A 114,251-nucleotide genomic window follows, 5' to 3' on the forward strand; every position below is an offset into this window, starting at 1 on the left:
CACCAGCGCCGGTGAAGGGCGTTCTAGGCCTAACACAACAAACGCGCAAGCAGAAAATTCAAGAAATACGAGAAAAACTGAGAAGCGATAGTTAATGTAATTATATCAATAAGTTAAATCCAATGCGTGCCGCGGAAAGCAGCCGAATTCAACCACTCAGCCCGAAGGGTATCCCACTTGGATTTCAAAGCCAATCGGTTCCACCCCTATATATAGTGAGAACTATTCACCCACCCACAAGACCAATCCGAGTCGTTGGAGGTCAGCCGATTCATTTTCAGACTTAGAATCGCGCTCATGGCCTTCACAACCAGCTGGAAGAGCCAGTCAGTTTCAGAGGGTCTTGCGCATTCTCTGCGGATAGGCTCAGGTCTCCTCAATGCACAAACTCTGAGCCTGCGAACGTAACATGACAACCGACACTCAGTTTCCTCTGATGCGCACCGTCGGATTTGACGGCTTGCTGGTGACATTTGCGCAAACCATGTCTGAACCTTCGAACCGTGCCGCCTTGGCGTTCCGGGGAGCAGTTGAAGCGCAACAGATGGACGGTGTGTTTGAAACTTCGGCCTCTCTGGCGTCCGCTTATGTTCGGTTCGACCCGTCACAGCTGTCGCATTATGATATCAAAAAGCAGTTACGCGCGCTGTTGGACAGTCGTGACTGGTACAGCGCACCGCTGCCATCCGGGCGGCGTTTCTGGAAAGTGCCGACGGTTTACGGCACCGACTTAGCACCGCAGTTGGAAGACGCAGCTTTTGCGGCTGGGCTGGACCCGGCGGAGGCGATCGAGCGGCTGAGCCAGTCGCGCGTGCGTGTCCTGACCATCGGGTTTGCACCGGGGCAGCCGTATCTTGGACCGTTGGTACCTGAGTTCAACATTCCACGCCTAAAAGAACTGACACCAATGGTGCCCGAAGGGGCGCTGGTTCTTGCGATCTCGCAATTCGTGTTGTTCTCGGGGCCCACACCAACCGGATGGCGGCATGTTGGGCAGACAGCGTTTAGTTGCTTTCGCCCCGAGATGGAGCAGAGTTTTGCGCTCAACCACGGGGATGAGATGCAGTTCGTCTCGGTCTCGCGCGATGCGCTCGAGGATATCCGGGCGACCTGCACCGATGGAACAGGCGGCGCGAGTTGTGAGGAGATCCCGGCATGAGACTGATCGTCCACCGCATCGGTCCGGCCTGCACTGTTCAGGATCAGGGGCGTACCGGTTATCTGGATCAAGGCCTGTCGCGCTCGGGTGCTGCGGATTTACTCGCCTTGTACGAAGGCGCAGCCTTGCTGGGGAACAACCCTGCCCTTGCAGCTCTGGAAATGGCGGGAATGGGGGGCGAATTCGAAGCGACTGCAACACTTACCATCGCGCTGACCGGCGCACCGATGCAGGCCAGTATCGATGGCAGCCCAATTATGTGGAATGCCTCACATCAGTTGGAGGCAGGGCAACGGCTGGTGATCGGGTCGGTTCTGCAGGGCAGCTATGGGTATCTGCATCTTGGTGGCGGGATCGAAACCGAGGTGACATTGGGCTCTCGCTCGTCCCATCTGACTGCAAGGATCGGGCGCGCCGTTCAAGCAGGTGATCAGTTGCCAGCAACCGGAACGGGCAAAACGGGCCTGAAGCTGCGCGCAGATGACCGGTTCTCGGGTGGTTTGCTGCGGGTAGTGGCCAGCTTTCAAACCGCGCTGTTTGACGACGAAACATTGACACGGTTTACGCAAACCACTTTCCATCGTGGCGCACGGGCCAATCGGATGGGCATGCAGTTGGAAAGCGATGGCGACGGGTTCGCGGCGAGGGGTCAGTTGAACATCCTCTCCGAGGTCATAACCCCCGGCGACATCCAGATGACCGGCACTGGTGCGCCCTTTATCCTGCTGCCCGAATGCCAAACCACCGGAGGTTATCCACGTATCGCAACAGTCCTGCCCTGTGACCTGCCCCGCGCGGCACAAACCCAGGCAGGTGGTGAAGTTCGGTTCGAGTTTGTATCGCTGGAACAGGCCATCTCACTGCAAGCCGCGTTCGAGGCCGACCTAGTTCGCCTGCCGGCGCGCGTGGAACCACTGGTGCGCGATCCGCATGACATCCCGGATCTTCTGTCCTACCAATTGATCAGCGGAATGATCTCAGCCACCGAATAAGGAGTTATCGCGATGCCGAGCGTCGATCTGAATGCCGATATGGGCGAAAGCTTTGGCCCTTGGAACATGGGTGACGATGAAAGCCTTCTGAAGATCATCACCTCGGCCAATATCGCCTGTGGATTCCACGCCGGGGACCCGGATGTGATGGCCAAAACGATGGCTCTGGCGGCTGAGAATGGTGTGGGCATCGGCGCGCATCCCGGTTTCCCGGATCTGCAAGGGTTCGGTCGCCGGAACATGAAAGTGCCGCAGGAGTCCTTACGCAATCTGGCGCGCTATCAGTTGGGGTCAGCGATGGGTATGGCTAAGGCGGTCGGCACAGAAGTGCGACACCTCAAGCTGCACGGGGCGCTGGCCAATATGTGCTCGGTCGATATCGACATGGCGCGGGCTTGCTACCAGGGTGCGTTGGACGTGGATCCGGATATCATCATCATGGTGCTGGCTGTTACCAAACAGGAACAGGCGGTGCGCGAGCTGGGTTGCAAATGGGTCGGCGAAATCTTTGCCGACCGCACCTATAATGACGATGGTACTTTGGTGGATCGGTCTCTACCCGGAGCGGTAATTCATGACCCCGATCTGGCGGGCCCGCGCATTCTTAACATGGTGAACGAGGGCGCGATCATCACCGAATCCGGCAAGCGGCTGGAAACCTCGATCGACACGATCTGCCTGCATGGTGACGGCCCGACAGCAGTCCAAATCGCGCGATCTGTGCGTGAAAACCTGATCGATGGCGGTGTCGAAGTCACGAAATTCACGCGCTAGCCACCTTTGCCTTAGGTTTAAACTCCAACTTCAGCCTGTTGCCCGTGCAGGCCCTAGCGCCTAGCATGGGCACCAAGTGCATGATCTGATTACCACAAACCTGCGCAGCGCCGCATATGGAGGTGAACCTATGTCTTTCGATCTGATGTCCTACCAGCCGCGGGGCGACAAGAAGAACTCGGACTTCTTCACCGAATATCTGCCGAAGATATACGAACGCCGCATCAGTTCAGGTATTGCGGACCAGATCAGTACGATGCGCGCGATTGTCATTCAGGTCGAACCCGATGCGATGCTCGACACGATGGTCGAGATGTACGTGATGACACCCTATCGCCACACGGCCAGCTATCTGGGGCAAACACACAAGTTTTCGGTTATGCATTCGCATGCCGATTACCCGGCGCTCATTCTGATGGCGCCGCTCAGCCCGGCGTTTGAAGATTTCATTCCCCGCATCAACCGCATGTACCCTATGGCCCGCAACCTACCGCAGACGCGCTATGTGGGTGAGATTTACGGGGCCACCGATCTGAAGTCCCTGACGGGAACGCTTGAGGATCAGAATATTCGCTTTGAATATCCCGGCGACACTGAAAACTCGTTCTACACGCTGGAGGGTTTCCGCTTTACAACGCCGTCAGATTTCACCTGCAATCGCGTCGGCTATTCAACGCTGGATTTCAACGACACTGACAGCCTGGGGCTGGGTGACCGTGTGCTGCTGAGCGATGCGGAGCAGGCGCGGTTGGAACAAGCGGCCGCTTTTGGATCAGACAGCAAAATCTCTCCGCTGATGCTGGGTATCGACCACCTTGCCACACGTGTTCTGGCGGGGGAACGCGAGGATGCGATCCTCGAGTTTCTGACTATGGTCCCCTATTACTTCTGGGGGGCGTACAACATCTTTGACATGAACTCGTCGACCAATGTGAACCGCAATGCCAATGTGGACGACGACAAGAAGTCACCGGCCAAAGTGTTTACAGCCAACAACACGCCGTCCTTCGTGAATTCTTTCGCCAAATTGCCGATGCCGACCGAGGATTTCGTTCGCAATTTCGGGCGTCGCCTGCACCATATGGCGATCGAGATTCAGGATGGGGATCATGGCGCGGGTGAAAAGAACGTAGATTTCGTGGTCAACACACTTAAGGACAAAGGCGTGCCCTTCCTCGCCCATGTGGTGGGTGAGTGCAAAGACGATCCGAACCTGAAACAGATCTTCTCAAAACACTCGAAAAATACTCTGCTGATCACCGAGTATATTGAGCGCTGCCACAAGTATGAAGGATTCTTCACCAAGGATAACGTGGCGGCGCTAACCGCCGCTGCCGGTCAGGATGAGCAGTATCAGCACGGCCACGTCTTCGATTGAAAAAAGGGCTGCGAAGTGATCGCAGCCCAGAACCATTCAGGAGAGTTTGTGTCGGGCCTTATGATGGCCCGATCATGAAACACGTGACATTTCGTGCCTGCAACCGGCGACACGCCAGATCGGCCTGTTCGCGGGTCATGCCCTGAAATGTTGCATCAAACCCGCGCGCGTTTTGGTTAACCTTGCGCAATGTGCCTTCCAACGTAGTCATCTCTGACAAGGCGGTTTTCAGCAAAATCTTCTCGGCCTCATACCGGGTTGTGTACCGACCCACGTTGACGCCCCACAGATGCCCGCCAGAAGTGGACAGGCGGGTGACAATTTCGGGTTCCGGCTCGGGCTGTTTGACGGGTTCGGCCGAGGCCAGAACCACATCTTCAGGCCGTGAAACCGGACGCGCGGCGTTGTCGGAAGGTGCGACATCCGCTGCAGCAATGGCCGCGGCAATACCGTCCTGTATCCGGGAACCATTCTTCTCGGCCGTTTCGGCGACTGTGCCTGCAATCTGAACCGTTGATCCCGCTGCGGGGCGCAGAACCGGGCGCAAGCTTTTTTTCGGTGGGCCCCCCTGGGCAACCTGAACTGCACCCAGGCCCGCATTCCCGGCATAAACCGGGCGGGCCGGTTTGCGGATCGGCGCGCGCGAAGGCGCTCGGCGGAAACCCATATCCAGCAGTTCAGCAACGCGGGCATTTCGCGACGCACCGGATTTACCCCCGAAGACTGTGGCGATGATGCGTTCATCCTTGCGCTTGGCCGAAGCAACCAGGTTGAATCCAGCCGCACGGGTGTACCCGGTCTTGATGCCGTCTGCCCCTTTATACGCAGCCAGCAGGCGGCGGTTGGTGTTCGGAACGGTCTTGATCCCGGCATGTGTCGATTGGCGCGAGAACAAGTTGTAATACTGCGGATAATCATAAAGTAGATGACGACCCAATGTGGTCATGTCCCGCGCGGTCGACAAATGCCCCGCTTCGGTTAGACCATGGGCGTTTTTGAAGGTTGTCCGGCTCATCCCCATCGCCTTGGCGGTACGGGTCATGCGACGGGCAAATGCCGCCTCGGACCCGCTGAGCGCGATGCCGATAGCCGTTGCCGCATCATTGGCCGATTTCACCGCAGCCGCCCGGATCAGATACCGGAACGCGATTCGCTGACCGGTACGCAATCCCAGCTTCGAAGGGGGCTCTGATGATGCTTTTTTGGTGATACGCACCTGCGTGTCCAGGCTGATTTCGCCATTCCGCACCGCCTCAAATGCGATGTAGAGCGTCATCATTTTGGTCAGTGATGCCGGATGCAACCGGGTGTCGGCATTGCGGGAATGCAGCACCTCTCCGGTGCGTGCGTCAATCACCATGGCCGCATAAGGTGCCGCCACACTCTGCAATGGCATAAAAGAAAACAGCCACAGAAATGCTATAAGGAATAGGCCCATTCGGGCCGGAACTGTCCGCCGAATCTGCACGGTCTTTGCCTCTGTCTGCCTCGCGCCGCCGGGTTTTCCCGGTCAGCAATTATTGTTTTGATATCGATCAGGCTAACACAGGGACGGGCTTAAAGAAACTGAAAGCTGTCTGATCGTCATTCGCGATTCCAGGCCAAATGAACCTACATCTGGTGTCCAAGCCACTCCGACACACCAAACCGGCGATTACGCCTAAATTTGGGCGTGCTGCCATCACGAATTTTTCAAAACTGCGGCGAATGCGCAACAGGTCAAGAAATTGCAGCCACCAGCGGCGCCAAATCTCCCAAATCGCGCAGCTCGCGGAACCGCGGATGTGACGTCGGGGTCTCGGCCCGCTCGATCTCCCAAACAAGTCCGTGGGGCACGTACACACCCCAACATCCGGCCTGAAGCGGAGCCACCACATCCGACCGCATCGAGTTTCCGACCATCATCGACACCGACGTGCCATCATATTGGTCAAAGATCGTATGATAGGTCGAAACGGACTTTTCCGAAACGATCTCGACCCCATCAAACAATTCTCCCAGACCGGATTGGGCCAGCTTACGCTCTTGATCAATCAGATCGCCCTTTGTGATCAGCAAGACCCGATGGGTCGCAGCCACCGCCTCGATCGCCTCTTGCGCATGGGGCAGCAATTCGATGGGATGGGCCAGCATCTCTTGCCCAGCCTCGATCAACTGTCGGATAATGCGGGCGGGCACGCGATCATCAGTTACCTCGATCGCGGTTTCAATCATCGACAACGTAAAGCCTTTGATACCGTAGCCATAATGGCGAATGTTCCGCTTTTCGGCCTGCAGCAAGCGGTCCATAAGGTGATCACGCTCGGCATGATCGGCCAGCAATTCGGCGAAATATGCCTGTGTCAGCTGAAAAAACCGCTCGTTATGCCAAAGCGTATCGTCGGCATCGAACCCGATTGTGGTCAGTGTGTCTTGCATTGCGAATCCGACTCGTAGCTCTTTTCTCTGACGACCGTGACGTTATATAAGCCCTGACATAAACCGAAGCTTGAATCGGATTCTCTTACAGCAATGCGTGAACACCAGTGGATCATGTCTGAAAAGGACAACGAGGACGACGACACGTCGATCCTTGTACAGACGCGTCCAAAGACCAAGCGCCCGCCGTTATACAAGGTGCTGCTGCTGAACGATGACTACACCCCGATGGAGTTCGTGGTGCATGTGCTTGAGCGTTTCTTCGGCATGACCCATGCGCAGGCATTCGAGATCATGTTGGTCGTACACAAGAAAGGTGTCGCAGTGGTTGGCGTGTTCAGCCATGAGATCGCCGAGACCAAGGTAGGTCAGGTGATGGACTTCGCGCGGCGGCATCAGCACCCGCTTCAATGCACCATGGAACGCGAAGAATAGCGCGCGTCCAAAGCCGGGTTTGCCAATGTCCCCTCGCCTCGAACTAGCCCTGACCAGCGGGCTCAGCCTGACGCAGCCGCTGAGTGTTCTGGCGCCGACCTCTGATCACGATCTGTTGGACCTGCCGCGTGAGACGCAGGTGGTGCAACCGTTCAAACCGTTCCACGATCACTTTGCCACACAGGGCTTTGTGACCACGCCCGAAAGCGACGCACCCTGTCAGGGTGTCATCGTTTTTCTGCCGCGCGCCAAGGCGCTGGCCCGGGCACTGATTCATCAGGCTTGTAGCCGTGCCAGCGGAGTTATCGTTGTGGACGGGGCCAAAACCGATGGCGTGGACAGTCTGCTGAAAGATATCCGCAAGCGCGTTGCAGTCGAAGGGCCAATCTCGAAGGCGCATGGCAAGATTTTCTGGTTTCAGTCTGATGCGGTTACGTTTGCCGACTGGGCCGCACCTGAAAACCAGATGGTCGACGGTTTCCAAACCGCCCCTGGCGTGTTTTCTGCCGACGGCATCGACCCGGCCTCGGCCTTGCTGCTGAAGTCTCTGCCAACAAAACGTGGCGCGCGCATCGCTGATCTGGGGGCAGGCTGGGGTTTTCTGTCGGCCAACTTGACCCACGACACCCTGCACAGCCTGCATCTGGTCGAGGCTGATCATACCGCCCTGACCTGCGCGCGCGCGAACGTACCCGACCCGCGCGCACAGTTTCATTGGGCCGACGCCACCACTTGGAAAGCGCCCGAGGCGTTGGATATGGTGGTCATGAACCCACCCTTTCACACGTCACGCAGCGCTGACCCAACCTTAGGTCAGGGCTTTATCGCAAGTGCCGCCCGCAACCTCACTCGCAATGGCAGCCTGTGGATGGTCGCCAACCGTCACCTGCCCTACGAAGCCACGCTGTCCGAGGTCTTCGCGCGGGTTGAAGAAGTCGCAGGTGACAACCGTTTCAAGGTATTCCATGCCTCTCGCCCTCGGGGCTGAGGACCGCTAACCTGCGCCAGAACTCAGGAGGATTCGCATGTCCTTTTCCATCGCGGGTAAAACCGCAATCGTCACCGGGGGTGCCAATGGCATCGGGCTGGCCATCGGACGGCATTTTGCCGATGCAGGTGCCAATGTCATGTTTGCCGATATGGACGAAAAGAGCCTGGCCAACGAGCTTGGCGAACAGGCCGATGACAGCAACATCCGTTATTTCGCGGGCGACCTGCGTGAAAAGCTGACCATCGCCAACCTTCTTTCGGCGACGTTGGATGCGTTCGATCAGGTCGATATCCTGATCAACGGCGCGCGGCAGGTGATCCAATCGGACCCGTTGGACAGCGATGACGACTCGGTGCGCACGCTTCTGAACCAGAACCTGATGCCCGCACTGCGGCTCAGCCAACTTTGCGCAAAGAGGTTCATCAAACAGGCCGACGGAGATGATGAAAACCCCGCCGGTTCAATCATCAACCTCTCGTCGATTGCTGCGCGCCGGACACATCCCGATCTGATGGCCTATTCAGTCTCGACCGCAGCGCTGGATCAGATGACGCGTTCACTGGCCGTGGCACTTGCGCCGAACCGCATCCGCGTCAACTCGATCGCTTTGGGATCGGTTATGAGCGCGTCACTGCAATCCACCCTGAAAGATAACCGCGACTTTCGCGACGACATCGAAAAACACACCCCGTTGGCCCGCATCGCCGCACCGACCGAATTGGCCGAAACCGCGCAATTTCTCGCCTCGGACGCTGCAGGTTTCATGACCGGGCAAATCCTTACAATTGACGGTGGCCGCACATTGCTGGATCCCGTCGCGGCACCGGCGCATTAATCTCTATGTTTGATGCTGAAAAGACCACCGCCTCGGCCTGGTTCCGCCAATTGCGGGATGAGATTGTCACTGCTTTTGAGACGCTGGAAGACAGCCATGACACTGGTCCGTTTGCCGATGCCGCTCTGGGCCAGTTCGAGGTGAAAGAGACACAACGCCAATCTGACGATGGCTCGGATGCAGGTGGCGGCCTTATGTCAGTCATGCGCGGCGGCCGCGTGTTTGAAAAGGTGGGCGTCAATGTCTCAACCGTGTATGGCACCTTGGGCGAGCGCGCGCAGAACGCGATGGCAGCACGCAAGGGCATTCCCGGGATGAAGGATGATCCGCGATTCTGGGCTTCGGGTATCAGCCTAGTGGCGCATATGCAGAACCCGCATGTGCCGGCGGTTCATATGAACACGCGAATGTTCTGGACCCCGCATGCCTGGTGGTTCGGCGGTGGATCAGATCTGAACCCCTGCATCGAATATGACGAAGATACAAACCATTTCCACGCCACACAGAAGGCCCATCTGGACCCGCACGGTGCAGGGCATTATCCGCGCCTCAAAGAATGGGCGGATGAGTATTTCTATATCCCCCACCGCAAGCGTGCACGCGGCGTCGGTGGCATCTTCATGGACGACTATTGTACTGGCGATTGGCAGGCCGATTTCGCGCTGACGCAGGATATCGGCCGCGCTTTCCTACCCGCCTTCGCACCTCTGGTGGAAAAGCGGCGGGTACAGAGTTTTGATGATGCCGACAAGAACACGCAGCTTGTCCACCGCGGGCTATATGCCGAATACAATCTGGTCTATGACCGGGGCACCAAGTTCGGGCTGGAAACCGGGCATGACCCAGATGCCGTGCTGATGAGCCTTCCGCCTTTGGCGAAATGGATCTGATAATCAGAACCCAAAATCTATGACATTGTCATAGCAATATCCCTGCGCGGACCCTGCCGTCATATTGGCGCCTACGGTTTTAACCGTGACGGAATAGGTCGTAACGTCCTCGGCCCCCGCGGGTGGTGTCAGAGAGAACTGGACCGTGCGGACGCCTCTTTCGTACGGTTTAGAGATATAGATGCGCTGGGTTGCCGAAGTCCGCAGCGTTCGGATTGCAAAATCACCAATACCGCACCAATACGCAACCGGGGCCGATGTGCCGATCGCGGCTACCTCATAGATGCCATCGGCTAACGGCGTGACTGTCGTTCGAAACGCAGGCCGCGCACCCACGCCATAGCCTACCGCCTGTGAAACGGCGGGGGTCACTAGGGCAACCATCAGGCAGGCGAGCTTGATAAAACGCATTCCGATACCTCATTCGACAAATTCGACCAACGTCATCAAAGCATGATTTTTAACGATAATATACCATGACAGCATTAATGCTGTGGGCACAACGTCGATTTGACCTGTCTTAGCGACCCACCATGAAAATCCTTTCATTGAATATGATGCGCGCTATGATCTAGATAATCGCTGTTTTCAGAGTGGCCCGTGCAGGACTCATTTCCCAAAGACTGGTTTGACCTTTCTAATGAAAAATACGCCGATTTCGGCGCGTTGTTCTATCTGGCTGCACTGACCAAAACACACCGTGATCGCACTCTGGGTCAGGTTCTTTATGCCTTTGAAACACCGTTGCGGTTGGGACAATATCATATCTTTCGACAAGGTGGTTTCCCGCGCGGCTTTGTGACCTTTGCAGGCCTCAGCTCTGAGGCCGAGTATCGCTTTGCGGTGAACGAAGAACCCCTGAATGACACTGATTTCACCAGCGGGGCCTCTTTCTGGATCGTCGACATGGTGGCCCCGTTCGGCCAGACCAATCAGATCGTCGAAGCGCTAAAGCGCGAAATTCCCCATCCTCGGGTGCGCACCAACAGGATGGACAGCGATCTGACCCGAAACCGGATTGTCGAATGGACCCGCGACGCCGCGGGCGAAGTGCATATGCGCCTCTATAAGAAAAACGAATTCGCGCAGGTTCTCCGGCAGGGGGGCACATGACATGGTCTCGATAGTTGGCGATACAACAGGTTCGGTGACAGGTGATCCACCAAATGTGGCGACCGGCGATCTGGACATTACCAGCGCGGCCACCATCGTCTCGCAGGACTGGTCGATCCAGACGCCCCCCGATCACGGCACCGCCAGTATAAACCCTGCAACGGGTGAGTGGACCTACACGGTCGATCCCACCTTTTTCGACAGTCTGGACAATGGCGAAATCGTCACCGACACATTCACGGTCGAGGTCAACGCCGTCGTCAACGTCTTTGGCTTCAACATAAACGCTGCCCCAGAGACAACCGACGTCACGATCACCATCGAAGGTGTATGTTTTACCGCTGGCACCCTGATCGAGACAAAAGACGGCGCGCAGGCCATCGAGAACCTGCGCGTAAACGATGAAGTTCTGACAGCAGATCACGGAATGCAGCCCATCCGCTGGATCGAAAGCAGCCGGCTGGACGCCGAGCGATTGCGCGCAAATCCCGCAATGCGCCCTGTGCGCCTGACTGCGGGCAGTCTGGGACCGGGCATTCCATCCCGTGATCTGCTGGTCTCGCAACAGCACCGCATCCTGATCCGCGGCCCCAAAGTCGAGATGCTCTTTGGTGTTCCTGAGGTGCTTATTGCAGCCAAGCACCTGTGCTCATGGCCGGGTATCGACATTGAAACCGATGATGAGCCTATCGAGTACCTGCACATTCTGCTTGGTCGGCACGAGATTCTCACCGCCGAAGGTGCCCAAGCCGAAAGCCTGTTTCTGGGCGAGGAGACCCTCTATGCGCTGTCTTCCGATGCGTTGCGCGAACTTGCCGAGATTTTCCCCGACCGCGCCACGGGTGAACATATCGGGTTTGGTTATGCCGCGCGGCTGATCCTGCGCGAGCATGAGGCGCGTGCGCTTGCCTAAGCCTTAGACGATCCGCCCGCCAACATCCTGTGGTGCAAGTGCTACGGTCTTGATCACCGCATGACATACACTGCCTTGCCGCAATCCCAATGCCGCGACCGAGCGGCGGGTCACGCGTGCCAAAACAACACCTGCAGGCGTTTTGACCGATACAATAGCCCCCGGCCCCTCTCCGGCACGGATGGCTTCGATCTGACCGGACAAGATGTTCAGGGCCGACAGCCCTTCGGGCGGCTTATTGGACAAGATCACCTCCTGCGCCGGGATCCGGATACGCAGCTCTTCACCAATCTGGTGGGAAATGCGTGGCAGGAACAGCCGGGCCCCGCCTGCATCCAACTCGGTCAGACCATCGTCATGATGCGCCGAAACGCGGACCCGCAGAACCGCACCTACGGCTCGCACGCCTGCAGGGGCCACCGATGGATCAGACAGAACTTCGGACGCGGGACCATGGCGCACAACCCGGCCGTCCTGCAGCGCAACGACAGATGTTGCAAGCCGCGCAACCTCGGCCGCCGAATGGGTCACATAGAGGATCGGAACCGAGACTTCGTCCCGCAGGCGTTCGAAATAGGGCAAAATCTCCGCCTTGCGCGCATCGTCCAGCGCGGCCAAGGGCTCATCCGCAAGGATCAGGCGCGGGCCGGCTAGCAAGGCGCGGCCAATGGCGACGCGCTGTTTCTCACCACCTGACAGCATCGCGGGGCGTCGATCCAGCAGGTGACCGATGCCCAGCATTTCGATCACTCGGTCCGGGTTTTCACGCCGTGCCCCTCGCGGAGCGAACCAGCGGCCATAGTTCAGATTCTGACGCACAGTCAGATGCGGAAACAGACGACCTTCCTGAAAGATATAGCCCAGTCGTCGGCGATGCGGAGGCAACCAAACGCCGCGATCTGTATCAAACAAGACCCAATCGTCCACCGCGACGCGCCCTGCCTCGGGGCGCAACAACCCGGCCACAGCGTTCACCACTGTGGTCTTCCCCGAGCCCGAGCGCCCGAACAGAACCGTGACGCCCGAGGGCGCCTCAAATTCCAAATCCAGCGCGATCCCCGGCAGAGTGTGTTGCAAACGGACGGACAGACTCATGACCCGGCCACTCGTTTAGCCACACGACGGCCCACATATTCCGACAAGAGAAGCGCCCCCATGGCGATGACGATTGAGATGATGACCAACCGCGTCGCCGCCGCCTCTCCGCCCGGTACTTGCAGGAATGCATAGACAGCCGAAGGCAGTGTCTGTGTCTGGCCGGGGATGTTTGAGACAAAGGTGATTGTGGCCCCGAACTCTCCCATCGCTTTCGCAAATGCCAGAATTGCGCCCGCAATGACGCCGGGCAGGATCATCGGCAGTGTTACCGTTCCAAAAACCATCAAACGCGAGGCCCCCAGCGTGGCACCGGCCTGTTCAAGTTTTGGGTCCACCGCTTCGATCGACAATCGGATCGCGCGCACCATCAGGGGAAAGGCCATGATACCGGCGGCTAGCGCGGCACCAGTCCAGCGGAACGCAAAAACGATACCAAGCTCGGACAACGGTTTGCCCAACGGTCCCTGGATGCCAAAGGTCAACAGCAACAGATAGCCGGTCACCACCGGGGGCAGGATCAATGGCAAATGCACCAGGCCATTCAACACTTGCCGCCCCGGAAAGCGCCAGCGCGCCAGCGCATAGGCCACGAAGATACCAAATGGCAGCGTGATCAGCGTCGCCCAGAACGACACGCGCAGTGACAGGCGCAACGCCTCCATCTCTGCCGGTCCCAACCAGCCCATCGCATCACCCTTCCGGCAGGGAGAAACCCTGCCTCAGAAACTCTGACTTCGCGGCATCGCCTTGCAGATATTTTAAAAACGCCCGCGCATCTGGCCCTGCAGCAGTGGTCACGGCCGCAGGATAGACAATTGTTGGATACAGCTCAGGTGGGATCGTTCCGACAACGCCCACCCGATCCTCAGCAATGGCATCTGAACGATACACGATCCCCAGTGGCGCGGCGCCCGTCGCCACAAGCGCCAGCGCAGCGCGGACATTATCGGTTTGCGCGATCTGGCCCTGCACATCGTTCCACAGACCCAAACCCTGCAAGGCTGCTTTGCCGTAAATCCCTGCGGGGACGGCATCGACCAACGCCATCGCCAGATACCCCCCATCCAATCGGGTGATCAGATCAAACCCGACCTCAATCTCAGCGGATTCCGCATCTGGTGCACCAATCAGAACCAGACCGTTGCTCATCAAATCCACACGCGAAGCGGTATCGATCAAACCTTCGCTTTGCAGCACATCCATCCAGTCCTGATTGGCCGATATGAACAAATCCGCAGGAGCCCCGACCTGTATCTGCCGTGCCAAAACCGAAGAGGCGGCGTAGGACACCGTAACCTTATGCCCAGTCTCTTGCTCAAACCCGGGTGCAATCGCATCAAGCGCGGTCTTAAGGCTGGCGGCTGCAAAAACCAGCACACCCTCGGCCCGAACCGGGGTTGCGATCAGCGCGCATAACGCCAGCACCGCAATCAGACAGCGCATCTTGTGCCTCCGGTTCAAAGGGTTGCAGTCCCTTTGGGCATATCGGAGGCGACACGGGGCAGGCAAGGCCCTTTACCTGTGCAAGGGTATATCCGGCCCTACTTTGGCACGCGTTTGTCTCGCAATAGGGATTGATCCCGGCTTTCATTCAGGCTGTTGTGTGCCAAACCAAGACAGGACACTGCTGAACATGCTGCACCAGACCCCCAAACTGATCGACGAAATCCGCGCTCGCTTTGCGCATGTCGACGCCTGCCCGTTTCAGGGGCCACGCGTTTTCTTTGAAAATGCGGGCGGTGCGCTAACCTTGAGTTCAGTTGTCGAAACCTCGGCCAAGTTTGCCGCAATCCCTGACAATCAGGGCCGAGATAACGTCGCCAGCCATGCTCTGGTCGATATCATCAATCGGGCCAAGGCCGATCTGTCCGTGTTTATGAACGCCTCCGCAGGTCAGTTCTTTGTCGGCGAAAGCGGGACCGAGCTGCTATTTCGTATGATCCGCACCACCTGCGTGAACGCGCCGAAAGGCGGGAAGGTAATCGGCAGTTCCATCGAACACCCCGCCAGCCGCAGCGCAGCGCGCCGTTGGGCGGGAATCGCCGGTCTGGACTATATCAATGTACCGCATGACGACGCGACCGGCCTTGTAACCGCCGAAGCCTATGCCGCGCTGATGACCCCGGATGTGGCCGTTGCGACCATCCTGCATGCCTCGCCCGTGACGGGTATGGGGATGGATGTGGCTGCCATCGCACGCGCCATCCGCGCGGTCGCACCTGATTGTTTCATCATCGTCGACGGTATCCAGCACGCAGCCCATGGTCAGATGGATATCGACAGCTACAGCGTCGATGGCTATGCGATTTCCCCCTACAAAGTGTTCTCGCGCCACGGTTATGGCATCGCCTGGATTTCGGACCGACTGACGGCCCTGCCCCACGATCAGCTGATTGATGCACCAGCCAACGGGTGGGAATTCGGAACTCGCGATACCGGTGCCTACGCCACCATGTCCAACGTAATCGGCTATTTCGACTGGCTGGGCGCTCAGGTGTCGAACGAGGCCGACCGAGGTGACCGCATTCGCGCCGCCGGTCGCGCGATCCACGCCTACGAGACCCACCTGACCAACGCCATGATCAATGGCACTGGCAACCTGCCCGGCCTGCGCGATATGGACCACATCACTATCCTTGCCGGAGCTGATAATCCAGCACGCGAAGGGCTGGTCTCGATCACCGTGCGTGACATCCCCTCGGCTGACGTGGTGACGCGGCTGAACCAGCAAGGCATCCGCACCCATACCCGCAAGGCGGACCACTACAGCGGCAATGTGCTAACACCGCTAGGCCTGAACGACTGCATCCGCATCTCGCTGTGCCACTACAACACCGAGCATGAGGTCGCGCAGCTCTTGGCCGTTCTCAAAGACATGAAACCCTGATCTGCGGCGTGGCACAATTTTGCAAAAGAAATTGTGCCGTACCCTCTTGCACCTGCGCACGTGCTTAGCTACATCAGCCCTCACGGGTGATTAGCTCAGTTGGTAGAGCGCTTCGTTTACACCGAAGATGTCGGGAGTTCGAGTCTCTCATCACCCACCATCCTTTCCCCGCATTGTATCAAGGCCTTACGCGACTAGCACCTATTGCTGTGCTGCGTGTGAAAGTGTGTCCGCTGCGCATCCGCTGCACTTAAACGGAAAAGATGTCTCCAACACAGGAGATATGGGCCATGGCAACAATCGTAAAACGGCCTAGCGGAAAGTGGCAAGCGACGGTTCGGAAAGACGGGCAATCTCGATCTAAGTCCTTTCTAAAGCGTGCTGATGCGGCGAAGTGGGCGCGAGAGACGGAGTTGAGCGCCGACAGAGGATTGCTGACGCCTACTCTCGGTGTGAGCGCATCTGAGATGACCCTTGGAGAGGTGCTGCGCAAATACCGAGATAACGTCACGAGCGAGAAACGATGTGCGGACAATGAAAGTTACGCAATTAACGGGTTCCTGCGGAAAGGCTCCAAGCTAGCCAAAATGAAGGTCAGCAAGCTGCGATCCGCTGACTTTGTCCGCTATCGTGACCAGCGCATCAAAACCATGAAGGCAGCGACTGTCGTTAGGGAACTGGGTTGGTTGCAGCACGCCCTTGATGTCGCCTGTGAGGATTGGGGGCAGAACCTGCCACAGGGTAACCCAGTCAAGTCTGCCCGGCGGCCCAAGATCGACAACCGCCGAGAGAGACGATTGCAGCAGGGAGAATGGCAGGCTTTGCTGGAAGCCGTGAACCAAGCTCGGTCTCCGCTGATGAAGCCATTGCTGACGCTTGCATTGGCAACCGGGATGCGCCGAGGGGAATTGCTATCGATACAATGGAAGCATGTAGACCTTGAGCGTCGGACAGTGTTCTTACCCCAAACCAAAAACGGTCGCGCCCGTACAGTGCCACTTAGCCCGAATGCCGTTGCCGTTTTGATGGACCTGCCACGCGGGAACGACCGGTGTTTGCCCCTGTCTGGTAATTCTGTGCGATTAGCCTTTGAGCGCCTCAGGCAACGGGCAGGCGTGGTAGACCTTACATTTCATGACATTCGACACGAGGCGGTGTCCCGCTTTGTGGAAAGCGGATTATCGTTGGCGCAGGTCCAAATGATCAGCGGACATCGGGATTTGCGGATGCTGATGCGTTACACCCACCTGCAGACCGATGACATCGTGGCAAAGTTGGCAGACGTCGAACATGCGTAAATCGGCGTGATGCTGTGCAGGGTGGTCATAGTCTCTCGGTGCGTCAGTTTTTGACCACCCTACTCCCTATCAATCGACAACGCTGCTCCCCTAGCCTTTTGGCTGTCCCGTGGCTGGCTTTCTGTCCCGCACGCATTTGGAAATGGCATTAACCCTTCCTCTTGTGAACACACAGGCGCTAACCCTCCGTCTTGTGAACTAACAAGCGCTACCGCTCCCTCATTTGAGCAAAACCCCTCCCTCAGTTGAGCATACAGGTTTCGCTTGGTCATTGTTGATCGGGTCGCTTAGACGACTTGGCCTTGCTTTACTCCAATGCGAGTGGAGTAAGTGGTAAGTAAGCATATGTAAATAAACACTAAATCATGCTGACCTGTAAGCAAAGGTACTAAAAAGGGGGCTTTTGATCCCTCTAGTTTATCCATTGCGTGTTCACCGGGATTTCCTCCCAGTCGCCCCAACGGGGCAGTTCCATTTGCTCGGTATCCACCAGAGCGCATTCCCCAAACTAGTCCAATGGACCGAATACAGGAGGCTTGAATGCCCCACATCACTATTGTCGACAAACCCTGTGGGTATGGCAAATCCACAGAAATCAACCGCAACTTCAAAAAGTCGGAAAAATACATAGCCGTTGTCCCGTATCTAAGTGAGGTGGAACGGTTCATCAAAGGTGCCCGAACGGGTTCCGATTTCATTCTGACACAGCCTATTTGCAACGGCGGCAACAAACGCGATCACTGCGAAAAGTTGATCCGGGCGGGTAAGTCAATCGCTTGTACTCATCAACTATTCTACCGGCTCGGAACTCTGGCAACCCAAGACACCGGGGTTGCGAGATGCACTGAGTTCGACAGCCGCGGCAAACCGACCATCGAAGTCGATCACTTGCTTAGTGGATACAATCTCATCATCGACGAGGTCGTAAACCCCTTCGAGGTAGACCAGACAATCCGAAAGATTGACTTTGATGCAGTTTACCTCGGTCTTGGCATGGCAGAAGAGGAGCCTGACGGACGTATTGTTCCAACAGAAAAGTGGGATGTGCTATACCGCTTAGGGGACAAGACACTTAACCGATCACTATATGAAAAGGCCAAGTCGGGTGCACTGTATCGCATAAGCGAGAAGCTGTTCGTGCTCGCCATTCCCAAAGAACTCTTGCTCAAGCCCAAGTCCGTGACGATTTACACGTACCTTTCGGAAGGATCGGTGCTGCTGCAGTACCTGCAAAAACTGCGGAAAGACCACCCCGAATGCTTCACTCTGGAGGTGGAGCGTCTGGATGCAGTAGATGAGGCAGCATGGCGAGAAGATGTTGCTAACGCGCTAACGGTTCTACCCATGCCAGAGATTGCGAACCAAAAGTGGACACATTGCGCACAGCTAAAGTCGATCAAAACGCATCGGGAGTGCTCTTCGATTGGTCAGAAGCTACGCAAGTTCAAAGACAGAGAACTGTATGGAGTAAACCTCAAAACCGTTATGCTGACGTGCGCACGTGACCTGTGGCATGGGGCAGTAACAGGCCAAAAGCCAAAGGCAGGCAGGCTATCAAAGCATACGCGGTTGTTCGGTCGCGCAATGAAGGAAGACGTGTACAACAAGGACACGGAGACCTTTGACGAGGAGTGGACCACAAACGGTGTCAGCTTTGTGCCCAACACTACACGCGGGACCAATGACCATATCGGGTGCACAACAGCGGTGTACCTATATGATCAACACCCCAACCCACAACTGTTGACCTTCCTACGCATGAAGCGCGACAGCAAGGAGGCTCATAGGTTCTCGGATGCCTATGCGTTGACCGAACTGGTGCAGTGGCTGTTCCGGTCCGCAATACGTGTCGGTGGCTTAAACGGTACAGGACACACCCACACGCCAAGGCGTCGGGTAACGCTCTACATGCCATCTCAGAGAATGCGGAACCTACTGCTGAACTGGCTGCTGTCGGGTCAGGTCAAAAGTGGAGCGGTCAATGCGAAAGGCCAGAGACAGGTTGAGTTGCTTGCCCGGTTGGAGGGTCGTCAGGTGGCGGCAGCAGCGTAATGCCGTTTGACATAGCAGCGGAACAGACGTTCCTAACTCGTGAAGAGGCCGCCCTGTGCGGCCTTTCTCGTTTCTGGACGGGTCGTCCGTGTAAGTATGGGCACGTGTCCGAGCGGTACGTTAGCAATCGCCAATGCGTTCAGTGCAATGCAGAGCAAACGGCGGAACGAGATCGGAGGTGTCGAGCAATCGATCCATCTTACCGGATGTACAGGTCGGTACTAAACCGGTCGGGACAAGTGCTGATGGGGCGGGAGAGCCCGTCTAATTCGGTTGGCTGCTCTCAGGAGGACTTGAAACAGCACATTGAGGCCCGGTTCTCAGACGGCATGACATGGGATCGTTATGGTCAATGGGAGGTGGACCATATTACCCCTCTCTCAGCTGCACGGTCTTTGGAACACCTCATCGAACTTTGCCACTACAGCAACCTGCAACCTCTTTGGAAGCGGGACAACCTAGCAAAGGGCGGGGCGTAAGCCTCGCCCCTGCGGGATGTAATCTGTCTTCTTTCAGTAAGCTCCAAAAAACCTAACGCGAATAGAACCCATCACGAAGTTCTTGCCTTAGGCGCAGGCGCTCCGGGTACTCTTTCAGGAAAAGTTCGGGTGGTTTGCCTTCCCAAACTTGCGCATAAACCCGAATCTTGTTGCCGCCAAAAATCTTTGCAAGGTCTTCGTTTGAATAGCCACGCGCCCAAAGGTCATCGGTAATCGCCGCAAGGATTTTGGCAAGTTCACCATTGCCGGTAGCCCCTTTGTTAAACGCGTCGATCATATATCCGCCATCATCGTACATGCTCGCGTTTTCAGTCGCGAACTGCACGACAAGCTCGGTCGAGAACATGTCGTCTGTTGCGATCCCGACATGGTCGACCCCTACAAGTTGGACATATTAGTCGATCATATCAGCAGCCTGTTTGGGTGAAATATCCTCAGGCCAAACGCCGTCCATCATCCATTCGGTGAAGGTCGGAGAAATGTAGCCGCCCGATTTGGCCGCGCGCAACGCTTCGTTGTCCGGAATGGCACGATAGCATCCGCGTGGCGTGGCATTAGGTTCGGTCGCATAAAGTCCAGCTGGGACAGAGTGCGTATAGACATATGGTACGCCGGGATAGTTCTCGTCCAAATAATCCATTGCGTCATTGGCCGTTTTGGAGCCCGTGTGGCTTAGGTCTAGCAGGATGCCGAACCGCACCATTTCATCGATGACCGACTTCCCCCAAGGCGTAAGACCAATGTCGCGCCCGTTATAGGCCGCCAACTGCCCCGATCCGGTTCGAAAAATGTCATTGTAAGCCAGGATCATACTTTTGATCCCCATATCCTTTAGCAATGCCATTTTCTTAAGATCGCCATTCAGGATTGTGGCGGTTTGGCTGTTCCAGATGACGGCTGTCTTGCCTTGGATGTGGGCGGCTTCGATATCTCGGGTTTCATTGACGATCAGGTAGTTTTCCGGTTGCTGCGCCATGGCTGAGCGAAAGTGATAGTGCTGCTCTAGCAGGGTTTCAAACGACATATCCGCAGCTGCCAGCGTCATCTCGTGTCCCGTAATGCCGTTGTCCCGAGCCCGCGCGAAGTAGGTATGAAGCTGGTCGTAGTCGGTCCAACCAGTGCCGTAGGGGCTGGCCAACATGCCGAGGACGATTGTGTCTTGCACGAATTGCTTCGCCTCTTCTGACGCATCCCAAGTCTTGCTTTCCTCGCTCGCGTGTAGTGCGCAACCTAGAGTGATCGCGATAGCGCTCACGGCCAACATAGTCTTCATGACAGTACCTCCTTAATTGCTTTGTTTTTACCGCCGCATTCGAACCCCTCAGAAAACGATCCGGGTTCTTAGACCGAAGAGCGTAATGCTATCCTGATTGGGATTCAGCAGCGGGTCAGAAATGAATTGCAGTGATGGCGTAATCTGCAGTCCGGGTGAGATTGAAAAACGGTAGAAGGCTTCGAGCGTGAACTGATTGCCATCTATGCCTCTTGCCTCGGCCCAATTCAGGCCCAGCCCAGCCAAATCGGTATTGCGACCATAGTAACCCAGACCGGCAGAAACGGACCGATCATAGAGCGCTGCGGTCCCCTTTGAGGCCCCTGCGCGGAAGAACGGCATCCACTTATTGCCAACAAACCATGCGGCAGAAAACGCAGCGCCGTAGTCTTCCGCTCGGCTGCCATCTTCGGCCGCATCCGCATGCCAGAGGGTCAGATGGATATTGTCGAAATAGATGCGATCAAAGCCGGAAGTGTACCCAAGTTCGAGTGATTTGAAGAGATTGCCGTCGCTAAACACGTCAAAATTTGGATCAGACGGGTCGGCATTTGCGTCTGAGACGCTTGCAACAGCGTAGAGGTTCTCGCTCAGCTTGACCCCACCGGCAATACCAAGGCCCGGGTTGGGCGCGTTAAGTGTCGGGTTGGTATTGAAAGACAGGTTTTGGAAGCCACTATAGGGACTTACCAATCCATAGATGTCCACGAAGTCCGTCACATCAATCTGGCCGATTTGCAACGTCCAAGCGCCGTTCTCGGCCCTTTGGGTCCAGAACAGGTTGGTCAGCAGCAAACCATTATCGTTGAAGGCTGTCCCAGTGATCGAAAGTGCTCCGCCATCCAGCCCAAGAAACTGTGGGGCAACATCGGTGTAACTGTGCCGGTCTTCGATCTTGAATGTCAAAGAGCCGCGTTCAGTTGCCTGCCAACTACCGTAAAAACGCGCAATTCCGCTTGCTGCTTCGCCGGTTCCCAGATCAGCATTCGTGGATTGGCCCAATGCCAAGTAGTCAATATTGAAGCGAAATCCTTCCTCGGCCAGTCGGTCTTTCCACTGAAACCAACCCGGAGCGATATTGCGTGGAAAATCGGAACGGTATTGCGGATCGGTTAGCCCATCTCCGGGCTTTAGATCAGCTTCAACCGAAGATGGCCCGGATAGTCCCTGAGCCGAAGCTACGCCAGCATTGGCAATACTCAAGGCGGTAACCAGAAGTCTTATCATTCAGACGCCTTTGCCCCTCCGGTCTTGCGATCTCCCGCCGCCCGGATACGATCGGCGGCACGCTGCTTCCATTCCAGCCTGTCTGCCTCGGTTTCCAGAGTTTCGACACGTTCCGTCTCCAACTGGAATGTCGCATTCATTGGCATGAGGCCGTCCACAACCATCATATTCTGAACAGAAGGATCGATAGTCAGCGTGCCCGTCAGCCGAACGGGTTCGTGGAAATAGCTGGGCGTCCAGTCGCCATTCAGTCGTACACGGATCATTTGGTTGGGCGGAGGTGGAGGCATGTGACTGCACATCCCTCTTTCTGGCACCAAATATGCCACAGGCTGACCGTCCGGATCACTCGGAGCAGGAACGGCAAAGCCCGCGAGTGTGATTGTTTGACCGTCGAATTGCGGATTTCCCTTTGTTCCTGCCATTCTTCGCCGTTCCTTCACAGCCTCTCGCTGATCGAGTAGCCAGTCGACATCAATACCATCTGCCGCCAAGGCGTCCTCCGTCTCGGTCAGAAGCTCCTGCCATTTTTGTCTTTCTTCCGCGCTGCCAGCCTCTTGCTGCAGCCTGCCACGCATCCGCACAACAAAGAGGACGTCGTCAAATTGTTCGGGGCTGAGGTCACGATAGGGATCTTCAAAGACTTGCACAGATGGATCTGGAAGATCGACCCAGTCCAGCGCCGTGCCTGACGTTGCCATGGCGGAATGACCGTAACAAACCAACCCTAAGAGTAAGACGGGGCGAAACCAAAGGAACATGAAAACTCTCCAGCCGGGTTTTTGGGGTCAATTCAGTGTGTTTTTGTATATCACACCGTCCTTCATGATCAGCCGGATCGTTTCAGGGCTTTCCGGCCTCGGGTCAGCTCCGAACCACTGATCACCCGTGCCAACAACCGAGAAGTCTTCAAGTGGGTTGCCGTCGATCAGCAGGATATCCGCATAGGCGCCTTCCTCGATAACGCCAAGTTTTCCGGCGGCATACGGGTTCATAAAGTCACCTGACAGAGCCACGACTTCGCCACCTGTCGATGTCAGCGTAACCATCGACGTATAGGGTCCAAAAAATTCATTGTTCAAGTGCTTCTCGTAGGCAATCTGGATATTGCAAGCCTCGACCGAACCAACACAGTCGGTCTGGAACCCTCGCTTCACCGGGCATTCCTTCATATTGTCGATGTAGCCTGCAAATGTGGCCGAGGCGGACTTTGCTTTAGCAAGGCTCGACGGGACGTTTGCCACTGCCGGGATATCGAGCAATCCGGGATCGAAGGCCGTCAGGTTTGTGGTAATATATGCCCCTTTTTCGTTCATGACTTGGGCAATTTCACAGTCAAACGAGAAGCCATGTTCGATCGACATCACACCCGCGTCTAGCGCACTCAGGATAGCTTCCTTACGATAGGAATGCGCCATGACATAGCTGCCATACTCATTTGCCACTTGCACCGCCGCTCTGATTTCCTCGGGCGATCCAGCCAGCAATTGCCATGGGTCGAAGGCCGAAACGACACCCCCGGATTGCATGAACTTCAACTGTGTCGCACCCATGCGGAAATTGTTGCGTGCAAACCTGTAAACGTCGTCCACTCCACTAACTTCCTGCGCCATGTTCAGACGGCTCATGTTGGTCTCTGAACCCGGCGGAGCAGTGAAATTCGCGAAGTCAGCATGGCCACCTCTTGTTCCGATAAATGCACCAGATGGAAAGTAACGCGGACCGTCAATTTGCCCTGAGTCAATTGCACGGCGTAACCCGCCATTGGCCCCACCCGCATCCCTGACTGTGGTGAAACCCTGCATCAAATACATCTCGGCCATCCGTGCACCGTGTATGGCAAAGTCTTCCCAAGTTGTGTTGGCCTCCATCGCGGGTAACGTCGGCCCCATCAGCATGAGGTGCGCGTGCAGTTCGATAAACCCGGGGGTCAGCGTCCGCCCCTCTCCGTCAATGACCGTGGCATTGGGGGCATCGATCGCATCAGTTGAGACGGCCTTGATAAGGCTGCCCTCAACCAGAACGCTTGCATTTTCGATACGCTGTTCATTGACGCCGTCGAAGACATGCACGTTGGTGAAAAGCGTTTGGGGTTCTTCCTGATCCTGAGCGTGCGCGGACGTTCCAACAAAGAGACCTGCAGCGACAATTGCCACTGAACAAAGAGACATTCGCAGACCGGCCATAAGTACTCCCTTCATATTCATGTTTTGCCAACTGTAGTCCGGAAAACTTTTCCTCGGTTGCCACTTTTGAATTAGCATGTTCGAATGTGTTCGTAAAAATGGCCACTGAATACAAATACCAATCATCACAAGGGTGACGAGCTTGCCTTTCAACTCCACCTCTAAAGAGCATAGCGAGGGCTTTATTCGCCTCTCCTTAGCCGCTCCGTTTTTGCAATATCTCACCGAACGCAAGATCAATCCGCAACCAGCATTGGACCAGGTCGGATTGAAAGCCGAACTGTTGTCTGACCCATCCGTGTTCGTTCACTCAGAGCTGGTCTACGGTTTGGTGAATGCCTTCTCAGAAGTATCAGGGGATCGATACCTAGGACTGAATGTAGGGGAGGCGTTTGACCTACAAGGATGGCCGCCCTTCGCTCAAGCCTTGCAATCTACAAAAACGCTGTTCGAGTTTTTTACCCGCTTTGTTGGGCTCGTACCGCAGGAGTCCAATTCTGTGCGTCACAGCCTTGTAATTGAAGCAGACAAGGCGACTTATCGTATCGAGAGGCAACAGGAACCAACTGTCCCACCCATTCAGGTGACCGGTTTTGGTGCCGCAATCTATGTACGCCTATTGCAGACCGTCATTGGAGATTCTTGGGATTCTTCGCGTGTGCGATGGGAAAGCAGATACATCAATGGGCTGCCTATCGACTACAAAGGGATCGAGGTTGGCCTTGGGACTGATCCCGGAATGCAAATTAGTTTTCCTGTGGGATGGTTGTTTTTGCACCATGTCTCTGAGGGCTCTGCCAAGCCCATAGCTTCACCTCAACAAGAGGAAGAAGTAACCGTGGTGGCAGCTTTGCGCTCTGTCTTACGCGACAAACTAGATGAAACCGATTTGGGACCTGAGATGGTGGCTGGAATGCTGGGAATACAACCGGAACGGTTTCTGAAAGCGCTTCAGCGACAAGGCACAACGCTACCCCGTGAAATCAAACGGCTGCGTGTCGATGTCGCCAAAGAGCACCTCAATGAAGACCAGATGACAATTGCGGAGATCGGTCTGATGCTCGGCTATTCCGACAAGTCCCATTTCACTCGCTTTTTCCGAGGTCAAACCGGAATGACACCGACCAAGTTCCGCCTCGGTGTATAGTTACGTTGCGAATACTTGGGCTGCTTTTCCACTACATAGCAAGTGCGGGCCGACAAGAATTTGCAACACACTTTTTGGAGCCCCTATCTAAGGATCACAGAGGGACAAATGCCCCCATTGCCCCTTCGGCGGTGCATGCAGCGCAGCGCCACCGCTGCACCAACTCTTTGTTTCAGTTCGATCAACGACAAACCTGATCTCAGAAAGCTGACAAATGATCTTGATACGTCCAGAAGATTGTGCAACCTTCAAGCCACTGACAACACTAGACATCTCTTCAAGATAGTGCTGGTTGCGGCAGTGGAAAACAGCACCTTGTTGCACGTGCGGATTAGGATAGAGCGCTTCGTTTACACCGAAGATGTCGGGAGTTCGAGTCTCTCATCACCCACCATCCTAATCAGATTCAATTTGTAGGCTTCATCTGCGATGGGTGAGTCTGAAACCTCTGGCAGCAGTGATCCGGATGTTTCGGATTACGCTCAGGCGGCCGAGATCAAGGCACTTGCCGCACCTACAAACCCTGCAACCGCCACAATACCTGCCAGAAGCAAGCATAGAATTTCCAACGCACTGAGTTTCATCATGGCCCCCACCAGATCAATGCGCACGGCTTACGGCAAGCGGCGCTCTCGGGAAAGTGAGCACAGGTTGACCTAGCGGAAAGCCGCCACGGTTGCAGCGCGGAATCGCTCAGACAAACGCCAGCAGAGCCTGATAGGTATGTTTTGACCATCGCTCAACACTTGACCTGTAGCGTTCTTGCATCACCCAGCCCGGCAAACCGCCACGTTACGTAAATCCGAGGCTCGGCGCGAAGGCACGAGATCAGAGAAATGCTGTCGAAATCCAACTCTGATGGCGATCCCTGAAGGACTCGAACCCTCAACCTGCTGATTAGAAGTCAGCTGCTCTATCCAGTTGAGCTAAGGGACCGCTGCGCCCTTCTTGCTGTTTTTAAGCGCGGGGTTCAAGAGCCAAGCGCATGAAGGCGCTGTTGGGATCGGGCGCGTAGCCATAGATCGGGTCGCAATAGGAATAGCCCAGCGATTCATACAATCTGCGGGCAGCATCATATTCGGTCAGATGGCTTGCGCCGGTCTCAAGAACCAGCGCGGAAATACCCTCGGATTGTGCGAGATCGGCAAGATGGTCCATCATCACCCGAGCCAACCCTCGCCCTCGTGCCTTTGACAGAACGTGAACCGATTTGACTTCGGCCGTACCATCCGGCAGCGCCTTAAGCGCACCACATCCCAGGGCCGTGTCAGATTCATAAATCGCCCAAAACCGGATACCGGGTTCTCGCAGCGACGCGACGTCCATTGTATGATTCGACGTCTGAGGTGTCGCATCCCAGCTATGGGTCAAATGGGCCTGAATGATGGGCCGTAGGTCATCTGCACCCGGATCAGCCTCGCGGATATCTATCATCTGGCAAGTCCCGGTCAGTGGGTCCAGGGCGCACGTCGATCTGTGGCAAAATTTTCGCCATAACCGCGGGCCCGCAGGTTCGGCTTGCGCTTGTGCGGTTCGCTTACCTGCGCGTCGATGCCGTTGTCTTTGGCATAGTCCAGCGCCTCTTCCTTAGTGTCGAACTTCAGGCGCACCTGTGTCTGCGTGTCGGTGGACGACGTCCAGCCCATCAGCGGATCAACTTCGCGCGCCGAGGCCGGGGCGTATTCCAACACCCACCTGCGGGTCTTGGCCATCCCCGAAGTCATCGCGTTTCGCGAAGGCTGGTAAATCCGTGCGCGCATGTCGCTTCTCCGTACTCACTTGGCTGTGGTCGTTTATGCGTCAGAGAACGAGCGGAGACAAGATCGCTATTGTCGCGGCTGCCATCTGTTTCCTAATGACAGAAACTGTCATTGGTATGCGCTAGACCCGGGTGAACTTAAGAAGGACGTCAAGATGATCCACCACGAACGCAGCCTCGACATCAACGCCACGCCAAAGGACATCTGGGCCATACTCAGCCGCTTTATGCATATTGACGAATTCGCCCCCCAGGTGGCTTCTGTCGACGCACTGACCGACGGCGCCACAGGAGTAGGATCAAAACGCCGTTGTCATTTTGAGAACGGAACCTCGTTGGTCGAAGAAGTCACCGCGTGGCATGATAACCAAGGATACAATGTTCGGTTGTCGAACATGCCCGCCATGCCCATGCACGAGGCCCATGCCGCCATCGCAATGAAGGCGTTATCCGGTTACCGTACCCGCGTAACTTGGAGCATGGACTACCGTATGAAATACGGCCCCTTGGGCTGGCTGATGGGGCAATCCATGATGAAGATGATGATGGGCCGCGTGCTGGCCGAGAACCTCTCGGCGCTTGCGGTAAAGGTCCAATCGAACCCTGACGCACAGCCTCAGACCGCATAATGGTAAATGAATCCGGTTCAGCCCTTGCAGATGGACAAAATAAGAACAAATGTAGGGGCCTGACCCGGAGCCTGCCCATGCCCTATGCCCATTCCGACAAGACACAGCTGACCGCCGATGACGTCCGCGCCCGCCTGAAACTGGAGGGCGGCAAACAGTTTGTCATGCACACCGAATTTGCCCCGGCAGGTGACCAGCCAACCGCGATCAAGGAACTGACCAACGGTGTGATGGACGGTGAACGCGAACAGGTTCTGCTGGGCGCGACCGGGACGGGCAAGACCTTCACCATGGCCAAAGTGATCGAAGAAACCCAGCGCCCCGCCATCATTCTTGCGCCAAACAAAACGCTGGCGGCCCAGCTATACGGCGAATTCAAAGGGTTCTTTCCGGAAAACTCGGTCGAATACTTCGTCTCCTACTACGACTACTACCAGCCCGAGGCTTATGTCGCGCGCAGCGACACCTACATAGAAAAGGAATCCCAGATCAACGAACAGATCGACCGGATGCGCCACTCGGCCACGCGGGCGCTGCTGGAACGCGATGATGTGATCATCGTCGCCTCGGTTTCCTGCATCTACGGTATCGGCTCGGTCGAGACCTATGGTGCGATGACGCAGGACCTGAAGGTTGGCAAAGAATACGACCAACGCCAGATCATGGCTGATCTGGTCGCTCAGCAATACCGCCGCAATGATCAGGCGTTTCAGCGAGGGTCCTTCCGGGTGCGTGGCGATTCATTGGAAATCTGGCCCGCCCACCTGGAAGACCGGGCGTGGAAGTTCTCGTTCTTCGGCGAGGAACTGGAAACCATCACCGAATTTGACCCGCTGACCGGCGAACGCGCCGCGAATATGGAGCAGGTGCGGGTCTACGCAAACTCCCACTACGTGACGCCGAAACCAACGATGAACCAAGCGATCATCGGCATCAAAAAGGAACTGCGCATCCGGCTGGATCAGCTGGTCGGCGAAGGCAAACTGCTCGAAGCGCAGCGGTTGGAACAGCGCACCAACTTCGATCTTGAAATGCTTGAGGCCACTGGCGTCTGCAACGGGATCGAGAACTATTCACGCTATCTCACGGGTCGCGCACCCGGTGAACCGCCCCCAACCCTGTTCGAATTCATCCCCGACAACGCCATCGTCTTCGCCGATGAATCCCACGTTTCGGTCCCACAGATCGGCGGCATGTACCGGGGCGACTATCGGCGTAAGTTCACGCTGGCCGAGCACGGGTTCCGCCTGCCGTCCTGCATGGATAACCGCCCGCTGAAGTTCGAAGAATGGGACGCCATGCGCCCGCAATCCGTCTTCGTCTCGGCCACGCCGGCGAAATGGGAGATCGAACAGACCGGCGGTGTTTTCACCGAACAGGTGATCCGCCCCACTGGCCTGCTGGACCCCGAGGTCGAAATCCGCCCCGTATCGATGCAGGTCGACGACCTGCTGGACGAAGTGCGCAAGGTCGCCGCCGATGGCTACCGCACGCTGGTCACAACGCTGACCAAACGCATGGCCGAAGACCTGACCGAATACCTGCACGAACAGGGCATCAAAGTCCGCTACATGCACTCGGACATCGACACGCTGGAACGCATCGAAATTCTGCGCGACCTGCGTCTGGGGGCCTTCGACGTGCTGATCGGCATCAACCTGCTGCGCGAAGGGCTCGACATCCCCGAATGCGGTCTGGTCGCCATTCTGGACGCCGACAAAGAAGGGTTCCTGCGCTCCGAAACATCCCTGATCCAGACCATCGGCCGCGCCGCGCGCAACGCCGACGGGCGGGTGATCATGTATGCCGACAAGATCACCGGCTCGATGGAGCGCGCTTTGGGGGAAACCAACCGCCGCCGCGCCAAACAGGTCGCGTATAACGAGGAACACGGCATCACCCCCGCGACCGTACAAAAGAACGTCGAGGACGTTCTGGCCGGTCTCTACAAAGGCGACGTCGACATGAACCGCGTCACCGCCACCATCGACAAACCGATGCACGGCGCGAACCTTGAGGCGCATCTGGACGGGCTGCGCGACAAGATGCGCAAAGCCGCCGAGAATCTGGAATTCGAAGAGGCCGCCAATATCCGGGACGAGATCAAACGTCTGGAAGCGGTCGATCTGGCCATCGCCGACGACCCCATGGCGCGCCAATGGGCGGTCGAGAAAGCCTCGGAAGACGCGGTTAAGTCTCGTGGGCGGTCAACGGCTGGACGGCCCGGGCAGCGAGGGGGAAATGTGAAGAGGCGGAAGCGGTAGAATATCGCGCAGCTGATGGTTGCATTTTCACCTGATTCAAGAAATCTATCTTCCGAAACAATCAGTTTAGGAAAATTCTTGATTGCACTCCTAGTTATAGCTGGACTGCTCGGCTCAATCTCCATTTTAGCAATGGCTTGGGCTTGGGTGAGTGTGCTTGCGGGATGGCGTGAAGCTTCACCCGGCAGAGCATTTGCAATGCTTTGGTTCCTGCTCCTTCTGATAGGCATTTTGGGATTTGGAATAGACTCCGACTACAGCATGGCCCGGCTGTCGGTGTTAGCTTTGTGGCCAGTTTCAATTATATTTTTGCTAAAAGCCGCTGTTGCCGCGAAACTTTTTATTTTCATTTGTGCGGCGTTGATCTTGGTTGCTTTGATTGGCGTAGTCACTGCTATTATCCCGGGCAAAGCAAAAGTTCCGACTGTAATTGTTGGCGCAATGCTTGCAGTGATAAGCCCGGTCATGCTGCAGAACGTACAGGTGCAGTGGCAAATGACGAAGTCTGCGGAAGCATCCGAGTTGCGCATCATCGAACGCTCGACGCTGTTCGAATCTATCCGGGATCGCTCCGATGGCTATCAAGACCCGCATGGCGTTGCTTGCGATACTGAGAATTGGCCATACCTTTGGAGTTACCGTTATAGAGACTGGATCGCTTTACCGACCAACACTCGTTACGGCGGCGACTCTAAAGAAAGAGTTATGAGCGTTTGTCTCCAAAGGTAAGATGCACCTCACACTTCAAACTTGCAGCAAGTAGAATGGGTTTCCAACCCATCACTCCGCGGCGTCGTAAACGCTTGAAGGGGTACAACCCATCACTCCGTTGACCACCTAAACGCATGATGGGGTAGAACCCCATCCTACACCGCCTCAAAAAAAGGGCGGGAAAATCTCGCCCGCTAACTCACCCCTTATCCCAATGTGCAACCACGTCGTATCCAACTGGCGTCGGTGGGCTTTCCATGAACTCGGCGAAATGACCCCACAGCTCGGCCACTTTGGGCGCGTTCGCGTTCGAGGTTGCCTCGCTTTCGACGACCGAAATCACATAACCGGAACCGTCCTCGTTCATCACATTGGTAAAGCTGTGTATGCCGGGCATGCCCATAATTTCGGATTTCAATGCGTTCATTTTCGCCGTCGCCGCCTCACGCGTGCCGGGCTTCATCTTGAATTGGGTAATACGTGCAAACATGACTTTCCTCCCTCGTCTGGCAAAATTGCCATAGGGCGAAACCGGAACGGCCTCGCCGCGCGCAAGCTAGCATGGCGGCCTTAAATCTCGTATTGATACTTGATGATTCAGCGTATTTTCAACCTAGCGCCTCACCCACATTCGGCGTCTGACACTTCAAGGTTGCAGCCCAGCGCGCACTGCTTCACGTTTGAAATCACAGATTGTGATTCCAAACGGCTGCCATGACGAACCCGAAGAACTTGCCCAGCACCCAAGAGGTACAAAGTGCCATCCACAGGATACGCGGCACCCGCGTAGTGCTGGCCGAGGATTTGGCGCAGTTCTATGGAAAATCCGTCAGCGCCTTCAATCAGGCGGTGTCGCGCAACACCGACCTGTTCGAGGGCTATCGCTTTCAGCTGACCGATGCCGAGGTCGCAGATTTGCAATCACAGAATGTGATTTCAAAACCCAAGGGCCGCGGCGGGCGGCGCGTCAATCCGTGGGTCTATACGGATTACGGCGTGGCCATCGCCTCAACCCTGTTCAAGGACCCACGCGCGATCAAGATTACAAGGATGATCACCGAAGCCTTCGTTGACGGCGCAAACGCTCTGGCAGAGACCCCGCGCAGCGTGCCGGAAATCCTACCGCCTGAGAACGCCCCTGCGCCGTTACTGCCCAATGGCGATCAACTGCGTGATCTGGCCGAAAACATCCTCGATTCCGGGCAGCAGAGCCTTGTCGACTACATCGCCAACCCCACCACCAAGCGCCAGCAGGCGGTGGCCGCGATCATGAAGACACTGGCCGAAACCGCCGGGGAAGAGGTGCGCACCCAACAGGAACGCCTGCGTCTACGCATCGCGGAGCGTCTTGCGACGGGCGATTACACCAATGATGACGACCGCAAGCGTCTGTTGGAATTGCTGCATGCGATGAAGGGATGAACTCTTCAGGGTTTGAGGAACTTGGCCGTTCCGACGGTTCGCTCACGCGGCGCTTGAACTTGCTGAGGTTGGGTACCGGAAACTCCCGGCATCGCGGCGCGGCGCGGCCGTTGCAGGCCACGGGTGCCGCAGGCAACACCGTCCCCGTCCGGATCATTCCGCTTGTGGTAACCGGGCTGGCCTTCGAAAAACGGGCCTGACACAAGCCGCTGTATTGTATCACACCCGGCCAACGCCACCAAGTGGATCACGGCCTCATGACGTTCATAATCCGAGGTGCGCAGATATACTCCGATGGCGATCATCCCGGTGGTCAAGGGCAGTGCCAACACCATCAACAGGATACGCAAGGGCGACAGGGCTTTCCGGCGCAGCGCATCTGCCCGCCGTTGCCGCCTTGTCAGCCGCGGGCTCTGGCTGATCTCATCGGTTGATTTTCCGGTCGTCATTTCTGCAGCCATACACCCGGTATGTGGCAAAGCGATGGCCACAGATGCCTATTACAGGAAATACCTGTGCCGTTATCGCACCACATGCACCGCACATTTTGCATGGCGCACCACATGTGTCGCAGTCGAGCCCAACAGCAGATCCTGCATACCCGGCCGATGCGAGGCAATAACGATCAGATCGGGTTTGTTGACTTCGGCCCAGTCCAGAATTGTTCGCCCGGAATGGCCCTCGACCACCTGGCCACGGGCATTTGGCAATCCGACAGCCAGCGCATCAAGCTCTGCCTGCAGCGCCTTGCGTGTTTCCGTCAGATATTCCACCGGCATGTATGAAATCGCATAGTCCGGGATGTGTTCAACCACATGCAGCAACGTGATCTGTGCCTGCGGTGTCGCCAGCAGCCGTGCCAGCTTCATCGCAGCCGAACTATCCCGTTCGGCATCAAATGAAATGGGGACAAGTATGTTATGATACATGGCTCATGCCTCCGTAATTGCGCGGGCATTCTGCACTGCCCGGCCAACCGGCACATTGATCCAGGTCATGCATCGCCGAATGTTTCGGCAACCTCGTACATCACCGGTTCAAAACTTTTGCACAGTTCGTTGACGCGTCGATTGCGTTCGCGCATCTCTGGGGTGCGCAGCATTGCCAGAAAATCCTCACGCCGTTCCCATTGCGAGTAGTTGGCGATCCGGGTCTGGGCGTCATTCACATGCAGACCGGCCGAAATGAACCCCGGCTGCTTAGAAATAAAGGCCGAGTAGGCATCCGTCAGCGCCTCAAGCAGATCCTGGCAGGTACCGGGGGTCATCTCGAATGTGGTGATGACGGTTTGACAACTGTTGGCTTTGGAAATCTGCGGCATCTGGCTTCTCCTTTGTAGCTGCCTGCAGCCTAGCACAGCTTTTGAAAACGCCATCTATTTCCTGCAGTCAGGTATTGTTCCGGATCAAAAACTTTCTCGAACATGAACAATATACTAACCATCCGTTAACCATGTCTGCCGATGCTGCACGGATGGCGCATCGGGTTCTGATCTTTCTGCTGTTTATTACAATGGGCACTCCGGCATCGGCCGGGGCCTGGCTGCGTGAGAAGGGATCAAGCTTCACTGCGATTTCGCTGACCGTGTTCAAAGAAGAAGACGATATCTACAAGTACAAATCCTCACTCTATGCCGAGTGGGGATTGAGACCGAAACTCACAATCGGATTGGATGCCGAAGAACACCAGGAATTGTATGGTCATGCGCTCGTCTTCGCCCGCGTCCCGGTTGCCGATTTCGGTCAAGCAGGACGTCTGGCAGCCGAGTTCGGCGTAGGCGCGCATCATCGCCAGTACAGCGCTTGGGCAATGTACAAAGCGACATTATCCTACGGCAAAGGTATTCAGACTGGGTTGGGTGCCGGATGGATCAACGTCGACACGGCGCTCGAATACCGCACGCACGAGGCGTTGATCCGCAAACTGGATTTCACTACCGGCCTGTCTTCGGGTAGACGACTGGATCCGTTGCTGCAGATCGAAACCTCTTATGTTTCCGACCATCCCTGGTACTGGAGCGTGCGCCCCTCACTAATGTATCGCCCAAAAACGGGGAAACTCAGCTGGATTGTCGGGGCAGAACGCAATTCGACCCGCGACGATATCGGGTTCAAGTTTGCGCTGTGGCGTAGCTATTGAAAGTGGGCCGCTCTATTCAGGCGGCCCGCCTGATCGTCGGTCAGGTGTCGATCCGCAGGATGGTCGAGACCGCCCCGCGCAGACCTTCGGACCACCGCAGGCGAATGTCGCTCTGGCTCGATCCCTGTCTTAGTTCGACATACGGCGCAACATAGCGCACCGCGTTCAGAACGCTCCTTAGGCTTCCCAATGTCACGACCGAGTCGCACCCGCGTGCCCTGCCGCCAAAAGGCAATTGCCCTTGCGAACTGACGGTCCAGGCTGACGACGGTGAGCTTTGCGTGTGATGCACCCGCAAGGGGCTCGCGCACGGCGTATCGATGCCATGGAACGTATTGTTTTCGAAGCTAATATTCTTGTGCCGTTCCGGGTCTAGATCGGCAAAGCTGGTGTCGACCCGATCAACCCGGTCGATCCGCACGTTGTTGACGCGAAACTTGTTGCCGGTCACGGTTAACCCGTTCAGGAAATGCCCGGTGCCATGAGGGCGGATCACAAGATAGCTGAACCAAGGGGCGACATCGCTGGCGTAGAAGATATTGTCGGTGATGCTCATCGCGCTGAACGAGAAGCTCGTAAAGTAATCCGGGTTGGCATCATGCTCGTTCGTCCACTCGATAAAGCAGTTATCGACATAGTTCTCGGCGATGGATGAGCTGTTGTAGCCGCCTATTATGACCAACCCGGCATTCCGCACCCCGTTTGCCACGTTGTCACCCTGGAAGAAGTGATTGCCCAGCACCAGATTGTTGTCACCGCTCAGCACTGCGAAATGATGGAACCGCGTGGCCCGGTTATGGCGCAGCTTGACGTCGTTGGCATTGGCGTTCAGCGCGATCGAACTGCGATCCGACACATCCAGGCTTTCCTCGGTCGACAGGAACTGACAGCCATCAACCAGCATCCCCTGACACCCGCGCCCGATCGACGTGATGCCTCGATCCTTCGGGCGGCTGACATAGCAGTCCTTCAGCACAAAGGTATTGCCGCCCGGGGACAGCCGGATCGCGCTGCATCGACCATTACACTGGAACTCGATCCCTTCCATATTGAACTTCTGCAGCGCGCTGAACCCGCTGAAATCCAAAAGATACTTAAACGATGTAAAGGTGAAGGTCTGCGTGCCAGCTGCATCATAGGTTGGCGCGCTCAGCGTGATTTCACCCGTGCTTTCATTCTTTGATCGCACATAGACCTCGCGCCCGACACCACTGCCCGTGACCAGCGCGCCCACAGGGATATTGGCCACATTGGCCACATTCGTCAGCGTATCGGGATCAGACGGGCTGTAGGTCGCGATCGAGGTGAAAGTCTCGGTATCCCAGGCCGCACTGTTTTTGACATCAAACTGACCGTTGCGCACCACGCGACGGGTGGTATAGCCCGTTCGGTTCGGTACCGCTGCGGCCATGTTGATCGGCTCGGTCACAGCGATTTTACGCCCCCCAAGATCCAGAGATTCATGGTCCGAGCTGTTCAGCAGCGCCTGAAACGCCTTCTTGAAGGCCAGCATCTCATCGCCAAAGGCGGTGATATATGTGGGCAGATCGAAGTTTTTGGTCAACAGCAGCATCTTGTCGACCGGCAGGGTTACCGTGCCGTCAAACGACACCTCAGACGCCATGTTAGTGTTCTCTTCCAGCCGGAACACGCCCTGCGGAACGTAGACCTTGCGCCCGTTTGCAGCCTGATCCGCCGCCTCAAACGCCGCTGAGTCATCGGTTACGCCGTCCCCAACCGCACCAAAATCACGCACATCGACAAGGCCGATCATGTCGCGCAGGAACACCGAGGTCACATCGGTAATTTCGATATCATCGACCCGCACGACGGCACCGTTGGTGCCCTCGATATCCAAACCGAAGTGACCATAAAGCGCCGCATTGCCCCACGGCATGTCCACGCCCGGGCGCAGACCAGTACCCACGATGGCCGTAACCTCATGCACCGTGCCATAGCCAGTCAGTTGCGTCGCGGGGCCCTGTTCGACTACTCCGTCCACATGCGCATCGCCCGCGCCCCCGGCCCAGCCCGCAATCCGCACTTCGGGCAGCGGCCCGCTGATCGCTTTCACTCGTGCCTTGATCTGCAGGTAACAACCGGGCAACAGCTGGGTCTGCCCCATATAGCGCAGCTGCTGCGGTTCTGCGGTCTTGTAAATCTCCAGACAGCCCGCGAAATCCGCGTCCGCCGGGACAAACGCGCCCGTGCCCGACCCCTCATAGGTCGGAGAGCCCAGGGTGCCATCGCCACTGGACCAGACCCCAAGACCATCCGCATAGGCAGGTGGCATGAACACGATGCCGTCGGTGATTGCCTTGTTCATATAAAATCCCTTTCCCAATCGCGCCAAGCACGCGCGCCAAAACCTGAAAGGCTCGGGCCTTAGGCCCAAGCGCATGGGTCTGAGTATCGAAAAGGGTTTAATCGCGGCTCTTACCACCGTGACGGTGGTGTTGCCTCAGGCCGCCGGGTCAGAATTACCCAGCAGTTGTACGCCATTGATCTTCCAACGGCCCTCCTGCTGGATCATCTGGTAATCCAGCAGATGCACCCGCCCGTCTGCATCGGTGATCATAACTTTCTGCCACAGGTTACCGGCAATCTCACGCAGTTCCAGAAATCGCACATCCGATGGCCGCCAGACCATCGGATAGCCATTCCGCACCATCGCCCCGAAATTGTTCGGGTCGCCAAACAAGCGCTGAATGTTCGGGCTGGCAAAGGTGAAAGCGGTGGCAAAATCATCCGCCTTGAACGCTTGTATCTGCGCCGAGATATTGGCCTCGATCTCAGCATTCTGCGCGAAGGCTCCGGAAGCCAATCCGGCGCTCAGGGATACAGCAAGCAATAGTCGACGCATGGGGCCACCTCCTGAACCAAGAGTAGCCCCACACAGGATCAGGTCAAATCAGACCAGTTCTCCGGCCAGCGCTTTATCGATCAGAGCAATCGTCTCTGGCACGCCATAAAGCGCAATGAACCCGCCGAACCGAGGCCCTTGGCTGGCGCCCAGCAGCACCTCATACAGTGCTGTGAACCAGCCCCGCAGCGGGTCGAACCGCTCACGCCCAACGGCATAGACCACTGATTGCAGCGCCTCATCCTCGATGGGTCCGTCATAAGCGGCCAGCTCTGCCCGAAGCGCTTCCAGCGCCTCGCGCTCCTGATCCGTCGGCGCACGATGCTGGCGCGTTGGTTTGACGAAATCGTTGAAGTATCGCACCGCAAAACCCGCCGCCTGATCAAGATCGGGATGGGTCTCAGCCGTGGCATCAGGCGCATAGCGACGGATAAAGCCCCACAGCGCCTCTTTATCCTCGGCGCCTGAAACGGATGCCAAATTCAACAGCATCGCAAAGGGCACGATCAGCGTTGATGCGGGAACATCCCCGCCATGGATATGCCAGACCGGATTGTTCAACTGCGCCTTTAGCTCCTGCCCCGGATAGGCCCGCAATTGCTGATGATACTCATCATAGGCTTTCGGGATCACGTCAAAATGCATCCGTTTGGCCGTCTTAGGCTTTTGATACATGAAGTAAGCCAGCGACTCGGTCGGCGCATAGGTCAGCCATTCGTCAATCGACACGCCATTGCCGGACGACTTGGAAATCTTCTGACCATTTTCATCCAGAAACAGCTCATAACTGAAATGCTCGGGCGCACGGCCGTCCAGCGCCCGACAGATCGCGTCATAGATCTTTTCGTTGGTGGCATGTTCCTTGCCATACATCTCGAAATCCACGCCCAGCGCCGCCCAGCGCGCACCGAAATCCGGCTTCCACTGCAGCTTCACGTTGCCGCCGGTGACAGGAACGGTCCATTCTTTGCCCGTCTCATCGTCAAAGGTCACGGTGTATGTCTCGGCACAGACCTTTTTCATCGGCACATACATCACCCGCCTGCTTTCAGGATGCAGCGGCAGGAAGATCGAATAGGTTTGCTGGCGCTCTTCCCGCAGGCTTTTCAGCATGATCGCCATGATCTCGTCATAACGCTCAACCGCGCGCTTGAGGATCTCGTCAAACTGGCCGGACTCGTAAAACTCCTTGGCCGAATAAAACTCATACTCAAACCCAAACGTATCCAGAAACCGGCGCAGCATCGCGTTGTTATACGCGCCAAAGCTGTCATATTCGCCGAACGGGTCCGGCACCGAGGTCAACGGGCGCTGCAAATGCTGCTCCAGAACCTCTGGGTTCGGCACATTGTTGGGTACTTTCCGCATCCCATCCAGATCGTCCGAGAAACAGATCAGCTTGGTCGGAATATCCGACAACGCCTCAAACGCACGCTTGACCATTGTAGTCCGCGCAACCTCGCCAAAGGTCCCGATATGCGGCAGACCCGAGGGTCCATAGCCCGTCTCAAACAGCACATACCCCTTCTCTGGAGCACCTTGCCTGTAGCGTTTAAGCAACCGCCGCGCTTCTTCAAACGGCCAGGCTTTGGACGTCATCGCGGTTTCACGCAGGTCAGACATTGAGATTCTCCATAGGGAAACGTGCCAGACACCCGATGCACCCAGCCCGGCCCCTGTTATTCTGCAGGTGCAGTATGAGTCAATAAAGGGCGTGTATTTTGCACGGCACTCAACAACATCGTAGTATTTTTCATTAGGTTTGGAACAGCGCCACGACTAGGCTGGTATGAATGTCGCACGAACACCAAAGAAAACTCGCCTCGATCATGGCTGCGGATGTTGTTGGCTATTCGCGGATGATGGCCATAGACGAAGTCAGAACGATTGACGCTGTGCGCTCACTCAGAACGGACCTGCTCCAACCGATTGTAGACAAACACGGCGGTCGCGTCGTTAAGACAATGGGCGATGGTTTTCTGATCGAATTTTCGTCTGTAGTTACGAGCGTTCAGGCATCAGTCGAGATACAGCGCAGCCTGAACAATGCGTCGCACACAGCCCTGACTGACCAGCATATCGTTATGCGTATCGGCGTTCACCTCGGCGATATTGTTGTCGAAGATGGAGACATATTCGGTGACGGGGTCAATGTAGCAGCCCGGGTCGAACCACTGGCCAATCCCGGAGGGCTCTGTCTGTCGGACGAGGCATACCGGCAGGTGCGCAACAAACTCGACATGGATTGGACCGATGGGGGTGAGCACGACCTCAAGAACATCGCACACCCAGTCCGCGTCTGGCACTGGAAACACGGCTCTGTTTCGTCACCAACAGAGCCCGAGCCAAGTCTACCTGATTTGCCATCCGTCGCGGTTCTGCCATTCGATAACATGTCCAGCGACGACGAGCAGGACTATTTCGCCGATGGTCTTACCGAAGACCTGATCACCGATCTGTCGAAAATCTCGGGCCTGTTCGTGGTCGCCCGGAACTCGACCTTTGCATTCAAGGGACAGGCCGTCGACATCCCCACCATAGGTCGCCGTCTTGGTGTCGCAAATGTCGTCGAAGGCAGTGTGCGAAAGCTGGGTGAGCGTGTGCGGATCAATGTTCAGCTTATTGATACCAAAACCGGGGGGCATAAATGGGCAGATCGCTACGATGGTTCGCTATCGGAAGTGTTCGAGTTGCAAGACAAAGTCTGCAGCGAGGTCGTCTCAACCCTATCCGTCAAGTTGACCAGTTCCGAAACAAAGAACCTGACCACTGTTCATACCACCAACATCGAAGCTTATGAGTTGTTTGTGCAGGCCAAATCCACACCCTACCCGCCCATTCCGGCGCGGCTTGCGGCTGCCAAGGATCTGTTCGATCAGGTCATAAAGAAGGCCCCAGATTTTGCGGGCGGATATGCTGGGTTGTCTTGGATCATCGGATTTGGCGCTCTTTGGGGTCACAGCGATCCTGAAACGCTCGGGGCCCGTGCAGAAGTTCTTGCGCATCAGGCGATCGCACTCGATCCGACATTCGGATGGTCCTACACTGTGCTTGGCGTTGCGTTGCTGGCTCAGCGGAGGTTTGATGAAGCGCTGCGCGCCGCCGAACAAGGTCTGCAACTTTTGCCAAATGACGCTGATGCGCATGTGATTTGCGGCGTCATCAACGGAATGCGTGGCGCAACTGCTGCCTCCATTCAGGCTGCGGAAACCGCATTTCGGCTCAGCCCGAATTTTGTGAATGGCCCGTACCTCAATGTCATCGCACACACTAATTTCATGGCTGGCAATTATCACGCAGCGCTCGCTGCTCATGAACAAAACATCGCACGCGGTGGGCCCGTTGGCCCTCCTGCTTATTGCTGGGCTGCTGCATCCTATTGCGCAACCGGTCAAACCGACAAAGGGCGCGCCGTTGTTGACGCGTTGTTGGCTGGCTTCCCAGCTTTCACCTTATCCGATTGGAACTTTCTGAAACTTGTCGAGACCGAAGGATTGCGAACGCGCGTTCAGGCTCAGTTCAAAGAAGCCGGGGTCCCGGCGTGACCAGAGTGCCGTTTTCGAAACAACCAGTTGAACCTCTCCTTTCCCCCACCTATCGTGCGCCTGCACAAAATCAATCAGGACAGCACAATGACCGAGCAAATCCCACATCCCATGTCCCCACAGGATTGCCTTGTGGCGATCATGGTCGCGGTTTCCGCCTCGGACGAAAACATCCGAACGGCAGAGCTGGTCAAGATCGAAACAGCGGTCAACATGCTGCCGGTTTTTGCCGGTTACGATATCGACCGCACCCGCCGTGTTTCACAGATCGTGTTTGACCTGTTCGAGCAGGAAGATGGCCTTGACGCCCTGTTCGGTCTGATCCGTGATAACCTGCCCGAACGGCTGAACGAGACTGCGTATGCGCTCGCTTGTGATGTGGCCGCAGCTGATGGCGCGCTGGCCGAAAGCGAACTGCGCCTGCTTGAAGAAATCCGGTATGAGCTAAGCATTGACCGTCTGCATGCTGCTGCGATCGAACGCGGGGCGCGGGCACGACATACGACCTAACTCCCGTTAAGCGACCCCCACCGCTCTAGTAAGTCGCGCTGCAATTTGCGCGATCTGCGGTTCCAGCTGCGTGCACCTTCGGGTCGCTCTCGATGCGCGCGCGGTATTGTAGCCCGGTGCGCCATATCCGCCGTGAAGATGGCAAAGGCAAGCTCGGTTCCGTCTATGGTGGTCAGATACCCGCCAAGCCCGGAAACAAAATTCAGCGTTCCTGTCTTTGCATCCACTTTGATCGGATGATCCTTGATCGGCTGGCCATTTTTGTCCGCCAGCGTAAAGGACCGCACCAAAGGCCGCAGTGTTTCCGACTGCCCCGCCGCGACCAGCGCCTTGACCAGATCGGACGGCACCATGCGCGAGGCATCGCCCAGCCCCGAATGATCGACCATCGCAATCCCGCTTGCACCAAAACTCTCTGCTGCCCAGCGGTTCATCTCGGCGGCAGAATCTTCAAGGCTTTGTAGTGCAACACCGCGCGCCTTGGTCGCCGCCATGCCGACCATTTCTGCAGTCAGGTTGGTCGAGTATTTCAGCATCCCCTTCAGGATGCTCTCCAGCGGATCGCTCTGATGAACCACAAGAACCGTCCCTTGTGGTTCTTGCCGAGTGACCTGCACCCGACCAAGCACAATGCCGTTCACACGCGCCAGCGTCCGAAACACATCTCCGGTGTAAAGCGCGGGTTTGCGCACCGGTAACCAGCGCGCACCGCCATTGCCCAGCGCCCCTTTGGCGACAGTCCATCGGTCCTGGCGCGCGCTTGGCTGATAGGTGTAGATCGGCAGGCTACGGTTCTCGACCCGCATCGACGCCATATCCACCGACGGCGTGTAATGGGCGCTGCGCGCATCCATCGTCACATCATACCCACCGTCGTCGCGTTTCCATTCAAAGTGCACGCGGTTGAAATTCAGGGAAATCCCGCTGATCGACGGGCTATAGCCCAGATGATCCGGCTGCCCCGGGTCGATGCTGAAGACGTAGGGCAAAGCCCCATCATAAACCTTGAACGCGCCGCGCACCTCGGTAATTCCGGCCTCTCGCAGATTGGCCGCCATCGTGGCCAGCGCATCCGTGTCCAGCAGTGGATCACCGCCACCGGCAAGGATCAAATCCCCTTTCAGAATCCCATTCTCAATGGGTCCATTGGCAATCAAGGTCGTTTCAAAGCGATAATCCGCCCCCAGATTATCCAACGCATAAAGCGCGGTCAGCGCCTTTGCGACGCTGGCGGGCGGCAGGCCCTGACCCTCGCCAAACACTTCCAACGGCACTCCGGATTTTACGTCAGCAACAGCAAAGACAACCTCGCCCCTCAGCCCTGCCGCCTGCACCAGCCGCTCTGCACCGCTGAGCTGAGGCCCACGCAACACCGGACGCAGAGACACCAAAGGCGCCTCGGCAAGGCCCGTGCCCGGAACCAGAGACGCCCCCAATCCACCAAGAAACAAACGACGCGAAATTCGATCGACCATAGGTCTATTAGAATCCCAGAGCTTAAATGCAGACAATCACTAGATTAAGATTATGCGCTGATAGGAGTCATTCAGGCAACACCCCATCGCCCCAGATGCCACGATTGCGAAGATCAGTTGAACTGACGTCAACCAACGGCACGTTTACGAAACACCAGGCAGGGGCCATCGCCCGCCCAAGCAAATGTCGTGCCTGTCCGTCGATGCGGTATTTGGCATAAAGACGCGCGGCTGGTGACATCCGCGCCGAAATCCGATCCCCCGGCCGCGCTACAACGCCCACCGGAACACTGTCCATGATCTGCCGCCAGTCTTTCCAACGATGAAACTGCGTCAGATTATCCGCCCCCATCAGCCAGACGAACCGCACCTGCGGATAAAGCCGCCTGAGCGCAGCCAGAGTATCCGCCGTCGCACGCGTCCCCGTCAGCGCCTCGATATCCGTCACCTCAACGCGCGGATGCTGCATCACAGCTTCCGCCGCTTCCATCCGCCGCGCCAGCGGGGCGGGCCCACGTTCCTTCAACGGGTTGCCCGGAGACACCAGCCACCACACCCGATCCAACCCAAACGCCTTCATCGCCTCACGCGTGACATGCACATGACCCTTGTGCGGAGGATCAAACGACCCCCCGAACAACCCCACGACCTGCCCGGGCCGCGCATATGGAATTGCACTGCGCTGCATTACTTGCTGATGTTCAGAACTGTAGGGCGTTGTCAATCAATCGGTTGCACCGCATCGCCCAGCATTACGCGCCCCGGTCGGATGACTTCGGCACACCATCCCCCATGCCCGCGCACGGCGGAATAGCCGCCTTTGCCAAAGGTCTCCTCCATCCGGCTACATGGCGCACAGATCACGGTAAACCGCAAAATCGCCTCGCCCACCTGCACCTCACGCCCCTTAAGCGCCGCCAGATTGATCCCAGACACCACCAGATTACGTCGCAGGATTTCGGGCGTAACCGGCCCGCGCCCGAGATAAGACCCAATCGCCGCCAGATGCTCCTGCTGGATCAACGTCACCGCTCGCTTACCTGCACGGCTGCGGTCGCCGTCGAGGCCGTCGGCTGAGATGACTGCGCCGTCAACGGCCTGCATGTCCTCTCGCCGGTCAGGCCGCAACCCGATCCATTCGACACGCCCCGGCTGCGTCCAACCGGCTATCAGAGCTTTCAAAGACATCTTCGGCCTTCCTCTTTGCTTCATCTGCGCAATTTTTCGCGCGCTCAACGTCAGATGTCTTTTATCCGACGGATCAAGCTTCAATCAGGTTGTAATGCTTAAGAAAGCGAAGGCCAGTCTTGTCAATTTCTGATTTCAGCGCATCAGAAATGAAAAACTCAGGATTAGCTAGCTTTTCGTCCCGCCACAAATGAGCACCTCGGATTACTTTCGCACTAAGGGCTAGCCCATTGCAGTGCTTCTTGTCGCTCCACGCTGCGTTATAAAATGCCCCAGCACGTCTCCATGCGCCTTCAATGCTCTTCTCTGGAAGAAAAGCATCCAAATACTGACCAATCACCATGAAAAAGTAACTCTTGTCCGGCGTCTTGCCACGCGGCAATTGTACATCCACTGACCAGAACTGGTGCACAGACGGCTCCAATCCCTCGATAATCCCCTTCAGCGCCTCTTCTACGATCATAAATCCACGATTCACAAAGAAGAGGGATGCCAAATTTCTCGGAGTTCTGGGAAGCACCAATTGGGTGGGTTTCTCAAAATCTTCAAAAATTGCCCCCTTGGACGAGTACTTCCGTCCGATTTTGGACCGAAACTTCACAACCCAATCGTCGTATTCGGCGCGTTCTTTGTCTGTCAGAACCTCGTTGAAATGACGTTCGATCTTTTCTTCATAGTCGGCAAAATCCGCCGCTTCCGGTGAATAATCACCACTTCCATATGGAAACAAAACACCCCAAGTCATAAAATCTCTCAAAATCTAGCCTGCTTTGATCAGCACAATGCCAACGGCCAGTTACGGGTGCAATCCTGATCGAAGCATTTCACCTTACGACAACACATTGCCCCCACCAACCGCATCCGCTATCACACCGCCCAACTCAATTTCCCCGACCCAGAGGACGCGACATGGCCGCCTATCAATATGTCTACCACATGCAGGGTGTCTCCAAGACCTATCCCGGTGGCAAGAAGTGCTTTGAAAACATCCACCTGAGCTTTCTGCCCGGTGTGAAAATTGGTGTTGTCGGCGTCAACGGTGCGGGTAAATCGACGCTGATGAAGATCATGGCCGGCCTCGACAAGGACTTCACGGGTGAGGCCTGGGCGGCCGAAGGCGCCAAGGTCGGCTATCTGCCGCAGGAGCCAAAGCTGGACGAAACCCTCAGCGTGCGTGAAAACGTCATGCTAGGCGTGGCCGGGAAGAAGGCGATCCTTGATCGCTATAACGAACTGGCGATGAACTACAGCGATGAAACCGCCGATGAGATGGCCAAGCTGCAGGACGAGATCGACAGCCAGAATCTCTGGGACCTCGACAGCCAGATCGACGTCAGCATGGAGGCCCTGCGATGCCCCGCCGACGACGCCAACATCGCCAACCTCTCGGGCGGTGAAAAGCGCCGCGTCGCGCTGTGCAAACTGCTGCTTGAAGCACCCGACATGCTGCTGCTCGATGAACCGACCAACCACCTGGACGCCGAGACCATCGCCTGGCTGCAACAGCACCTGATCGATTACAAAGGCACCATCCTGATCGTCACCCACGACCGCTATTTCCTGGACAGCATCACCGGCTGGATCCTCGAACTCGACCGGGGCCGTGGTCTGCCGTATGAGGGCAACTATTCCGCATGGCTGGAACAAAAGGCCAAACGGCTGGAGCAGGAAGCCCGCGAGGACAAGTCCAAGCAAAAGACCCTGCAACGTGAACTCGACTGGATGCGTCAGGGACAAAAGGCCCGTCAGGCCAAATCCAAGGCCCGGATCAACGCCTATAACGAGCTGGCAGACCAGTCCGAGCGCGAAAAACTGACCCGCGCCCAGATCGTCATCCCCAACGGCCAGCGCCTTGGCGGCAAGGTGATCGAGGTCGAGGGTCTGGCCAAACACATGGGCGACAAGCAACTGATCGAAAAGCTCGACTTTGCTCTGCCCCCCGGCGGAATTGTCGGTGTCATCGGCCCCAACGGTGCCGGTAAATCGACCCTGTTCAAGATGCTCACCGGTCAGGAACAGCCCGACGCTGGCACCATCACACTGGGCGACACGGTCGAGCTGTCTTATGTCGATCAGTCCCGCGACGACCTGAAAGACAACGACACCGTGTGGGAGGCGATCACCGGCGGCGCCGAGATCATCCAACTGGGCGACGCGCAGGTCAATTCCCGCGCCTATTGCTCGTCCTTCAACTTCAAGGGCGGCGACCAGCAGAAAAAGGTCTCGCTGCTGTCAGGCGGTGAGCGCAACCGCGTCCACATGGCCCGTCTGCTGAAAGAGGGCGGCAACGTCCTGCTGCTCGACGAACCGACCAACGATTTGGACGTGGAAACCCTCCGCGCGTTGGAAGACGCGCTGGTCGATTTCGCCGGCTGCGCCGTCGTCATCTCTCACGACCGCTTTTTCCTCGACCGGATCTGCACGCATATTCTGGCGTTCGAGGGTGATGCTCATGTGGAGTGGTTCGAGGGTAACTTCGAGGACTACGAAGAGGACAAAAAGCGCCGTCTGGGACCGGACGCGCTGGAGCCCAAGCGCTTGAAGCATAAGAAATTTGCGCGGTGATTTAGGCGACAGCGATCTATGACGGCCTACTAACGAAGCGATTCGAAGGAAGCTTCAGAGATTTCTTGTGGATAAAAACACAGACCCAGAACAGTCGCCGACTTGCACAACTTTGTAACCAACTGATTTTTGAATGCTCAGCTTAATAGTCACAAAATATTGTGGACAACTTTGGGGACAACCCAAGATGTGTTGTATTTTTGACTCTTGATCAAATGCATTTATTGAGTCAGTTTCGCAACATACCACATTCGAAATGCGATGCATTGAGAACGGAACGCCCTCGCCATTGGCGAGGGTATTCTGTGGATAACTTCTGGGGAAGTTCAGCGACATATTGTTGAACACACCGGAATTAGGGGAGGGCGGCACACACGCCCCAAAATATTGATTGACAGAACCGCCCCAGCGAGTCAGCTTGGAGGCGGGGATCGCATTTCGAATGTGGTAGTTTGATCGATCTCCAAAAACCGAAACCGTTCATGGAGAATGATCATGACCTATCAGGCGAGAAGCCGAGCCCCTATTGGAACAACTGCACGCACAGGGCAACGATGTCCTGAAAGCGGCGTATGGAAGGTAGTAGGTTCTCCTTCCACTACAGCACCAATCGCCAAGAGCAACGTCATGCCACCGTACGCTGGCAAAGCCGTTACTTGGAAGCTGATCCAACACGCGTAGCGTCAGAAGGGCCGGTATTGCACCGGCCCTTTTCGATTTCTTAACCGCGAGCCACATTCATGCCATATGTAAACTCAAGCGCAATAAGACAAATCGAGTGGAGCGGCGGTACACTTTCTATTTGGTTCCGAGAAAGCGGTAGATACGACTATTTTGGTGTCCCTGAACACGTCTACGATGCGTTTCTGTCTGCACGTTCTAAGGGACAGTTTTATAACGACCATATCAAAGATCGATATTAGCAAGCGTAGGATGGGGTTTCACCCCATCTCTCGCTCAGCGATCATACCCGCACACCCGCACTACCTGTTCCTGCGCACCAAACCACTTCCAAATTCCAACCTCTCAAATGATGGGGTGAAACCCCATCCTACGGCTCTCCGTACATGCCCTCGGTGACAACACCACTCCATTCCGGGTCAACCCGGCCCGCACGAATATCGCGATGGATTGACGAATACGCCCAATCGGTCGGATGCTCCACCAACCCGTGCTTCACCGGATTCCCCCAACAATTCGCCATGTGATTGCGATAATCCGTTTCATCCCGAATGGCATGCTCCCAAAACCGGCGCTGCCATATGCCGGCATCCCCTTTCGCGATTTTCGAATCCGTTCGTAGGGTGGGGTTCCACCCCACCGCTCCCGACGCCTTCGCCCTGAGCGTAAACCGCGCCTTTATCGCACCCCACCGTGTCGAATAATCCGCATCGCCCGGCGGCAAGGTCCAAATCGCGTGCAGATGGTCTGGCAGCACAACAAACGCATCGCACCAAAACGGCCGCTCCTTCTGCGTCACCGCAAAGGCCGCCCGCAAATGTGCCACCTCCTGTGTCAACAAACCCGACGACCGGTCAGTCAAAGACACGGTGAAAAAGAACTTGGCTCCGGGAATGCGGACACGCCGATAATTGCTCATGCCGCGACTTGATCACAAGCGCGGTTAACAGGTTCTGAATCCCGATTGTGTGCTCAGATGGCAATAACCACATCATATAGAAAGCGCTTAAATCGATAACCAAACCCATCGGCGGATTCTTGTACAAGTCGGACAATTGCCCCTCAAACCCTTGTACAAGCCGTACAAAATCCCTTGTCACACGCGTTTCTGGGTGCCATATCAAAGGTGCTTACGTTTTTCTATTTCGACCCACTGTCTCCGTTTCCGGCGCTCAGTCTATCGATACAGACAACGACGCCGGGCTGCCGCAACTCCGTGGGCAGCACATACACAGGAGACACGGATATGCCTGCAGGCACCGTAAAATGGTTCAACACCACCAAAGGCTTCGGCTTTATCGCACCTGAAGAAGGCGGCAAAGACGTCTTCGTACACATCTCGGCTGTCGAGCGTTCGGGCCTCACCGGTCTGGCCGACAACCAGAAAGTCACGTACGAGCTGCGCGCTGGTCGTGACGGCCGCGAGAGCGCCGACGACATCCAGCTGGCCTAAGCTGTTCAAAGGGCGGAGTTTTTCTCCGCCCTTCCCTTGTCTCCCAGAACAATCTCTCGTTGACGGTGTGGCATAGGGAATACATCACAATCGGGTTATCTCTCCCCGGTGATTGACCAAATCGGCTATCATTTCGAAACTAGCGTAATGATTTCTTTGGTCATTTGAGGGAAACCACCATGTTCACACGCCGCGTATTTCTGGCCGGCACTGCTGCCAGCCTGCTGCCGGGCGTCGCCAGCGCCAAGAAAGCGGTCGAGTATGATCCCACGCCGCAATTCGTACGGGTCAAAAAGCAATTCCAACCGGGTCAATTGCTGGTCGTCCCCCGCTCATTCTATCTCTACTACATCACGGAACCTCGCAAAGCAGTTCGCTACGGGTGCGGGGTCGGCAAAGCAGGGCTGGAGTTTACCGGCACGGCTACGGTCGACGTCAAGAAGGAATGGCCCACCTGGCGACCAACCGACGAGATGATCGAGCGCGATCCAGTCGCCTATGGCCGGTTCAAGGATAACGATTATGTTCAACCCGGCGGGAGCGATAACCCATTGGGCGCGCGCGCGTTGTATTTGTTCCAGAACGGGGTCGACACCTATTTCCGAATCCATGGCACCACACAGCCACAGACCATCGGTCGTGCGGCCTCAAACGGCTGTATCCGGATGCTGAATGAGCATGTGATTGATCTATACAATCGGGTGCCAATCGGAACGGTAGTCACAGTGGTCTAAGCCGCCGACCAATCCACATCATCTGCTTCTTCAATCCTGAGCCGACCTTCGGGCCAAGGGCGCGTCAGGCCCTGTGCCTCATCCTCGGACCCATGCAACCAGCATTGCACATCCTTCGCCTCCAGCAGCACGCCCATGCGATGATGGATCGGCTCTACATCGGCATTTGGCTCGCAGGTCACAGCCGCAACCTGATCCACGCGTTGCCCGCCTGGGGCTTCCCAGGTGACCGTGATCGCAGCAAATAATAGCGGTGCGTCATCCTTGGCGGCGATCCGCCATGCCGTTTTACGCCGTTTCTCTCCGGTCCATTCGTACCAGCCATCAACCGGAATGATTGCGCGCCCGACCCCCTCGAATGCACTTTTGTCAAACACCGTTTCCGAGCGGGCGTTGATGATAGTCTCCATCACCGGACGTCCGCGCGCATTGACCCTGCCGACCGGGATCATCCCCCATCGCATCGTCGTCAACCCCTCACCGGTCAGTACGATCACATCCTGACCCGGTTGAATGTTCCTGCGTGCTGGTTGAGGTGCCAGGTTGTTTTCCACATTCAGGAACTGAGCGATCTCGCCAACTGGACGTGTAAGAAAAAACCGGCCCGGCATAGCGTCCTCCTAATCGGCGACCCGTTCAGCAAGCGCCACAACAGAAGGCCCCAAATGGGCAACGATCATCGCAACGCCTTGGGCATTCGGATGGATGCCATCAGATTGCATGAACTGGCGCGCGGCGTCTGGATCACCTTCGGCTGTGAGCCCGTCAAAGAAGCTTTCTGCATAAAGCGCATCATGCTGCTGGGCCAGTTCCGGATACATGGCATCGAAACGTTGTTTGTAATCAACTCCGTAATTACCGGGCGCCTGCATTCCGATTATGAGCACCTCGACACCTGCGGTTTCTGCGGCAACCAGTATTGCCTCAAGGTTGGAGCGGGACACACTCGGGTCGATCCCGCGCAACATATCATTGCCCCCAAGGGCCACAATCATGCCGTCAACCTCAGGTGTCAGCGTCCAATCAACGCGCGCCGCGCCCCCTGCGGTCGTATCCCCGGACACGCCTGCGTTGATCAGTTGGATATCCACCCCATCATCCTGCAGCCAGCGCTGCAATTGCGGCACAAACCCATCCTGCTCTGGTAACCCGTATCCTTGGGTCAGAGAGTCTCCGAGCGCAGCAATCACCACGGGCTGGGCCATCGCTGCAAATCCGCAACAGATGAACACACCTGACATCAAAACCTTGCGCAGTTTCTGTTTCACGCCATATCCCAATGGACCGTACCCCTTTTAATGGCCTGATTGATGACGATACCCGTTCTCACCCTCCAAGATGCCGCATTATCGCTGGATGGCAATGCCGGAAGGGTCGATATCCTGCACGACATCTCTCTGACCGTGAACCAGGGTGAAACTTTGGGGCTGGTCGGTCCTTCCGGCTCGGGGAAATCCTCACTGCTAATGCTGATGGGCGGGTTGGAACAGGCCACCGGTGGCCGCGTTACAGCATTGGGCCATGATCTGACGGAAATGGGCGAGGATGCGCTAGCGAGATTCCGACGAGATGCCATGGGTGTGGTGTTTCAGAACTTCCACCTGATCCCGACGATGACCGCGCTTGAGAACGTGGCCACCCCACTGGAACTTGCGGGGCACAAAGATGCTTTCAAGCGTGCCGAGGCCGAGCTAGAGGCGGTGGGACTGTCTCACCGAAGTGATCACTACCCGGCGCAGTTGTCAGGTGGCGAGCAGCAGCGAGTGGCACTGGCGCGCGCTTCGGCCCCGCGCCCGCAGATTTTGCTGGCTGACGAACCCACAGGCAATCTGGATGAAGCCAACGGATCGGCGATCATTGATCTGTTGTTCGGCCTACGCGACAGGCACGGCGCCACTCTGGTTCTGGTCACACACAGCCATACGCTGGCGCAGAAATGCGACCGTGTTGTCCGCTTGCGGGACGGCCGTATCGCTGAGGAGTCTCAGCGCGAGGCCGCCGAATGAGCCTGCATCTGGCCGGACGGCTGGCGCGGCGCGAGCTGCGTGGTGGGTTACGCGGGTTTCGGGTATTTCTGGCTTGTCTGGCCTTGGGCGTTGCGGCGATTGCAGCAGTCGGCATGGTTCGCCAAGCAATCCAGACCGGCTTGCAGCAAGAGGGTGCATCGCTTCTAGGCGGGGATGCGCAGCTGGAATTCACTTATCGCTTCGCCAACGATCAGGAGCGCGCGTGGATGGAAGGAACCGCGCAGGCAGTGTCCGAAGTTGTCGACTTCCGGTCCATGGCCGTAACGGGCAACGATGCGGGCACGCAACGCGCGCTGACCCAGGTTAAGGCTGTGGATGACGCTTACCCGCTGTTAGGTTCGGCGACACTGAAACCAACGCTGTCTCTGACCGATGCATTTGCAGGCGCCGATGGACTACCCGGCGCGGTTATGGCCCCCTCTCTGATTGACCGTTTGAACCTTACGGTTGGGGACCAGTTTGACCTTGGCACCCAGAGATTTGTTCTTATGGCCGCCTTATCGCATGAACCGGATGGTGCGGCAGATGGGTTCTCGCTGGGACCGCGCACATTGGTTCGAACAGAAGATCTGAAGTCGTCGGGCCTATTGGCTCCGGGCACTCTATTTTCCACCAAATACAGGTTGGATCTGCCTCAGACTGCCGAGCTGGATGCACTGTCGTCCGAGGCGAGGCAGGCTTTTGAGGGAACCGGTATGCGCTGGACCGATGCCCGCAATGGTGCGCCGGGAATTTCTGAATTCGTTGGTCGCCTCGGCGCGTTTCTAGTGCTGGTTGGCCTATCTGGCTTGGCGGTAGGCGGGATCGGTGTATCTGCCGCCGTGCGCGCCTATCTTTCCCAAAAAACGGAAACGATTGCGACACTGCGGACTTTGGGCGCGGATCGGGCCACGATCTTTCAGACCTATATGATCCAGATTGCCGTTCTGTCTGGCATCGGCATTATCATGGGGCTGACCCTGGGTGGGATATTGCCGCTGCTGCTGGCCCCGGTAATCGAAACGCAATTGCCAATCCCCGCAGCGTTCTCGCTGTATCCGCAGCCATTGTTCGAGGCCGCACTTTATGGGGTTCTGACGGCGTTCCTGTTCACACTATGGCCTCTGGCCAGAACCGAAGAGGTGCGCGCGGCAACCTTGTTCCGGGATGCGCTGTCCTCAGCGCGCAGTTTCCCGCGCCTGATCTATGTCGTCGCAACAGCCGTGGGTCTTGCGGTGTTGATCGGATCTGCCGCATGGTTCAGCGGTTCTACCCGGTTGACGTTATGGACCAGCACAGGACTGGCAGGGGCGCTTGCGCTGCTGGCACTTTCTGCATTCGCCGCACGCAAACTCGCCCGGGCAGGCACCCCTTGGGTGCGCGGGCATCCAGCCCTGCGATGGGCCTTGTCCGCCATATCTGACCCGCGCGAGGGCGCGGCTTCGGTGGTTCTGTCCCTTGGGCTCGGTCTTTCGGTTCTTGCAGCGGTAGGGCAGATCGACGGCACCCTACGCAATGCAATTTCGGGGAACCTGCCGGAAGTGGCACCCTCGTATTTCTTCGTGGATATCCAGAAGGACCAGATGCCGGGGTTCAGCGAGCGTCTTGATAACGACCCAGCCGTCACCCGGGTCGAAAGTGCGCCGATGCTGCGCGGGATCATTACCAAGATCAACGGGCAGCCTGCGCGCGATGTTGCAGGCGATCACTGGGTTCTGGATGGTGACCGCGGAGTGACCTATTCCGCCCAACCGCCGCAAAATGCACGCGTCACAGACGGAAATTGGTGGCCTGACGATTATGCAGGCACTCCTCAGGTCAGTTTTGCCGCCGAAGAGGCTGCAGAAATGGGTCTGCAACTGGGTGATGAACTGACGGTTAATATCCTTGGCCGCGACATTACGGCTGAACTGACCTCACTGCGCGAGGTTGATTTTTCCACCGCTGGAATGGGATTTGTCATGTCGATGAACCCATCTGCACTGGCGGGTGCCCCGCATAGCTTCATCGCGACCGTCTACGCAGAAGAGCAGGCAGAGGCCGCCATCCTGCGCGATCTTGCTGGGCAATATCCCAACATCACCGCTGTCCGCGTCCGCGATGCCATCGACCGGGTCTCTGGTTTGTTGGCAGGCTTGGCAGCCGCCACCTCATATGGCGCGGGCGTGTCCTTGCTGACCGGGTTTCTGGTTCTAATCGGTGCTGCAGCCGCAGGAGAGCCCGCGCGCAGATACGAGGCAGCAATCCTCAAAACTCTGGGCGCGAACCGAGGCCGAATTCTACGTAGCTTTGCCTTGCGTGCGGTCCTGTTGGGGGCCGCCGCCGGATGTGTCGCCCTGTTGACCGGCATTGTGGGCGGTTGGGCGGTTGCCACTTATATCTTCGATACAGAGTTCACGATCATCTGGCCATCCGCGTTAGGGATCGTTTTCGCAGGCATTGTCGTAACGCTGGGGGCGGGGATGCTCTTTGCCCTGCGCCCGCTCTCGGTACGCCCAGCCCGCATCCTGCGCGCAAGTGATTGAGTTCAGCGCACGCAGGCGACGGGCTGTAGTATCTTCAACAATTGATCGTTGTCACAAATCAACGCATCGAGTGTGATTTCGTCCAGTGACGCATAAAATACCTCGGCCGCGTCTTGCAGCGCCAACCGCAAGCGGCAGGCATCAGTCAGCGGGCAGGTGTTATCGGCATCTGCGAAGCACTCGGCAATCGGTAAACCGCCTTCGACATGACGGAACACTGACCCGACTCGGATTTGGTCCGCTGAGCGAGCCAGCGTCATACCGCCATTGCGGCCACGTTGGGTGCTGAGATAGTCCAACTGGCTAAGTTGGTTGATCACCTGCGCCAGATGGTTCTCTGAAATATTGCAGACTTCGGCAATCTCGGCTTTCGTCACCAGCCGATCCTGATGTGCGGCGCAATACATCAGAACGCGCACAGCTATATTCGTCCGTTTGGTAATCCGCATAAGGGCCTCCCGAATCTCAAGATGAAGCCTTATTGCATGTCCCGTAAAAAGACTGTTTGACATACATCAATCGTCAAAGAAGGACACGACCCGGATGGCAGACCCCTATTTCTTCGGCTATGGCAGCCTCGTGAACCTGTCGACACACGACTTTCCCGACCCGCGTCCAGCACATCTGAAAGGCTGGCGACGGGCATGGCGGCATACCGATTTGCGCCCGGTCGCGTTTCTGACGGCGATCCCGGATCCTGCGTCAGAGATCGATGGAATGATCGCCCATGTGCCTAATGATGATTGGGCTGCGCTGGATGAACGGGAATGGGCTTATGATCGTGTGCCCGCCACCCAATCGGTAACACATACCTTGACGCAAGCGGCGGAAATCGCCGTCTATGCCGTTCCGCACGACCGACATACCGCGCCCAGCAATCACCATCCGCTGCTTCTGAGTTACATTGATGTTGTCGTGCAGGGTTATCTGAGGGCATTTGGACAGGACGGTGCCGATCGGTTTTTTGCGACAACCGATGGATGGGACGCCCCGATTTTGAATGATCGTGCCGAGCCGCGATATCCCCGGCATCAGCAATTAAAACAGCTGGAAACCGAGTTTGTAGACGACCGCCTGCAACGTGTTTCTGCGCAAGTTTTGCAACCCGGAGAACGAAGAAAGGCAGGCGATTTGCCTGCCTCCTTCGTCTTCTAAAGCTCTGACGCGCTACGTTAGCCGCGCGCGCGGATCACCTGCAGCAGCGGCAACAGGGTTGCCATTTCTGGGCCCCGTTCCATCCCGGTCAGCGCTTTGCGCAGCGGCATAAACAGACCTTTGCCCTTGCGGCCCGTGGTCTCTTTCACAGCCTTGGTCCAAGTCCCCCAGGTATTCGCGTCGAACGGACCTTCGGGCAGCAGGGCCACAGCCTCTGCAATGAACTCACGGTCTTCATCTGCGATCAGAGGTTCTGCCCCATCGCGACACAGCTCCCACCAACCCTTGAGATCGCTCAAAGTGGTGATGTTTTCGCGTGCCATGATCCAAAAGGGCTCGGCCAAATCTGCCGGAACACCTGCCTCAGCAACAGCGTCGGCCACTTCGGTCAGCGGCAGTGATTGCAAGTGTTTCGCGGTCAGTGGGAACAAGTCCTGCACGTCGAACTTGGTTGGTGCCGCGCCAAAACGGTTGATGTCAAACCCCTCGATCAGCTCGGACATCTCAGCACGCAGCTCAACCGGATCAGAGGACCCCAACCGCGCCATCAGGCTAAGCAGAGCCATTGGCTGCACGCCCTGTTCACGCAGATCGCGCAGGGCCAGCGTGCCTAAACGCTTAGATAGCGCCTCGCCCTGCGGGCCTGTCAGCAGCGAGTGATGCGCGAAATGCGGGCAAGTGCCGCCCAGCGCATCGATAATTTGAATCTGTGTCGCGGTGTTGGTCACGTGGTCCGACCCACGCACCACATTAGTCACACCCATCTCGGTATCGTCCACAACGGACGCAATCGTATAAAGAACCTGCCCATCGCCTCGGATCAGCACTGGATCAGAGACCGAGGCAGCATCGATCGAGATATCGCCCAGAATGCCATCATTCCACTCGATGCGCTCATGGTTCAGTTTGAACCGCCAGACCCCATTGCCCCGCTCAGCGCGCAGCGCCTCTTTCTCGGCGTCTGACAGGTTCAGCGCAGCGCGGTCATATACCGGGGGCCTGCCCATGTTCAGCTGCTTCTTGCGCTTGAGGTCCAGCTCGGTCGGCGATTCAAACGCCTCATAGAACCGGCCCATCTCACGCAGCTTGTCGGCGGCTTCGGCATAACGGTCCAGGCGGTCAGACTGACGTTCGATCCGATCCCAGTGCAGACCCAGCCACTCCATATCCTGCTTGATCGCATCGACATATTCTTCTTTTGACCGCTCAGGATCAGTGTCATCGATACGCAGAATGAACGTGCCGCCAGCCTTGCGGGCGATCAGATAGTTCATCAGGGCAGTGCGCAGGTTGCCCACATGGATGTAACCGGTGGGCGACGGGGCAAAACGGGTCGTGGTCATGGAAGTCTCCTGTTGGCGCGGCTCATCTCACATGGGCGTGTTTTTGTCCAGCAGGGGCTTTCAGGTCGGCTCAACCGGCCACAGGCTATCCAGACGCTCAAGTCCGGCTTTGATAAGCTCGGACAGCACGTCCAGGTCGATATCCGGCAGCTTGTTCACATAGAGGCAGGACTTGCCCAGTTTATGCTTGCCCAATCTCGGCAGAATATCTTGGAAATCACCGTATCCCGGCATGATATAGATGGAATGCGCGGTTTTGCGCGGCGAAAACCCGGTTGCCAGAAAATCGCCCTCGCGTCCTGAGGCATAGCGGTAGTGATACTTGCCATAACCGATGATCGATGGACCCCACATCACAGGAGCAAACCCGGTGACTTCGCGAAACAGCCCGTCCAGCACCTGCGCCTCTTCCGCCTTGCGTGTCGGTTGCACCGCTGCAAGGAAAGCACCGACGCTGTGTCCGGTGGGTTGGGTTTTGTTCTCTGATCGCGTCATGAACAAAAATTAACACGTAATGTTCATCCGCACAGCCCATGTGTTGTGTCTATATACTGGCCAAGTACTTGCGCTGACCTATTTCTATCACTGGCGTTCTGACAGGGAGACTTAGACATGACCATCAAATTGACACGCAGAGCCGCTTTGGGTGCCGCAGCCGCATTACCTTTTGCTTCCGTTGCCGCACCAGTGTTGGCGGCAGGCGAGCAGGCCAAAGCAAACTCGACCATCGCCAAATCATTTAAGCTGGGCGATTTCACGGTCACGACTTTGCTTGACGGCAGCGTCCCCCGTGACGACCCGAAGGCGCTGTTCGCCGCGGATGTAGCGGAAGATCAATTTGCAGCCGTCTCTGCAGAAAACTTTGTTCCTACTGATATCGCGCAATTCTTCTTCACGCCCACACTGGTCCATACCGGCGCTGAACTGGTGTTGTTTGACACAGGGTTGGGCCAAGGCGGGATTCAGGCGGCACTGGCTGACGCTGGTGTAACACCCGACCAGATTGATGTGGTTGTGATCACCCACATGCACCCCGACCACATCGGCGGCATGACAACGAATGAAGCGCCAACATTCGCGAACGCACGCTTTGTCACGGCCGCGCCGGAGTACAATTTCTGGTCTGCGATGGATGCGGGGAACCGAGTTGGAGATATGGTTGCAGCAAAAGTCACACCTCAGGCCGAGAAGATGACGTTTCTTGAAGATGGCGGAGCCGTAACTCCGGGGATTACAGCCATGGCGGCGCATGGGCACACACCTGGCCACACGGTTTTCCATCTGGAAAGCAATGGCCAACGCCTGGTTCTGACGGCGGATCTGGCAAACCACTATGTCTGGTCTTTTGCTCATCCCGAATGGCCATTCAGCTTTGACATGGATGCTGCTGCCGCAACCGCTTCGCGACGGAACGTGCTGGGTATGCTCGCGGCCGACAAAGTGCCCATGATCGGGTATCACATGCCCTTCCCTGCTGCCGGATATGTTGAAACCCGTGGTGACGGCTTCCGCTTCGTGCCGGTCAGCTATCAGATGATGGGCTAAGCTTTAATAACCTGCGTCCGGCCGCACTTTTGAACCATCCGTGAAACGGGACAGACGAAAGGCGGTCGGATCAACGATAGGCGAGATGCCGGTGACGATATCGGCCATCAACCGACCTGCGGCGGGGCCAATCCCGAAGCCATGGCCGGAAAAACCGGTCGCGATGTGAAGGCCCGGCACCTCATCCACATCGGAGATTATCGGAATTGCATCCGGGGTTACATCGATCAACCCGGCCCAGCTTTGGACGATCTCTGCGCCTTCAAGCACAGGCATCGCTTTGCGGGCGCTGGACCAAACCCGCCGCAAGACTTTTTGCGAGGGGTCGGGATCCAACACCCGGCAGAGCTCGAACGGGGTGACATCGGTCGGCAACCAGGCTCTGTCCTGTTTGGCTTCGGTCATCCAGCGGCGGGACAGTCGAAAACGCAAGGAACGCCACTCTAGCCGGAAAGCGGGTAGAAACTGCAATCCAAGGCGGAAACTGTCAGGGACGATATCCGCGATATTCTCATGGCCAGATGCGATGGTGTAACCACCGTCCGAGCGCTTTCGAATCGCAAAATCATCACTCCAGAGCGATACTTCAGGACCCGGCTCAACCGGCGAGGTTCGCATGACGGTATTCAACACTTTTAGCTGGGGCAGAGCGATCCCTGTGTTACCCGCAAACAGCCGCGACCAGGCTCCGCCCGCGAGCACAACCTGACTGCAGCTCACACGGCCACGTTCGGTAAAGACACCCGCGATCCGACCAGCCTCAAGATCGACGCTTCGAACTGCGCATTGCGTCATGATCGCGGCTCCGCGATCACGGGCCCCTTCAGCGATGGCGGGTGCAGCCCATTGCGGTTCGGCCCGTCCATCCTGCGGCATGTAAAGTCCCGACCGCAACTTCATGGTATTGTCTGGTAACAACGCGTCCAGCTCAGGGCCGGCGACCATGCGGGCACCGGTTTGCAGCCCGTCGACGTGGTTCAACCACTGCGTCAGCTTGTCATCGTCCCGCGCCCCTGATGCACCAAACAGAATTCCCGATTGGGCATAACCCGTGGCCCGCCCGATGCGCCCCTCCAATCCGCCCCACATGCGAATGGATTCCTGCATCAACGGAATCTCGCGCGGGTCGCGAATACCCAGCCGAACCCAGCCCCAATTGCGTGAGCTCTGTTCGCCGGCAATCCGGCCTTTTTCGCATAACAGAACAGAAACGCCCCGATCGGCCAGTTCCAATGCCGTCGAGACACCGATAATTCCGCCACCAATGACAACGACATCTACGGATTTAGGATGGGTGAAATCAGATTCGACAGGTGTCGGAGTAGGGCCAGGCATCAACCGCTCGGAATTTATTCATCGAACGACATCCAGCCTGAGAACCGTTGTGCTGACAATGCAAAAAAGAAGCAGTTCGGCCAATTGCCAAAACCTGTGGCCGTTCAGCCAATGCGCGGCGGTTGACGCCACGCATGCACGCTTAAATCAGGCAGCGCCCGACAATTGCGCCCATGTCTGGCGCAGGATTGAGCGACGGCCAGTATCGGCCTTTGCCGCAAGACCCTCTTGTGATTTCAAGGGCGGAAATTCTGAACGCGCCGGTGCACTATCTGCGACTGGTTTCGAGGCTGGTGCCTCTTGGTTCAAAATTTCTGCGATTGAAGCGTCCAGCGAATCTTCATCCAGTTCGCGTGGCGAAGATTCCATTGTCCTCCACGGCAACGGATTATGAAGCGATTTATCGTATCCATTCGTCATTTGACCACCAACATCTTTACTGACACCCCAAACACGGATGCCCTTATCCAGATCAACAATCACGGTCGCAGGTTCTGAAAACAGCAGAGCAGCTTACCGGATTACGTCACATCCGCCCCATATGAGGCGAACCCCTGTCACAAATGTGGCAAAAAATAGGCCTAAACACAAGTCAAACCCGCACATCTGCCCTGCAACCAATTGTGTTTTATAAACAATTCAGGGCAGAAAACTTGATTGCTAAGAATCCGGCAACAATGATTGAGGAATGCGGGCTGAAACCTAGTTCCTATCCCGCCAGCGATTTACGATCGGATAGCGACGGTCCAGCCAGAAGGCGCGTGGCGTTAGCCGCGTCCCCGGCGCAGATTGGAAGCGCTTGTATTCGCTGATGTAAATCAGGTGTTCAACTCGCCGTGCTTCGGTCTCATCAAACCCGGCCGCTACGCAATCAGCGACTGAGCCATCTTGATCCACCAGGATATCCAAAATGGCGTCCAGCACAGGGTAATCCGGCAGGCTGTCGCTGTCTTTCTGATCTTCACGCAATTCGGCGCTTGGCGGTTTGTCGATGACCGAGGGACGGATAACTTCACCCACGGGACCCATCATCCAATCCCGGTGATTGGCGTTGCGCCATCGACAGGTTTCGAACACGCGGGTTTTGTACAGATCCTTGATCGGGTTGTAGCCCCCGTTCATGTCCCCGTAAATTGTGGCGTACCCTACCGCGATCTCTGACTTATTGCCTGTGGTCAACAACATCTCGCCAAACTTGTTCGAAATCGCCATTAACAGCAGCCCGCGCAGGCGGGACTGAACATTTTCCTCGGTCAGATCCTCGGCATGCCCTTCGAACAACGGTGCCAAAGTCTCAGTCACTGCAGCCCGGCCCTGAGAGATTGGCACAAAATCAAAATGCACGCCCAGCGCCTTGGCGACCGCTTCGGCATCATCCAAAGAGCTTTGGCTGGTGTATTCCGAAGGCAGCATCACGCAGCGCACATTATCCGCACCGATGGCGTCCACAGCAATCGCCGCCACAAGCGCCGAATCGACACCACCGGACAGGCCAAGCACCGCTTTTTCAAAACCGGTTTTGCCCATGTAGTCGCGCAGGGACTGCACCATCGCGCGGTAATCCTGCTCCCATTCGTCAGGTTGCGGCACCACCTCGCCGGGGTCAATCCGCCAGCCATCATCGCCGCGCAGCAGGTCGACATTCTGGATCGCCTCGTCAAAGACCGGCATACGGAACGCAAGCTCTCCGCCCGGGTTCAGCCCAAAAGTTGCACCGTCGAACACCTGATCATCTTGCCCGCCAACCATGTTTAAATAGATCACCGGCAAACCTGTCTCGACCGTGCGCGCCACCATTTGATTCAGACGGATATCATATTTATTTCGGAAATAAGGCGACCCGTTGGGGATCAGCAGAAACTCGGCCCCGGTTTCCTCCAACGTCTCGGCCACATCTTCATGCCAGCCATCCTCGCAGATCGGGCTGCCAACCCGGACATTGCCAACCGCATAGGGGCCACCCATCGGGCCCGCATCGTAAAGGCGGACTTCATCAAACACCGTCTCATTCGGCAAGTGATGTTTGAGCACCTTGCTGACAATCTGCCCACCTTTGAGGATCAGGTAAGCGTTATAGAGCTTTCCGCCCTCAACCCAAGGCCCGCCGATTGCTAGTGCAGGACCATCGGCACACGCTTCAGCCAGCGTCTGCACCGCATTCATCGCCGCCCGGTGAAAGACAGGTTTCATCACCAGATCCTGGGTATTGTATCCCGTAACAAACATTTCGGGCAAAGCCACCAGATCAGCCTGTGCCTCAAGCCCTTTCTGCCATGCGGCTTTGGCCTTGGCGGCATTGCCTTCGATGTCCCCGACGGTGGGGTTCAATTGTGCCAGCGTGATACGGAAACGGTCGGCCATTTTTGCCCTCTTGCCCTCATCAGTCATTCAGGGATTTAGCAGATCACAGCGCGAGTAAAAGGCAAATGCGGCAAAAGCCGTTGCCCTGCCCCCGGCGGTATCCTAGTTTTGCGCCAACACTCACGCGTGACGAAACCCGCAGGCAGGTACAAATATGAAAGCGATCCGCACATCCCTTACTGCTGCAACGATGGCCATGCTGGCAACCTTCGCGGTAGCCCAGCAGGACAGTCAGATCGTTATCGAAGACGACGAGGTCGGAGGTGTCTATGAAGGCACGTTCGAAAACGGCCTGCGGCATGGCACCGGCACTTACCGGCTGCCCAGCGGATTTGAATACTCTGGCCAATGGGTTGAAGGAGAAATTCAGGGGCGGGGCACAGCGCGATATGATAGCGGCGCGATCTACGAAGGCGATTTCGTCAAGGGCCAGCCCGACGGGCGCGGCAAGATCGTGTACCCCGATGGCCGGACCTATGAAGGGGAATGGACCAATGGAACGATCAATGGCACCGGGATTGCGATGTATTCCAGTGGCCTGCGTTACGAGGGCGGCTTCAAGGACGCCCAATACCATGGTCAAGGCGTCTTAACCGGCACGGATGGGTCCGTTTATGAGGGCGACTGGGTTGATGGCCAGAAAACTGGCAGCGCAAAGATCACCTATGCCGATGGCAGCAAGTACGAAGGCGAAATCAAGGACGGGCGACGGCATGGTCAAGGCAGTCAGGTCTGGGTTGACGGTTTAACCTATGACGGAACCTGGGCCGAGGATCAGATGTCGGGAACAGGCCGTCAGGTTCAGCCCAACGGAGACGTCTATGAAGGCGAACTGGTCAATAATCGTCGACAGGGCCAAGGCAAGTCCATCTATGCCAACGGCGCCACCTATGAAGGCGACTATGCCGATGACCAACGCCATGGTCAGGGCTCCTACAAGGGTAGTGACGGCTTTCAGTACACCGGTGCTTGGCAGCGTGGTCAGATCGAAGGCCTGGGTGAGATGATCTATCCCGATGGCTCGGTCTATGTTGGCGATTTTCAAGACGACCTGCCCCACGGCAAAGGACAGACCACTTATCCGGATGGTTCGATCTATGACGGCGACTGGATCGCCGGCGTCTTCGAAGGCACCGGCACCGCAACCTACCCCAACGGCACCGCGTATACAGGCACGTTTAAAAACGCCCGCTTTGACGGACGGGGCGTTCTGACCTTTGCCAACGGCTATCGCTATGATGGGGACTGGGCGGACGGTATTCGACAAGGCAAAGGCAAAGCCACATTTCCAGATGGCATTGTCTACGAGGGCGATTTCCTTGATGGTAAGCGCCATGGCACGGGAACTCTCACCCGCCCTGGCGGTTTCAGCTATACAGGCGAGTGGGCGGACGGAAAAATCAACGGCACCGGCACCGCGACTTATGAGACCGGAGATATCTACGAGGGCACCTTCCTGGACAACAAACGCCACGGCGAAGGCACTATGCGTTTCGCAGGCGGTGAAGTCGAAACGGGTGTCTGGGAGAACGATACGCTGGCACGTGAATCCGAAAACGCGACTGCCACTCCTGATCCTGACACTGGACCTGATCCTGACATCGGAAACGAGGCGTCAGAACCAGAACCCGATGCGGAAAGCTCGGATTCCAGCAACAACTAGGCATGCCTTACCAAGGCACACGTTTCCCCGCCCAATCATAGAAATTGCCAGTTTCGCTTGGCGTCAGCGCATCAATCACTGCAAGCAAATTCGCGGCAGCTTCTTCGGGTTCGACCGCCGGGTGGCGTCCGAGGTATTTTTGGGTAAAGGCCGTCTTGACCGTGCCGGGATGTAACGCAACACAAACGGCTTTTTTGTGGGTACGGGCCAGTTCGATCGCAGTGGTGTGGACGATCTGGTTCACCGCAGCCTTTGCTGCGCGATAACTCACCCAACCACCTAGACGGTTGTCTTCGATTGACCCGACACGCGCCGACAACACGACAATGACCGAATTCCGATCACGCGGCAACAGCCGGCGCGCCTGTTTCAGCACCAATGCCGGGCCAACCGCATTCAAGGCGAACTGGTCTAACATCCCAGGCGCTGAAACAGCGCGCATCGACTTTTCCGGTTCGGCCCCGTTAATCTCAAGCGCCCCTGACGCGACTATGACCAGATCAAACGGCCCGGCGACCTGTGAAAGCATGTGTTCGGCAACTTCGGGATCGGCCAGGTCGAACCCATCGTCGGATCTGGACAAGCCCGTCACCTCGACGCCTTGCGCCTGCAAGTTGTCGCTTAGTGCGCGCCCGATTCCACCAGTGGCGCCAATGATCAATGCGGTTTTCATAGAACCAGAGTTAGGCGAAAACCCTGTGTCTTCAACAATTCGCCCAAATACTGTTCCGGTTCATTTTCTCGCTTTTCATTCGCGGCGTGCCCTGTATAAGCTGATGCCCATGATCAACCGCGCAGATATCGCATTTGCTGACGCCGCACCCCGTGGTGCGTTGCTGCGCGGTCTACTGATCCTAATCCGCCTCTGAGCGTGCCATCCGGCGCGCCCGCTCAGAGGAGGACGCCCGCGCGCCAATAGGCTTTAGGACAGAAGAAGAAAGAGTATCCCATGACCAACGTAACCGACCAAGACCACGTCGTGATCTTCGATACAACTTTGCGCGATGGCGAGCAGAGCCCCGGCGCCACCATGACCCACAATGAAAAGCTGGAGATTGCCGAGCTGCTCGATGAGATGGGTGTCGATATTATCGAGGCCGGGTTCCCAATCGCTTCCGAAGGTGACTTCAAAGCGGTCTCCGAAATCGCCGAGCGTTCGAAAAACAGCCGCATCTGTGGTTTGGCCCGCGCCAATCTCGCCGATATCGACCGCTGTTGGGAGGCCGTGAAACACGCCGACAAGAACCGGATACATACGTTCATCGGCACCTCTCCGCTGCACCGTGCCATTCCGAACCTGACGATGGACGAGATGGCCGACAAGATCCACGAAACGGTCAGCCATGCGCGCAACTTGTGCGAAAACGTGCAGTGGTCGCCGATGGATGCAACTCGGACCGAGTGGGACTATCTGTGCCGCGTGATCGAGATTGCCATTAAGGCAGGTGCGACCACAATCAACATCCCCGATACTGTTGGATATACAGCACCGGTCGAAAGCGCCGATCTGATCAAACGCCTGATCGAAACGGTGCCAGGCGCAGACGAGGTGATCTTTGCCACCCACTGCCACAACGATCTTGGCATGGCGACCGCGAACTCGCTGGCCGCTGTCGCAGGCGGGGCGCGACAGATCGAATGTACCATCAACGGGCTTGGTGAACGTGCCGGTAACACTGCGCTGGAAGAGGTTGTGATGGCCCTGCGTACCCGCAATGACATCATGCCTTGGCACACCGGCATTGATACCACCAAGATTATGCACATCTCACGCCGGGTGGCGACTGTGGCGGGCTTTCCGGTCCAGTTCAACAAGGCCATCGTTGGTAAGAATGCGTTTGCCCACGAAAGTGGCATCCATCAGGACGGGATGCTGAAGAACCGCGAAAATTTCGAGATCATGCGCCCCGAGGATATCGGCCTTTCGGGAACGTCTTTGCCACTTGGCAAACATTCCGGGCGCGCGGCATTGCGCGACAAGCTTGAGACGCTGGGCTATGAGGTCGGGGATAATCAGCTCAAGGATATCTTCGTGCGGTTCAAGGATCTGGCCGACCGCAAGAAAGAGGTCTTTGACGATGACCTGATCGCTTTGATGTCTCTGGATGACGACGATGATCGCCTGCAACTGGTATCTATGAAAGTGACCTGCGGCACTGGTGGTCAGGCTGAATCAACGGTCGAGCTTGAGTTTGATGGTAAAGATGTCATCGCCACTGAACATGGCGACGGTCCGGTGGACGCGACATTCAGGGCAATCCGTGCGATTTACCCGAACCAGGCCCATTTGCAGCTGTATCAGGTGCATGCGGTAACCGAAGGCACAGACGCGCAGGCCACAGTTTCGGTACGACTGGAAGAGGATGGCATGATCGCCACAGGCCAGTCGGCAAACACCGACACGGTTGTCGCATCTGCCAAGGCCTATATCCACGCGCTAAACCGCCTGATCATGCGCCGCGAAAAGGCGGGCCCCGGGGCAGATACGCGTGAGATCAGCTACAAAGATCTGACCTAATCAATCGGCGGAGGCTCCCGCACCCGCGATGGCCCGGCTTCGCCGAACCTTCTTGGGTTTTGGGCCCGGCAGCGCGCCCCTGGCGCGCTGCCGGGCCCAACGCGCTTGACGGCATCTCTGATGCTGGCAAACGGGGCGGGAGCATTTCTGTCCATTTGTGTGAGCTCTATCAAAGTTCCGCGAATAACCCTGAAATACGGCGCATTTCGTCTTCAATACCAAAGGGCGCATTCAGCATGAACATACCAGACCCAACCATGCGATGCCCCTCACGCGCAGGAGGGAACGTCACTTCGTGGCAAATCGCCTTTGGGTAATCCATGGAATTCAATGTTGAAATCATAGAACTATGTCGCCCGTCCGTCAGAAGCGGATACCAAAGCGCGATCACACCAACATTCCACTTACGATGCAGCTTGGCGATGATCCCCGGTAACCGAGCATAATCGGCTTTCACCTCATAGCTCGGATCGATAAGCATCAAACCCCGACGAGGCGTCGGCGGCAGCAACGATTGTACCAAGTCAAACCCATCGTGCTGATAGACCTTCGCACCATAGGGCGACAGCGTCATTGAAAGGGCCGCATATTCCTGTGGGTGCAATTCGGCGAAATGCAGACTGTCTTGTTCGCGAAGAAGATTAGCCGCTACAAGCGGTGACCCCGGATAGGCCGCTGCGCCGTGGCGGGCCTGTACCGCTTCCAGCACTTGAGCCATCGGATGGTCGGGATCAAACCAGCCCTCACGCTGAGCCCGCGCCGTTCCTGAAGCCGCTTCGCCGGTTCGAACGGCTTCGGCCGTGTCTAGCTGATACAACCCGCGCCCGGAATGGGTCTCTATATAGCTGAGCGGCTTGTCCTTCCGAGTCAGATATCGCAGCGTCCACGCCAACAATGCGTGCTTTTGTACATCAGCCAGATTGCCAGCGTGGTAAATGTGTTGATATGAGAGCATTTTGCCTTCTAAAGTCCCCATCAATAAGGCGGAAAGGTGCTGACTATCGCGGAATCAGCCCTTTTACCGGGCGAGTTGGCACCCTATAAGGCATCCGTCCCGGAACCGTCGAGTCGCGGGCAGTGGAAATTCTGACAAACGGGATCAGTAAAATATGGGCATCTTCGGCAATCTGGGCGGCCTGTTCTCAGCGGACATGGCAATTGACCTCGGAACAGCAAACACGCTGGTTTATGTCAAGGGGCGCGGCGTGATCCTGTCTGAGCCTTCGGTTGTGGCGTATCACGTCAAGGATGGTGTCAAGAAAGTGCTGGCTGTCGGCGAGGATGCGAAGCTAATGCTGGGCCGGACTCCTGGCTCGATCGAAGCGATCCGCCCGATGCGCGAAGGCGTGATTGCCGACTTTGACACCGCTGAAGAGATGATCAAGCATTTTATTCGCAAAGTGCACAAGCGTTCCACATTCTCAAAGCCAAAAATTATCGTCTGCGTCCCACATGGCGCGACACCCGTTGAAAAACGCGCGATCCGTCAGTCGGTTTTGTCCGCAGGTGCGCGTCGCGCCGGTCTGATCGCGGAACCAATTGCGGCTGCCATCGGCGCCGGGATGCCCATCACCGATCCGACCGGCAACATGGTCGTCGATATTGGCGGCGGAACCACCGAAGTGGCGGTTCTGTCACTTGGCGACATCGTCTATGCCCGTTCGGTCCGCGTGGGCGGTGACCGGATGGATGAGGCGATTATTTCGTATCTGCGTCGACAGCAGAACCTGCTGGTGGGTGAATCCACGGCTGAGCGGATCAAAACCACCATCGGCACTGCCCGTATGCCTGACGATGGCCGAGGCCAATCGATGCATATCCGGGGCCGCGATCTGCTGAACGGTGTGCCAAAAGAAATCGAGATCAGTCAGGCCCAGGTAGCCGAAGCGTTATCCGAACCTGTACAAGCCATCTGTGAGGCGGTGATGACCGCGCTGGAAACCACGCCGCCCGATCTGGCGGCGGACATCGTGGACCGGGGTGTGATGCTGACAGGCGGCGGTGCGCTGTTGGGTGATCTGGACCTCGCCCTGCGCGAACAGACCGGTCTGGCCGTGTCGATTGCCGATGAAAGCCTGAATTGTGTGGCTTTGGGCACCGGCAAGGCGCTGGAATACGAAAAACAACTGCGCCACGCGATTGACTACGAAAGCTAAGGCGCGCACCTTTATGGGGTAAAACTCGGGCACGAGCAGCACGGGAAGGAGTCCTGTGGCAAAGGACCGATCACAGCGCGACGAATACACGACACCCCTGCGCCGTTTGCTTTTGGGGATCGTTGTTTTATGCCTGCTTGCAATCTTTCTGGTTTGGCGTATCGACAGCCCGCGCGTCGAACGATTCCGCGCTCAGGTGGTGGACAAGGTTGTACCGTCGATGGAATGGGCGATGGTTCCAGTTACAGCGGTGGTTAACCTGTCGCGTGACTTCCAGAGCTACCAGCGCCTCAGCGAACAAAACCAGGAATTGCGTAGCGAATTGCGCCTGATGCGCGCCTGGAAAGAGGCCGCACTGCAGCTAGAGCAGGAAAACGCGCGCCTGCTGGATCTCAACAACGTGCGGCTTGACCCACGGCTGACCTATGTCACAGGCGTTGTGATGGCGGACAGCGGTTCGCCCTTCCGGCAGTCGGTTTTGCTGAATGTTGGCGAGCGGGACGGCATCGTGGATGGCTGGGCGACAATGGATGGGATCGGCGTCGTGGGTCGCATTTCGGGCGTCGGCCCTGATACGGCCCGCGTGATCCTGATGACCGATGCGTCCAGCGCCATACCCGCCACCATCCAACCATCGGGTCAGACTGCGCTGATCACCGGTGACAACACTTCGGCACCTGCGGTGGAATTCCTGGAGAACCGGGAACTCGTTCGCCCCGGTGACCGCGTTGTGACATCGGGCGATGGCGGCGTGTTTCCGGGCGGGTTGCTGATTGGCCAGATCACGGTCGATCCCGGCGGCAGGTTGCGCGTGCGGCTGTCCGCCGATTTTGAGCGGCTCGAGTTCCTGCGCGTCTTGCGCTATCAATCAGCCCCCCCAATTACAGAGTCCGGAGATATCGTTGGCCCGCGCCAACCCGAGGCATCATTGACCCCGCAAGAGCTCAACGATGGATAGGTCTACCTCATACCTTTGGGCCAAACGCGGCCTGTATGTTGCGCTGTCGGTCCTAGTGATGTTTCTGCATCTGCTTCCGCTGGACACAAAACCTGATCGCCTGCCTTTTCCCGACATATTGGTCGCGCTTACATATGCTTGGGTTTTGCGGCGGCCTGAATATGTACCAATCCTAATGATCGCCATCATCATGTTCACGGCGGATTTGCTGTTGCAACGCCCACCCGGCCTGCTGGCCGCCCTGGTTGTTCTGGGGGCAGCATATCTGCATTCCACGTCAGCTGGCATGAAAGACGCCGGATTTGTCGGTGAATGGACAACGGTCGGAGCCGTCATCACGGCAGTGTTTGTGCTTAATCGTCTCATTCTTGGTATTCTGTCGGTACAACAGGCGACACTGGGGCCGGTGGTGGTGCAAGTGGTTTTGACAATTGCAATCTACCCCGTGATGGTTTTGCTGAGCCAAAGCGCCTTTGGCGTACGCCGCAAATCAGTTGCCGATAGCGGAATGCCACGGGTACGACCATGAAGCAGCGCAATCCAAAGCCTCAAGGCCTTGCTTACAAACGTCTGCCACGCCGCGCTTTGATCCTGGGTGGTTTGCAGGTGGCCTTTGTCGGCGGCCTGGCTGCCCGGATGCGGTTCATGCAGGTCGATCAGGCGGATGAATACCGCCTGCTGGCCGAAGAAAACCGCATCAACATCCGCCTGATCCCGCCGACGCGGGGCCGGATCTATGACCGGACCGGACAGATTATTGGACAAAATTCGCCATCTTATCGCATCGTGATCGTGCGCGAAGACGCAGGCGACATTGACAAGGTCATCGCCAAGCTGTCCGAACTAATCCCTCTGACGCAGGACGAGATTGAGCGCGCCAAAACGGAAATGCGCCGTTCAGCCCCGTTCCTGCCAGTCACACTGGCCGATCAGGTCACGTGGGAGGATATCTCGAAGGTTGCCGTCAACGCCCCTGCCCTTCCCGGTGTCACGCCCGAAGTGGGCTCGACCCGCCAGTATCCGCGGTATGAAGATTTTGCCCATGTGGTGGGCTATGTCGGCCCCGTCAGCGATTACGACCTGAGCCAGATTGATGACCCCGAGCCGGTGCTGCACATTCCCCGCTTCCAGATCGGGAAAGTCGGATTAGAGGCCAAACAGGAAATTAGCCTGCGTGGTAAAGCGGGGGCCAAGCGTGTCGAAGTCAACGCCACGGGCCGCGTCATGCGAGAACTGGACCGTCAAGAAGGCCTTGCCGGGGCCGACCTGCAACTATCTGTTGATGCCGATCTTCAGCAATACGCCCAGGCCCGACTGGCTGGGGAAAGCGCCGCAGCCGTCGTGATCGACTGCGAGACCGGCGATATCCGTGCCATCAGCTCGGCCCCAAGTTTCGATCCCAACCTGTTCGTGCGCGGTATTTCAGTGGCTGACTATCGCGCGCTGACAAATAACAAATATCGCCCACTGGCCAATAAAACGGTGCAAGGCACCTATCCCCCCGGATCGACCTTCAAGATGATCACCGCCATGGCCGCGCTTGAGGCTGGCGTGATCAGCCCCTCCAACACGGTCTATTGCCCGGGCCATCTGAAAGTAGGCAGCCGCCGGTTCCACTGCTGGAAACGTGGCGGGCATGGCACTGTTGACCTTGAAACTTCGCTGAAGCGCAGCTGCGATGTCTACTACTACGACGTGGCTCTCCGTGTCGGAATCGACAGGATATCCGAGATGGCGCGCATATTTGGACTGGGCGTCAAACATGACATTCCCATGTCCGCCGTTGCCGCGGGACTGGCGCCCAATCAGGAATGGAAACAACGTATTCACGGGCAGGAATGGTTGGTGGGTGACACCGCCAACGCCTCGATCGGTCAGGGGTTCATGCTTGCTTCGCCGTTGCAACTGGCGGTTATGACGGCGCGGCTGGCCACAGGTCGGGCGGTAACACCTCGGCTGGTACGTTCGATGAACGGCATCGAACAGCCCTCGGGCGCAGGAGAAGCGCTGCCGATCAACCGCAACAATCTTGAGCAGGTGCGCAAAGCGATGTTCACGGTTTCGAACAATCGGCGTGGTACCGCATATCGCAGCCGGATCATCGCCGATGAATTCCGCATGGCCGGAAAAACCGGCACGAGCCAGGTTCGCAACATCACCAAAGCTGAACGCGCCGCAGGGGTGATCCGCAACGAAGACCTGCCGTGGGAGCGTCGCGACCACGCATTGTTCGTCAGTTTCGCACCGTATGACAATCCGAAATACGCAGTGGCCGTGGTCGTGGAACATGGCGGCGGCGGCTCCAAGGCCGCAGCCCCTGTAGCGCGCGACATCATGTTGCAAGCGCTCTACAACGGCACACCCCCGCTCGAAGCCTATCCGGCAGGCGACCGCGGGCGGATCAAAGAACAGCAGAAACGGCTAGAGGGTGATCGTCGCCCCAAGGCGCGTCCCGACGAAAAGGACCGCGCATGAGCTATCTTGAATATGCCGTCAAATCCACGCCGTCGGGGTTTCGCAAGTTTCTGTATATGAACTGGCCGCTGACGCTGCTGTTGATCAGCGTCGCCAGTGCAGGTTTCCTGATGCTGTATTCCGTGGCGGGCGGATCTTGGATGCCATGGGCCGAACCCCAGTTGGAAAGGTTCGGGCTGGGTCTGACGGTCATGTTCATTATTGCTTTGGTGCCGATCTGGTTTTGGCGAAATATGTCGGTTGTGGCCTATCTCGGCTCAATTGGCTTGCTGATCGTCGTCGAACTCTTTGGCACCATCGGCATGGGTGCCCAGCGCTGGATCGATCTGGGGTTCATGCGTTTGCAGCCCTCGGAGGTGATGAAGGTTGCGCTGGTGATGGTACTGGCCGCCTATTACGACTGGCTGCCCGCACATAAAACATCACGTCCGCTTTGGGTGATTATCCCGGTCATTTTGATCGTTATCCCCACATTCATGGTGCTGCGCCAGCCGGATCTCGGCACCTCGATCCTGCTGTTGGCTGCTGGCGGAGGCCTGATGTTTCTGGCCGGAGTTCACTGGGCCTATTTCGCCGCCGTGATTGCAGCTGGGGTTGGACTGATCGCCACTGTGTTCAACAGCCGTGGGACGGAATGGCAGCTGCTTAAGGATTACCAGTTTCGGCGCATCGACACCTTCCTCGATCCGTCTACCGATCCGTTGGGGGCGGGATACCATATCACGCAGTCCAAGATCGCGCTTGGTTCAGGTGGCTGGAATGGTCGCGGATTTATGCAAGGCACCCAATCTCGGCTGAACTTCCTGCCTGAGAAGCACACCGATTTCATCTTTACCACTCTGGCCGAAGAATTCGGTTTTGTTGGCGGCATCACCCTGTTGATCCTTTATGGTCTGATCCTGATCTTCTGCATGGTCACCGCGCTGTCGACCAAAGACCGGTTCTCGTCACTGGTAACATTGGGCATTGCGCTCAACTTCTTCCTGTTCTTTGCGGTCAATATGTCGATGGTGATGGGGCTTGCCCCGGTTGTCGGAGTACCATTGCCTATGGTCAGCTATGGCGGATCAGCCATGCTGGTCCTGATGGCCGCCTTTGGCATTGTCCAAAGTGCCCATATCCACCGCCCCCGTTGAAAGGTCTCTCATGCCCGTGAATGTTCTGTTTTCCGCGCGCCCAGGCTTGTGGCCGGAATATGAGCCACTGCTGCGTCAGGGTTTGACAGACGCTGAGCTTGATTTTCATCTGGCCAGGGACATCCCCGCAGATCAGGTCGATTATGTCGTCTATGCCCCGAACGGCGGATTGCAGGACTTCACCCCCTATACGCGGCTCAAAGCCGTGCTGAGCCTCTGGGCTGGGGTAGAGAGCATCTCGGGCAATGAGACCCTGATTGTTCCCCTTGCGCGTATGGTGGACGGAGGGCTTACGCAGGGCATGACCGAATGGGTGGTAGGCCATGTGTTGCGCTATCACCTTGGCATGGACCGTCACATTACGCAGCAGGACGGCGATTGGACACCGGATGCACCGCCGCTGGCCTCTCAACGCAAGGTCTGCGTGTTGGGCCTGGGTGCATTGGGTGAGGCATCGGCCCGCGCGTTGGCGGCATTGGACTTCCATGTCATCGGCTGGAGCCGTACCGCAAAGGATATCCCCGGCGTGACCTGCCTGCACGGGTCGGAAGGGTTGCGCGCGGCGCTGTCGCAGACTGAAATCGTCGTGCTGCTGTTGCCCGACACGCCCGCGACCACGAACATCCTGAACGCCGATACGCTCGCCTTGCTGCCTAAAGGCGCGCAGATCATCAATCCGGGGCGTGGGCCTTTGATCGACGACGACGCATTGCTGCGGGCGTTGAATTTGGGTCAGGTTGGACATGCCACACTGGATGTATTCCGGACCGAACCTCTGCCGCCCGAACACTCCTATTGGGCGCATCCCAACGTGACCGTAACACCGCACATCGCCTCTGAAACCCGTCCGGTCACATCGGCGCAAGTGATCTGCGAGAACATCCGACGAGGTGAGGCAGGAGAGCCCTTCCTGAACCTCGTGGATCGCGGGTTAGGTTATTAGGCCGCGATCAGGCCACGTCCTTTGAGCAACGCCTCAACCCCCGGTAAACGCCCGCGGAAGGCCAGATAAAGCTCTTCTGCTTCGCGCGAACCTCCGGTGGACAGGATATTATCCTCCAGCGACTTGGCGCGCTCTGGGTCAAATGCGCCGCCCGCTTCTTCGAAGGCCGCGAAAGCATCCGCATCCATAACCTCGGACCACATGTAGCTGTAATACCCCGAGCTGTATCCGTCGCCAGCGAATACGTGGGCAAAATGCGGGGTGGCATGGCGCATTCCGATGGCGGAGGGCATTCCGATTTCGCCCAGAACCTCGGCCTGCTTTGCCATCGGGTCAGCTGGAGCTTTGCCATCATGAAACGCCAGATCGACGAGCGCAGAGGCGACATATTCCACCGTCTGGAACCCCTGATCAAAATTCGCGGCTTTCAAAACCTTCTCCAGCATGTCCTGCGGCATCGGCTGACCGGTATCCACGTGGGTGGCAAAATCGGCCAGAACCTCGGGCACTTCCAGCCAGTGTTCGTAAAGCTGGCTGGGCAGTTCGACAAAATCACGCGCCACCGAGGTGCCAGAAATGCTCTCATACGTCACATTGGACAACATCTGGTGCAGGGCGTGGCCAAATTCATGGAACAGGGTCCGCGCATCGTCATAGGACAGAAGCGCCGGGGTGCCCTTGGCAAAATTGCAGACGTTGATGACAACTGGTGCCTGTTCTTTCGGGAACTTTGCCTGCCCGCGCATTGCGCTGCACCATGCACCTGACCGTTTTGAGCCCCGCGCGAAGTAGTCTCCGATAAACACTGCGACGTGTTTGCCGTTGCGGGTTACCTCCCACGCGCGGCAGTCGGGGTGATAAAGCGGGACGTCCAGCGGGGTGAATTCCAGCCCGAACAGGCGATTGGCGCAGGCAAAGGATGCCTCGATCATCCGTTCCAGCTGAAGGTATGGTTTTAGTTTGGCCTCATCCAGATCATGCTCGGCCTTGCGCCGTTTTTCAGCATAGTAGCGCCAGTCCCAAGCCTCCAGCGGGCCATTGACACCATCCTCCTGCATCATCTGCGTCAAGAGGTCAGCATCCGCGTCTGCACGGGCTTTGGCGGGCTCCCAGACCTGCATCAGCAGATCGCGCACCCGATCAGGTGTCCGTGCCATTTCAGTTTCCAACTTGTAGTTGGCAAAGTTGCTATAGCCGAGCAGTTTCGCGCGTTCTTCTCGCAGGGCCAAAATCTCGGCGGAAATCTTGCGATTATCGGTCTCACCCCCATTTGCGCCACGCGCCGTCCAGGCGCGATAGGCCTTCTCCCTCAGGTCGCGGCGCGGAGAAAACTGCAAAAAAGGAACGATCAGCGAGCGTGACAGCGTTACAACCGGGCCATCCGCGTCCTTTTCCTGACCAGCAGTTCGGGCGGTATCGACCACGAAATCTGGTAGGCCTTGCAGGTCTTCCTCAGTCAAATCCATGAACCATTCACGTTCATCTGCCAGCAGGTTTTGCGTGAAGGATGTGCCTAGTGAGGCCAACCGCGCCTTGATGGCTTGCATCCTCGCATCGTCATCGCCGGTTAATGCGGCCCCTGCACGAACAAACCCCCGATGCGACAACATCAGAACGCGTGCCTGTTCGTCAGTCAGGCCCAAGTCATCGCGCCGATCCCATAGGTCCGCCACGCGTTGAAACAGCGCTTTGTTCGACGATATACGCGAATAGTGCGCTGCCAACTTTGGTGAAAACGCGCGCTGCAGCTCTTCACGCTTGGGGTTACTGTCGGCACCGGCAACGGTGAAGAAAACAGACAGAACCTTGTCCATCTGTTCACCGGCAGCCTCAAGCGCCTCAATCGTATTGGCGAAGGTTGGCGCATCCGGGTTTGCCGCTATCGTCTCGATCTCGGCGTCATGCGCTTGCATTGCCTGCTCAAGCGCGGGGGCAAAATCACCATCCGATATCTTTGCGAAAGGCGCGATTTCGAACGGTGTGTTCCAGTCGGACAGGATCGGATTGGTCATTGAGGTCTCCTTTGACCCCATAGCTAAGACCGTCCGTTGCAATGATCCAGAGCTACCCGGAAATTTGAAGTTAACTCAGCAGGACGCGCCGCAGATCGGGCAGTCAGCGCGTTTCGACATGGTGATTTTGCGGCTTTCGCCGTAAAGCGCGTCGTAAATCAGCATTTCGCCCCGCAAAGTCTGCCCCGCCCCGGTGATCACTTTAATCGCCTCAACCGCCATCATCGAACCGACCACACCGGGCAGCGGCCCGATCACCCCCGCCTCGGCGCAAGAGGGCGCAAGACCGGGTGCTGGTGCCTCGGGGAAAATGCACTGATAGCAGGGACCGCAGGTGGCGGGGTCAAAGACGCTCAGTTGTCCTTCCCATTGCGACAGCGCGCCTGAGATCAGCGGCTTGCCCAACCCAACGGCTGTTCGGTTGGCCAGATAGCGGGTTTCGAAATTGTCGGTGCCATCAAGGATCAGATCGAAATCGCTGAACAGGTTCTCCACAATCTCGTCGGTCAGGTGGCGGTGATATGGCAGAACCACCACGTTGGGATTTTGTGCCATCATGGCTTGCTCCGCCGAGAAGACCTTGGGCATTCCGATATCGGTGTCACGATGGATCACCTGCCGCTGCAAGTTCGCATTCTCGACCTCGTCATCATCAATCACACCGATCGTACCAACACCGGCGGCGGCCAGATATTGCAGGGCGGGTGCGCCAAGCCCGCCCGCACCGATCACCAGAACGCGCGCCTGTTTCATCCGCTTTTGTCCGGGCCCGCCCAGTTCACGCAAAACGATATGGCGGGCATAGCGTTCAAGTTCGGTTTCGCTGAACTGATCGGTTGGCATGGTGGGCTCCGTCACAGGGCTGGGCGTGGCGCGATTTCGCAATGCTTTGATGCCCCGACCATAAAGCAGAACCAACAGGGCTGAACCAGCAAGGATCAGCCACATCGCCGCAGACCCACCGGTTGCCTGACGCAACGGATTACCTTCTGGCAACACGAGCTGGGCGATGATCACGCCCGTCAGCAATGCGCCAACAGAAACCAGTCGCGCGGTACGCGACACTCCGGCGATGTATCCGACGCCCCAAAGCCCGGCAGCAAGGATCAGAACCAAAAGCATCAGCCGCGCCCGGTCGAGCCGAACCCGCCTGCGCCGCGGGCGGTCTTACTCAGAGCCTCTGCGTCTTCAAACGTTGCCTGCACAACGGGTGCGACGATCAACTGCGCGATACGCTCACCATGTGCAATTTCGAACGGTTCCTGACCCGCATTCAGCACGATCACACCCAATGGGCCGCGGTAGTCGCTGTCAATTGTGCCGGGTGTATTGGGCAGCGTGATCCCGTGTTTCAAAGCAAGCCCTGAACGCGGGCGCACCTGAACCTCGTACCCTTGGGGAATTTCTATCCGGAGGCCCGTGGGTACCAGTGCGCGATGACCGGGCTCTAGCACAATCGATGCACCATCCGGTAGGTTGGCACGTATATCCGCACCGGCGGCGCCTTTTGTTTCATAAGACGGCAATGGAACTGACGGGTCAGCCCCTTCCTCTCGGATCACGCGAATTGCCACCATCACTGCACCTCAGGTTTTATCGGCTGTTATTCGGTCAGCGCGTCGGCGATCTTACTTGCCAACCGCTTTGCCACATCGTCTTTGGCCATACGCGGCCATTCCTCGGCCCCGTCATCCGAGATCAGAATCACGACGTTCTCGGACCCGCCCATGATGCCAGTTGCGGGGCTGACATCGTTCGCAACGATCCAGTCACAACCCTTGCGGGCCCGTTTGGCGGTTGCGTGTTCGATCACGTTGTCTGTCTCGGCCGCGAAGCCCACCACCAAAGTGGGACGGCCACTTTCCATATGCGCAATCCGTTTCAGAATGTCGGGGTTTTCAGCGAACTCCAGCGCGGGCAGACCATCGCGGCTTTTCTTCAGCTTCCTGTCCGAGGCGCCAGATACCCGCCAATCGGCCACGGCGGCTGCAAAAACACCTGCATCTACCGGAAGCGCATCGTCAACCGCATCCGACATCTGCTGCGCCGTTTCAACCCGCACGACATTCACGCCATCCGGCGGCGATACGTCAGCCGGGCCCGTGACAAACGTAACGTCGGCCCCCAGTGCGGCCAGCGCGCGCGCAACAGCTGTTCCCTGCGCGCCCGAAGATCGGTTTGCAATGTAACGCACTGGATCAATCGGTTCATGCGTCGGACCCGAAGTCACCAGAACGCGCTTACCGGCCAATGGTCCAACCGCAAAATGCGTCTCGATGGCGGCCACGATCTCAAGCGGTTCCGACATCCTGCCTGGGCCGTACTCGCCGCAAGCCATGTCACCCTCATTGGGGCCGACAAAACGCACGCCGTCCGCTTCAAGCTGCACGTGGTTGCGCCGGGTTGCGGGATGCTCCCACATGCGGACGTTCATTGCAGGTGCACACAGAACCGGCGTATCGGTTGCCATCAGAAGGGTTGAGGCCAGATCATTCGCCAAGCCGCCTGCCATCTTGGCCATCAGATCAGCGGTCGCGGGCGCAACCACGATCAAATCCGCTGAACGCGACAGTTGGATATGACCCATCTCTGCTTCGTCCGTCAGGTCAAAAAGGTCTTGGTAAACCTTCTCTCCGGCCAGAGCCGACACAGACAAGGGGGTCACAAATTCCTTGGCCGCGCGCGTTAAAACCGGATGGACTGCAGCACCACGCTCACGCAGTCGTCGGATCAGGTCCAGCGACTTATACGCCGCTATTCCACCACCGATAATCAGCAGAATGCGTTTGGATGACAGCATGTTTCGCCCTTCCCGTCCCGGTCGGCCCTGACATTAGGCAACGCGGCCGGGCAGTTCCAGCAGTTAATTCTGTACCCCGAAGGCTTTGCAGGGGTCTTCACGCTCAACCGCTGGGCTGTCAATCACGGCGTCGAAATCTCCGTCAATCACTCCATCCTCGGATTGTCCCAGCACAAAGACTTTCAACCCGGGACGCAAACGTGACAAAAAGGTTGGTATTCCGCGATCCTTGCGCGCGTGGCCGTTACCCGTAATCACCGCAACGGGCCCACCGGTTTCGTCAGCGGCGCGCAGAATGGCACGGGCAAGAACAGCATCCCTCAGACGCTGAATTGCGACCATCTGAGGCAATGCTTCGGCAGGCAATGCGTTGCAATGGGCCGCGAGTTGATCTGCCTCGCGCGCGGCCTGATCTTCGTCCGACAAGGGCACGGTCAGCCCATATCTGGCCGCATCCGCCCCCAGCGCGGTGGCAGCCCCGCGTTCCATCGCCTTACGTGCGGCAACTCGAGGGACCATAGCGCCGTACACCGGTACATTCGCGGCCTGAAAAACAGGGAAATACATGCTGAGAGGCGGCCAACCGGATTCAGCCCATTGCAGGATTCTGGACAACTCCTCGGGATTTGTTGCTGCTTTCTGAGCCAACCGCTGCGCGCCCTCTTCGGTTACCATTTCCCAGACAACTGCGGTGGGTGCAATGGCCTCGATGGCTTGGGCCTGCACAAGGTGATGCTGCGGGTTGTCATGTATCTCACCCAAGATAACAATATCTGCCGCCTGCATGTCAGTCAGAGTATCATCGGGGATCAACTCTGCCGTGCGCCCTCTGTCCGGGGCGGCGACGAGCAATAGAAAAGCGGCAAGAATCGCAAGTGGTTTCATGCGAAGAAGTGTTGCACCTCGCGCGATTGCGCTTCAAGGTTCTTGCGCATCTTTGTAAAAGCTGCGGCCTCAAGCTGGCGAACACGTTCCTTCGACAGACCAAGCTCTCGACCAAGGCTTTCCAGTGTCCGTGCCGGTTCACGCAACTTGCGTTCGCGTACGATAAAGCGCTCACGATCGTTCAGAGCCTGCATCGCCGTGACCAGCCAATCACGCAATTGCTGAGTGTCATGGCTGTTTTCAACGGTTTCAGCAGCCTGTTCGCTGTCATCCTCCAGCGCATCAATCCATTCGCGCCCGTCTTCATCTGCCGACTGCACCGCATTCAGAGAGAAATCGGATCCGGCCAGACGCCCTTCCATCATCTCTACATCGCGCAGAGGGACTCCGATTTCAGTGGCGATCTTCTGATGTAGCTGATGACGATCCAGATCCAAACCTTCGGTCGCGGCCTCGCGTTCAAGGCGCGCCTGAACCCTGCGCATATTGAAGAACAGCGATTTCTGAGACGAGGTTGACCCAGTGCGTACCATAGACCAGTTGCGCATCACGTAATCCTGGATGCTCGCCTTGATCCACCACACTGCGTAGGTCGAAAATCGAACGCCCCGATCCGGGTCAAATTTGTCGGCGGCTTTCATCAAACCAAGACCAGCCTCTTGGATCAGATCATTCATCGGCGCACCATAGCGTTTGAACTTGGCTGCCATGGAGATCGCCATACGCATGTATGCCGTGATCAGGCGGTGCAGCGCTTGCTCATCCCGGTCGTCCCGCCATGCATAGGCCAGTCGCAACTCGGTTTCGGCATCCAGCAACTCGGCCTTCATTGCCTGACGGGACATCGAAAAATCATGTGCGGTATCTAATGCCATGCTAATCTCCCTTTTTTATCACAGGCGATGGGCCGGACTTGCCTTGCTGATCTGGGGTCGATACGCAGGGCGAATCCGGATGGATCACTAGAAAGGTAATAAAAGTGCATGCCGATTTAACCTTTGTTCTGGGCGGCGCGGCATCCGGAAAATCGCGTTTTGCAGAGCAACTTGTTGTTTCCACGGGGAAAAGGCGCGTTTACCTGGCCACATCACAAGTGTTTGATGATGAGATGCGCCTAAAAATCAGGCAACATATCGCGCAACGCGGCAGCGGTTGGACGACGATTGAGGCACCATTTGATCTGTCGCCGGAACTTGCAAAGCTGACATCAGAGCAGGTTTGCCTGATCGATTGCGCAACCATGTGGCTGACCAACCACCTTCTGGCCAAGAACGATCTGGAAGAGGCTCGGGTAGCATTGCTTGCCGCTTTGAAGACCTGTGCAGCGCAGATCGTGATCGTGTCGAACGAAGTCGGCCACGGGATCGTGCCCGACAACGCGCTATCCCGCCAGTTCCGCGAGGCGCAGGGGCGGCTGAACATTGCACTGGCTGCGCAAGCACAGAGGGTGGTGCAGGTCACCGCCGGTTTGCCTTCGGTGTTAAAAGGACATCCCTTGTGACCCGCCTTCATCTGGTGCGACACGGCCCCACCCATGCGAAGACCATGGTGGGTTGGTCTGATCTTCCCGCCGATCTCAGCGACCGGGCTGCGATCGCCCGCCTCAGCGCCCACCTACCTTCAGACGCCATCGTCATTTCATCAGACCTTTCACGCGCCGCTGACACGGCCAGCGCCATTCAAGGCACGCGGCACCGCCTGCCGCACCACACCGATCTACGCGAGATCAATTTCGGCACGTGGGAACTGTGCGCCTTCGCCGAGATCGAAGCAGAAGACCCCGAGCTCTGCTTTGCCTATTGGGACAATCCGGGGGAAGTCAGGCCCCCAGATGGGGAAAGCTGGAATGAAGTCCGCGCGCGCGTCGACACGGTTGTTGATTCCCTGATTGCCGCCCATACCGGGCGCGACCTGATCATAGTCGCGCATTTCGGAGTGATCCTGACACAAGTCCAGCGCGCCCTGGACTCTGACGCACAACAGGCGTTTAGCCATCGCATCGACAATCTTTCAGTCACCGAAATTACGCGCCACAACAACAGCTGGACTGTAGACCGGATCAATCACCGACCGTGATAGGGCAGCGCACAAAACACTGATTTACGGACGCGCCTGTGTCCGACATCGTTGCAGAATGACTTATGATCTCTTTATTGGTGACCGGTTGTTTTCAAGCTGGTCCATGCGCGGTTGGCTGATGCTTGAGAAATTCGGCCTGCCGTACCGCACCCATTTGATTGGTCTCTACTCTGGTACCATGGCAGCGGATATGGAGCCGCTGGCACCCGCGCGCCTTGTACCTGCGCTGCGCCTGCCCGATGGGACTGTGGTGGGTGAAAGCCTTGCGATGGCAGAGACTTTGGCCGAACGCCACCCCGAAGTGGGGCTCTGGCCGTCAGAGCCCGCCGCCCGCGCGACGGCCCGCTGGCTTTGTGCCGAAATGGTTTCCGGTTTCACGGCATTGCGGGAGCAATGCCCTATGCAACTGAAATACCGCTGGGAAGGCTTCAGCCCCTCGCCCGATACGCTTGCCGATCTGCAGCGGATCGAAACCCTGTGGGCCCATGCGCGGAAGATCTCTAGCGCTGCTTCGGGCCCATTGTTCGGCACCTATTCACTGGCCGATGTCTTCTACACACCTATCGCAGCACGGATCATCGGCTACGGCCTGCCCGTTTCCGAGGCCAACCGCGCCTATTGCATGGACCTGCTTTCGGATGTTTCCGTTCGTCAATGGCGCGCCATGGGCATGACGGTTGCGTATGAGCCCTTTCCCTACGCACAAGACCTTCCTGCACAAAGCTGGCCGATTGGCGGGGAAGCAAAGGCCTTGGCGGTCAGTACAGGCCCCTCGATTAATGCGTTGTGCCCCTATTCTGGCAAACCTGTAGAGGATTTTCTGGAACTCGACGGCCAGGTTTGGGGCTTTTGCAATCCGTTTTGCCGTGACAAATCGGTTGTGGATCCTGAAGCCTGGCCGAAATTCGCGGCAATGATCCATAGCGTTAACGATTCTTAAACTGGAACCGTGGCAGCAACATCCTGTTAACCAAGAACAGGATTGCCATGGTCGCCCGCGCCCACACCGTTGCCTTTCAAGGGGTCGATGCCCGCCCGGTCGAGGTGCAATGCGCCGTCTCTCCGGGCCTTCCGGCGTTTTCCATCGTTGGCCTGCCGGACAAGGCCGTCTCTGAGGCGCGGGACCGCGTGCGCAGCGCTCTTAGTTCGATGGCCATCGCACTGCCTTCAAAACGGATCACCATCAACCTTTCACCGGCAGATTTGCCCAAAGAAGGCAGCCATTTCGATTTGCCCATCGCAGTTGCCCTGTTGACCGCATTAGAGATCATTCCAGCAGACGCGGCCGAGGGCGCGGTTGCTTTGGGCGAATTGTCATTGGACGGCTCTTTGGTACCTGTCGTCGGCGCGCTGCCCGCTGCCATGACCGCCGCCGCCGAGGATCGCAGTTTGCTTTGCCCCAGCGCCTCAAGCGCCGAGGCCGCTTGGGTCGATGCCACACAAGTCATCGGGGCGGGTTCATTAGGGGATGTGGTTCGGCACTTTACGGGCCAATCTGCGCTGCCCGCCGCGATACCGGGCGAAGTCAAACTATCGCCCAGCGCGCGCGACCTACGAGATGTAAAGGGACAGGAGCGCGCCAAACGGGCGTTGGAGATCGCGGCGGCAGGACGGCATCACCTGATTATGATCGGAACCCCCGGTTCGGGTAAATCCATGCTGGCCGCGCGTCTGCCGGGTATTTTGCCACCGCTCACCCCCATCGAAGCTTTGGAAACATCCATGATCCAGTCGCTTTGCGGTTTGTTGGACGAAGGCGGCATCAGCCGTGCCAGACCGTTTCGCGAGCCGCATCACACCGCCTCGATGGCCGCTATCGTGGGTGGGGGGAAAGGTGCAAAACCCGGTGAAATCTCATTGGCGCATAACGGAGTTCTGTTCATGGACGAATTCCCCGAGTTCCCACGCACCGTTCTGGAAACCTTGCGCCAACCCGTCGAAACCGGCGAGGTTATGGTCGCGCGTGCCAATGCGCACGTGAAATACCCCTGCCGTTTCATGCTGGTGGCTGCAGCTAACCCCTGCAAATGCGGATATCTAACCGATGCGTCGCGTGCCTGCTCTCGTGCGCCTGGTTGCGGCGAAGATTATCTGGGCCGCATTTCCGGCCCGCTGATGGATCGGTTCGACCTGCGCATCGAAGTGCCGCCGGTGGGCTTTACCGATCTCGATCTCCCCCCTTCAGGTGACAGCTCTGCCACGGTGGCAGCGCGCGTCAAAGCGGCACGCGCAATTCAGGCTGATCGGTTCCGTGATATGCCCGAAACGCGGCAAAACGCAGATGTTGAGGGCAACCTGCTGGAAGAAACCGCCTCACCTGACGCCGAGGGCAAAGAGTTGCTGCTGAAAGCGGCTGAGCGTTTCGGGCTGTCGGCCCGCGCCTTTCACCGCATCTTGCGTGTGGCGCGCACCATAGCAGATTTAGACGGAGAGCCGGACGTTCGCCGCCCGCATGTCGCCGAGGCGCTAAGCTTTCGGATTAGCGCCAAGGTTGGTGCCTAAAGCTTGGCCTCGATCGCCAGCCAGATCTTTTCGGCGATGTTTTCACCGTTGAACCGTTCAAGTTCCTGAATGCCGGTGGGCGAGGTTACGTTGATCTCAGTCAAATAGTCGCCAATCACATCGATGCCTACAAACACCTGCCCACGCTCTTTCAGAAGCGGCCCGATTGCGGCGCAGATTTCCAGGTCACGCGCGGTCAGGCCGATTTTCTCGGGACGCCCACCCACATGCATGTTCGAGCGGGTCTCACCCTCAGCAGGAACGCGGTTAATGGCACCTACGGGCTGTCCATCTACAAGGATCACACGTTTGTCTCCATTGCGTACATCCGGCAGAAATTTCTGGGCGATCAGAGGCTCACGCGAGAATCCAGTGAACAGCTCATGCAGCGACGTCAGGTTGCGATCATTCGCATCCAGACGGAACACGCCTGCCCCGCCATTGCCATATAGCGGCTTGAGAATGATATCGCCGTGTTTTTCCTTGAAGGCTTTGATGGTTTGCAAATCCCGCGCAATCGTCGTGGGTGGGGTCAGCTCAGGGAAATCCAAAACCAGCAGCTTTTCGGGATAGTTTCGCACCCAAAACGGATCGTTCACCACCAGCGCCTGCCCTTTCAGGCGATCCAGCAGATGGGTCGAGGTGATGTAATGCATATCAAACGGCGGGTCCTGCCGCAGCCAGATCACATCGAAATCAGCCAGATCCACGTCGCGTTCGGGGCCCAGTACAGCCGGATCGCCTGCGACCCGCTGCACTGTCATATCGTGCCCGCGCGCCGTGATCCTGCCTTCCTGATAGGCCAGTTGATCCGGGCCATAGAAGAAAAGCTGATGGCCGCGTGCCTGTGCTTCTTCCGCCAGACGGAACGAGCTGTCGGCATTGATATCCACGGCCCCAATCGGGTCCATCTGAAAGGCGATCTTCATGGTGTATCCCTCAATTCCACGCCTGATACATGGCGCAGAGACCGGATGGGTTCAATGGCGATCAGTCCAAACCAAAGGCGTTTTCGATGATTTGAACCGTTCCGGTGTCATCAACCAGAGCCGCATCAAAGCGGACATTCGTCAACTGCCCGCCGGGTTCCTGTTCGAGATACTGGGCGGCAGAGGCACAAATTCGATCCATTTGTCGGCGGCTGATCCGAGCTGCAGCACCTTCAAAACTTCGGCTTTTCTTTACCTCAACGAAGACTAACCCATCCGCATTGCGTGCGATCAGATCAACCTCACCACCTGCGCCGCGCCATCTGCGCTGCGCGATTGAGTATCCCCGACGCTCGTATTCAGAAGCCACGCAAAGCTCTGCCGAATGTCCGGCGTGATAGGATACCGAACCCCGAACAGATCGCTGCGCCATGTCATCCCTTTCCCAGCTTCAAGGCCTTCTGATAGATCGGGCGACGCGGCAGGCTGAACATCTCTGACACCAAATCTGCTGCATCGCGTACCGAATGCGTTTCCAAGGCCCTTTTCAAAGCCTCTTCTACGTCGGACTCCTTAACAGTTTGCGAATGGGCGCGATCCACAAGCAAGACAACTTCGCCCTTGACCGTTGCACCCAGATACGCGGCGGCCAGTTCGGCGAGCGTTCCGCGCCGGGTTTCTTCGAATTTCTTGGTCAGTTCACGGCACAGCGCCGCCTGCCTGTCACCACCAAGAACATCCGCGAGATCGGCAAGACAACCGGCCACTCGTTTCGGCGATTCATAGAAGACAAGTGTTCCGGGGACGTTACGCAGCGCCTCGATTCGTGTACGCCGCGCGCCAGAAGCATTGGGTAAGAAACCGGCAAAGAAGAACGCATCGGTTGGCAGCCCGGCCAGGGTCAACGCGGTCAGAACAGCGGAAGGTCCGGGTGCACAAGTCACCGAGTATCCAGCCTCAGCCGCCTGACGCCCGAGATCATAACCGGGATCCGCGATCAGGGGCATTCCGGCCTCGGACGCATAGGCGACCGACTGTCCCTGCTCAAGCGCCTCCAGAATCTTGCCACGTGCGCCTGCCCCGCTGTGATCATGATAGGCCAATATGCGGCGCCCTTCGAGCGGTACACCATGGATTTCCATCAACCGGCGCAGGCTGCGGGTGTCTTCGGCAGCGATCATCTCGGCCGAGGCCAACACATCCAGCGCCCTGAGCGTGATGTCGCGCGCGGTACCGATTGGAGTGGCAACAAAGTACAGGCCCGGGGCCAATCTGATCTTTTGGAAATTCAAAGCTGGACCCTCACAGCGTGACGTTTATTATCGCGGATCGATAGACCAAGGTGCCCTCAGACGCCGGATCAGGGAGTTTTCTTTTAGATGTTTACCGTTTGCAAGCCCGCACGCAAATTGGCGAAATCCGCCATTGTTCTGGCTACGGCCGCTTTTCTGGCCGCCTGTGAGGTTGGCGGTATCGGCGGAGGCCCTTCGATTGATACCTCTGACCCGGTGCCGGTGGCCTTGTTGGTGCCTAGCGGATCATCCCAATCTGGTGACGCGGCGCTGGCACGAAGCCTTGAAAATGCGGCGCGCTTGGCCATCGCTGATTTGCCGAACGTCAAAATCGACCTTCGCGTGTATGACACGGCGGGCAACGCGGGGACGGCATCGGTGGTTGCGCAACAAGCAGTTGCAGACGGGGCAAAGATCATCCTTGGACCGGTTTATGCGCAAGCAGCAAACGCGGCGGGCCTTTCTGTTCTGAGCAACAATGTCAACGTGCTGTCCTTCTCGAACAACACAAGCATCGCGGGCGGAAATGTCTATGTGCTTGGCCCCACGTTCCAAAATACCGCAGACCGACTGGTCAATTACGCCGGGCGGCAGGGCAAAAATGGTACAGTCATCGTGCACAGCAACGACTCTGCAGGACAGCTCGGCCAGTCCGCAATCGCCACCGCGCTCAGCAATAGCCGCGTCAACAATGCAGGCGCGGTCGGGTATGACCGGTCTCAGCAAGGTGTGATCGATTCGGTTCCAACCATCAAAGCGACCGTTGATTCGACCGGCGCAGATTCGATTTTCCTGACCGCAACTACGGCAGGCGCGCTACCTCTTTACAGCCAGTTGCTGCCCGAAGCGGACGTATCACCTGCCACAACACAGTATATGGGACTGACTCGTTGGGACATTCCGGCACAAACGCTGGAACTTCCGGGTGTTCAGGGTGGATGGTTTGCCCTGCCCGATCCGGCAAAAGCTCAGGCCTATCGGCAGCGGTACAACAATACCTACGGCGAGGCACCGCACCCGATCAGTGGGCTGGCCTACGATGGAATCGCAGCCATCGGGGCCCTGGTCAGCCAGGGTAAGTCTGATGCGCTGACCGGCGCAGCTCTGACCCAAAACGCCGGATTTCAGGGTGTCGGTGGTATCTTCCGCCTGCGGCCAAACGGTACGAACGAACGCGGTCTGGCTGTTGCCACGATCCAGAACAAACAGGTGGTTGTGATTGACCCTGCCCCACAAAGCTTCTCTGGCGCCGGATTCTGAGCAACTGGCACAGGTCACTGCGCCTGATGTTAACCTGATCTGCCCGGCTGATGAGATTTTCGACAACGCCAACGTCAATTCCAGATTGTCCACCGCTGTTGAAAACAGTTCGGACAACGCCGCGTTGCGCGCTGAAACAGTAAGCATCTTGCGTGATGCGCAAAAGACGGGTCGCAAGGCGATTGCGGACGCCTTTGCCCGGCGCCCCTTCGATGCACGTCCGCTGGCACACTCTTACACCTATCTGACCGATCAAATGGTCAGCACCGTGATGCGCGTCGCCAACGAACATTTGCATCCACTGGCGAACCCCACCCGAGGCGAAAAGATCGCTGTGCTGGCAGTGGGCGGTTATGGCCGGGGCGAGATGGCCCCAGCTTCGGACGTGGATCTGCTATTTCTGACGCCTTACAAGATTACAGCCTGGGCCGAGAGCGTGATCGAATCAATGCTCTACATGCTGTGGGATCTGCGGCTGAAGGTTGGCCATTCTTCGCGTACGATCAAGGATTGCCTGCGGCTGGGGGCTGATGATTTCACCATCCGCACCGCCATGCTGGAACAGCGCTTCCTTGTTGGGGATCAGGAGCTTGCACAAGAACTTGAGACGCGCCTGAAAAGTGAACTGTTCAAAGGCACAGAGCGGGAGTTCATCGAAGCCAAGTTGAAGGAGCGTGAAGAGCGGCATCTGAAACAAGGCGAACGCTATAAAGTCGAGCCAAATGTCAAAGAGGGCAAAGGCGGCTTGCGCGATCTGCAATCGCTCTACTGGATCGCCAAGTACATCTATGGCGTTCAGGATGTCGCTGAACTGGTCCCAATGGGCCTGTTCACCCCCGAAGAGTTTGGAGAGTTCGTTCAGGCCGAAGAATTCCTGTGGGCTGTCCGGTCGCATCTGCATTTGGTGACGGGGCGTGCAACCGAACAGCTGACCTTCGATCTACAGGTCGAGGTGGCTGATCGCATGGGATATGAAGACCGCGCAGGTCGACGCGCTGTCGAAGTGTTCATGCAGCGCTATTTCCGCGAGGCAACACGCGTGGGCGAATTGACCCGCATCTTCCTGACCAAGCTGGAGGCGTCCCATATGAAGGGCGCGCCACTGCTGGAACGCATTTTTCGTCGTCGCCGTCGGATCAAGGCCGGGTACAGGGTTGTCCATGGCCGTCTGGATATCGCGGACCCGGACAAGTTCCTGTCAGACAAAGTCAATTTGCTTCGGCTGTTTGAGGAAGGCCTTCGCACAGGTATGCTGATCCACCCGGATGCCATGCGATTGGTGACGGCCAACCTGAATCTCATCGACGATGAGATGCGCAATGATAAAGAGGCGCGGCGTATCTTTCTTGATCTGATGCTGAAACACGGCAACCCCGAACGCGCCCTGCGCAGGATGAACGAACTAGGCGTTCTTTCAGCCTTTCTGCCCGAATTCGAACACATCGTGGCGATGATGCAGTTCAATATGTATCACAGCTATACGGTGGACGAGCACACGATCCAGTGCATCGTCAATCTGGCCCAGATTGAGCGCGGAGAGTTGATCGAAGAACTCCCGCTAGCGTCATCCATTCTGGAAAGGGGCGTTGATCGCAAGGTTCTGTACGTGGCTTTGTTGCTGCACGACATCGGCAAAGGGCGTCCCGAAGATCATTCCATTCTTGGCGCACAAATCGCCCGTAAGGTGGCGCCACGATTGGGGCTGACCAAGGCGGATTCGGAAACCGTGGAATGGCTGGTTCGCTATCACCTGTTGATGTCCGATATGGCGCAGAAGCGCGATATCTCAGACCCGCGCACCATCCGAGATTTCGCCAAAGCGGTTGAAACTGTCAAACGTTTGGATTTGCTGACTGTGCTAACAGTCTGTGACATTCGCGGTGTCGGGCCAACAACCTGGAACAACTGGAAGGCCACATTGCTGCGCGCGCTGCATGCAGATACCAAGCACGCGCTGGAATCCGGTATGGAAATCCTCAATCGGGCCAACCGCGGAGTTGAGGCGAAAAAACGGTTGCGTGCCGAGTTGGAAAGCTGGTCCAAATCTGATCTGAAAACAGAGACCGGGCGACATTACGATCCCTATTGGCAAGGTCTGAACCTGTCGACCCATGTCGAGTTTGCAGAGATGCTGCAATCCCTCGAAGACAGTGGTGACCCGGGGGCTGTCGAAATCCGCCTGCAGCCGGATGAAGATCGTGATGCAACCCGTGCCTGTTTTGCCATGGGCGACCATCCCGGGATCTTCGCGCGTATCGCGGGCGCGCTAGCCCTTGTCGGGGCCAATGTGGTGGATGCACGCAGCTATACGACGAAAGATGGCTACGTAACCGATGCATTCTGGGTACAAGATGCCGATGGCCATCCGTTCGAGGCCTCTCGCCTGCCACGGCTAACCCAGATGATCCACAAGACACTTAAGGGCGAAGTGGTCGCACGCGATGCCTTGAAATCGCGCGACAAGATCAAGAAGCGCGAACGCGCCTTTAACGTGCCGACCCATGTTAGTTTCGACAACGAAGGCTCGGAAATCTATACGATCATCGAGGTCGATACGCGTGATCGGCCCGGTCTGCTCTATGATCTGGCGCGCACGATGGCGGCGGCCAATATCTACATCGCAAATGCGGTGATTGCGACCTATGGCGAACAGGTGGTCGATACGTTCTACGTCAAGGACATGTTCGGCCTGAAATACCACTCTGAGGCCAAACAGCGTAGTCTGGAAACCAAGCTTCGCACGGCCATCACCGAAGGCGCAGAGCGGGCCGCCTCATGAAACCGATCCGCCTGCTCTCGGGCTTTTTCACGGTTGGGTTTTGGACTTTGGCCAGCCGCATTCTGGGTTTCCTGCGCGAGATTTTGCTGACCGCCTATATCGGGCCAGGCCCGGTGATGGACGCCTTCGTTGCCGCATTCCGCCTGCCCAACATGTTCCGCCGCTTCTTCGCCGAGGGCGCGTTCAATGCAGCCTTTGTGCCGATGTTCTCAAAGCGACTGGAAGGCGAAGAGAACGCCGAAGGATTCGCTCAGGATGCGTTCAATCTGTTGGCGGTGGCCGTTCTGGCCCTGGTTGGGCTGGCAATGGTTTTCATGCCCGCATTGGTCTGGATCACCGCCGAAGGGTTCTACGGAGATGAGCGCTTTGATCTGGCGGTGGACTACGGGTATGTCGTGTTTCCCTACATCCTGTTCATGTCACTAGCCGCGCTGTTTTCCGGTGTTCTGAATGCGACGGGTCGTTTTGCAGCCGCCGCTGCCGCGCCCGTTTTGCTGAACATCTTCGCCTGTTCCGCTTTGATCTTTGGCGCGATATCGGGAGGAGAGGTGATCCGTTGGCTGATCGCGGTCATCCCGGTTGCTGGCGTCGCGCAATTGGCGTTGGTCTGGGTTGCGACCGAACGCGCCGGCATCCGTATCCGTCCCGGTCGGCCAAAACTCAGCCCGGAGATGCGCCGCATGGTGCGGATCGCGGTTCCCGCAGCACTGGCTATGGGGGTCACGCAGATCAATCTGGTGGTCGGGCAGCTTGTGGCCTCGAACACCGAAAAGGCGGTCAGTTGGTTGTTTGCAGCGGACCGCCTATATCAATTGCCGCTGGGTGTTGTCGGGATCGCGGTCGGCATCGTGCTGTTACCCGACCTGTCACGACGCCTGCGCGCCGACGACAAGGAAGGCGCCCGCAACGCCTTTTCGCGGGCCGGAGAATTTACGCTGCTGCTGACGCTGCCTTCGACGGTTGCCTTTGTCATCATTCCGGGCCAACTGGTCTCGGTCCTGTTTCAACGCGGTCAGTTCAGCGCTGAGGATACGGCAGCCACGGCGCTGGCTGTGGCCATCTACGGCATCGGGTTGCCTGCGTTTATGCTGCAAAAGCTGTTGCAACCGCTATTTTTCGCCCGCGAAGATACCAAATCACCATTTCGATACGCCGTGGTTGCAATGGTAGTGAATGCGGGGCTTGCCTTTGGTCTTTACCCCGTCGTCGGGTGGATCGCGCCCGCGATTGCGGCATCGACCGCCGGTTGGGTTATGGTTGCGTTACTGGCAATCGGCGCGCGGAAGATAGGAGACGAAGCACGGTTTGACGACCGGTTCAAACACCGGATTTGGCGGATCGTGGCCGCCTCGGCAGGCATGGGCGTTGTGTTGTTCGCTGCCATCCACTTGTTTGGCTGGACATTTGGCGTGTCCGGCTGGCGCTATCTCGCGCTACTGATGCTTATCGTCACCGCAGCAGTTGCCTACTTCCTGTTGGGTCACATCTTTGGCGCTTTCAGGCTTTCTGAATTCCGAAAGACATTGCGGCGAGGATGAATCTACATCAATCGCGTCGTGTTTTGCTGAGAATGCGCGCCCACCCACCCGGAGCCAGAAAGAATGACAAGCCGAACCCGGTGGCAAATCCGCCCAGATCGGCAACCCAATCCGAGGTACCGCCAAAAAGCAGGCCGAACAGCAACTGCACCCCCATCAGAACAGCAATCAGGCTGAACGCGCGGGATTGGTTTTCCCCAACCAACGACAGTTTGCGCCACAACAACCATGTGAATGCGCCTATCAGGCCATAGACCGGAGGGAACCCTCCAACCAATGGATAGGGTGGGTTTAGCAACACGGCATAAGCCAGCGCTCCGCCCACGCCTGACAGCACAAAGATGATCAGCATGGCGACACTGCCAAAAACCTCGGCAACCATCTTGCCCATGGCCAGTACGAACACACAGACAAAGATCGCTTGCGTAAAGTTTGCCTGAACAAAGGGGTAGGTCACAAAGCGGATCACATGCTCGAACGGCCAGCGCCCGTTCTGAACCATCCAATCGAAAATGTCGGGTGAGAATGTGTATTTCTGCAGCGCATCCAGCCGCCACCCGACCGCAGTCGGTCCTCCGACCATCCCGCGACTGCCCAGCATAAGGGCCAGTTCGATCCCAATGATGAACAAAACCAATGCTACCACAACCGGCGGTAATGGATTTACAGGCGGTGTATAATGCTCACTGCTCACTGGGCTGGCCTTTCGCGGCTGTTGACGTCCCTTGGCCTCATGGGTAAGCGACGGGGGCTGATTTTTCCAGACAGGAGTTTCCTTCGATGACCGAGACCCAATTCACGCCTCGCGTGTTTTCCGGCATCCAGCCTTCGGGAAACCTGCACTTGGGCAATTACCTGGGTGCACTCAAACGTTTCGTGGATATGCAGGGACCGGAATACGAGACCGTCTACTGCATGGTCGACCTCCACGCGATTACTGTCTGGCAAGACCCTGATCGCTTGCGTGAAAAAACCCGCGAAGTGTGCGCAGGGTTCATTGCCGCTGGTCTGGACCCCGAGAAATCTATTCTGTTCAATCAGAGCCAAGTGCCCGAGCACACCCAGCTGGCTTGGATTTTCAACTGCATCGCCCGGATTGGCTGGATGCAGCGGATGACACAGTTCAAGGACAAGGCGGGGAAGAACACCCAGAACGCCTCGCTGGGGCTGTTTGCCTATCCCGCATTGATGGCAGCAGATATTTTGGTTTATCACGCGACCCATGTACCGGTCGGTGAGGACCAGAAGCAGCATCTGGAGCTGACCCGCGACATCGCGATCAAGTTCAACCATGACTATGGCATTGATTTTTTCCCAGTGACTGAGCCGGTCATCGGGGGGCCTGCACCGCGTGTGATGAACCTGCGTGACGGATCGCGGAAGATGTCGTCGTCAGACCCATCCGACATGACCCGGATCAACATGACCGATGATGCCGATGCAATTGCCAAGAAAATTCGCAAGGCGAAAACCGATCCGGATGCATTACCGTCAGAAGTCGAAGGTCTCGAAAGCCGGCCCGAGGCGCGCAACCTCGTGAATATCTACGCCGCGCTCAACGATCAGACCGCCGGGCAGGTGCTGTCAGAAGTCGGTGGCAAACAATTTGGAGAGTTCAAGCCGATGCTGGCTGAATTGGCCGTTGAGAAGCTGTCGCCAATTTCATCCGAGATGGCGCGCCTGATGGGGGAAGAGGCTGAAATCGACCAAATTCTTGCCCGTGGTGCGGAACGGGCACGCGCGATTGCAGCCCCGATTCTGCAGCAGACCTACGAGATTGTCGGAATGGTTGGAGCAGGTAAGTCCTAACCGACCACACCGAATTCTAAAACGCCGCCCCATCTCGGGCGGCGTTTTTCGTTTGGCGATTTCTTAAGCTGCCTGCAGGTGAAGCATCTCATGCACGATGGTTTCGGCAACCTCATGCGGGCTAACCGATTCCACTTTGGCCCGCGTCAGGATTCGGTCCATCGTCTGTTCCAGCGTCTGTAATCGACCATCCACCCAGGCTTCGCGCTCTGCGACGCGCAGAATCTCCGTTGCCACATTTACGATGCCACCACCGTTGGCGACAAAGTCAGGGGCATAAAGAATGCCACGCTGGTGGAGCGCTTGCGCATCGCAACTACGGGCCAACTGGTTATTTGCACCGCCAGCCACAGCGCCAACTTGCAACATCGGAATGCTCGTTTCGTTGAGGATGCCACCAATGGCGCAAGGGGCAAAAATATCTGCCTTAACGCTATAAATCGCATCGGGCGCAACAACCTGCGCCGAAAACCGTTCAGCCATGCGCGCCGATTGGAGGGTGTCGATATCCGTCACGATCAACTGCGCCCCGGCATCATGCAGCAACCGGCACAAGTGTTCCCCCACATGACCAAGTCCCTGAACCGAAACGGTCAGGCCGTTGAGACTGGCCTGTCCAAACCGGTGCATCGCAGTCACCTGGATGGCATTGAATATCCCGCGTGCCGTTATCGGAGAGGGATCCCCGCTGGCAAACGCACCTTCTGCCAATCCCGCTACGAAGCCAGTCGCTGACCCAATATGCGCCATGTCGGCAGGCGTCATGCCCATGTCTTCTGCCGTCCAGTACTGGCCGCTTAGGCTTTGTACGACTTGCCCGAACGCCTGCAGCAGCTCTGGCGATTTATCAACTTGCGGATCGCCGATTATCACGGCCTTGCCGCCACCAAGTGGAAGATCAGCAGCCGCGTTCTTGAACGTCATTCCCCTGGCCAGTCGCAACGCATCATTCAGGGCCTCGACAGGATGGCCATAGGGGCGCATGCGCACGCCACCCGCAGCAGGGCCACGTTGCGTTGAGTGGATCGCGATGTAGCCCAAAAGACCAACTGCGTTGTCTTTGAATTCAACCACGCGCTCGTGCTCTGGCGCGTCTACAATGGTGATTTCCATTCTTCTCCTCCGGAATGCTTCCGAGAGTTTGCCATCTATCGTCGAGTGATTTTCACCCTTTTGTCACTATCTCAGAGAAAATTTTGGTGATAAGTTCTAAAATTACACACAAATATGAAGTTTTTCGCCATGGATGAGATCGATTCCAAGTTAATCCGCGCCCTGCAAAACGATGGCCGCATGACCGTCATTGATCTGGCAGAACATGTCGGACTGTCCCCGACGCCTTGCGCGCGACGTCTGGATCGGCTGCAGCGGGACGGGATCATCACCGGTTACGCCGCACAAGTTGACCCCGAGCGGCTTGGATTTGGCGTTACAATTTTTGTGTCTGTCGAGTTGGAGAAACAGGACCGCTACGCCATCGATTCCTTTGAAAAGGCTATTCGTCGCTGCGACGAGGTGATGGAGTGCTATCTTATGACCGGTTCGCGCGATATTCTGCTGCGTGTTGTCGCCAAAGACCTTAACGCGTTTGACGCATTTCTGGAAAACCGGCTGATGAAAATCCAAGGCATTAGAAACCTGCGATCAAACTTTGCTTTACGCACCATGGTCAAACGCGATGCGCTGCCGCTGCAACGCGGATAATCTGCTGGACCTTGCGTCAGCCCCAACCTAGGTTTCCCCGAAGCTTGAGGGAGGGCGCAATGGCAGTCGGCAAAAACATCCGCACCTATTTCCAAGGTCAATGGCATGACGGGGACGCCCCGATCATGCGGGCAGCCGACCATGGCGCATGGCTTGGCTCATCGGTTTTTGACGGTGCCCGGTACTTTGATGGAATGGCCCCGGACCTGGAGGCCCATTGCGCCCGCGTGAACCGCTCAGCCGAGGCGCTGATGCTGACACCTTCAGTGGCAACCGAACAGATGGTCGAGCTGATTAACGAAGGGTTGCAAAGCTATACACCCGATACCGCTGTCTATATTCGCCCCATGTACTGGGGCATCGACGGAGATCAAACCGCGATCATCCCACAAGAGAACAGCACAGGTTTCGCGATCTGCCTCGAAGAAATCCCGATGGCACCTGAAACCGCCTCGGCCACGCTGACGACCACGCGATTCCGACGCCCTGTCCTGGAATCGGCTGTGGTTAATGCCAAAGCCGGTTGCCTGTATCCAAACAACGCCCGGATGCTGCAGGAGGCGCGCAGCAAGGGGTTTTCAAACGCACTGGTTGCGGACGCGATGGGGCATGTGGCTGAAACTGCAACGGCAAACATCTTCATGGTCCGCGATGGCGAGGTGTTTACCCCGATTCCCAATGGCACGTTCCTTGCAGGAATCACCCGCGCGAGGCATATCAAGAACCTGCGGGCCGATGGTGTAGCAGTGCATGAAACCGTCCTCAGTTTCGATGATTTTCACGATGCGGACGAAGTGTTCATGAGCGGCAACATGAGCAAAGTGACCCCAATCACCGCGTTGGATGACACCCAATATCAGGTAGGACCAATAGCTCGCCGTGCGCGCGCAATGTACTGGGATTGGGCTGCAAGCAATCGCTGACCCGCGCTTGCCTGTTTCAGTTGCCACTGCGCATCCTGTGAGGCATGATCCCGAAAACAAACGAGGACAAACATGCGCAAGTTCCTAGTCGTTCTGGACGACAGCCGCGAATGCCTGAACGCCATGCGATTTGCAGCAATGCGCGCGGCGCATACTGGCGGCGGGGTTACGGTTCTTTCGGTTATTCCGCCTGACGAATTCAATCACTGGATCGGAGTGGCCGAAGTGATGCGCGAAGAAGCGCGTGAACGCATACACGCGCATTTCGAAGTGTTCGCCAAATGGATGCGCGACAAGCAGCGGGTCGAACCCGAATTGGCCATCCGCGAAGGTGATCCTGTATCCGAGATCATCGAACACGTCCAATCCGACTCTGAGATCGGCGTGCTGGTACTAGGTGCGGGCACTGACAAAAAAGGCCCCGGACCGCTGGTCACCCAGCTGACCCGGAACTCTGGCAGCTTGCCCATTCCGATCACCATCGTGCCGGGCGATCTGAGTAAGGAAAAACTGGAAGCCATCACCTGAGGCAACCTGATGCCCGCGAAACTGCAATTCTGGTTCGATTTTGCGTCGACTTATTCCTATCTCAGCGCGATGCGTATCCAGCAGGCAGCGTCTGAAAAAGGGATTGCCGTGGAATGGCAACCTTTTCTATTGGGTCCTATCTTTGCCGAACAGGGTTGGAACAACTCGCCATTCAACCTCTACCCTGCAAAAGGGCGGTACATGTGGCGGGATATGGAGCGGCTTTGTGCGGCACGCGACCTGCCGTTTCAGCAGCCCAAGACATTTCCACAAAACAGCCTGAACGCGGCGCGGCTAGCCATGGCGATCGAGCCCGCCGATCAGCGGGCGGCCTTCGTTCGTGCTGTTTATTCTGCGCAATTCGCGGCTGGCCATGACATCTCGGATCCGGCGGTTTTGGCTGAATGCCTAGGTACGGCTGACGTTTCACTCGGTATGATGGAACTGATGAACGATCCCAAGATTAAATCCGCCCTGTTTGAGCAGGTCGCCCGGGCGAAGGCCTTGCACATCTTTGGCGCGCCAAGCTTTATTGGCGGGGATGAGCTATTTTGGGGGGACGACCGTCTAGATGACGCAATTTGCCACGCGGCATCAATTTAGAACGGTTCCAAATCTTGACTTCCCTCGCCCGGACGCGCATATCAGATACACCTTAAACGGAGCCGCGCCATGTTCATCCAAACTGAATCTACACCCAACCCGGCAACTCTGAAGTTTCTACCCGGTCAGACGGTTCTGGAGGCGGGCACCGCAGATTTTCCAAACGCAGATGCGGCCGAGAAATCTCCGCTTGCTAAACGTATCTTTGGCGTAGCTGGTGTAACGGGTGTGTTCTTTGGTAATGATTTCGTCACGGTGACTAAATCCGATGAAACCCAGTGGGATCACATCAAACCCGCCATCCTCGGCGCGGTGATGGAACATTATCAGTCCGGCCAACCCATCATGGGAGCGGATGTTGATGCGGGGGCGGGTCATGCCGAGCATACCGGCGAAGACGCCGAGATCGTTCACCAAATCAAAGACCTGCTGGACAGTCGCGTGCGGCCCGCTGTGGCGCAGGACGGTGGCGACATCACCTTCCACGGCTTTGACCGAGGGATTGTGTACCTGCATATGCAAGGGGCATGTGCAGGATGTCCTTCTTCGACGATCACGTTGAAGATGGGTATCGAAAATCTGCTGCGCCATTATATACCTGAAGTGATCGAGGTTCGCCCCGTTGCGATCTGATCCGACCATTCTGGCATTTGACACATCGGCCGCGCATTGCGCGGCCGCTTTGCTGCAGAACGACAAGATCGTCGTATCGCGCGCTGAACTTATGTCGCGTGGACAGGCTGAAAGACTGATGCCCCTGCTGGAAGAACTGCTGGGAGAAGGCAACTGCAGCTGGCAAGATTTGAATGCAATCGGTGTTGGAATTGGCCCCGGCAACTTTACAGGCATTCGAATTTCGGTTTCTGCAGCCCGCGGTTTGTCACTGGGTTTGGGCATTCCCGCAGTCGGCGTGTCGGGTTTCGATGCGGTGGCCCAATTGGCCCCCAAGAACCATCTTCCGGCGGTTTCCGCCCCGCGCGACCAGGTCTATTTGAAGCCAACTGGTGGCGAGGCGCGGCTTATCTCTCGACAACACGCAGAATCGCTCGGCCCGTTGTATCTGTGCGATCAGCCCGTTCGGCAGGTCTGCGCAATTGCGCGACTGGCCACACTTCGCTTTGCCGCAGCGAATGTTCCGCCTGCGCCTCTTTATGTTCGCCCTGCGGATGCTGCGCCTTCCCGCGACATACCGCCGGTTCTTCTGGACGAATGACACCTCAGGACATGGCCCATATCCATGCTGCGGCTTTCAGGCAAAGCCGCCCGTGGATTGCAGAAGAATTCACCGAACTGCTGGCAAACCGGTTTATCCATGTCGTTGGTGACAAAAGATCTTTCGCTCTGGTTCAGGTCATCGCGGATGAAGCGGAACTGCTGACGATAGCGACCCATCCAGATCATCAAAGGCTGGGGCTTGCGCGACAAATCATGGCGGATTTTCACGGCCATGCAAAAAAGATCGGTGCGTCGCGCGCGTTTTTGGATGTCGCCTCTGACAACATGGCAGCAATCGCGCTCTATGAAGGGTGCGGATATATGGCCTGCGGCAAACGCAAGAGCTATTACCTGCGCGAGAACGGTCCAAACGTCGATGCGATCGTCATGGAATGCCGTTTAAACGACAAATAATCACTTTTTTGGACCATATGGTCAAATTTCTGTTGACCGAAGCAGTTGCAAACAGCTTCAATTCCCGCCATCACAACAGGTATGCTCGCTCTGAGTGGGTACCGGGCGTTCCAGTCCCGGACCGATAACTACCAACGGGAGTAACAGATGACCCTTATGAAATCCTTGATGGGCGCAGCCGCTGCGGTTGCACTGACAGCAGGCGCCGCTCTGGCAGAACCGGCCCTGATCTTTGATCTGGGTGGCAAGTTCGACAAGTCGTTCAACGAAGCGGCCCACAACGGCGCGTCTCGCTGGGCCGAAGAAACGGGCGGCACTTACCGCGAAATCGAGATGCAGTCTGAAGCGCAGCGCGAACAGGCCCTGCGCCGTTTCGCCGAAGCGGGTTCGAACCCGATTATCACGATGGGCTTTGGCATGGCTGACCCGCTTAGCGCTGTCGCCGCTGACTATCCCGACACCACATTCGTCGTGGTCGACGTGACATGGCTGGATGCACCAAACCTGCGTCAGGTCGGCTTTGCCGAGCACGAAGGTTCTTATCTGGTTGGCATGATGGCTGCGATGGCCTCAAAATCGGGCACCGTGGGTTTCATCGGCGGCATGGACGTTCCGTTGATTCGCCACTTTGGCTGTGGCTACGCGCAGGGCGCCAAGGCTGTTAACCCTGAGATCAATGTTGTTGCCAACATGACAGGTACGACTCCGGCTGCCTGGAACGATCCGGTGAAAGGGTCTGAACTGACCAAAGCGCAGATCAGCCAAGGTGCTGATGTGGTTTATGCCGCTGCCGGAGGCACCGGTGTCGGCGTGCTGCAGACCGCTGCAGACGAAGGTATCCTGTCGATCGGTGTCGACAGCAACCAGAACCACCTGCACCCGGGCAAGGTTCTGACCTCGATGCTCAAGCGTGTTGACGTTGCCGTTTATGACGCAATGAGCGCAGGTGACAACGTGGAAACCGGTGTGTTCGTCATGGGTCTGGCCGAAGATGGCGTCGGATATGCCATGGACGACAACAACGCTCCGTTGGTTTCCGACGACATGAAAGCCGCAGTCGACAAGGCCCGTCAGGACATCATCGACGGCAATGTTTCGGTTGTCAGCTACTATGAGAACGACAGCTGCCCGGCACTGCAGTTCTGATATCACGCGGGGTGGTGGGTATTGCCTTCCACCCCACTCCACTCTGCCGCGACATGTTTCGCGGCCCTTTCGGCAATTGAGGACAAGACATGACCGTCCCCGCCATTGAGCTCAAAGGGATTTCCAAAGCCTTTGGGCCGGTTCAGGCCAATAAAGATATTTCCATCAGCGTCGCCCCCGGAACGATCCATGGGATCATCGGTGAAAACGGTGCGGGCAAATCCACGCTGATGAGCATCCTCTACGGTTTTTATAAAGCCGACAAAGGTGAGATTTGGATCAATGGATCCAAGACCGACATTCCTGACAGCCAAGCCGCCATCGCCGCTGGCATCGGGATGGTATTTCAGCATTTCAAACTGGTCGAAAATTTCACCGTTCTGGAAAACATTGTTCTGGGCGCCGAAGATGGCGGGCTGCTGGCTCCGTCGCTCGCGAAGGCCCGCAAAGAACTGAAAGAACTCGAAGAAGAATACGAGCTGTTCGTAGATCCTGATAAGCGCATCGACGAAATCGGCGTGGGCATGCAGCAACGCGTCGAGATCCTAAAGGCGCTGTATCGCAAAGCCGAGATTCTGATTCTGGACGAACCGACCGGCGTTCTGACGCCCGCCGAAGCGGATCAGCTGTTCCGCATCCTCGACCGTTTGCGGGCTGAGGGGAAGACGATCATCGTGATCACCCACAAGCTGCGCGAGATTATGGAAAACACCGATACCGTCTCAGTCATGCGGCGCGGGCAGATGACCGCGACGGTCAAGACAGCCGAAACCAGCCCCGAAGAACTGGCTGAGCTTATGGTGGGCCGCAAGGTACTGTTGCAGGTCGACAAAGTGCCTGCGCAACCAGGCAAGCCGATTCTTGAGATCGAAAACCTGCGTGTTTTCGATTCTGCCGGGGTCGAGCGCGTCAAAGGCATCGACCTGAGCGTGCGCGCCGGCGAAATCGTTGGCATCGCCGGGGTTGCGGGCAATGGCCAATCCGAATTGATGGAAGTTCTGGGTGGGATGCGCCCCGGACAGGGGCAGATCAAGCTGAACGGCGCACCTTTGGCGCTTAGTGGGGCCGGTTCAGATGGTCAGGCCCGTCGCGCGCGGCATATCGCGCATGTGCCCGAAGACCGGCAGCGCGAAGGGCTGATCATGGACTTCCACGCGTGGGAGAATGTGGCCTTCGGTTATCACCGCGACCCAGCCTATCAACGCGGTATCTTTATGGACAATGCGGCGTTGCGCGCCGACACCGAAGCCAAGATCGAGAAATTTGATGTCCGCCCACCTAACGGCTGGCTGACCGCCAAAAGCTTCTCGGGCGGCAACCAGCAAAAGATCGTGGTTGCGCGCGAAATCGAGCGTAATCCCGACCTGCTGCTGGTCGGCCAGCCCACGCGCGGTGTGGATATTGGTGCCATCGAGTTCATTCACAAACAGATCGTAGCGCTGCGAGATCAGGGCAAAGCCATCCTGTTGGTTTCAGTCGAGCTGGAAGAGATCTTCTCGCTGTCGGACCGGATCGCTGTGATGTTTGACGGACATATCATGGGCGAGCGCCTGCCCGCCGAGACGGATGAAAAAGAACTGGGCCTGCTGATGGCCGGTGTTGCAGGAGAGGCAGCCTGAACCATGGAAAAAATGCCCAAATGGGCCGATGTCGTGCTGATCCCGGTGATCAGCCTGCTCTTGGCCACAATCCTTTCGGCAATCGTAATCCTCGCGATCGGGGAAGACCCTATTGAGGCGGTCAACCTGATGGTCACTGGGGCCTTGGGCTCGACCTATGGCTGGGGGTATACGCTCTACTACGCGACAAACTTCATCTTCACCGGACTTGCGGTAGCAGTCGCGTTTCACGCTCGCCTGTTCAACATCGGCGGCGAAGGTCAGGCCATGTTGGGCGGACTGGGTGTTGCAATGGTGTGCCTTTATGTCGATTGGCCGCATTGGAGCATTGCCTTGATTGCCGCAGCACTGGGCGCAGCTCTGTTCGGTGCGGCTTGGGCCGCGATCCCGGCTTACTTACAGGCAAAACGTGGCAGCCATATCGTAATCACGACGATCATGTTCAACTTTATCGCAGCGGCCTTCCTCAACTACATGCTGGTCAATGTAATGCGACCGCAAGGCTCACAAGACCCAGCGACGGCTCGGTTCCCCGAGGCCGTTCACCTGCCGACCTTCCAGTCCATGTTCTCGAGCGCTGAAAACATTGTATTCCGGGGTGCTCCGGCAAACATCTCGTTTTTTGTCGCGTTACTGGCTTGCGTTGCGGTGTGGGCCCTGATCTGGCGGACCCGGTTGGGGTATGAGATCCGCGCTTACGGCCATTCGGAAACGGGTGCCGTTTATGCCGGTATTTCTCCTGTGCGCATCACAATCGTTGCGATGCTGATCTCGGGCGCGTTGGCGGGCTTGATGGCGATCAACAACGTGATGGGCGAGGCGGAGCGATTGGTCTTGAACTCGACCGAAGGTGCTGGGTTCATCGGGATCGCCGTGGCCCTGATGGGTCGGTCTCATCCGTTCGGTGTCTTCCTTGCAGCGATCCTGTTCGGTTTCCTCTATCAAGGGGGCGCAGAACTGGCGCTTTGGACATCAATCCCGCGCGAGTTGATCGTCGTCATTCAAGCGCTGGTGATCCTGTTTACAGGCGCGCTGGACAACATGGTTCGGATGCCGCTTGAAAAGCTGTTCCTTGCATTGCGGAAGGGGTCAGCCTGATGGATATCTTCCTGACACTCATCCAGGTCCTGGATTCGACTATCCGCTTGGCGACTCCGCTGCTGCTGGCCTGCCTGGCTGGGCTATATTCTGAACGCGCGGGCATCTTCGACATCGGCCTTGAAGGCAAGATGTTGATGGCGGCCTTTTTCTCAGCCGCGGTTGCAGCGGTTACAGGCTCGGTCTGGCTGGGGCTTCTGGCCGGTATTGCGGCGTCTCTGGTCCTGTCTGCACTGCACGGCTTCGCGTCGATCACCTTCCGCGGCAATCAGTTGATCTCGGGCGTTGCGATTAACTTTCTTGCCTCGGGTATGACCGTTCTGATCGCCCAAAGCTGGTTCAAACAGGGCGGTCGCACGCCATCCTTGTTTGGCCAAGGTCGGTTCGAGTCCGCCGAATTTCCCTATGCGATAGGCCCGGAAGACGCCGAACTGACCGGACGCCCGGTTTCCGAGCTCATGTCCGAAGCCAACGTCCCACATTTGGTCTATTCCGAACTTCTGTCCGGTCACTCGATTCTGGTTTATGTGGCATTCCTGATGGTGCCGCTGACCTGGTGGATATTGTTCCGCACCCGGTTCGGATTGCGCCTCCGCGCTGTCGGGGAAAATCCGGCGGCGGTGGATACCGCTGGTGTGTCGGTTGTCGGTCTGCGTTACGCAGCTGTGGCGATCTGCGGTATCCTCTGCGGCATTGCGGGTGCCTATCTGGCAACAGCCCTGCAGGCCGGTTTCGTGAAGGAAATGACGGCCGGCCGAGGGTTCATCGCCCTTGCGGCGCTGATCTTCGCGAAATGGCGGCCCTGGCATGCAATGGGGGCCTGTCTGTTGTTCGGGCTGTTGCAAGCAGTCGCCCTGCGATTCCAGAACATCGATCTGGGTGGGGTCGTGATCCCGGTGCAAGTGATGGACGCCCTACCCTATATCCTGACTGTGGTGATTCTTGCCGGGTTCGTCGGCAAGGCCATTCCACCGCGCGCCGGTGGCGAGCCCTACGTCAAGGAACGCTGATATAGCCAGTTCAGGACTGCCCCTCAGTCCTGTTTGCTGCAAAGCGGCATACAGAGTTGATTTTGTGTGCCGCAACCGTTCTAAGGAGGTATGGACAAGCTCCGCCTCGGTTCCGCAGCCATTGTGTCCGCCTTTCTCTGATAGAGGAACGGGAAAACTAAATGGTACTGTCTGTCGTGCGTGCGTTGTCTACTGAGTTCAATGTTGTCAAAGGGTGCCCCGCAATGCGCGGAGACACCCGTTTCGCCTAGAAGAAGCCATGCAGATTTACCTCCCGATTGCCGAAGTTTCAGTAAACGCATTTCTGTTGTTCGGCCTTGGCGGGATGGTGGGAATACTCTCGGGCATGTTCGGCGTCGGCGGCGGGTTTCTGATGACGCCGCTCTTATTCTTTATCGGCATCCCTCCTGCCGTTGCTGTAGCGACCGAGGCCAACCAGATCGTCGCTTCGTCATTTTCAGGCGTTTTGGCACATTTCAGGCGCCGAACGGTTGATCTGAGAATGGGAACGGTTCTGCTGATCGGAGGTCTGGCAGGTGCCGCCCTTGGAGTGGTGGTGTTCAACTATCTGAAAAGCCTTGGACAAGTCGATCTGTTGGTCAAGCTTTGTTATGTGGTTTTTCTGGGCATCATCGGCAGCCTGATGTTCATCGAAAGCCTGAATGCGATACGCAAATCACGTAAAGCTGGCACTACACCACCGAAGCGACGTCAGCGAGGATGGATTCATGCCATGCCGTTCAAGATGCGGTTTCGGACTTCGGGTCTTTATATCTCGGTGATCCCGCCAGTGATCGTGGGGCTGTTTGTGGGCGTGTTGTCGGCCATCATGGGTGTCGGTGGTGGCTTTATCATGGTGCCTGCGATGATCTATCTGCTGGGCATGCCAACCAAGGTTGTTGTCGGGACCTCACTGTTTCAGATCATCTTCGTAACCGCCTTTACTACCATGCTGCACGCCACAACCAACTATACCGTTGATGTTGTGCTGGCGGTTTTGCTGTTGGTTGGCGGTGTTGTCGGCGCACAGTTCGGAACCGTTATCGGTGCCCGAATGCCAGCTGAGCAGTTACGCGTTCTGCTGGCCGCTTTGGTGCTTGTCGTCTGCGGCAAGCTTGCGCTCGATTTGCTACTGCAACCCTCCGAGCTGTACTCGATCGGCGATGCGGGGGGGCACTGAGATGTTGCGCCTGATCACCCTTCTCTGCCTGATCTGCATGCCTGCATATGCGACCGAAGAACAGGTTGTGTTGGGGCTTAGCCAGGATCGCGTCTCGATCACCGCGAATTTCGACGGATCCGAGATTCTGATATTCGGAGCGGTAAAGCGCGAGGCCCCGATTCCGGAAGGTCCCCCGCTTGAGGTTATTGTATCTGTCGTTGGCCCATCCGAGCCCGTCACGGTACGGCGCAAGGAAAAACGATTTGGCATCTGGGTCAACACCGATAGCCTTGTCGTTGATCTGGCCCCCAGCTTCTACGCCGTCGCCACCAGCGCACCGTTTGACGATGTGCTGACGCATACCGAAGATCTGCGTTATAAAGTCTCCATTGAACGTGCCATCCGGTCAGTTGGCGCCGAGATGAATATTCGCGGTGCGCAGGATTTTTCCGAAGCGGTCATTCGCATCCGTGAAGACGAGGGGTTGTATTCGATTCGAGAGAACACGGTGGCCGTTGACGAACAGACGCTGTTTCGCACATCGATCGACATGCCATCGGACCTGACCGAAGGGGACTATTCTGCCCGAATATTTCTAACCCGCGGTGGCGCGGTCGTCTCGACTTTTGAGACAGCTATTGGTGTACGCAAAGTTGGGCTTGAGAGAATTCTCTACACTATGTCCCGTGAACAGCCCATCTGGTACGGTCTTATGTCGCTGGCCATCGCGATTGCCGCTGGTTGGGGCGCTTCGACAGCCTTCCGCCTGTTGCGCGAAAGCTGATCACCCACGGCCGATATAAGGCATGGTCGTGGCCATCACAGTCATGAACTGTACATTCGCCTCAAGCGGCAGTCCGGCCATATGCAGCACCGAACGTGCTGCATCCTCGACATCCATGGTCGGGTCTGGTTCGCGACCATCGGAAATTGCATCGTCAACCAACGCCTGCACCATCGGGGTACGCGCATTTCCAATATCGATCTGACCGCAGGCAATACTAAAACACCGCCCGTCCAGCGATAAGCTGCGCGTCAAGCCCGTGATTGCGTGTTTCGTTGCCGAATAGTGGACCGAGTTTGGGCGTGGCACATGGGCGGCAATCGAACCGTTGTTGATGATCCGCCCCCCCTGAGGCACCTGAGATCGCATCGCCGCAAACGCAGCGCGCGCGCATAGGAACATTCCGTTCAGGTTTACATTGACCGAGTTGTACCAATCCTCAAGCGCGATCTCGTCAATTGTGCCACCCGGAGCAAAGATACCTGCATTGTTGAACAACACGTCCAGCCGTCCGGTTTGTTTGGTGAATTCAGTGAAAGCTTGCGAAACCGCGCTGGGGTCGGTCACATCAGCAACCAGTGGGATTGCCGACGCCCTCTCTTTTGCCATTTCCTTAAGAGTGTCGGCACTGCGAGCCAAAAGTCCAACGGTCCAGCCTTCCGACACGAAAAGCTCGGCGGTGGCACGGCCAATGCCCGAGCTTGCGCCGGTAACGATGATTGTCTTCATATCTCTTCGGCCTCCAACGTCAGCGACGGTGCCGCATTCGTTCGCAGATCATCCACGCGCAACGGGTAAGTTGGTTTTGACAACCTGTTTCGCACCACCCAGATCAGCCGTTCCTGCGCACGGGTGATGGCCACATAGGCAAGACGTTTCCACAAGGGTTGCCCAGCTTCGGTTCTACCCATACGGGCAGCGGCATATATGTCCGGCGCAAAGACTTGCACCGTGTCCCATTGGGACCCTTGCGCCTTGTGGATTGTCACCGCAGCGCCATGCAGAAACGTGGCCCCCATACGTGCTGCATATGGGATGAACGGCTCTTCCTCGTCTGGCTTTTCAATCTGCACGATTGACGCAGCAGAAACCTGCGGGTCTTCGGCGCCCATCACATGTAGGCGCGAAAATCCAGATTTACGACCCGGGCCAAGATAGATGACCTGCGCCCCTTTGATCAGCCCGCGTGCCTCAAGGTCCAGCCGCTTTTTGCGGTGTTTCAGAGGCAACTCGATGCCATCACAAATCAGCGGCTCTCCTTCCAGCAATTCGGTTTCGGGCGCGCCGTGGACATTTCGGAACGCCTGGATCAGACGGATACGGGTTGCATTGCGCCAAACCAGAACCGGGCTGCGCGCCATCAAATCAACCTCAACCCGTTGCCCCCAAACGACGCGATCATCTTTGCGCGCGGTCTCTTCAATCAGACGTTCGAAATCTTCGAATCCCATGGCGGGATCGGACAGAGAGTGGGCGATATCCAAGATCGGGTTGTCGGCTGTCTGTCTGTGCACGCGGTGCAGGATTTGCTTGCGCGGCTCTGGTAGCCCGTCGAACACCATCGAGCCGGATTGATTTACCGGTGCCAGCTGCGCCGGGTCACCAAACAACAACAGTGTCGGAAATATTTCCTGCAGGTCCTCAAACTGCCGGTCGTCCAGCATCGAGGCTTCGTCGACGAATCCGATATCCAGCGGCTCATCCCGGCGCTTCCAACCGGTGATAAAGTCGGACCCTCGTAGCCCGGCAGCGGCAAGTGCACCAGGAATCGATTTGTTGTTGGCATAAAACGCAGCGGCGCGATCCAACGCCTCGTCGGTCAGATCCTCGATCTGGGGCCGTTCGTCGTTGCCTGCCAGCCATTCGGCAATACGTTCGTATTCCGGGTCATAGACAGGTGTATAAAGGATACGATGAATCGTCGTTGCAGGCACACCGCGCAATCGAAGCACACTGGCGGCCTTGTTCGTCGGGGCCAGGATCGCGAGGCTGCGCTTGTCGCGGGATTTTCGGCTTTCAAAGTCACCCGAGATCAGATTGACCCCCGTCTCGGCCATGGCTTTGTACAACTCAGCCAGCAACAAGGTTTTACCAGATCCGGCTTTACCAACGACGGCCATGACCCCTGATTTCCCATTGCCGGGCGGTTTCAGCAGAGCGTCATCTTCAAGGTCTACTCCGGCCGAGCGCAACATCTGGGCGATGTTGTCGAAAGCAGCGGCTTGATCTTCGGAAAAGGTGACTTGGGGCAAGGACATGGCGCGACCCTACAGGGACGCGTCGCAGGTCACCAGATGCGGATTTTGATTTCCGCGCAATCAGGCAGATAGGGCAAACCTATGCTGCGCCGAGCTGCCGAAGGCCGTGTTGAACCACAGCCGCGACAACTGGCGTGGGATGCCGGCCCGGGCGGCCACCTTGTTACAATCGTCAGCCGAATAGGGCCACAAGCCAACAGAAATCTGATCCCGTCCCCTTCCTTGAGACCCCAGAACCACAGGCGATGAACCGATCATCCGGTATATGCGGATCATACGCGCATCAAACACACCTGCGATATGAGTGAGGCCAAAGCCTTCCATGACCTCACCGCCGCTTAGCATGATGGCCCCGGCTGTATGGGCGCTGGCGCTGCGAGACAGGCAAAACCGTGTGACTTCCCAAATGAGAGGGCTGCGGATAGGGCTGCCACCCGTGAGATGCCCAAATATGTCGTTAACCATGACCGGGCCGGTCGTTGGCAATATTCGCATCGAACCGCCGTGGCTGCCATCCGACTCTTCCCAGATCACATATAGCGGATTGAGATCATCGTACTGGTCCCGCTCTTCCCCCTTCTTGTTAACCTTAACATCCCAGCCAAGGCGGGTTTTGAACTGGTCGGCACGATCCCTGAACATTCCTTCGGCCAATTCCGGAAATTTATGCAACTCATCAGCATACAGATAACGCAACATGACGTATTCCCCTTGTCGTCCATAGTTGGAACAAAGGGGGTACAAACACGTGGTTAATTTATGATGAGGCCACCGTACGGTGGTTAAACGACTATTAATCCTCTGCTGAGTGCGGTCGCGATTGCATGAGTCGTGTTCTGTGCTCCCAGTTTCGAACGCGCGCTTTCGATATAGGCCCTCAGCGTGTGTTCGGAGATTGACAGCGAATGCGCCACTTGCGCCCGGCTGTAGCCCAACGCCAGCAGCGTCATGGCATCTATCTCACGAGGGGAAAGCCCGCGCGTCGTTTCCGGTTGCCGTTCTTTGGCAAATTCCAGCGCTTTGCGATTAAGGAAATGCGCCACGAGGATCAGGTCACGTCCGTGCGTATCTATGAACGCCCGCCAGACTGTATCATCGCAGGTGTTGTTCGCGGTGAACAACGCAAATTGTCCACTCGGCCCCCGCAACGGGATCGAGTACCCCTGATTGCCGACGCCATGTTGTTGTGCGTCTTGCAAAAACGCCCTGACAGCTTTTCCCGACCAGTTCAGTTGTTTCCAATCCACGGCGTGAAATCGTTGAAAGCAACCCAGAATGACCGGATCAATCCGATGGTAGTTTTTATCCCGATACTGTTTGTCCCAGGCATCCGAATATGTAGTGAACCCGTACTGATCCCCTGCGCCATCAACCCAATGATAGGTAATGTGATCAACGTGTAGCGCGTCCCGCAGCTGGACGAGTACAATGGCCAGCTCTTCAAGCGTGCTGGTGTTTTCCAAATCCTCGAGGATCTGGCTCAAATCGAACTTTGTTCCCATTCGCGGGCGCGCAGGCCTCATCCTTCGAGGACGCAATCTCGGCCGCCGCGATCAGCCTTGTATCATCAAGCTGCTCGGCAAGTGCGCTCAACCCATTTGCCACCGCAAAGGCGTTGAGGTCCGACAGAACGTCCAATATCCACTCATTTTGCGCCATCAGGGTGTCCCCGAAATAGTTAACGAAGGGTTAACACAACCATAACATGTACAGACTAATTCGGCCTATTCACTGCTTTCTACTCCCCAGAAATAGCGGGAGTCGAATTTCTAAAGCGCTGAAAAAGAAGTAACAACCGCCGAAACGAAGAACACCCGCAAGGGCAGCGGCGCGCCTCGCGGGTGTTGTAAATATCTACGGGCTGAGACCGTTAGTCGCGGGCAGCCAATACCTCGTCTAAGGTACGCATGCCCGTGTGCGGTGCTTGAACCAACACGGACATGTTGCCCGGTTTGTGCTGGTTTCGCATCATCTTCATATGCGCTTCAGGCAACTCCTTCCAGGTGAACACCTCGGACATGCAGGGATCCAGTCGGCGCTCGACCATCAGCTTGTTCGCTGCAGCGGCCTGTTTGAGATGGGCGAAGTGCGAACCCTGCAGACGTTTTTGGTGCATCCACATATAGCGCACGTCAAAGGTCAGATTGTAACCGGTGGTTCCGGCACAGATCACGACCATGCCGCCCTTTTTCACCACAAAAGTCGAAACCGGGAACGTGCTTTCCCCCGGGTGCTCGAACACCATGTCGACGTTCACGCCTTTGCCGGTGATGTCCCAGATCGCCTTGCCGAACTTGCGGGCCTCTTTGAACCAATCCGCATATTCCGGCGTGTTCACGGTGGGTAGCTGGCCCCAACAATTGAAATCCTTACGGTTCAGAACACCCTTGGCCCCCAGACCCATGACAAAATCACGCTTGCTTTCGTCCGAGATCACACCGATCGCGTTGGCACCCGCCGTATTGATCAGCTGGATCGCATAAGAGCCCAGACCACCCGACGCGCCCCAAACCAAAACATTCTGACCGGGTTTCAGATCATGCGGCTCGTGACCGAACAGCATTCGGTAGGCGGTCGCCAAAGTCAGCGTGTAGCAGGCGCTTTCTTCCCAAGTCAGGTGCTTGGGGCGCGGCATCAACTGCTGTGATTGCACGTTGGTGAATTGCGCGAAAGATCCATCCGGGGTTTCATACCCCCAGATGCGCTGGCTGTCCGAATACATCGGATCGCCACCGTTACAATGCTCGTCATCCCCATCATCTTGATTACAATGGATGACAACTTCGTCGCCGACCTTCCAGCGCGTTACTTTCTCACCCACAGCCCAGACGATGCCCGACGCATCCGAGCCCGCGATGTGGAACGGCTGGCCATGGCCGTCAAACGGGCTGATCGGCTTGCCCAATGAAGCCCAGACGCCGTTATAATTCACGCCTGCCGCCATCACGAGGACCAGAACTTCGTGGCTGTCCAACTTGGGAACATCAACCACTTCCAGCTGCATTGCCGTATCCGGTTCACCATGGCGTTCTTTTCGGATTGCCCAAGCGTACATTTGCTTGGGAACATACCCCATCGGAGGTATTTCACCCATTTCGTAGAGGTCCTTTTCCGGTGCCTCATACGACGCGATACCGCTATCGACATCCAAAGCCATGTTGGCCTCCTTCATCCAAAACCATTGCCGCGCCGCAGAATCGCGGCTTTCCACAGATGGAATATTGACCCGTGAGTAATATTGCAACCGTATTCGGTGCTATTTTTGTAATTTTATGACCCAGCAGATGCAGAAATACTTTCTGCGTCTGCATCGTTTTCGGTACGCACCACTGCTTCAGAAGCAGCTGCATAATAGGCAAGCAGCTCGGGGCGCTCGCCTGACGGGCGCAGAATCCCATTCTCACGTAGCAGAATCCGGCGTTCGACCAGCTGATTGAGTGCATCATCAATCGCCTCACCACCGTCGCTGGCAACGGCCTCACCGCCCATTTCCAGCAATCGGGTTCTTAGGTCTTGTTCTGACATCTGCCCCTCATCGCGCAGCAGTCGGCACGCTGCAGGAACTGGAACAAAGGGTATCGCAGCACCGATCCTGCGCATTAGCTCCCGGGCAAGATCGGTGGTTAGATCCCGTTCATGCGCGGCGCGGAACTCCTTTAGGGAAATCGGTGTTGCATATCGTACCGATGCAATCCCAAATCTCTTGTAGCGCCCGGCGACCCGTCGCCAAATCTGTTTCAGGGTCCAACGCGTTATGACACCAATCCGCGCCCGGAAACGGCGCTCACTGTCCTTGGCAGCTGCTGTTAGGACGGTGTCTTCAAGCACACGGTCGTAGTTCAGAGCCACTGGAACAAACACCACATCCCGCCCCTGAGATTCGGTCCCATCGACGATATACTTTAACAACCCTAGCTTGGGGCGCCCCAACTTGCCGTTAAGGCTTAGCCCGCCTTCGGGGAACATCGCTTGCGTCACACCGGCTTCGGTCGCATGGCGCACGTAGCTTGCCAGGACCTGACGATAAAGGTCGCTGCCCGACTTGCGGCGAATAAAGTAGGCCCCCATCGCGCGGATCAACCGGCTTAGCGGCCAGACACGCGCCCATTCGCCTACTGCATAAGAAAGAGTTGAATGATCAGCCGCGAGGTATGTGACCAACACGTAATCCATGTTGCTGCGGTGATTCATGACGTAAACGACTGTTGCGTCGGGATCGATACTGTCCAACGCGGCCTTATCCTCATATCCCAGTTGAACTTTGTAGAACGCATTGCTCAGCATTCGTGCAAAGCGGATAGCTATACTGAAATATGCAACTGTTGAAAAAGACGGGGCAATCTCGCGCGCATAGCGTCGCGCCTGCTCCGAGGCAACGGCGTCCGGAACACCTTCCGCCTTGGCATGCTGTTGTACTGCTCTGCTGACTTGTGGGTCATAGATGAGCCGCTGAATCATGTCATGCCGCCCGGCCAGCTTGAACGGCTGGATCGGTCGCTGCAGGCGTTTGTTCAGCCGCGCAACAGCACGTTCAAGACGGCGGCGAAAGAACCAACGCACCGAAGGGAACAGAAAATGCGAGGCAAAGGTGACCGCAGCAAAGAGCACGATCAGCACAAACAGCCAAATCGGAATTTCCACAGTCTGCATCATCCGGGCACAGTGCCATCAATCGCAACCGCCCACAATCTGCAGAAACCGGACATGCCGCAATGCAGCGAATTGACATATCTCGAAAATTGCGATTTATCACCAGTGAACGTAATTTTGTTACCCATCGATCAGCGAGGCCCGACCAATGACGCAGTTGCAGAAAGATCGCCCCTGGCTCATCCGTACCTACGCAGGTCACTCAACGGCCAAGGCATCAAACGCACTCTACCGTGCAAACCTGGCCAAAGGTCAGACCGGCCTTTCCGTGGCTTTCGATCTGCCGACCCAAACCGGATATGACAGCGACCACACCCTGGCGCGCGGTGAAGTTGGGAAGGTCGGCGTACCAGTCTGCCATCTGGGAGATATGCGAGTTCTGTTCGACCAGATCCCGCTGGAGCAGATGAATACCTCGATGACGATCAATGCCACTGCTCCATGGCTTCTGGCGCTTTATATTGCAGTGGCCGAGGAACAAGGTGCTGATGTTTCGAAACTGCAGGGCACCGTCCAGAACGATCTGATCAAGGAATACCTGAGCCGCGGCACTTATGTGTGCCCGCCTAAGCCTTCGCTGAAGATGATCGCAGACGTGGCCGAGTATTGTTATGACAACGTGCCAAAATGGAATCCGATGAACGTGTGCTCGTACCACCTGCAGGAGGCTGGCGCGACGCCCGAGCAAGAGCTGGCCTACGCGCTGGCAACGGCCATCGCGGTGTTGGACGAACTACGCCCTCGGGTTCCCGCCGAGGATTTCCCCGCGCTCTGCGGTCGGATTTCGTTTTTCGTGAATGCCGGTATCCGGTTTGTTACCGAAATGTGCAAAATGCGCGCATTTGTCGATCTTTGGGATGAGATTCTGCAGCAGCGCTATGGCGTGACCGACCCCAAGTTCCGCCGATTCCGCTATGGTGTTCAAGTAAATTCGCTGGGGCTGACCGAACAGCAGCCGGAAAACAACGTGTATCGCATCCTTATCGAAATGCTGGCGGTCACCTTATCAAAACGCGCACGGGCGCGGGCTGTGCAATTGCCCGCGTGGAACGAAGCGCTGGGGCTACCGCGTCCTTGGGATCAGCAATGGTCGATGCGGATGCAACAAATCCTCGCCTATGAAACCGACCTGTTGGAATATGGCGATCTGTTCGACGGTAACCCGGTCGTCGATGCCAAGGTCGAAGAACTTAAGGACGGGGCGCGTGCTGAATTGGCCAATCTTGATTCGATGGGCGGTGCCGTGGCTTCGATCGAATACATGAAATCCAGACTGGTTGAATCCAACGCCGAGCGCCTGAACCGGATTGAGCGTAACGAGACCATTGTTGTAGGTGTAAACAAATGGACCGAGGGCGAAACCTCACCCCTGCAGACCGAAGATGGTGGCATTATGGTCGTCGATCCTGCGGTTGAGCAGGAGCAGATCGGGCGACTGAATGACTGGCGCGCAACACGGGATGAAGCTGCTGTCGCAGCTGCCTTGAGTACGTTGCGCGAAGCGGCCCAATCCGGTGCCAATGTGATGGCACCCTCAATCGCGGCGGCCAAGGCGGGCGTCACAACCGGAGAATGGGCTGAGGAAATGCGCAAGGCCTATGGCACCTATCGAGGTCCGACTGGCGTTTC

At 57.1% G+C, this 114,251-nt stretch carries 110 protein-coding genes, 2 tRNA genes and 1 pseudogene (1 of these 113 running past the window's edge); 60 read left to right on the forward strand and 53 right to left on the reverse strand.

The genetic code is table 11. The features are described 5' to 3' along the window. Positions 1–409: 409 nt before the first annotated feature. The 4 genes from Q1B46_RS08065 (at position 410) to Q1B46_RS08080 (ending at position 4,303) form a co-directional block, all read left to right on the forward strand. On the forward strand, positions 410–1,159 hold the full coding sequence (locus Q1B46_RS08065; RefSeq protein ID WP_299946724.1) for an allophanate hydrolase subunit 1: 750 nt from the start codon (positions 410–412) through the stop codon (positions 1,157–1,159). Further along, positions 1,156–2,151: a biotin-dependent carboxyltransferase family protein gene (locus Q1B46_RS08070; RefSeq protein ID WP_299946727.1), complete on the forward strand. Its 996-nt coding sequence runs from the start codon at positions 1,156–1,158 to the stop codon at positions 2,149–2,151. Before Q1B46_RS08065 ends, Q1B46_RS08070 begins: the two co-directional genes overlap by 4 nt. A gap of 12 nt (positions 2,152–2,163) precedes the next feature. After that, positions 2,164–2,925 (forward strand): 5-oxoprolinase subunit PxpA, encoded by a 762-nt coding sequence (locus Q1B46_RS08075; protein WP_299946729.1) that lies wholly within the window; start codon positions 2,164–2,166, stop codon positions 2,923–2,925. A 130-nt stretch (positions 2,926–3,055) separates the two neighbouring features. Next, positions 3,056–4,303 carry a hypothetical protein gene (locus Q1B46_RS08080; RefSeq protein WP_299946731.1) on the forward strand — a complete coding sequence of 416 codons (1,248 nt, stop codon included), beginning with the start codon at positions 3,056–3,058 and terminating at the stop codon, positions 4,301–4,303. Positions 4,304–4,361: 58 nt separating this feature from the next. Here the strand turns inward: Q1B46_RS08080 and Q1B46_RS08085 are convergent, their stop codons facing one another. Further along, positions 4,362–5,741 (reverse strand): D-alanyl-D-alanine carboxypeptidase family protein, encoded by a 1,380-nt coding sequence (locus tag Q1B46_RS08085; RefSeq protein WP_299946733.1) that lies wholly within the window; start codon positions 5,739–5,741, stop codon positions 4,362–4,364. 281 nt (positions 5,742–6,022) lie between these two features. Next, positions 6,023–6,721, reverse strand: coding sequence for an HAD family hydrolase (locus Q1B46_RS08090; protein WP_299946735.1), 699 nt, complete (start codon positions 6,719–6,721; stop codon positions 6,023–6,025). Positions 6,722–6,814: 93 nt separating this feature from the next. On the opposite strand from Q1B46_RS08090, the gene clpS reads away from it, so the two are divergent. From clpS to hemF, 4 genes are read left to right on the forward strand one after another with little or no spacing between them, the layout of a single operon-like run. Then, positions 6,815–7,156, forward strand: a complete 342-nt coding sequence (gene clpS, locus Q1B46_RS08095; RefSeq protein ID WP_299946738.1) for an ATP-dependent Clp protease adapter ClpS — start codon at positions 6,815–6,817, stop codon at positions 7,154–7,156. A gap of 25 nt (positions 7,157–7,181) precedes the next feature. Next, entirely contained in the window at positions 7,182–8,144 is a 963-nt protein-coding gene (locus Q1B46_RS08100; protein WP_299946741.1) for a class I SAM-dependent methyltransferase, read from the forward strand. A 37-nt stretch (positions 8,145–8,181) separates the two neighbouring features. Further along, positions 8,182–8,982, forward strand: coding sequence for an SDR family oxidoreductase (locus tag Q1B46_RS08105; protein WP_299946744.1), 801 nt, complete (start codon positions 8,182–8,184; stop codon positions 8,980–8,982). 5 nt (positions 8,983–8,987) lie between these two features. After that, a complete protein-coding gene (gene hemF / locus Q1B46_RS08110) occupies positions 8,988–9,872 on the forward strand; it encodes an oxygen-dependent coproporphyrinogen oxidase (protein ID WP_299946747.1) in 885 nt (294 codons plus the stop codon). 3 nt (positions 9,873–9,875) lie between these two features. On the opposite strand, the gene Q1B46_RS08115 is transcribed toward hemF, so the two are convergent. Next, complete coding sequence (locus Q1B46_RS08115) at positions 9,876–10,283, reverse strand: hypothetical protein (protein WP_299663063.1); 408 nt, start codon at positions 10,281–10,283, stop codon at positions 9,876–9,878. Positions 10,284–10,472: 189 nt separating this feature from the next. Between Q1B46_RS08115 and Q1B46_RS08120 the strand changes: the two genes are divergently transcribed. Next, the gene (locus Q1B46_RS08120) at positions 10,473–10,985 is read left to right on the forward strand and encodes a toxin-activating lysine-acyltransferase (RefSeq protein WP_299946750.1); all 513 of its coding nucleotides are present in this window, start codon (positions 10,473–10,475) and stop codon (positions 10,983–10,985) included. Position 10,986: 1 nt separating this feature from the next. After that, entirely contained in the window at positions 10,987–11,898 is a 912-nt protein-coding gene (locus Q1B46_RS08125) for a Hint domain-containing protein (protein ID WP_299946753.1), read from the forward strand. Between the two features lie 3 nt (positions 11,899–11,901). On the opposite strand, the gene modC is transcribed toward Q1B46_RS08125, so the two are convergent. From modC to modA, 3 genes are read right to left on the reverse strand one after another with little or no spacing between them, the layout of a single operon-like run. After that, on the reverse strand, positions 11,902–12,993 hold the full coding sequence (gene modC / locus Q1B46_RS08130; protein WP_299946756.1) for a molybdenum ABC transporter ATP-binding protein: 1,092 nt from the start codon (positions 12,991–12,993) through the stop codon (positions 11,902–11,904). Beyond that, positions 12,990–13,682 (reverse strand): molybdate ABC transporter permease subunit, encoded by a 693-nt coding sequence (modB, locus tag Q1B46_RS08135; protein ID WP_299663057.1) that lies wholly within the window; start codon positions 13,680–13,682, stop codon positions 12,990–12,992. The genes modC and modB overlap by 4 nt, the downstream gene beginning before the upstream one ends. A 4-nt stretch (positions 13,683–13,686) precedes the next feature. Then, a complete protein-coding gene (gene modA / locus Q1B46_RS08140) occupies positions 13,687–14,439 on the reverse strand; it encodes a molybdate ABC transporter substrate-binding protein (RefSeq protein ID WP_299946759.1) in 753 nt (250 codons plus the stop codon). A gap of 190 nt (positions 14,440–14,629) precedes the next feature. On the opposite strand from modA, the gene Q1B46_RS08145 reads away from it, so the two are divergent. The 4 genes from Q1B46_RS08145 (at position 14,630) to Q1B46_RS08160 (ending at position 19,233) form a co-directional block, all read left to right on the forward strand. Continuing rightward, positions 14,630–15,883, forward strand: coding sequence for an aminotransferase class V-fold PLP-dependent enzyme (locus Q1B46_RS08145; RefSeq protein ID WP_299946762.1), 1,254 nt, complete (start codon positions 14,630–14,632; stop codon positions 15,881–15,883). Positions 15,884–15,967: 84 nt separating this feature from the next. After that, positions 15,968–16,043 (forward strand) — tRNA-Val (locus Q1B46_RS08150). Positions 16,044–16,296: 253 nt separating this feature from the next. Beyond that, on the forward strand, positions 16,297–17,181 hold the full coding sequence (locus Q1B46_RS08155) for a site-specific integrase (protein ID WP_299946765.1): 885 nt from the start codon (positions 16,297–16,299) through the stop codon (positions 17,179–17,181). Positions 17,182–17,721: 540 nt separating this feature from the next. Continuing rightward, positions 17,722–19,233: a hypothetical protein gene (locus tag Q1B46_RS08160; protein WP_299946768.1), complete on the forward strand. Its 1,512-nt coding sequence runs from the start codon at positions 17,722–17,724 to the stop codon at positions 19,231–19,233. A gap of 531 nt (positions 19,234–19,764) precedes the next feature. On the opposite strand, the pseudogene Q1B46_RS08165 reads toward Q1B46_RS08160, so the two are convergent. The 4 genes and pseudogenes from Q1B46_RS08165 to Q1B46_RS08180 form a co-directional block, all read right to left on the reverse strand. Next, positions 19,765–21,006, reverse strand: a pseudogene (locus tag Q1B46_RS08165) (membrane dipeptidase). A gap of 48 nt (positions 21,007–21,054) precedes the next feature. Then, positions 21,055–22,233, reverse strand: coding sequence for a carbohydrate porin (locus tag Q1B46_RS08170; protein WP_299946771.1), 1,179 nt, complete (start codon positions 22,231–22,233; stop codon positions 21,055–21,057). Beyond that, on the reverse strand, positions 22,230–22,994 hold the full coding sequence (locus tag Q1B46_RS08175; protein WP_299946774.1) for a DUF3299 domain-containing protein: 765 nt from the start codon (positions 22,992–22,994) through the stop codon (positions 22,230–22,232). The genes Q1B46_RS08170 and Q1B46_RS08175 overlap by 4 nt, the downstream gene beginning before the upstream one ends. 27 nt (positions 22,995–23,021) lie before the next feature. Next, the gene (locus Q1B46_RS08180; RefSeq protein ID WP_299946777.1) at positions 23,022–24,419 is read right to left on the reverse strand and encodes an amidohydrolase family protein; all 1,398 of its coding nucleotides are present in this window, start codon (positions 24,417–24,419) and stop codon (positions 23,022–23,024) included. Between the two features lie 142 nt (positions 24,420–24,561). Here Q1B46_RS08180 and Q1B46_RS08185 point away from each other — a divergent pair, with 142 nt between their 5' ends. Next, positions 24,562–25,566 carry an AraC family transcriptional regulator gene (locus tag Q1B46_RS08185; RefSeq protein ID WP_299946780.1) on the forward strand — a complete coding sequence of 335 codons (1,005 nt, stop codon included), beginning with the start codon at positions 24,562–24,564 and terminating at the stop codon, positions 25,564–25,566. Positions 25,567–26,425: 859 nt separating this feature from the next. On the opposite strand, the gene Q1B46_RS08190 is transcribed toward Q1B46_RS08185, so the two are convergent. From Q1B46_RS08190 to Q1B46_RS08200, 3 genes are all read right to left on the reverse strand, one after another. Then, positions 26,426–26,502: transfer RNA gene (locus Q1B46_RS08190), tRNA-Arg, on the reverse strand. 21 nt (positions 26,503–26,523) lie between these two features. Then, a complete protein-coding gene (locus Q1B46_RS08195) occupies positions 26,524–27,000 on the reverse strand; it encodes a GNAT family N-acetyltransferase (protein WP_299946782.1) in 477 nt (158 codons plus the stop codon). Positions 27,001–27,014: 14 nt separating this feature from the next. Further along, complete coding sequence (locus Q1B46_RS08200) at positions 27,015–27,326, reverse strand: ETC complex I subunit (RefSeq protein WP_299946785.1); 312 nt, start codon at positions 27,324–27,326, stop codon at positions 27,015–27,017. Between the two features lie 154 nt (positions 27,327–27,480). Between Q1B46_RS08200 and Q1B46_RS08205 the strand changes: the two genes are divergently transcribed. The 3 genes from Q1B46_RS08205 to Q1B46_RS08215 all read left to right on the forward strand — a co-directional run bounded on the left by Q1B46_RS08205 (position 27,481) and on the right by Q1B46_RS08215 (position 30,947). Further along, positions 27,481–27,954, forward strand: a complete 474-nt coding sequence (locus Q1B46_RS08205) for an SRPBCC family protein (RefSeq protein ID WP_299946788.1) — start codon at positions 27,481–27,483, stop codon at positions 27,952–27,954. Between the two features lie 77 nt (positions 27,955–28,031). After that, the gene (gene uvrB / locus Q1B46_RS08210; protein WP_299946791.1) at positions 28,032–30,218 is read left to right on the forward strand and encodes an excinuclease ABC subunit UvrB; all 2,187 of its coding nucleotides are present in this window, start codon (positions 28,032–28,034) and stop codon (positions 30,216–30,218) included. A 15-nt stretch (positions 30,219–30,233) separates the two neighbouring features. Continuing rightward, positions 30,234–30,947, forward strand: coding sequence for a hypothetical protein (locus Q1B46_RS08215; RefSeq protein WP_299946794.1), 714 nt, complete (start codon positions 30,234–30,236; stop codon positions 30,945–30,947). A 181-nt stretch (positions 30,948–31,128) separates the two neighbouring features. Here the strand turns inward: Q1B46_RS08215 and Q1B46_RS08220 are convergent, their stop codons facing one another. Then, positions 31,129–31,419 (reverse strand): hypothetical protein, encoded by a 291-nt coding sequence (locus tag Q1B46_RS08220; protein WP_299663040.1) that lies wholly within the window; start codon positions 31,417–31,419, stop codon positions 31,129–31,131. 224 nt (positions 31,420–31,643) lie between these two features. Between Q1B46_RS08220 and Q1B46_RS08225 the strand changes: the two genes are divergently transcribed. Next, positions 31,644–32,351, forward strand: a complete 708-nt coding sequence (locus Q1B46_RS08225; RefSeq protein WP_299946798.1) for an ORF6N domain-containing protein — start codon at positions 31,644–31,646, stop codon at positions 32,349–32,351. Between the two features lie 5 nt (positions 32,352–32,356). On the opposite strand, the gene Q1B46_RS08230 is transcribed toward Q1B46_RS08225, so the two are convergent. The 3 genes from Q1B46_RS08230 to Q1B46_RS08240 form a co-directional block, all read right to left on the reverse strand. Next, a complete protein-coding gene (locus Q1B46_RS08230; protein WP_299946801.1) occupies positions 32,357–32,800 on the reverse strand; it encodes an excalibur calcium-binding domain-containing protein in 444 nt (147 codons plus the stop codon). Positions 32,801–32,872: 72 nt separating this feature from the next. After that, positions 32,873–33,280 (reverse strand): universal stress protein, encoded by a 408-nt coding sequence (locus Q1B46_RS08235; RefSeq protein ID WP_299946804.1) that lies wholly within the window; start codon positions 33,278–33,280, stop codon positions 32,873–32,875. Between the two features lie 65 nt (positions 33,281–33,345). Continuing rightward, a complete protein-coding gene (locus Q1B46_RS08240; protein WP_299946807.1) occupies positions 33,346–33,672 on the reverse strand; it encodes an antibiotic biosynthesis monooxygenase family protein in 327 nt (108 codons plus the stop codon). A gap of 131 nt (positions 33,673–33,803) precedes the next feature. Between Q1B46_RS08240 and Q1B46_RS08245 the strand changes: the two genes are divergently transcribed. Further along, complete coding sequence (locus Q1B46_RS08245) at positions 33,804–34,490, forward strand: hypothetical protein (protein WP_299946810.1); 687 nt, start codon at positions 33,804–33,806, stop codon at positions 34,488–34,490. 40 nt (positions 34,491–34,530) lie between these two features. Here Q1B46_RS08245 and Q1B46_RS08250 read toward each other — a convergent pair whose 3' ends face one another. From Q1B46_RS08250 to Q1B46_RS08260, 3 genes are all read right to left on the reverse strand, one after another. Beyond that, positions 34,531–36,816, reverse strand: a complete 2,286-nt coding sequence (locus tag Q1B46_RS08250; RefSeq protein ID WP_299946814.1) for a glycosyl hydrolase family 28-related protein — start codon at positions 36,814–36,816, stop codon at positions 34,531–34,533. A 135-nt stretch (positions 36,817–36,951) separates the two neighbouring features. Beyond that, positions 36,952–37,353 (reverse strand): DUF4864 domain-containing protein, encoded by a 402-nt coding sequence (locus Q1B46_RS08255; protein ID WP_299663028.1) that lies wholly within the window; start codon positions 37,351–37,353, stop codon positions 36,952–36,954. A gap of 48 nt (positions 37,354–37,401) precedes the next feature. Then, positions 37,402–38,976 (reverse strand): lysine--tRNA ligase, encoded by a 1,575-nt coding sequence (locus Q1B46_RS08260; RefSeq protein ID WP_299946819.1) that lies wholly within the window; start codon positions 38,974–38,976, stop codon positions 37,402–37,404. A 170-nt stretch (positions 38,977–39,146) separates the two neighbouring features. Between Q1B46_RS08260 and Q1B46_RS08265 the strand changes: the two genes are divergently transcribed. Together Q1B46_RS08265 and Q1B46_RS08270 are read left to right on the forward strand one after the other, a co-directional pair. Beyond that, positions 39,147–40,898 carry an adenylate/guanylate cyclase domain-containing protein gene (locus tag Q1B46_RS08265; protein WP_299946823.1) on the forward strand — a complete coding sequence of 584 codons (1,752 nt, stop codon included), beginning with the start codon at positions 39,147–39,149 and terminating at the stop codon, positions 40,896–40,898. An 87-nt stretch (positions 40,899–40,985) separates the two neighbouring features. Further along, positions 40,986–41,408 (forward strand): tellurite resistance TerB family protein, encoded by a 423-nt coding sequence (locus Q1B46_RS08270; protein WP_299663022.1) that lies wholly within the window; start codon positions 40,986–40,988, stop codon positions 41,406–41,408. Here Q1B46_RS08270 and dacB read toward each other — a convergent pair. The 4 genes from dacB to Q1B46_RS08290 all read right to left on the reverse strand — a co-directional run bounded on the left by dacB (position 41,405) and on the right by Q1B46_RS08290 (position 44,816). After that, positions 41,405–42,883 carry a D-alanyl-D-alanine carboxypeptidase/D-alanyl-D-alanine-endopeptidase gene (gene dacB / locus Q1B46_RS08275; RefSeq protein ID WP_299946826.1) on the reverse strand — a complete coding sequence of 493 codons (1,479 nt, stop codon included), beginning with the start codon at positions 42,881–42,883 and terminating at the stop codon, positions 41,405–41,407. The two genes, Q1B46_RS08270 and dacB, sit on opposite strands and share 4 nt — an antisense overlap. A 67-nt stretch (positions 42,884–42,950) precedes the next feature. Then, a complete protein-coding gene (locus Q1B46_RS08280; RefSeq protein WP_299946829.1) occupies positions 42,951–43,571 on the reverse strand; it encodes a nicotinate-nucleotide adenylyltransferase in 621 nt (206 codons plus the stop codon). 32 nt (positions 43,572–43,603) lie between these two features. Then, positions 43,604–44,071: an MOSC domain-containing protein gene (locus Q1B46_RS08285; RefSeq protein WP_299946831.1), complete on the reverse strand. Its 468-nt coding sequence runs from the start codon at positions 44,069–44,071 to the stop codon at positions 43,604–43,606. A 73-nt stretch (positions 44,072–44,144) separates the two neighbouring features. Continuing rightward, entirely contained in the window at positions 44,145–44,816 is a 672-nt protein-coding gene (locus Q1B46_RS08290; protein ID WP_299946834.1) for a DUF1629 domain-containing protein, read from the reverse strand. A gap of 164 nt (positions 44,817–44,980) precedes the next feature. Between Q1B46_RS08290 and ettA the strand changes: the two genes are divergently transcribed. Then, on the forward strand, positions 44,981–46,636 hold the full coding sequence (gene ettA, locus Q1B46_RS08295; RefSeq protein WP_299946837.1) for an energy-dependent translational throttle protein EttA: 1,656 nt from the start codon (positions 44,981–44,983) through the stop codon (positions 46,634–46,636). 740 nt (positions 46,637–47,376) lie between these two features. Continuing rightward, positions 47,377–47,559: a KTSC domain-containing protein gene (locus Q1B46_RS22185; RefSeq protein WP_366871452.1), complete on the forward strand. Its 183-nt coding sequence runs from the start codon at positions 47,377–47,379 to the stop codon at positions 47,557–47,559. 128 nt (positions 47,560–47,687) lie between these two features. On the opposite strand, the gene Q1B46_RS08300 is transcribed toward Q1B46_RS22185, so the two are convergent. Next, the gene (locus Q1B46_RS08300; protein ID WP_299946840.1) at positions 47,688–48,236 is read right to left on the reverse strand and encodes a transposase; all 549 of its coding nucleotides are present in this window, start codon (positions 48,234–48,236) and stop codon (positions 47,688–47,690) included. 327 nt (positions 48,237–48,563) lie between these two features. On the opposite strand from Q1B46_RS08300, the gene Q1B46_RS08305 reads away from it, so the two are divergent. Next, entirely contained in the window at positions 48,564–48,770 is a 207-nt protein-coding gene (locus Q1B46_RS08305; protein ID WP_299663007.1) for a cold-shock protein, read from the forward strand. Positions 48,771–48,949: 179 nt separating this feature from the next. Then, entirely contained in the window at positions 48,950–49,504 is a 555-nt protein-coding gene (locus Q1B46_RS08310) for a L,D-transpeptidase (RefSeq protein WP_299663005.1), read from the forward strand. On the opposite strand, the gene Q1B46_RS08315 is transcribed toward Q1B46_RS08310, so the two are convergent. Continuing rightward, positions 49,501–50,115 (reverse strand): SOS response-associated peptidase, encoded by a 615-nt coding sequence (locus Q1B46_RS08315; protein WP_299946844.1) that lies wholly within the window; start codon positions 50,113–50,115, stop codon positions 49,501–49,503. The two genes, Q1B46_RS08310 and Q1B46_RS08315, sit on opposite strands and share 4 nt — an antisense overlap. Before the next feature lie 9 nt (positions 50,116–50,124). Next, positions 50,125–50,745 (reverse strand): arylesterase, encoded by a 621-nt coding sequence (locus Q1B46_RS08320; RefSeq protein ID WP_299947549.1) that lies wholly within the window; start codon positions 50,743–50,745, stop codon positions 50,125–50,127. Positions 50,746–50,814: 69 nt separating this feature from the next. Between Q1B46_RS08320 and Q1B46_RS08325 the strand changes: the two genes are divergently transcribed. Continuing rightward, entirely contained in the window at positions 50,815–51,510 is a 696-nt protein-coding gene (locus tag Q1B46_RS08325) for an ATP-binding cassette domain-containing protein (protein ID WP_299663001.1), read from the forward strand. Next, positions 51,507–54,035, forward strand: a complete 2,529-nt coding sequence (locus Q1B46_RS08330) for an FtsX-like permease family protein (protein ID WP_299946847.1) — start codon at positions 51,507–51,509, stop codon at positions 54,033–54,035. The genes Q1B46_RS08325 and Q1B46_RS08330 overlap by 4 nt, the downstream gene beginning before the upstream one ends. A 2-nt stretch (positions 54,036–54,037) precedes the next feature. On the opposite strand, the gene Q1B46_RS08335 is transcribed toward Q1B46_RS08330, so the two are convergent. Next, positions 54,038–54,484 (reverse strand): Rrf2 family transcriptional regulator, encoded by a 447-nt coding sequence (locus tag Q1B46_RS08335; protein WP_299946849.1) that lies wholly within the window; start codon positions 54,482–54,484, stop codon positions 54,038–54,040. A 94-nt stretch (positions 54,485–54,578) separates the two neighbouring features. On the opposite strand from Q1B46_RS08335, the gene Q1B46_RS08340 reads away from it, so the two are divergent. Next, on the forward strand, positions 54,579–55,190 hold the full coding sequence (locus Q1B46_RS08340) for a gamma-glutamylcyclotransferase family protein (RefSeq protein ID WP_299946851.1): 612 nt from the start codon (positions 54,579–54,581) through the stop codon (positions 55,188–55,190). 17 nt (positions 55,191–55,207) lie between these two features. Here Q1B46_RS08340 and gltX read toward each other — a convergent pair whose 3' ends face one another. Then, positions 55,208–56,533 (reverse strand): glutamate--tRNA ligase, encoded by a 1,326-nt coding sequence (gene gltX / locus Q1B46_RS08345; protein ID WP_299946855.1) that lies wholly within the window; start codon positions 56,531–56,533, stop codon positions 55,208–55,210. A gap of 60 nt (positions 56,534–56,593) precedes the next feature. After that, positions 56,594–57,028 carry a DUF1801 domain-containing protein gene (locus Q1B46_RS08350; protein ID WP_299946858.1) on the reverse strand — a complete coding sequence of 145 codons (435 nt, stop codon included), beginning with the start codon at positions 57,026–57,028 and terminating at the stop codon, positions 56,594–56,596. Between the two features lie 117 nt (positions 57,029–57,145). On the opposite strand from Q1B46_RS08350, the gene Q1B46_RS08355 reads away from it, so the two are divergent. Beyond that, entirely contained in the window at positions 57,146–58,078 is a 933-nt protein-coding gene (locus Q1B46_RS08355; RefSeq protein ID WP_299946861.1) for an MBL fold metallo-hydrolase, read from the forward strand. Positions 58,079–58,081: 3 nt separating this feature from the next. Here Q1B46_RS08355 and Q1B46_RS08360 read toward each other — a convergent pair whose 3' ends face one another. The 3 genes from Q1B46_RS08360 to Q1B46_RS08370 all read right to left on the reverse strand — a co-directional run bounded on the left by Q1B46_RS08360 (position 58,082) and on the right by Q1B46_RS08370 (position 61,774). Further along, complete coding sequence (locus Q1B46_RS08360) at positions 58,082–59,413, reverse strand: FAD-binding oxidoreductase (protein WP_299946863.1); 1,332 nt, start codon at positions 59,411–59,413, stop codon at positions 58,082–58,084. A gap of 147 nt (positions 59,414–59,560) precedes the next feature. Beyond that, complete coding sequence (locus tag Q1B46_RS08365) at positions 59,561–59,782, reverse strand: hypothetical protein (protein ID WP_299946865.1); 222 nt, start codon at positions 59,780–59,782, stop codon at positions 59,561–59,563. 333 nt (positions 59,783–60,115) lie between these two features. Continuing rightward, entirely contained in the window at positions 60,116–61,774 is a 1,659-nt protein-coding gene (locus Q1B46_RS08370) for an NAD+ synthase (protein WP_299946867.1), read from the reverse strand. 154 nt (positions 61,775–61,928) lie between these two features. On the opposite strand from Q1B46_RS08370, the gene Q1B46_RS08375 reads away from it, so the two are divergent. After that, complete coding sequence (locus Q1B46_RS08375; protein ID WP_299946870.1) at positions 61,929–63,437, forward strand: 2-isopropylmalate synthase; 1,509 nt, start codon at positions 61,929–61,931, stop codon at positions 63,435–63,437. Positions 63,438–63,444: 7 nt separating this feature from the next. Here the strand turns inward: Q1B46_RS08375 and Q1B46_RS08380 are convergent, their stop codons facing one another. Beyond that, positions 63,445–64,110, reverse strand: coding sequence for an SDR family NAD(P)-dependent oxidoreductase (locus tag Q1B46_RS08380; protein ID WP_299946873.1), 666 nt, complete (start codon positions 64,108–64,110; stop codon positions 63,445–63,447). 276 nt (positions 64,111–64,386) lie between these two features. On the opposite strand from Q1B46_RS08380, the gene Q1B46_RS08385 reads away from it, so the two are divergent. Next, positions 64,387–65,955, forward strand: coding sequence for a 2-isopropylmalate synthase (locus Q1B46_RS08385; protein WP_299946876.1), 1,569 nt, complete (start codon positions 64,387–64,389; stop codon positions 65,953–65,955). A 169-nt stretch (positions 65,956–66,124) separates the two neighbouring features. Here the strand turns inward: Q1B46_RS08385 and rlmJ are convergent, their stop codons facing one another. Beyond that, positions 66,125–66,910, reverse strand: a complete 786-nt coding sequence (rlmJ, locus tag Q1B46_RS08390; RefSeq protein ID WP_299946879.1) for a 23S rRNA (adenine(2030)-N(6))-methyltransferase RlmJ — start codon at positions 66,908–66,910, stop codon at positions 66,125–66,127. Positions 66,911–67,064: 154 nt separating this feature from the next. Here rlmJ and Q1B46_RS08395 point away from each other — a divergent pair, with 154 nt between their 5' ends. The 6 genes from Q1B46_RS08395 to Q1B46_RS08420 are packed head-to-tail and all read left to right on the forward strand — an operon-like array spanning position 67,065 to position 73,623. Continuing rightward, positions 67,065–68,111, forward strand: a complete 1,047-nt coding sequence (locus Q1B46_RS08395) for a rod shape-determining protein (RefSeq protein WP_170685433.1) — start codon at positions 67,065–67,067, stop codon at positions 68,109–68,111. Between the two features lie 55 nt (positions 68,112–68,166). Beyond that, entirely contained in the window at positions 68,167–69,069 is a 903-nt protein-coding gene (gene mreC, locus Q1B46_RS08400) for a rod shape-determining protein MreC (RefSeq protein WP_299946882.1), read from the forward strand. Continuing rightward, entirely contained in the window at positions 69,062–69,598 is a 537-nt protein-coding gene (locus tag Q1B46_RS08405) for a rod shape-determining protein MreD (RefSeq protein ID WP_299946884.1), read from the forward strand. The genes mreC and Q1B46_RS08405 overlap by 8 nt, the downstream gene beginning before the upstream one ends. After that, positions 69,595–71,544, forward strand: coding sequence for a penicillin-binding protein 2 (gene mrdA / locus Q1B46_RS08410; protein WP_299946886.1), 1,950 nt, complete (start codon positions 69,595–69,597; stop codon positions 71,542–71,544). The genes Q1B46_RS08405 and mrdA overlap by 4 nt, the downstream gene beginning before the upstream one ends. Beyond that, positions 71,541–72,680, forward strand: a complete 1,140-nt coding sequence (gene rodA / locus Q1B46_RS08415; RefSeq protein WP_299946888.1) for a rod shape-determining protein RodA — start codon at positions 71,541–71,543, stop codon at positions 72,678–72,680. Before mrdA ends, rodA begins: the two co-directional genes overlap by 4 nt. 10 nt (positions 72,681–72,690) lie before the next feature. Next, complete coding sequence (locus Q1B46_RS08420) at positions 72,691–73,623, forward strand: glyoxylate/hydroxypyruvate reductase A (protein WP_299946890.1); 933 nt, start codon at positions 72,691–72,693, stop codon at positions 73,621–73,623. On the opposite strand, the gene Q1B46_RS08425 is transcribed toward Q1B46_RS08420, so the two are convergent. The 6 genes from Q1B46_RS08425 to Q1B46_RS08450 all read right to left on the reverse strand — a co-directional run bounded on the left by Q1B46_RS08425 (position 73,620) and on the right by Q1B46_RS08450 (position 80,195). After that, positions 73,620–75,635: a M3 family metallopeptidase gene (locus Q1B46_RS08425; RefSeq protein WP_299946892.1), complete on the reverse strand. Its 2,016-nt coding sequence runs from the start codon at positions 75,633–75,635 to the stop codon at positions 73,620–73,622. The two genes, Q1B46_RS08420 and Q1B46_RS08425, sit on opposite strands and share 4 nt — an antisense overlap. Positions 75,636–75,710: 75 nt before the next feature. Further along, positions 75,711–76,757 (reverse strand): molybdopterin-synthase adenylyltransferase MoeB, encoded by a 1,047-nt coding sequence (moeB, locus tag Q1B46_RS08430; RefSeq protein WP_299946894.1) that lies wholly within the window; start codon positions 76,755–76,757, stop codon positions 75,711–75,713. After that, a complete protein-coding gene (gene dut, locus Q1B46_RS08435) occupies positions 76,757–77,215 on the reverse strand; it encodes a dUTP diphosphatase (RefSeq protein WP_299946896.1) in 459 nt (152 codons plus the stop codon). The genes moeB and dut overlap by 1 nt, the downstream gene beginning before the upstream one ends. 23 nt (positions 77,216–77,238) lie before the next feature. Beyond that, positions 77,239–78,435 (reverse strand): bifunctional phosphopantothenoylcysteine decarboxylase/phosphopantothenate--cysteine ligase CoaBC, encoded by a 1,197-nt coding sequence (coaBC, locus tag Q1B46_RS08440; protein ID WP_299946898.1) that lies wholly within the window; start codon positions 78,433–78,435, stop codon positions 77,239–77,241. 63 nt (positions 78,436–78,498) lie between these two features. Continuing rightward, a complete protein-coding gene (locus Q1B46_RS08445) occupies positions 78,499–79,320 on the reverse strand; it encodes a ChaN family lipoprotein (protein ID WP_299946900.1) in 822 nt (273 codons plus the stop codon). Continuing rightward, positions 79,317–80,195, reverse strand: coding sequence for an RNA polymerase factor sigma-32 (locus Q1B46_RS08450; protein ID WP_299946902.1), 879 nt, complete (start codon positions 80,193–80,195; stop codon positions 79,317–79,319). Before Q1B46_RS08450 ends, Q1B46_RS08445 begins: the two co-directional genes overlap by 4 nt. 104 nt (positions 80,196–80,299) lie before the next feature. Between Q1B46_RS08450 and cobU the strand changes: the two genes are divergently transcribed. From cobU to Q1B46_RS08470, 4 genes are read left to right on the forward strand one after another with little or no spacing between them, the layout of a single operon-like run. Continuing rightward, positions 80,300–80,821 carry a bifunctional adenosylcobinamide kinase/adenosylcobinamide-phosphate guanylyltransferase gene (cobU, locus tag Q1B46_RS08455; RefSeq protein ID WP_299946904.1) on the forward strand — a complete coding sequence of 174 codons (522 nt, stop codon included), beginning with the start codon at positions 80,300–80,302 and terminating at the stop codon, positions 80,819–80,821. Beyond that, complete coding sequence (locus Q1B46_RS08460; protein ID WP_299946906.1) at positions 80,818–81,396, forward strand: histidine phosphatase family protein; 579 nt, start codon at positions 80,818–80,820, stop codon at positions 81,394–81,396. Before cobU ends, Q1B46_RS08460 begins: the two co-directional genes overlap by 4 nt. A gap of 58 nt (positions 81,397–81,454) precedes the next feature. Beyond that, positions 81,455–82,339, forward strand: coding sequence for a glutathione S-transferase (locus tag Q1B46_RS08465; RefSeq protein WP_299946908.1), 885 nt, complete (start codon positions 81,455–81,457; stop codon positions 82,337–82,339). Between the two features lie 47 nt (positions 82,340–82,386). Then, on the forward strand, positions 82,387–83,901 hold the full coding sequence (locus Q1B46_RS08470) for a YifB family Mg chelatase-like AAA ATPase (protein ID WP_299946909.1): 1,515 nt from the start codon (positions 82,387–82,389) through the stop codon (positions 83,899–83,901). Here Q1B46_RS08470 and gshB read toward each other — a convergent pair. The 3 genes from gshB to rsmI all read right to left on the reverse strand — a co-directional run bounded on the left by gshB (position 83,898) and on the right by rsmI (position 86,122). Continuing rightward, positions 83,898–84,830, reverse strand: coding sequence for a glutathione synthase (gene gshB, locus Q1B46_RS08475; RefSeq protein WP_299946911.1), 933 nt, complete (start codon positions 84,828–84,830; stop codon positions 83,898–83,900). The two genes, Q1B46_RS08470 and gshB, sit on opposite strands and share 4 nt — an antisense overlap. 61 nt (positions 84,831–84,891) lie before the next feature. Next, complete coding sequence (locus Q1B46_RS08480) at positions 84,892–85,263, reverse strand: YraN family protein (RefSeq protein WP_299662957.1); 372 nt, start codon at positions 85,261–85,263, stop codon at positions 84,892–84,894. Position 85,264: 1 nt separating this feature from the next. After that, on the reverse strand, positions 85,265–86,122 hold the full coding sequence (gene rsmI / locus Q1B46_RS08485) for a 16S rRNA (cytidine(1402)-2'-O)-methyltransferase (RefSeq protein ID WP_299946913.1): 858 nt from the start codon (positions 86,120–86,122) through the stop codon (positions 85,265–85,267). 87 nt (positions 86,123–86,209) lie between these two features. On the opposite strand from rsmI, the gene Q1B46_RS08490 reads away from it, so the two are divergent. The 3 genes from Q1B46_RS08490 to murJ are packed head-to-tail and all read left to right on the forward strand — an operon-like array spanning position 86,210 to position 91,699. Beyond that, complete coding sequence (locus tag Q1B46_RS08490; protein ID WP_299946916.1) at positions 86,210–87,382, forward strand: penicillin-binding protein activator; 1,173 nt, start codon at positions 86,210–86,212, stop codon at positions 87,380–87,382. Continuing rightward, positions 87,342–90,161: a [protein-PII] uridylyltransferase gene (locus tag Q1B46_RS08495; protein ID WP_299946919.1), complete on the forward strand. Its 2,820-nt coding sequence runs from the start codon at positions 87,342–87,344 to the stop codon at positions 90,159–90,161. Before Q1B46_RS08490 ends, Q1B46_RS08495 begins: the two co-directional genes overlap by 41 nt. After that, positions 90,158–91,699 (forward strand): murein biosynthesis integral membrane protein MurJ, encoded by a 1,542-nt coding sequence (murJ, locus tag Q1B46_RS08500; RefSeq protein WP_299946922.1) that lies wholly within the window; start codon positions 90,158–90,160, stop codon positions 91,697–91,699. Before Q1B46_RS08495 ends, murJ begins: the two co-directional genes overlap by 4 nt. Before the next feature lie 7 nt (positions 91,700–91,706). Here the strand turns inward: murJ and Q1B46_RS08505 are convergent, their stop codons facing one another. Continuing rightward, positions 91,707–92,393 carry a rhomboid family intramembrane serine protease gene (locus tag Q1B46_RS08505; protein ID WP_299946925.1) on the reverse strand — a complete coding sequence of 229 codons (687 nt, stop codon included), beginning with the start codon at positions 92,391–92,393 and terminating at the stop codon, positions 91,707–91,709. A gap of 86 nt (positions 92,394–92,479) precedes the next feature. Here Q1B46_RS08505 and trpS point away from each other — a divergent pair, with 86 nt between their 5' ends. Further along, positions 92,480–93,508 carry a tryptophan--tRNA ligase gene (trpS, locus tag Q1B46_RS08510; RefSeq protein ID WP_299946929.1) on the forward strand — a complete coding sequence of 343 codons (1,029 nt, stop codon included), beginning with the start codon at positions 92,480–92,482 and terminating at the stop codon, positions 93,506–93,508. A 63-nt stretch (positions 93,509–93,571) separates the two neighbouring features. Here the strand turns inward: trpS and Q1B46_RS08515 are convergent, their stop codons facing one another. Further along, positions 93,572–94,621, reverse strand: a complete 1,050-nt coding sequence (locus Q1B46_RS08515) for a Glu/Leu/Phe/Val dehydrogenase dimerization domain-containing protein (RefSeq protein WP_299946932.1) — start codon at positions 94,619–94,621, stop codon at positions 93,572–93,574. A 129-nt stretch (positions 94,622–94,750) separates the two neighbouring features. Between Q1B46_RS08515 and Q1B46_RS08520 the strand changes: the two genes are divergently transcribed. From Q1B46_RS08520 to Q1B46_RS08580, 13 genes are all read left to right on the forward strand, one after another. After that, positions 94,751–95,212: an Lrp/AsnC family transcriptional regulator gene (locus tag Q1B46_RS08520; RefSeq protein ID WP_299662948.1), complete on the forward strand. Its 462-nt coding sequence runs from the start codon at positions 94,751–94,753 to the stop codon at positions 95,210–95,212. A 59-nt stretch (positions 95,213–95,271) separates the two neighbouring features. After that, entirely contained in the window at positions 95,272–96,135 is an 864-nt protein-coding gene (locus Q1B46_RS08525; protein ID WP_299946935.1) for a branched-chain amino acid aminotransferase, read from the forward strand. Positions 96,136–96,207: 72 nt separating this feature from the next. Further along, a complete protein-coding gene (locus tag Q1B46_RS08530; RefSeq protein ID WP_299662946.1) occupies positions 96,208–96,663 on the forward strand; it encodes a universal stress protein in 456 nt (151 codons plus the stop codon). 9 nt (positions 96,664–96,672) lie between these two features. Then, on the forward strand, positions 96,673–97,266 hold the full coding sequence (locus Q1B46_RS08535; RefSeq protein ID WP_299946938.1) for a 2-hydroxychromene-2-carboxylate isomerase: 594 nt from the start codon (positions 96,673–96,675) through the stop codon (positions 97,264–97,266). A 69-nt stretch (positions 97,267–97,335) separates the two neighbouring features. After that, a complete protein-coding gene (locus Q1B46_RS08540) occupies positions 97,336–97,899 on the forward strand; it encodes a NifU family protein (RefSeq protein ID WP_299946940.1) in 564 nt (187 codons plus the stop codon). After that, the gene (gene tsaB, locus Q1B46_RS08545) at positions 97,889–98,479 is read left to right on the forward strand and encodes a tRNA (adenosine(37)-N6)-threonylcarbamoyltransferase complex dimerization subunit type 1 TsaB (protein ID WP_299946942.1); all 591 of its coding nucleotides are present in this window, start codon (positions 97,889–97,891) and stop codon (positions 98,477–98,479) included. The genes Q1B46_RS08540 and tsaB overlap by 11 nt, the downstream gene beginning before the upstream one ends. After that, positions 98,476–98,895 carry a GNAT family N-acetyltransferase gene (locus Q1B46_RS08550; protein WP_299946944.1) on the forward strand — a complete coding sequence of 140 codons (420 nt, stop codon included), beginning with the start codon at positions 98,476–98,478 and terminating at the stop codon, positions 98,893–98,895. The genes tsaB and Q1B46_RS08550 overlap by 4 nt, the downstream gene beginning before the upstream one ends. A 147-nt stretch (positions 98,896–99,042) precedes the next feature. After that, positions 99,043–100,041, forward strand: a complete 999-nt coding sequence (locus Q1B46_RS08555) for a BMP family ABC transporter substrate-binding protein (protein WP_299662941.1) — start codon at positions 99,043–99,045, stop codon at positions 100,039–100,041. A gap of 89 nt (positions 100,042–100,130) precedes the next feature. After that, positions 100,131–101,660 carry an ABC transporter ATP-binding protein gene (locus tag Q1B46_RS08560; protein ID WP_299946947.1) on the forward strand — a complete coding sequence of 510 codons (1,530 nt, stop codon included), beginning with the start codon at positions 100,131–100,133 and terminating at the stop codon, positions 101,658–101,660. A 3-nt stretch (positions 101,661–101,663) separates the two neighbouring features. Further along, positions 101,664–102,758 (forward strand): ABC transporter permease, encoded by a 1,095-nt coding sequence (locus Q1B46_RS08565; protein ID WP_299946950.1) that lies wholly within the window; start codon positions 101,664–101,666, stop codon positions 102,756–102,758. After that, entirely contained in the window at positions 102,758–103,768 is a 1,011-nt protein-coding gene (locus tag Q1B46_RS08570) for an ABC transporter permease (RefSeq protein WP_299662938.1), read from the forward strand. The genes Q1B46_RS08565 and Q1B46_RS08570 overlap by 1 nt, the downstream gene beginning before the upstream one ends. 259 nt (positions 103,769–104,027) lie before the next feature. Further along, positions 104,028–104,948 (forward strand): sulfite exporter TauE/SafE family protein, encoded by a 921-nt coding sequence (locus Q1B46_RS08575; RefSeq protein ID WP_299662937.1) that lies wholly within the window; start codon positions 104,028–104,030, stop codon positions 104,946–104,948. 1 nt (position 104,949) lies between these two features. Then, positions 104,950–105,714 (forward strand): TIGR02186 family protein, encoded by a 765-nt coding sequence (locus tag Q1B46_RS08580; protein ID WP_299662936.1) that lies wholly within the window; start codon positions 104,950–104,952, stop codon positions 105,712–105,714. Here Q1B46_RS08580 and Q1B46_RS08585 read toward each other — a convergent pair whose 3' ends face one another. From Q1B46_RS08585 to Q1B46_RS08615, 7 genes are all read right to left on the reverse strand, one after another. After that, positions 105,715–106,443, reverse strand: a complete 729-nt coding sequence (locus Q1B46_RS08585) for an SDR family oxidoreductase (RefSeq protein ID WP_299946954.1) — start codon at positions 106,441–106,443, stop codon at positions 105,715–105,717. It abuts the gene before it with no gap. Beyond that, on the reverse strand, positions 106,440–107,972 hold the full coding sequence (locus tag Q1B46_RS08590) for an AAA family ATPase (protein WP_299946956.1): 1,533 nt from the start codon (positions 107,970–107,972) through the stop codon (positions 106,440–106,442). Before Q1B46_RS08590 ends, Q1B46_RS08585 begins: the two co-directional genes overlap by 4 nt. Positions 107,973–108,032: 60 nt before the next feature. Then, complete coding sequence (locus Q1B46_RS08595) at positions 108,033–108,671, reverse strand: acyl-homoserine-lactone synthase (protein WP_299946958.1); 639 nt, start codon at positions 108,669–108,671, stop codon at positions 108,033–108,035. A gap of 83 nt (positions 108,672–108,754) precedes the next feature. After that, positions 108,755–109,474, reverse strand: a complete 720-nt coding sequence (locus Q1B46_RS08600; protein WP_299946960.1) for a LuxR family transcriptional regulator — start codon at positions 109,472–109,474, stop codon at positions 108,755–108,757. Then, positions 109,413–109,631, reverse strand: a complete 219-nt coding sequence (locus Q1B46_RS08605; protein WP_299662928.1) for a hypothetical protein — start codon at positions 109,629–109,631, stop codon at positions 109,413–109,415. The genes Q1B46_RS08600 and Q1B46_RS08605 overlap by 62 nt, the downstream gene beginning before the upstream one ends. A gap of 211 nt (positions 109,632–109,842) precedes the next feature. Next, positions 109,843–111,129, reverse strand: a complete 1,287-nt coding sequence (gene ccrA, locus Q1B46_RS08610) for a crotonyl-CoA carboxylase/reductase (protein WP_299946962.1) — start codon at positions 111,127–111,129, stop codon at positions 109,843–109,845. A gap of 113 nt (positions 111,130–111,242) precedes the next feature. Then, positions 111,243–112,625, reverse strand: coding sequence for a 1-acyl-sn-glycerol-3-phosphate acyltransferase (locus tag Q1B46_RS08615; RefSeq protein WP_299946965.1), 1,383 nt, complete (start codon positions 112,623–112,625; stop codon positions 111,243–111,245). Positions 112,626–112,770: 145 nt separating this feature from the next. On the opposite strand from Q1B46_RS08615, the gene Q1B46_RS08620 reads away from it, so the two are divergent. Then, positions 112,771–114,251 carry the 5' portion of a protein meaA gene (locus Q1B46_RS08620; protein WP_299946967.1) on the forward strand. It continues 487 nt past the right edge of the window, so 1,481 of the gene's 1,968 nt are visible here — the first part of the coding sequence; the start codon lies at positions 112,771–112,773; its stop codon lies beyond the right edge, outside the window.

The organism is uncultured Ruegeria sp. (assembly GCF_947500045.1).
Classification (GTDB): domain Bacteria; phylum Pseudomonadota; class Alphaproteobacteria; order Rhodobacterales; family Rhodobacteraceae; genus Ruegeria.

Coding starts and splice junctions, on each gene's coding strand:
- Q1B46_RS08300 (WP_299946840.1), bottom strand. CDS start 48,236: ATGAGCAATTATCGGCGTGTCCGCATTCCCGGAGCCAAGTTCTTTTTC.
- Q1B46_RS08115 (WP_299663063.1), bottom strand. CDS start 10,283: ATGCGTTTTATCAAGCTCGCCTGCCTGATGGTTGCCCTAGTGACCCCC.
- Q1B46_RS08520 (WP_299662948.1), top strand. CDS start 94,751: ATGGATGAGATCGATTCCAAGTTAATCCGCGCCCTGCAAAACGATGGC.
- Q1B46_RS08245 (WP_299946810.1), top strand. CDS start 33,804: ATGTCTGCCGATGCTGCACGGATGGCGCATCGGGTTCTGATCTTTCTG.
- Q1B46_RS08605 (WP_299662928.1), bottom strand. CDS start 109,631: ATGGCGCAAAATGAGTGGATATTGGACGTTCTGTCGGACCTCAACGCC.
- Q1B46_RS08530 (WP_299662946.1), top strand. CDS start 96,208: ATGCGCAAGTTCCTAGTCGTTCTGGACGACAGCCGCGAATGCCTGAAC.
- Q1B46_RS08080 (WP_299946731.1), top strand. CDS start 3,056: ATGTCTTTCGATCTGATGTCCTACCAGCCGCGGGGCGACAAGAAGAAC.
- Q1B46_RS08240 (WP_299946807.1), bottom strand. CDS start 33,672: ATGCCGCAGATTTCCAAAGCCAACAGTTGTCAAACCGTCATCACCACA.
- hemF (WP_299946747.1), top strand. CDS start 8,988: ATGTTTGATGCTGAAAAGACCACCGCCTCGGCCTGGTTCCGCCAATTG.
- Q1B46_RS08230 (WP_299946801.1), bottom strand. CDS start 32,800: ATGACGACCGGAAAATCAACCGATGAGATCAGCCAGAGCCCGCGGCTG.
- Q1B46_RS08585 (WP_299946954.1), bottom strand. CDS start 106,443: ATGAAGACAATCATCGTTACCGGCGCAAGCTCGGGCATTGGCCGTGCC.
- Q1B46_RS08515 (WP_299946932.1), bottom strand. CDS start 94,621: ATGGAAATCACCATTGTAGACGCGCCAGAGCACGAGCGCGTGGTTGAA.
- Q1B46_RS08175 (WP_299946774.1), bottom strand. CDS start 22,994: ATGTTCCTTTGGTTTCGCCCCGTCTTACTCTTAGGGTTGGTTTGTTAC.
- gshB (WP_299946911.1), bottom strand. CDS start 84,830: ATGAAGATCGCCTTTCAGATGGACCCGATTGGGGCCGTGGATATCAAT.
- Q1B46_RS08350 (WP_299946858.1), bottom strand. CDS start 57,028: ATGACGCGATCAGAGAACAAAACCCAACCCACCGGACACAGCGTCGGT.
- Q1B46_RS08315 (WP_299946844.1), bottom strand. CDS start 50,115: ATGCCGGGCCGGTTTTTTCTTACACGTCCAGTTGGCGAGATCGCTCAG.
- Q1B46_RS08340 (WP_299946851.1), top strand. CDS start 54,579: ATGGCAGACCCCTATTTCTTCGGCTATGGCAGCCTCGTGAACCTGTCG.
- Q1B46_RS08470 (WP_299946909.1), top strand. CDS start 82,387: ATGGTCGCCCGCGCCCACACCGTTGCCTTTCAAGGGGTCGATGCCCGC.
- Q1B46_RS08550 (WP_299946944.1), top strand. CDS start 98,476: ATGACACCTCAGGACATGGCCCATATCCATGCTGCGGCTTTCAGGCAA.
- Q1B46_RS08265 (WP_299946823.1), top strand. CDS start 39,147: ATGTCGCACGAACACCAAAGAAAACTCGCCTCGATCATGGCTGCGGAT.
- moeB (WP_299946894.1), bottom strand. CDS start 76,757: ATGCTTTTGGTTCTGATCCTTGCTGCCGGGCTTTGGGGCGTCGGATAC.
- murJ (WP_299946922.1), top strand. CDS start 90,158: ATGAAACCGATCCGCCTGCTCTCGGGCTTTTTCACGGTTGGGTTTTGG.
- Q1B46_RS08490 (WP_299946916.1), top strand. CDS start 86,210: ATGTTTACCGTTTGCAAGCCCGCACGCAAATTGGCGAAATCCGCCATT.
- Q1B46_RS08075 (WP_299946729.1), top strand. CDS start 2,164: ATGCCGAGCGTCGATCTGAATGCCGATATGGGCGAAAGCTTTGGCCCT.
- Q1B46_RS08290 (WP_299946834.1), bottom strand. CDS start 44,816: ATGACTTGGGGTGTTTTGTTTCCATATGGAAGTGGTGATTATTCACCG.
- Q1B46_RS08525 (WP_299946935.1), top strand. CDS start 95,272: ATGGCAGTCGGCAAAAACATCCGCACCTATTTCCAAGGTCAATGGCAT.
- Q1B46_RS08160 (WP_299946768.1), top strand. CDS start 17,722: ATGCCCCACATCACTATTGTCGACAAACCCTGTGGGTATGGCAAATCC.
- Q1B46_RS08540 (WP_299946940.1), top strand. CDS start 97,336: ATGTTCATCCAAACTGAATCTACACCCAACCCGGCAACTCTGAAGTTT.
- ccrA (WP_299946962.1), bottom strand. CDS start 111,129: ATGGCTTTGGATGTCGATAGCGGTATCGCGTCGTATGAGGCACCGGAA.
- Q1B46_RS08565 (WP_299946950.1), top strand. CDS start 101,664: ATGGAAAAAATGCCCAAATGGGCCGATGTCGTGCTGATCCCGGTGATC.
- coaBC (WP_299946898.1), bottom strand. CDS start 78,435: ATGCTGTCATCCAAACGCATTCTGCTGATTATCGGTGGTGGAATAGCG.
- Q1B46_RS08255 (WP_299663028.1), bottom strand. CDS start 37,353: ATGCGTCGACTATTGCTTGCTGTATCCCTGAGCGCCGGATTGGCTTCC.
- Q1B46_RS08560 (WP_299946947.1), top strand. CDS start 100,131: ATGACCGTCCCCGCCATTGAGCTCAAAGGGATTTCCAAAGCCTTTGGG.
- Q1B46_RS08250 (WP_299946814.1), bottom strand. CDS start 36,816: ATGAACAAGGCAATCACCGACGGCATCGTGTTCATGCCACCTGCCTAT.
- Q1B46_RS08420 (WP_299946890.1), top strand. CDS start 72,691: ATGCCCGTGAATGTTCTGTTTTCCGCGCGCCCAGGCTTGTGGCCGGAA.
- Q1B46_RS08215 (WP_299946794.1), top strand. CDS start 30,234: ATGGTTGCATTTTCACCTGATTCAAGAAATCTATCTTCCGAAACAATC.
- Q1B46_RS08375 (WP_299946870.1), top strand. CDS start 61,929: ATGAAAGCGATCCGCACATCCCTTACTGCTGCAACGATGGCCATGCTG.
- modB (WP_299663057.1), bottom strand. CDS start 13,682: ATGGGCTGGTTGGGACCGGCAGAGATGGAGGCGTTGCGCCTGTCACTG.
- Q1B46_RS08170 (WP_299946771.1), bottom strand. CDS start 22,233: ATGATAAGACTTCTGGTTACCGCCTTGAGTATTGCCAATGCTGGCGTA.
- Q1B46_RS08225 (WP_299946798.1), top strand. CDS start 31,644: ATGACGAACCCGAAGAACTTGCCCAGCACCCAAGAGGTACAAAGTGCC.
- Q1B46_RS08105 (WP_299946744.1), top strand. CDS start 8,182: ATGTCCTTTTCCATCGCGGGTAAAACCGCAATCGTCACCGGGGGTGCC.
- Q1B46_RS08280 (WP_299946829.1), bottom strand. CDS start 43,571: ATGCAGCGCAGTGCAATTCCATATGCGCGGCCCGGGCAGGTCGTGGGG.
- Q1B46_RS08310 (WP_299663005.1), top strand. CDS start 48,950: ATGTTCACACGCCGCGTATTTCTGGCCGGCACTGCTGCCAGCCTGCTG.
- dacB (WP_299946826.1), bottom strand. CDS start 42,883: ATGGTCGATCGAATTTCGCGTCGTTTGTTTCTTGGTGGATTGGGGGCG.
- mrdA (WP_299946886.1), top strand. CDS start 69,595: ATGAAGCAGCGCAATCCAAAGCCTCAAGGCCTTGCTTACAAACGTCTG.
- Q1B46_RS08425 (WP_299946892.1), bottom strand. CDS start 75,635: ATGACCAATCCGATCCTGTCCGACTGGAACACACCGTTCGAAATCGCG.
- clpS (WP_299946738.1), top strand. CDS start 6,815: ATGCGTGAACACCAGTGGATCATGTCTGAAAAGGACAACGAGGACGAC.
- Q1B46_RS08330 (WP_299946847.1), top strand. CDS start 51,507: ATGAGCCTGCATCTGGCCGGACGGCTGGCGCGGCGCGAGCTGCGTGGT.
- Q1B46_RS08325 (WP_299663001.1), top strand. CDS start 50,815: ATGACGATACCCGTTCTCACCCTCCAAGATGCCGCATTATCGCTGGAT.
- Q1B46_RS08445 (WP_299946900.1), bottom strand. CDS start 79,320: ATGAAACCACTTGCGATTCTTGCCGCTTTTCTATTGCTCGTCGCCGCC.
- Q1B46_RS08480 (WP_299662957.1), bottom strand. CDS start 85,263: ATGGCGCAGCGATCTGTTCGGGGTTCGGTATCCTATCACGCCGGACAT.
- gltX (WP_299946855.1), bottom strand. CDS start 56,533: ATGACCACGACCCGTTTTGCCCCGTCGCCCACCGGTTACATCCATGTG.
- Q1B46_RS08370 (WP_299946867.1), bottom strand. CDS start 61,774: ATGGCCGACCGTTTCCGTATCACGCTGGCACAATTGAACCCCACCGTC.
- Q1B46_RS08365 (WP_299946865.1), bottom strand. CDS start 59,782: ATGGAATCTTCGCCACGCGAACTGGATGAAGATTCGCTGGACGCTTCA.
- Q1B46_RS08100 (WP_299946741.1), top strand. CDS start 7,182: ATGTCCCCTCGCCTCGAACTAGCCCTGACCAGCGGGCTCAGCCTGACG.
- Q1B46_RS08380 (WP_299946873.1), bottom strand. CDS start 64,110: ATGAAAACCGCATTGATCATTGGCGCCACTGGTGGAATCGGGCGCGCA.
- Q1B46_RS08200 (WP_299946785.1), bottom strand. CDS start 27,326: ATGCGCGCACGGATTTACCAGCCTTCGCGAAACGCGATGACTTCGGGG.
- Q1B46_RS08335 (WP_299946849.1), bottom strand. CDS start 54,484: ATGCGGATTACCAAACGGACGAATATAGCTGTGCGCGTTCTGATGTAT.
- Q1B46_RS08405 (WP_299946884.1), top strand. CDS start 69,062: ATGGATAGGTCTACCTCATACCTTTGGGCCAAACGCGGCCTGTATGTT.
- Q1B46_RS08450 (WP_299946902.1), bottom strand. CDS start 80,195: ATGGCATTAGATACCGCACATGATTTTTCGATGTCCCGTCAGGCAATG.
- Q1B46_RS08270 (WP_299663022.1), top strand. CDS start 40,986: ATGACCGAGCAAATCCCACATCCCATGTCCCCACAGGATTGCCTTGTG.
- Q1B46_RS08195 (WP_299946782.1), bottom strand. CDS start 27,000: ATGATAGATATCCGCGAGGCTGATCCGGGTGCAGATGACCTACGGCCC.
- ettA (WP_299946837.1), top strand. CDS start 44,981: ATGGCCGCCTATCAATATGTCTACCACATGCAGGGTGTCTCCAAGACC.
- rlmJ (WP_299946879.1), bottom strand. CDS start 66,910: ATGCTCTCATATCAACACATTTACCACGCTGGCAATCTGGCTGATGTA.
- rodA (WP_299946888.1), top strand. CDS start 71,541: ATGAGCTATCTTGAATATGCCGTCAAATCCACGCCGTCGGGGTTTCGC.
- Q1B46_RS08205 (WP_299946788.1), top strand. CDS start 27,481: ATGATCCACCACGAACGCAGCCTCGACATCAACGCCACGCCAAAGGAC.
- Q1B46_RS08085 (WP_299946733.1), bottom strand. CDS start 5,741: ATGGGCCTATTCCTTATAGCATTTCTGTGGCTGTTTTCTTTTATGCCA.
- Q1B46_RS08580 (WP_299662936.1), top strand. CDS start 104,950: ATGTTGCGCCTGATCACCCTTCTCTGCCTGATCTGCATGCCTGCATAT.
- Q1B46_RS08535 (WP_299946938.1), top strand. CDS start 96,673: ATGCCCGCGAAACTGCAATTCTGGTTCGATTTTGCGTCGACTTATTCC.
- Q1B46_RS08260 (WP_299946819.1), bottom strand. CDS start 38,976: ATGTCTGACCTGCGTGAAACCGCGATGACGTCCAAAGCCTGGCCGTTT.
- Q1B46_RS08555 (WP_299662941.1), top strand. CDS start 99,043: ATGACCCTTATGAAATCCTTGATGGGCGCAGCCGCTGCGGTTGCACTG.
- Q1B46_RS08320 (WP_299947549.1), bottom strand. CDS start 50,745: ATGTCAGGTGTGTTCATCTGTTGCGGATTTGCAGCGATGGCCCAGCCC.
- Q1B46_RS08355 (WP_299946861.1), top strand. CDS start 57,146: ATGACCATCAAATTGACACGCAGAGCCGCTTTGGGTGCCGCAGCCGCA.
- Q1B46_RS08600 (WP_299946960.1), bottom strand. CDS start 109,474: ATGGGAACAAAGTTCGATTTGAGCCAGATCCTCGAGGATTTGGAAAAC.
- Q1B46_RS08360 (WP_299946863.1), bottom strand. CDS start 59,413: ATGCCTGGCCCTACTCCGACACCTGTCGAATCTGATTTCACCCATCCT.
- modA (WP_299946759.1), bottom strand. CDS start 14,439: ATGCGCTGTCTGATTGCGGTGCTGGCGTTATGCGCGCTGATCGCAACC.
- Q1B46_RS08465 (WP_299946908.1), top strand. CDS start 81,455: ATGACTTATGATCTCTTTATTGGTGACCGGTTGTTTTCAAGCTGGTCC.
- Q1B46_RS08590 (WP_299946956.1), bottom strand. CDS start 107,972: ATGTCCTTGCCCCAAGTCACCTTTTCCGAAGATCAAGCCGCTGCTTTC.
- Q1B46_RS08065 (WP_299946724.1), top strand. CDS start 410: ATGACAACCGACACTCAGTTTCCTCTGATGCGCACCGTCGGATTTGAC.
- trpS (WP_299946929.1), top strand. CDS start 92,480: ATGACCGAGACCCAATTCACGCCTCGCGTGTTTTCCGGCATCCAGCCT.
- Q1B46_RS08145 (WP_299946762.1), top strand. CDS start 14,630: ATGCTGCACCAGACCCCCAAACTGATCGACGAAATCCGCGCTCGCTTT.
- Q1B46_RS08395 (WP_170685433.1), top strand. CDS start 67,065: ATGGGCATCTTCGGCAATCTGGGCGGCCTGTTCTCAGCGGACATGGCA.
- Q1B46_RS08180 (WP_299946777.1), bottom strand. CDS start 24,419: ATGGCCGGTCTGCGAATGTCTCTTTGTTCAGTGGCAATTGTCGCTGCA.
- Q1B46_RS08595 (WP_299946958.1), bottom strand. CDS start 108,671: ATGTTGCGTTATCTGTATGCTGATGAGTTGCATAAATTTCCGGAATTG.
- Q1B46_RS08125 (WP_299946753.1), top strand. CDS start 10,987: ATGGTCTCGATAGTTGGCGATACAACAGGTTCGGTGACAGGTGATCCA.
- Q1B46_RS08235 (WP_299946804.1), bottom strand. CDS start 33,280: ATGTATCATAACATACTTGTCCCCATTTCATTTGATGCCGAACGGGAT.
- Q1B46_RS08070 (WP_299946727.1), top strand. CDS start 1,156: ATGAGACTGATCGTCCACCGCATCGGTCCGGCCTGCACTGTTCAGGAT.
- Q1B46_RS08575 (WP_299662937.1), top strand. CDS start 104,028: ATGCAGATTTACCTCCCGATTGCCGAAGTTTCAGTAAACGCATTTCTG.
- Q1B46_RS22185 (WP_366871452.1), top strand. CDS start 47,377: ATGCCATATGTAAACTCAAGCGCAATAAGACAAATCGAGTGGAGCGGC.
- Q1B46_RS08090 (WP_299946735.1), bottom strand. CDS start 6,721: ATGCAAGACACACTGACCACAATCGGGTTCGATGCCGACGATACGCTT.
- uvrB (WP_299946791.1), top strand. CDS start 28,032: ATGCCCTATGCCCATTCCGACAAGACACAGCTGACCGCCGATGACGTC.
- Q1B46_RS08570 (WP_299662938.1), top strand. CDS start 102,758: ATGGATATCTTCCTGACACTCATCCAGGTCCTGGATTCGACTATCCGC.
- Q1B46_RS08385 (WP_299946876.1), top strand. CDS start 64,387: ATGACCAACGTAACCGACCAAGACCACGTCGTGATCTTCGATACAACT.
- Q1B46_RS08220 (WP_299663040.1), bottom strand. CDS start 31,419: ATGTTTGCACGTATTACCCAATTCAAGATGAAGCCCGGCACGCGTGAG.
- Q1B46_RS08285 (WP_299946831.1), bottom strand. CDS start 44,071: ATGTCTTTGAAAGCTCTGATAGCCGGTTGGACGCAGCCGGGGCGTGTC.
- Q1B46_RS08615 (WP_299946965.1), bottom strand. CDS start 112,625: ATGATGCAGACTGTGGAAATTCCGATTTGGCTGTTTGTGCTGATCGTG.
- modC (WP_299946756.1), bottom strand. CDS start 12,993: ATGAGTCTGTCCGTCCGTTTGCAACACACTCTGCCGGGGATCGCGCTG.
- Q1B46_RS08305 (WP_299663007.1), top strand. CDS start 48,564: ATGCCTGCAGGCACCGTAAAATGGTTCAACACCACCAAAGGCTTCGGC.